Genomic DNA, 115,343 nt, shown 5'->3' on the forward strand with positions numbered 1-115,343 from the left:
GTCGTAAATTCTGATACCGTAGTTCCAACCGATGATGCACCAACGTACAAAACGTACTCCCCAAAAGATTTACTGGCTACAGACAAGAAGAAGAAAATCTTAGAAACACACGCTTAATCTTAATTCCTAATTCAAAAACCTACAATCCTTATGAAAACTTTAAAAATCACTTTCGCTTTAATTGCCATCTTAGTCTTAGCAGTCTCAGTCTTAAATTCTGATACGGTAGTTCCAACTGACGATGCACCGACGTACAAAACCTATTCTCCAAAAGATTTACTAGCTACAGACAAGAAGAAGAAAATCTTAGAAACACACGCTTAATCTTAAATCCCTAATTCAAAAACTTATAATCCTTATGAAAACTTTAAAAATTACTTTCGCCTTAATCGCCATCTTAGTATTAGCAGTCTCATTCGTAAATTCTGATACCGTAGTTCCAACCGATGATGCACCAACGTACAAAACGTACTCCCCAAAAGATTTACTGGCTACAGACAAGAAGAAGAAAATCTTAGAAACACACGCTTAATCTTAATCCCTAATTCAAAAACCTACAATCCTTATGAAAACTTTAAAAATCACTTTCGCTTTAATCGCCATCTTAGTCTTAGCAGTCTCAGTCGTAAATTCTGATACAGTAGTTCCAACTGATGATGCACCGACTTACAAGACTTATTCTCCAAAAGATTTACTGGCTACAGACAAGAAGAAAAAAATCTTAGAAACACACGCTTAATCTTAATCCCTAATTCAAAAACTTATAATCCTTATGAAAACTTTAAAAATTACTTTCGCTTTAATCGCCATCTTAGTCTTAGCAGTCTCAGTCGTAAATTCTGACAACGTAGTTCCAAGTGACGATGCACCGACTTACAAAACGTATTCTCCAAAAGATTTACTGGCTACAGACAAGAAGAAAAAAATCTTAGAAACACACGCTTAGTATTTGAGAGACAGGAGGATTTGTAAACCTTCTATAGGGAAGAAGAATCTATATTATAATTTTAGTCTATTTTTGATATAAATCAATAGACCTTGTTGAAACAAATCATTTTTATAGGCTTCCTATGTTTTGGTAGCATTCTATACCTTGGAGCTCAAAACAAAGCCCTTAACCAAATAAATGCCTTAATTGAGCAGTCGCAAGACCTGAATTTTGATGCGAATCAGCGTCTAGAATTTGCGCTTCGATCATCGGAACTGGCCACAGAGACTCAGATAGATTCTTTGATTTTAAAAGCGAATAGAAATTTGTCTGTGTCTTATTTTCATTCAGAATTATATGATAAATATATAAGTCTTAACCGTGGAAATTTTGAACTTGCTAAGAAGCTTAACGATTCAAGCTCTATAATTGTAGCCGCCTCCAATTTGGGTTCGTCGTATCGTTATTTTGAAGAAAATGATAGCTCTTATTACTTTTATTCCCAATCCTTAAAATATTTTTCACCCAACGAAATTTCTGAAAAAAAGGCGACCGCCTTACTTTATATTGCCGATATCCTTCAGATTGAAAAAATCTATGCGGGAGCTGAAGAATCTGCCATTAAATCTATTCAAATTCTAAGTAGACTCCCTAAAAACAAAGTTCGATCCGATAAATTATGGAATGCCTACAATCTTTTAGGGATTATTTCTAAAGAACTAGGACATTACCAAGCGGCTATTGATTATTACGATAAGTCTAATGCCTATACCGATATTATTGATGATGGCTATCTCAACGAAATTTATTCCATTAATAACAAAGCGGGCGTTTATAGAAGAATGGGCGATTATGCTAAAGCCATAGAACTTTACGAATCCCTTTTAGAAGCCCGGAACCAGTATGAAGGTGAGGATCCGTCCTTTTATGCCACAATACTAAATAATGTAGCCGATACAGAATTAGAATCGGGTAACTATAATTTTGATACTGTTCAAGGGCAATTCAGCGATGCTTATCGTATGGCGAATGATTTGGATGACGACGTGCTTAAAATGAACGTCGCACTGCATACGGCAAAGTTATACAAGGAGGAGCAAGTCTTAGATTCCGTGGTTAAATATGCCAATGAAGCCTTAACGATTTCTTATGAAGTATCGTCTAATGAAATTAAGCAAGAAGCTTTGCTATTACTTGCTGATACCGATGATGGCGACAAAGGAAAATACTATTTAAAAGAACATATTAGAATTTCAGATAGTTTGCTGGAGGTTGACCATGCCGTAAGAAATAAATATGCCCGTATAGAATTTGAAACTGATGAATTAGAGGCTCAAAATGAAAGAATAGAAGCTGAAAATGCACAAATCTCTAAAGAAAATCTGTATTTAGTGATGCTAACTTTAGGTGTAATTTTCTTTGCGATTTTGCTCTATATCGTCATATTACAACGGGTAAAAAATAGAAAGTTAGAAATGCTGCAGATGCAGCAGAAAGCCAATGAAGACATCTATAATTTAATGTTGGTGCAGCAAGATAAAGTTGATGAAGCCCGAGCGAAAGAAAAAGTTAGAGTGTCTAAAGAGTTACATGATGGTGTTTTAGGGCGACTTTTTGGTATTCGCCTAAGTTTAGATAGTATTAACTTAAAGGAAGGTCAAGATGCGGTGTTAACCCGCGCAAAGTATATTCAACAGCTTCAGAATGTAGAACAGGATATTCGGAAAATTTCTCATGAATTAAATACCGATTTTGTCTCTGGATCAGGATTTATGGATATTGTTCAGGAGTTGGTTGAAAATCAGGCTGTAGCTTATGATTTAGCGTACAGCTTTAAGTTTACGGATGATATTGATTGGGATGAGATTTCAAATAAAACGAAAATCAATATTTATAGAATTATTCAAGAGTCGATGCAGAATATCTATAAACACGCCAATGCAAACCAAATTGAGATTAGTATTTCTTTAGAAAAAGGTTTAATTTGCTTAAATATCACAGACGACGGTGACGGTTTTGATAGTTCAAAAACGAAGAAGGGTATTGGCTTAAAAAACATGAAATCGCGCGTTGAAGATATAAACGGAACCATCACTTTTACCTCTGAAAAAGGAAATGGTACCCTTGTAAATGTAAAATTCCCCTATATAAATTTATAATTCATGGAACACATTAAAATATTAATGGTCGATGATCATCCGATTATAATTGAAGGCTATCAAAATGTATTGACGGCCACTAAAAAGGACGATCAAACCCTGTATATTGACACCGCGAATAATTGCGATACGGCAGTAGCAATGATGGAACGTGCTTCTAAAAAATACCCTTATCACGTCTGCTTTTTTGATATAAGTTTACCCGGATCGGAAGATGGAAAGTATGCCTCTGGAGAAGATCTCGCTTTATTGGCTAGAGAACTTATGCCAAGAACTAAAATCGTTATTTTAACGATGTTTAATGAGACCTTCCGTATTCATAATATCGTTAAAGAAATTAACCCAGATGGCTTTCTTATAAAAAGTGATTTAACGTCTATGGAATTGGCTGATGGCTTTCAGCAAATTTTAGAATCGCCTCCCTATTACAGCAGCACGGTACAGAGTTATATAAAAAAGACCATTACAAGTGATATTTACGTTGATGATATCAACAGAAAAATTCTACATTTATTAGCACAGGGTATTCGTACTAAAAATCTCAATGAATATTTTGATATTTCTACCAGTGCTATTGAAAAACGAAAAAAACAGCTTAAAGTTTTGTTTGAAATCGAGGATGGAAAAGATGAAACGCTACTAAAAGAAGCTCGTGAAAAAGGCTATTTATAAATAAAAATGTTAAAAAATAGCTTTTTTAGTATTTTTAAAACGCTTGAAACCCCAGTAAAATAAGGGAAGTACGGTTTTACCACAACAGGGTTACGGTTTTTCCGCAGTTCAAAGTTAAATGTGTTATATATCTTTGTACCATCAGCAAAAGTTAATTAATCCCTTATTAAGTTATTGTTGAATTAATAGCAAGAAAAACAAGCCTAGTTATCTCTTATATAACTAGGCTTTTTCTATTTTTTACGGCTAATACCAGGCCGAATTATGGTCTGATAACTCCACAATAAAGCAGCCCAAATAAATGAGGACCACTATAAATTTTAAAAGTTGAGGCTATAAATCCTAAGAATGTTCCAAAGGCCGCTTTTAAGGCTTTATTAAAATCATTACGATGTAGCTCGCCAATAAGCGCACCATTAAAAGGCCCAATGATGATACCAAAAGGAATTGGTGAAATTAAACCGATAAGCAATCCTAAGGTAGTGCCAAGCATTCCGGCTTTGCTACCGCCAAAACGTTTGGTACCCATAGCGGGAATAATATAATCTAAGACATAAATAAAAATAGCAAAAAGGAGGGTGACGATTAAAAAAGTTAGACTCAAGCTTACGCCTTCAGTAAAATGAAGCACTAGACCATAGCGTTCCACCTAAAAGGGAACTGTCTCATTACTTTTTGAATAAAATATCGTACTTTTCGCTATCAGAATACTCGTAATGAATCGAATTGTTTGTCTTTTAATCTTACTTATTGCAACCTCTTGCAATTATTTTGAAAAGAAAAAAGTCTATCCTGAAGATTTGCTTGAAGAAGAACTGCAAACCTTTAATTGGAACGAAGTTGACACGTATCCTACTTTTGGAAATTGTGAGGCCTTGATAGAAAAAGAGGACAAGCGCGATTGTTTTCAGAACACCTTAATAGGAAACGTGAATAGCTATTTAGCAGCACAGAATCTTTTTGTTACTAAAGATGTTAACGACACCATTAGACTTCAGATTATTATTGATAATAACGGGAAATTAAACATAAGCTCTATGGTCATTGCACCGGAAACGCGTCAGGAAATTCCAGAAATTGATAGTCTCTTACATCAAAGTTTAATGCACTTACCCACCATTTATCCGGCTATTAAAAGACGCCAAGAGGTGACCACAGCTTTTGAGCTGCCTATAATCGTCAATATTCAATAAGCTTACTGTTTAAAACGGCGCCCCTTCCATTGGTAGGTGGTAAACAGCGATAACAAAGCAATACTAACGTTAAACAGAGGATATAAAAAACTCGACAACAAATAAGCGCGAAGCTGCGATTCCTGTTTAAAAAATCGCGTCGTTTTATATAAGAGCATAAGGTCTATACTCCATTTTAAAACCAATAAGGATAAGCTAATTTCTATTGGAATATAAGGCCATATTAATGCAATAAGCAAAGCTAAAAAGACAAGGTTACCAGCAAAAATTACAAGACCCACCAGTTTTGAAAACCAAAATTTATATCTACTTGCCTTAGAGGCCCAGCGAATACGTTGTTGAATTAAACTTTTAAAATCTTCTGCTAAACGGGTAGAAACAGTAGCGTTTTCAGCTTTTAAGTAATGCACGTTCTGCGGCGTATGGTCTACAAATTTTTCAAGAAGAAACATATCGTCGCCACTAGCAATATTGGTATTCCCTTCAAAACCATTAACGGCCTCAAAAGTCGTTTTCCGATACGCAAAATTGGCACCGTTACACATCAACGGTTTATGAATACCAAAACTCCCTATTGTGGCACCCTGTAAACTTAGTACATCTAAGGTCTGAAAGCGGTTAAAAACAGAAGTCTCGCCGTGATAATTTACTGGCGCTACAATACAATCAGACTGTTGATTTTGAATGTAACCATCAAAAGTGTCTAACCATAACTCAGGTAAAATGCAGTCGGCATCAGTTGTTACAATCCACTCGTGTTTTGCAAAAGCAATAGCGGTAGTAATCGCATCTTTTTTTGGAGAATTTGAGGTTCTTTGGTTGTTAATAACCCTAATGGTTTTGGAGGTTGAAGAACGTTGACGTTCTATCACCGCTAGCGAGGCATCCCTAGAATCGTCATTAACCAATAACACCTCAAATAAGGCGTCGGGGTAATTTAAGTTTGAAATGGAAGCGAGTAATTGGGGTAAGTTTTCAGCTTCATCTCTAAAAGGAATGATCACAGTAAAACGTGTTTTAGCTTCCGTATGTTGAAATCTCGGTGTTGGCACCTGATCAAAACCATAGCGCAGTAGGCCTATTACAATGACGTAGGCTAGGATGCTGCAAATAAAAAAGACGACTAACATTGTTTGATCAGTTTCGGAGTTTTAAATGTAAGTACAAAATAACTACCAAGAATACTCGGGCCTACAAAGTTGAATAGCCACATCAGTGTGGTAATCGCTAAAATAGTGAGTTCGTTTACGTCTAAAAACCCAAATAAAAATACAGCAAGACTGCCCTTTATAACGACGTCAAAAATAGAAATTGCAGGGATTATTGAAGCCAAAAGATACAGGCTTGTAATACCAATCATAGCTTCGGTGTAGGATATAGACGTATTAAAAATTTGTAGTAAAACATAAAATTGAAAAGAGAATATAAGATAGCGCACTGAGGCATATAGCAGGGTTTTAAGTAAGCGGTGACGCTCTATGGATTTATAAAAATTAAAAACAGCACGTATAGAAAAGCCTTTAATTTTAAACCGTTTACTTTGGGTTAATCCCCAAACCGTAACCCCACAGGCCAAAAGCACGAGGCTATAAAATAGAATCTTAGAATAATTTAGAGTTAAGGTATAGCGTTGTATAAAGCATAAGAGCCCTATAAAACCTAAAACGGTGGTAACCCCCATTTGTGCCAGATTTCCTAAAAGATTGAGGAGTACTATTTTTTTACGTAAGGCTTTTGGGTAAAATAAGGCTTTGGCGCCATAATCACCAATACGGTTGGGGGTTATTAAAGAAGCGGTAAGCGCTCCTAAACTTTGTTCCGTAGCCATTTTTAAGGTGATTGGAGATAGGGGGGCAACTAAGTTTTTCCATTTTAAGATTTCAAAAAACCAGTTTAAAATGCTTAATAGTATTAGAAACCCGATGAATTTAAATGAAAAAACAGCGTTTTCATTTAAAAAAGCCATAAATTCATTCCACTGAAAATCATTGTTTTCAGTTAATTTAAGAGATATAAAATAGAATGCTAGCCCTACAATACTCAGCTTAAGGAGTAAAACCAATAATTGCTTAGTTTTGTAGTGTTTATTGAGATTCATAGTACAAATAAAATCAAAAACTTAGAGATGCAGTACGCTTTTAAAAAATACATTTTTATTTTGGCTTGCCTTGTGATGACTTTTACAAGTTACGCCCAATATAGTAAAACGTCTAAATGGAAAGCTCTATTTGCGGTGGGCCTTAATTACGCAACTACGGATGGCTTTGTGGAGGGTTCCTATGCAAAATCTGTAAATTTCCCTACCGTAAATTTAGGGGTGCAACATATGCTTACTAGCCGTTATGGTGTAAAATTAGATTTTGGCTTTAACCGATTTAAAAATGCAAGTGAGACTCCAGAATTTAAAATTAACTACTCTCGTATTAATGCCCAATTTGTCTTTGATCCTACCGAGTATCTAGGATTTCTACCACTCCGAATACGTACCGTTGTGCATGCTGGCCCGGGAATTAGTTTTGCTAAACCTTTGGGGACTTTAAAGGAAAATAAACAAACTTATGCCAATCTTTTAGGCGGTTTAGAATTGCATTATGCTATAAACGAAAAGGTGGCCGTCTATAGCGATGTGGCTTATATTTATGGTCTAACGTCTTTAGAGGATTACGATCCGGCACTTACGGGGCTTGGGGCTTTTAATGGTAGTGTTTTTAACCTTACCTTTGGCTTGGCTGTTTCTTTGGATGGCTGCCGATACTGTAATTAAAAGCATGATTAAAGAGAAAATTATTTTAGGGATTGATCCCGGAACCACAATTATGGGCTTTGGACTCATTAAAGTGGTAGGTAAGAAGATGGAATTCTTACAGTTAAATGAACTTATGCTGAAAAAGTATGATGATCCCTACATTAAATTAAAACTTATTTTTGAACGTACTGTAGAGCTTATAGATACTTATCACCCAGATGAAATTGCTATTGAAGCACCCTTTTATGGGAAAAACGTTCAAAGTATGTTGAAATTAGGAAGAGCACAAGGTGTGGCTATGGCGGCAGGCTTGTCTCGCGAAGTATCGATTACGGAATACGCTCCTAAAAAAATTAAAATGGCCATTACCGGAAGCGGAAATGCAAGTAAGGAGCAAGTGGCTAAAATGTTACAAAGCATGTTGGGACTAAAATCATTACCTAAAAACTTAGATTCTATGGATGGCTTAGCGGCGGCCGTTTGTCATTTTTATAATGAAGGACGTGTAGAAGTTGGTAAGAGTTATTCGGGTTGGGCTTCTTTTGTAAAACAGAATGAAGATCGTGTAAAAAAATAACTTTTAATCATTACTGCGAAGACAGCAATCTATAGTGTAAAATGAAATACTTAATCATACTTTTAGTTTTCTGCTTTTCATTTTCTTGTTTTAGTCAAGGACAAGTAGAAGCTAATGATATTGCTCACCAAAACTGGTCAAATTCATTAAAAATAAAAGATTCATTAGTCGTAGAATTACTAAAGATTAACTCAACGGATACCACATATATTTCAACTTTTAATACTTCAGAGAAGCTTTGGGAAAGTTTTGTAGAAGGACAGTTTCGGCTTAAATTTCCTGAATATGAGTCTTGGGAAACTAGAAAAGAAATCTATGGAAGTCAGTTTGATATGCTGTATTATCAGTTTATGAAATTCTATTGCGATTTGAGGATTGCAACTTTATATGATTTGATTGAAGAATAGAAAACATCAATTTGAATATTAAAAACAAAATGGCAGGCATATACATTCACATACCATTCTGCAAGCAAGCGTGTCATTATTGCGATTTTCATTTTTCTACTTCCATGAAGAAAAAGGAAGACATTGTGCAAGCTTTAGCTAAAGAATTAGAACTTCGGAAATCGGAATTTGAAGCGATAACTGTTGAAACTATTTATTTTGGAGGCGGAACGCCTTCTGTTTTATCAAATAATGAAATTCAGTTTATTATTGATGCTGTTTACAAACATTATAAAGTTTCTGAAAACCCAGAAATAACTCTCGAAGCTAACCCAGATGATTTATCTAAACAACGTATTATAGAACTTTCTAAAAGCCGAATTAATCGCTTATCTATAGGGATTCAATCCTTTTTTGAAGCCGATTTAAAACTAATGAATCGGGCACATAATGCCCAAGAAGCAAAAGTCTGTTTAGAAGAAGCTACAAAGTATTTTGATAATATTTCCTTAGATTTAATCTATGGTATACCAGGAGCGACTAATGCCCAATGGCTAGCCAATATAGAAATGGCATTAAGTTTTGGTATTCCTCATATTTCTAGTTATGCTTTAACCGTAGAGCCTAAAACGGCTTTGGCCGCATTTATAAAAAAAGGCGCTATTGCCAATGTAGACGATGATCAGGCGCATGAACAATTTCACCTCCTAAAGGATCAATTAGAGGCGGCCGGATTTGTACATTACGAATTGTCTAATTTTGGTAAAGAAGGCTACTTTAGTAAAAATAATACGGCTTATTGGCAGTCCAAATCTTATATTGGTATTGGGCCGTCTGCACATTCGTTTAATGGAAAACAACGAGGGTGGAATATTAATAACAATTCAAAATACCTCGCTGCTATTGCTGCTAATAAACTTCCAATAGAGCTTGAAACTTTAACCGACACCGACCAATATAACGAATATGTGATGACTGGTTTAAGAACCATTTGGGGTGTTTCTATAGCAAAAGTTCAGCGCGATTTCGGAACAGAATTTAAAGACTATCTCCTTAAAAATGCAGAGAGTTTTCTTTCTCAAGGTTTATTAGATCTTAAAGACGACCACTTATGCGTCACTAAAAAAGGGCAATTTTTGTGCGATGGTATTGCTTCTGAGCTCTTTAGGTTGAACGCCTAGGAGGATCCTTTAAATTACAATTAAAATAAAGTAGTTTTGTAAGACACATTTTTTGAAATTTTAGACCAATAGAGACTCAAACATTAATTAAAGATTAGTGTTCGTAAATTTAGCATCGATGATAACAACCATACAATACAATTCCAGAAAGTTAAAAATAGATTTAAAGCAACCTTTAGATATTTCAATTCCATTAACGGGTAAAGCTAGTAATGTGAATGCTTGGTATATTGGGCCGCCTAAAATTGAACCAGAAACAACAGAAGGAAAAACCATAAGTGTAGCTGATGGGGCGGTGGTTAATTTCAATACCATAACGTTTAATCCGCATGCTCATGGAACGCATACCGAAACCGTTGGGCATATTACAGAGAAAACATATAGCATCAACAAACATTTAAAACAGTTTTTCTTTTTAGCTGAGGTGGTTACCGTAGCTCCAGAAAAATTGGATGAGGATTATGTGATTTCTAAAAAGCAATTGCAATTTGCTTTAGGAAATAAAAAGCGAGAAGCCATTGTAATCCGTACGCTGCCTAATACTAAGGAGAAGAAGTCTAGACAATATTCTCATACCAATCCGACGTATTTATTAGAAGATGCGGCCAATTATTTAAAAACGAAAGGCATTAAACATTTGCTTATAGATTTGCCAAGTGTTGATAAAGAGAGTGATGGAGGCGAACTTTTAGCGCATAACGCGTTTTGGAATACAAAAGGGAAATTGCGTTTAGATGCAACCATCACAGAATTTATTTATGTGTCTAATAAAATTGAAGACGGAAAGTACATACTTAACCTTCAAATTGCTCCTTTTGAAAATGACGCCAGTCCTAGCAAACCAATCTTATACAAAGTTATGGAGTAGTCTTATGTGACCTCTATAAGTAACTTGTGTCCTATAATTAAAGCACTATGGAAACCTTTATTATCATCATTATCAGTATCCTTGTAACGCTAGGATTGGTTACGGTTTATAAAGCGTGGAAAACCCAAAATGAAGCTAATGAACAGTCCATTTTACTTTTAGATAAAATAAAAAGGGTTTGTAAGTTTGTTACTGTGGAAGGGGATTTCGCTGAAATTTACCATTATGAAGATGTAAAGGCCAAGTTTTTAAAACTTATTTCTAGTCGTAAAAAAGCCCTAGTGGTTATTAATGCGAAAGCCTATGTGGGTTTTGATTTAAGTAAAATAAAAATGCAGGCTAATGCGAAGACCAAAACCGTAGTTTTATCGCATTTCCCTGAACCTAAAGTTTTATCTATAGAAAGTAATATTAATTATTACGATAAAAGAGATGGGATGTTCAATCGGTTTGAAGCCGCAGATTTAACGGATCTTCATACCAAAGCTAAAGCTCATATTATAGATAAAGTGCCAGAAAGTGGCCTTTTTAATGTGGCAAAGCAAGAGGCTCTAGAGGCTATCCATCTTATTGAGAATTTGGTGGAAACCATTGGTTGGAAGATTGATTATTCCGCTTTAAAGATAGACGGCGAGACTAATAAAACATTAAAGTAAAATGCTTTGTTATGGATATTGAAGCTTACCGAGCATATTGTTTAACTAAAAAAGAAGTTACCGAGCATTTTCCGTTTGATAAAGATACGCTTGTGTTTAAAGTGTGTGATAAAATGTTTGCACTAACCTCTTTAAAACAATGGGAAGAAGGTGAGCCTTTTGTGAATTTAAAGTGTGATCCTGATTACGCACAAGAATTGAGAGCGGAATACCAAAGCATCAAACCAGGCTATCACATGCATAAAAAACTGTGGAATAGTGTATCTCCGCAGCGGTGAACTTTCTGTAGCCCAGATAAAAGAACTTATAGACCACTCCTATGCCATGGTGGTCAAAGGCTTGCCAAAAAAGCTAAGAGATACCCTTTAAGAGTTCCTGTAAATAGCGCTTCTCGGGCTATGTTTTTTGAAGGCTTTAACCTGTATGACTTGTGGGTTTATAGGCGATTTCGGCTATTTAGCTCATTTTTGCATTTCCATTAGTCGACACTTTTCTACCATCCGTCGACACTAAAAGCCAGTCAACCGAATTAAAAAATAGGATTAAATCTATAGTTTTAATTTAGTCCGGTATTAAAACCCCCTTTAGGCGATGAAAACCCTTAATATTTTACTTATTGAAGATGATATGATTGAAGTTATGAAACTTAATCGTGCTTCAGCTTCTTTACAATTAAAACATAATATTACCGAAGCTAATAACGGAGAAGAAGCTTTAAAAATCCTTGAAAATAAAGATAGTTTACCTGATATTATTTTATTAGATTTAAACATGCCAAAAATTAGTGGTATTGAATTTTTAAAAATTTTAAAAGCAGACGAACGTTTAAAATATATCCCCACTATTATTTTAACCACTTCTAATAACCAGAGAGATCTATTAGAGTGTTTTAAAATTGGGATTGCAGGTTATGTTTTAAAGCCTTTAAAGTATGAGGATTATGTTTTTAAAATTGATAAAATTCTTTCGTATTGGAGTATCAATGAATTAATCACGGTGTAATGAAAGGTATTGTCTTTACAGAATTTTTAGATCTGGTAGAAGAAAAGTTTGGTTTAGAAATGGTAGATAAAATTATCACCAGTTCAGAGCTAGAATCTGAAGGTGCATACACCTCAGTGGGGACCTATCGCTTTTCAGAAATGTTGCAACTCTTGCAGCATCTTAGTGCAAATACAGGGATTTCTATAGACAACCTTCTTCTGGTTTATGCGGAACATTTTTTCGGTGTTATAGAAGACAGTTATCCGGGTTTGTTAGCGACGTATAAAGATCCGATAGAGATGTTATCTTCCATTGAAAATCATATTCATATAGAAGTAAGAAAGATCTATCCTGATGCCGAACTTCCAACCTTTAAGGTGATAGACAAAACCGAAAATTCGCTTGTTATGGATTATAAATCGAGTAGAGCGATGCATCATTTCGGACTGGGTTTAATGAACAAAACGTTTGAACACTTTAATACAACAGCCACTATTGAATTAGAAAAAATAAAAGAAGACGGTACTGAAGTCCGATTTATTATTACTAAAAATTAATGAGTGAAGCCCAAACAGACATTTTAAAGCGCGCCTTAGAGCGTGAAAAAAAAGCAAGAAAAGCTGCTGAAAAAATCCTTGAAGAGAAATCTAGAGAACTCTACGTCACTTCACAACACTTAGAGGAATTATTAGACGAAAAATCCACACAACTTCAAGGCGTATTTGAAAATATCGTTGATGCCTTTGTCTTAATGGATATTAACGGTCATATTTTAAAATTTAATGAAGCCGCAACCCGATTGTTCGGTTATGATATTTCAAGCGAAAAAGTAAATGTTATAGACCTGGTGCATAAAGATGATTATCAGTATGCCATGGTTTGTTTTGAAGAATTAAGGACTAAAGGTTTCTTCAAAAATTACGAAGCCCGTATTTACACTAAAAATAAAGCCGTAAAATGGGTTCATATCAATGCGAGTGTCGTCTACGACAAAAATAAAAAACCAATAGCAGCACAAGGTATTGTTCGCGATATTACCCAAGAAAAATTATTAAAAAGAGAGCTAGAAGAACAAAAAAACCAATTGAGTATTATTATCAATAATTCTCCTATTGGTATTTCACTTTCTAAAACCGACCATGTGGGCTTGTTACAAATTAATCAGGCCTTAATTGATATGTTAGGTTATACCGCAGAAGAACTTAAAACGGTAAAAGCCCAAGATATAACACACCCCGATGATGAAGCCTTGACGGTTAAACTTAGAGAGCAACTTTTTAATGGGGAGATTGATAAATACAATTTAGAAAAACGATATATTAAAAAAGATGGCGATATCTTTTGGGCAAAAACCAATGTTACAGCGGTTAGAGATGCTAAAGGTGAAATTGAATATCAAGTCGCTACCGTAGAAGACGTTTCTAAAGAACGGGAAGCCAAAGAAAAACTTATTGAATCCGAAAACAGACTGTCCACCCTAGTCTTAAACTTAGATAGTGGTATTCTTTTAGAAGACGAAAATCGTAAAGTGGTGCTTACCAACCATAAATTTTGCGAACTCCTAAATATTGATATTGCCCTTGGCGATCTGTATGGTATGGACTGCTCAGAAGCTGCAGAACAGAATAAAACCTTATTTAAAGATCCGGAGGCGTTTGTGCAACGCATGCATGTTATTGATGAGGCAAAAGAAGCCGTTTTCGGAGATGAATTAGAAATGTTAGATGGTAAAATTCTAGAACGCAACTACCTGCCCATTACTATTGGAGAACAGTCTAAAGGTTTCCTTTGGACCTTTACAGATGTAACCTTAAAACGTTCCTATAGCAAGAGTTTAGAAACTCAAAAACAAAAATATTATAGCATTATTGCCAATATGAATTTGGGCTTAGTAGAGGTCGATAATGATAATAAGATCTTAATGGTCAACCAGAGTTTTGTGGAAATGTCCGGGTATTCGGAGTCCGAATTATTAGGGGAAGATGCGAGTGCTTTTTTCAATAGTGAAGAAGCTGTAGATATCATCGCTATAGAAAATGAAAAACGTCAACGCGGGCAATCCAACTCCTATGAAGTTAAGGTGAAAACCAAGACCGGAGATGACCGATATTGGCTTATTAGTGGCGCTCCTAATTATGATATTAAAGGGAAAGTTGTTGGCTCTATTGGCGTGCATATAGATATTACAGAACTAAAAACCTTAGAGCTTCAAAAAGAAAAATTACTTCTAAAGTTAGAGCGTAGTAATGACGAATTACAAGAATATGCGCATATCGTTTCGCACGATTTAAAATCGCCATTACGCAGTATTGATGCCTTAGTTAATTGGCTAAAAGAAGATAATAAAGACCAGCTTGATGCGGTAAGCCTTAAAAACTTTGAGCTTATAGAAGCAACGCTAGAAAAGATGGAACAGCTAATTTCTGATGTTCTCGATTATTCAAGTGTGGGGACAGAAGCCAATACCAAAGCAGAAGTAGACCTAAGTAAAAAACTTCGCAACATTCTGTCTATGCTTTACATTCCAGAGCATATAAGTATACATACCGTTCACCCATTACCTATGGTGCATGGGGATGCCACAAAACTTCAGCAATTATTTCAGAATTTAATAAGTAATGCTATAAAGTTTATAGACAAGGAAGAGGGCCGTATTATTATAGATTTCGAAGATTTAAAAAGTCATTATAAATTTTCAATTCAAGATAATGGGATGGGAATAGAGAAACAATACCACGATAAGATTTTTAAAATCTTTCATGCCTTAAATAAGAGTAAAGACTCTACAGGTATTGGGTTGTCTATTGTAAAGAAAATTGTGGATTTACACGAAGGTCAAATTTGGTTAGAAAGCGAGCCTCAAGTGGGGACTACGTTTTACTTCACCCTTAAAAAATAAAAATGAAAACAGTTCAATTAGTTAAACACAGTCAGGAAGACTGGGTTTATGTTGGTAAAGCACAGCCTTTAAAAGCCCCTTTGGTTTTAGTTTTTGGTAATCGCTTATTGCTAGAAGATCCCTTAATTTACCAAGAGATTAAAGCGCTATTTCCAGATGGACATCTTGTTTTCGGATCTGCTTGTGCAGAAATTTCACTGCGTACGGTGAATGAAGATAGTATAACGATTACCGCGATTGAATTTGAGAAAAGTAAATTCATGATTAAGACCAGCAACGTCTTAAATACAGATTTAGACTGTTTTAAAACTGGTAAGGATCTCATTAATCAATTTCCGTCGGAAGGTTTAAAAAATGTGTTTGTGATTTCTGAAGGAAGCTTTATCAACGGAAGTCAACTTACCAAAGGAATGAGCGAACCCAATGATGACAATTTGTTAATTACTGGAGGGTTGTGTGGAGATGATACCCGATTTGAAAAAACACTAGCCTCTTATAATGAAAACCCAAAAGAAGGTGAAATTGTAGCTATCGGATTTTATGGGGAAAGCTTAGAAATATCCTTTTCTATCTATGGCGGATGGACGCCATTTGGTCCAGAACGCACGGTAACAAAATCTGAAGGCAATGTGCTTTATGAATTAGACGGGCAGCCTGCACTAGATTTGTACAAAACCTATTTAGGTGATAAGGCTAAAGATTTGCCAGGAGCGGCCTTGTTATATCCTTTAAATGTAAAATCAGAAGATGAAAACCACGCTATAGTACGTTCTATTTTAAATATCAATGAAGAAGAGAATGCTGTTATTTTAGCCGGAGATATTAAAGAAAACTCTCAAGTACAACTGATGATGACCAATGTAGATCATATTGCAAATGCATCAGAACGGGCAGCGAAACAAGCCTTAGAATTTAGAGAAAACAAACCTGAAGTTGCCTTATTGGTCAGCTGTATTGGTCGTAAATTGGTGTTAGACCAACGCGTAGAAGAAGAGATTGATGAGGTTATTGAAATTTTAGGAGAAGGCACTACGATAAGTGGGTTTTATAGTTATGGAGAGATCGCTCCTTTTCATGGCGAAACCGCTTGTCAGTTACATAACCAAACCATGACGATAACGCTAATTAGTGAATAATGAATTCGTTACTAAAACGGCAAATACGAAAATATTTAAGTGAAGATTTAAAGGCGCATAAAGATTTAGAAAAATTTCTTTCGGCTGTGGATCGTTCCTATAATAATTTCGATGAGCAGTCTACGATGATTCAAAGGGCTATGTCTATTAGTTCCGATGAGCTTTTTGCGGCCAATAAAAAGTTACAAAACGAAGCAAAAGAGCAACAAGAACTTATAGATAAACTTAAAGACGTTATCAATACGCTTAAATTTTATAATCTAAAAGAAAGTGAAAAAGCCGATGCTGTGCCGTTAACAGGTTCAGAATTGGTGAGTTTTATAGACCAGCAGACTAAGGAGATTATTGAAATGAACAAGCAAAAAGAATCGCTTTTAGATGAATTGGCCCATCAAAACCAAGAATTAAGTGATTATGCGCATATGGTGTCTCACGATCTAAAATCTCCCTTAAGAAGTATAGATGCTTTAACCGCTTGGTTAAAAGAAGACTATAAAGCTGCCTTTGATGCGCATGGTCAGCAAACGCTAGACCTTATTAGAACCAATGTAGAAAAAATGGATACCCTTATTAATGGTATTTTAGAATACTCGACCATTGGTAAAGATCAGATGGAAGTTTATGATGTAGATCTTAACAAACTCGTGGACCATATTTTAAGTAGTATTGAAATTCCAAAACATATTACAGTCACCAGAGCCACGTTGCCCATTCTTCAAGGTGATAAATACCGTTTGCAACAACTTTTTCAAAATTTAATAGGAAATGCAATTGCCTATAATGATAAAGCCCAGGGGCTTATAGAAGTGGGAGCCATTGAACAAGGGGACTATTGGAAATTTTTTGTCAAAGATAATGGTAAAGGTATTGATACTGTTTATTTTGAAAAAATCTTTAAAACATTCGAAAAACTTGAAAATAACGTAGAATCTACAGGAATAGGGCTGTCTATTGTAAAAAAAATTGTAGATTTATACGAGGGTAAAATATGGCTAGAGTCTACTTTAGGTGAAGGGACAACATTCTATTTTACGTTAAAAAAAGATCGAAATGGAACAGCCTAATTTATCTTATATTCACAGCATGTCTGGCGGAGATAAAGATTTTGAGCAAAAGTTAATTAATATCATCAATGAAGAATTTCCTCAAGAAAAGGAAATTTATTACGCCAATATTGCGGCTAAAAACTATAAACTTACGGCAGACAACGTCCATAAACTTAAACATAAAATTAGTATTTTAGGCCTTGAAAAGAGTTATGAGACTGCAGTAGCATTCGAAAACAATTTGTTAGAAGGCCGTACTACACTTCAAGAAGAATTCGAATCTATTTTAACGACCATGACCAATTATTTGCAACAGTTATAATTAGGAGGACATGAATTGTATTATTATTGATGATGAAGCTACCGCAAGAGCCATTATAGGCCAACTTTGCGCAAGTGAAGATAGCTTAAACATTTTAGAAGAATTCCCTAATGCTATGCAAGCCATAAAATTTTTAAATCAGCATGATGTTGATTTGATATTTTTAGACATTCATATGCCCGATTTTACAGGTTTCGATTTTATTGAAACCCTAAAAAATCTACCCAAAATTATATTAACGACTTCCGATCCTCAGTTTGCTATTCAAGCTTTTGAATACGATTGTATTGTTGATTATTTGGTGAAGCCTATAACACCAGCACGCTTTAAAAAAGCCATTCAAAAAGTTGCAGCCTCTTCGCATAGGCCTACACCTAGTGAAAAGTTGACCTCAGAAAAAGAAGAAAGCACATCTGGCAATGATCTCTACGTGAATATAGACCGACGTTTAATTAAAATAGACATCCCAAGTGTTTATTTAGTAGAAGCGAAAGGCGATTATATTCAAATTAAAACCGAAGATAAAAACTATACGGTGCATTCTACCTTAAAGAAAATCGCTGATAAACTCCCAGACAGTTTATTTCTAAAAGTTCATCGGTCGTATATTATTAATGTCGATAAGATTATTGATATTGAAGATAACAGCGTGCTTATAAAGAAAGACGTTATTCCGGTAAGTCGTTCTAACCGACCAGAACTGATGAAACGTCTTAATTTACTATAAGTACTAATTTATATCCATGCTCATAAAAAAATATAGCCTATCCGGGCTATATTTTTTTGCATTCATCCCACTCAGTTTGGGTTAGCGCGTTTACCATTCGTCTACACATCTCGGTCATCTAACGGGTCAAGATTAGGGTTTAACGAATTAAAACGAAAACCATCTAGATCTCTCTTAATTTTGACACCAGTTCATTAGTTCATTAGATTAATAACAAGAATTAAGAGGGTTAATTAATTTTGATTGAGGCAAAAGAGAAATCTTTTGCCTTTTTTTTATAAGCCTATTTTTTAAGCAAGGTAAATGGCGCCCAAAACCATTCATCGATAGTTAAATGCCAACCACCGTGTCTTCATTTGTAACAATCGAAAATTAAAAAATCAGGCGCTTAATCGCTTTAATTTTGTCCTAGAACCTAATAAGAAATAGAAGATGAAAATACTTTACACTTTAAGAAACCAGTTAATCCTTAGTGCTATAGCATTGTGGAGTTTTACAGTTCAAGCACAAGATGTTCCTTTTAATTGCGATCATAATGCTTATCTATTTCAACGTAACGATGTGTATGCCATTGATCTTGCTTCAGGTAACGCCTACCAAGTTGCAGAAGATGTAACCCCAGGAAATATTAATGCTACAGCTTACAATCCTGCAGATGGTTTTATTTGGGGGTCTTTAAGTTCGCCATCAAAAACCATTGTAAGAATAGGTGAAAATTTCAATACGACTTCTTATTATATTAGTGAGCTGCCTAACAACAACCGTTATGTAGGGGATATCAGTTCAGAAGGAATTTATTATTTAAAAGCCGGTGGAAGCACTTACTATAAAATTGATTTAAATCCGGAATCTGAGAATTACACGCAGTATCAGGCTACGGAAAGCTTATCTCAAAGTCTTAATATTCACGATTGGGCGTTTAATGCTGTAGATGGGCAACTTTACGCCGTAGAAAAGACCAGTAATATTCTATACCGTATTAATCCTGAAACGAGTGTGGTAACCCCTCTAGGAGTTGTGCCAATTTTATCGGGATTAAACTATGTCTACGGAGCGGTTTATTTTGATAATGAAGGTCGTTTTTATATCTCAGCAAACCAAACCGGAACCATTTATGTTATCCAAGCCGTACAAGATTTAAACGGTCTAAATATTATAGAGGCTAATTTATTTGCCTTCGGACCTTCAAGTTCTAGTAATGATGGGGCACGTTGTCCTACGGCTCCTGTAATGCAAGAGATTTGTGATAACGGTATTGATGATGATGGGGACGGGCTTATTGATTGTGAAGATCCTTCATGTTCTGGATTCGGATTGTGTGATGTGATTCAGCCACCAACATCAAGTTCTAATGATGGAGGATTAGAAAGTAATAGTCGTCTTTCAGAACAAATTAATGCACGTAATTTCAAAAGAGCAAAAACCGGATACAAATTTGATGCTGCTACAGCACCTATTGTAGAGAGAAGATTAACCTATGCTAACCGAAATGCGAATTCTAGTTTTGTACTACAAGACTTTGTGCCTCTAACAAGTATCAATGAAGATGAAGCGGTTGAAGCGACACCATCAGATTTAATAGGAATCACTAATGCGACTGAAATCTATGCGGTTGATTATATGAAGAATGATATTGCAGTGGCGTCTGTACTGGCTTTAAAAACAGAAAATGGCGTTTATGAGCATACTAAATATATCTGTGATCGTTTATTAGGAGCTGAACTGATCTCTGTCTCTACAATTGATATTAACGAACAACAATTTATAAAATCCATTATTAAAAATGAAGATGGTACCTATGAATTTGTCTTAAGCTTATCGGCTAAAGTTGTGAATAATGAAGCTGAATTTGCCGTAGAAAGCCACTGGAATCTTGACGAATACGAAGCAAATGTTACTTTCTATAACTTCCAGATTTGGTCTAATACTGTAGACGATTTGTACACCCTAGGACAAGAAGTTTTGGATTTGTTAGCGGTTCAGAAACCCATTTCTAGCTATAACAATTCTACACCTCCAACGGTATTTGTAAGAAAGGGAAGTTATACCAATGGCGGCTTAGATCTTCAAATTATTAATACCAACGGGACACAAAATGTGACTTTAGATGCGGGTTATAGAGCAACAGAAACTGAAGACTTTGGAAACCTAAATTCTACCATAGCATTGAGCGGTAATTATATCACCAATGTGAGAGTAGATACTGGGAACCTTTTCGATATCGGATTTAGAATTGGCGATGGCCTAGCCACTCCAGATGATTTGTTTATGTCTGACGGCCCTTGGGGTGTAGATGCTTCACAAGATGGAACTACAGTAAGCCTTTACGATGTTACCACTAATGATTTTGATTTTGAAACTTCTGATTATCCGGTAGAAAGAAATGTGACCTTAAATGCAACAACCAGCAGTTACGTTGCCACTTACAGAGCCTTAACACCACGTTTTAAAGCTGTAGATGTGTCTGACTTTAATAGCTTTAAATTAAGCGCGAAAGGTACAGGGAATTTAGAAATAACATTTGTAAAAGAAAGTGTAATTGAGTGGGAAGACCAGTTTAAAACCACGATTAGCTTAACGGATACACTTCAAGATTTTACGATCTCTATAGCCGATTTAGAGAATAGCACCTTTACACCTGTAGATTTAAACGATGTGGTTACTATAGTCTTTACCATGGTGGCAGAGAACGGAACAGCGACATCAAAAGAAATGGTGTTAAACAACCTAAGATTTTCACAGACAGAAACCCTATCCCTAACAGATATTACCCCAAACCCGAATTCCCTAAAACCCTACCCAAATCCCATGACCACGCACACGTCTATTAATTTTAAAGCTAATTATAGCGAAAAAGTTCAGTTTGTAATCTATGATCAAACCGGAAAGGTTGTTTACACAGCTTATCACGATGTAGTTTCAGGAGTAAACACGATAAAAGTGAATAGAGAGAATTTAAGTTCAGGCTTGTATTTATGCAAGATTGTAAGTCAACAATTCGATTTTAAAACTTTTAAGTTAATGGTTAAATAACCCCTGCGTTATGTACCCCGGCATTAGGCAAAAGCGAGAGCTTTTGCCTTTTGTGTTTTATAGCGGTTTGGGTTTGAGTCTTAGTTTAGAACCTAAGTGTTTTTCTTTGGTGTAGGTCGTATTAAGAAGTTGAAAATTATAGATATCCTTTAGGGCTTATTAGTTCCTTAAGGGTTTTTCTATATCTTGAAATCACATAAAGCGGTCTATAGAAAATATGGTTGTGTTTTGAGGTCTCTAACCCAGAAGAATTGGTCACCTTCAGAAAATAATATTGTCGAAAAAAAGCAGGGCGTGCAGAACAGCTCGACTGATTTCAAATTGGCATTAGGTTGACACTTAAGAGTTAATTAAATGGGGCTAATACGCGACGTAAACCCACTCTTATTCGGACGAAGACGATACGTTAAAGTCATATAGATTTTAAATGTTTTAAGTTGAAAGTGTACAGACGTAGATGATGCTTATTAGAAGTATTTAGAGGTTGAGGAGGAAGGTATACGCTATAAATTGTTATCCCTATTGGAAACCCTAAGAGGATTATAGAATGAACTTCTAACGGAAATTTTAAGCCTTTAACTTCTATCTATTCTGGTTGATCAGTAAAGCGCTTTGTTTTCTAAAGCACTTAGTGTACTTTAAGGTCCTAATAACTTAGAGCTTAATCGGCACATCATTGTGATGGCTTAAGCTAAAGTGACGTCTAGGATAAACATGAAGCAAGCCGTTCTCTATAAAACAGAAAAGGAAGCTATAATTAGCTTCCCGTAAGGTTGAGGTAAAGTTTTAAAATTATTTGAACTCGGTGTTAGTCTCTTTGAAACAGTTTCTTCTTTAAAAACATCCATTTAAAACGTAATCCTATTTCTGTAAAGGTAAATCCAGCTGCTGTTGCAGAGGCAATATTACTACGGGTTCCGTAAACATTTAATAAACTACGTTCTGAAAATCGATATCCAAATGCACCTTGTAATCGGTAGGTGCTCTGCTTGGGGTCGTCTTCAATAAATTGATAACCAAAAGCGGCGGTGGCATTGTAAAACCAGGTTTTCGGTTTGGCTGCCGCTTCATCTTTAATGATATTGACAAAAAGTTCAACCGCATTAAATTTTTCAGGACTAAAATAGATGCTAGGCACTTGATCTTCAAAAGTAATGTGTTGGTAATTTATACCCGCTTTTAATGAAGGCTTAGGAAGCAAATTATAGTATAATGAGGTGAATAGAAGTTGTCTGCTGTTCCCATCATTCTGTGAGGTATACATTAACTGGGTAAACCATCCTAAGTTAAAATTAGTGGCCAAATTATAATTCGCATAATAATTATTCTGTACAATCTCTCGGTCTAGCAAGTCGGCATTAAAACTTTCAATCTGTCTTTTATAACCCACTTCTAATGACTGTAATTTAAAAGATTTAATTCCGAAGGAAATATCAGTTAAGAGTTGTGTATAATTAGCAGATTCAGCTTTTGCCGAAGAGAGGCCTGCGGTTCCTTTAAAAGTGATACTCGGAATCAGTTTATAAGAAACCCCCAAAGAAAGATTGTTAGACGTTGCCGAGTTGTCGGTTACCGTATTTTTTGTGGTTCGGTAGTTGTAGTTTCCTAATAAGGCTAATTTTGTAGAGAGCGGAACATTCACACTCTGATCAAATGAGAAGGCTTGGTTATCGCCATTATCAAAGGTATGAGCCACTTTAGATTCTAGGGTAGGCGTAAAGCTCTGGTCTAATTGTTTAATAAAATTCACCGCATCTTTTTGATCGTCGTAAAAGGTTAAAGTATTTTCTGCAGCGGTATAGGCGCCTTCGGTTTGGCCCAAAGCTTTTAAAGCATTCGCTTTCCCGAGATTCCCATCAAAAGAAGTGCTGTCGTTTACTAAGATTTGGTTGTAATCGTTTAAGCTTGCTTTAAAATTACTTTTATAGATATTAAGTGTGGCACGCAACGCGAGTACCCAGTTTTGGTTTGGATATTTTGTTATTAAGCTATCGATTAAGGTTTGGGCAGCGTTAAATTTTTTATTCCAAATTAAGGCCTGTGCATAGCGTTCTGTCGTTTGTTGTACTACGGTAGGTGCAGCGGTTGAGGATAAGCTATTGTAGGCTGTTGTACTCAGTTCTAAAGCCTTTTTTTCTTTTCCGTTAAGGTGGGCCACTAATGCCAAACCGTTTAAAGCTACGGTGTTATGTTCGGGCTGTTGTGCCAGTTTATGGTATGTAGATTCAGCACGGTCTAGCTGGTTCCAGATAAGGTAAAGGTTGGCTAAATTTAGTAAGCTGTCTTTATCATCTTCAAACAGTTCTAAGTTTGTAAGCAGTAAGGTTTCCGCTTTTTCGTACTGTTGTGCTTGCTGATTTTGGTAGGCATAGCCCAAGTAAATATATTTTTTAGAGGTTAGAGCGTTAGGGTTACCAGGTGAAACCTCTAAGGCTTTGTTCACCATTTCTAAAGCCTCTTCATAAGTTTTTAAATTAGACAGTGTATTGGCAAACCCCAATAAAGCGGCAAAACTTTTTGGCTCTTCCTTGACTAAACCTTTATAATAGGTTTTAGCTTCGCTAAAGTTGTTATTCCATAATAAGGATTCGGCATAATTTAATTTTACTTCAAAATCATTAGGGTAATCGGCAAGTAAGTTTGTAAATAAGGCATAAGCGGCTTCAGAATTTCCATTAAGGCCAATAGCTCTACCATAACACAGGCGTGCTGTTTTGTTGGTCGGATGCTCTTTTAAGACCTCTTGAAAAAAGTCCTCTGCTTTAGCATATTTACCGGTTTCTAAGTAGGTAAATCCTTCTTGCATATTTTGTGCTGAAATGCCAAAAACCAGACATAAGAATGCTAAAGTAATCCGTGATTTTAAAGTCATAATATTCGTATTATTTTCTATTTGCAAGTTACGGCACATAAGTCCTCCATTCATCTACAGCAAGCAGTCATCCGTCGAAATATAGCTAACATACACGGAATTACATAAGATATTTGTGTCAGATTTAAACGAATACCTATAAAAATGATGCAATTATTAGCGGTCTTAAAATCGAGAAAGGTAACACCAGAGCAGTTGTTTATGTTAAGTGTATTAACTGTAAATGGCGGCAACTATTTATACAACCTTATCTTAGGACGTGTCTTAGGACCGGCAGAATTTGCAGATGCTGCGGTTCTTATAACTCTACTGTTGGTGCTGTCGTTCGTGGCGATGACGTTTCAGTTGGTTACGGCCAAATTCTCTGTACTTTTTGAGGATACTTTGTTTAAAACCTTTATCTCTAAAATTTATAAACAGGCTTTTGTAATAGGGCTTGTTTTAGGCGTTTTAATCATTGTGTTTGCTCCCGAATTAAAAGTTGTTTTTAACACCTCCTCCGCTTCAATGTTTGTTATTTTTGGTTGTGGTGTACCGCTTTATTTTTTAATGAGTGTAAACAGAGGGGCTTTTCAAGGAAAAAAAGCTTATAAATTTTTATCGATAACCTATCAAGGCGAAATGCTTAGCCGGTTGCTCATTACCTTAGGCCTTATCTTTTTATTTAATCTTCAATCTTCTGCAATCATTGCTACAGGTATTGCGTTGTCCTTCATTTTTGGAATGTTTCCATTTAAAACGGAACATATCAGCTTTAAAGCATCTCATGAATTAGCCTCAGTTGACAAGAAACACATTAAGAATTTCTTTTTGTTAACAGCATTCTACGAACTCACACAAATTATCATTAACAATAGCGATATCCTACTCGTTAAGCATTATTTTGAGTCTTATGAAGCGGGGTTATATGCCTCTTTGGCCTTAATAGGTCGGATTGTATATTTCATAGCTTGGATGTTCGTAATGTTATTGTTGCCCTCTGTGGTCGCCTTAAAAAAAGAAGGCAAAGAAACGGCTTCAGTGCTGTTTAAGTATGTGGGCTACATTGCAGGCATTTCCATTGTGATTGTGTTAACCTGCTTATCGTTTCCGGAGTTGATCATTAAAATCCTTTTTGGTGAACAGTATATTGCCATGGCTCCCTTGTTATGGAAATACGCCATTGCCACTTCTATGTTTGCGATTTCTAACATCTTCGCTTACTATTACCTCTCTTTAGATAAATATGTTCCGGTGGTGATTTCTGGGGTCTTCGGAATGTTGCAAATGGGGCTAGTGATCTTTTTTCACGATAGTTTAGAGCAAGTGGTACACATGCAAATTGTAGCGATGACCTTGCTGTTAATCATACAGTTAGTCTTTTTTAGAATTGAAATAGGAACACATAAAAAAGCTTTATCTAAAGAATAATTCCATTCGTCTACAGTAAAGGTTGTTCCAACGAAAGTGTTGATTTTTAGAGGAATAAAATCTGAAATTAGCACTATAATTAATTAAAACATTTAAAATTCAGCAATTATGAAACTAGCAATAGTAACCGCATATCCACCAAGTAAAGTCACCTTAAACGAGTATGCTTATCATTTAGTAAAGCACTTTAGACAAAAGGAAGCGATTTCAGAATTAATTCTATTAACGGATAAAACTGAAGGAGCTAAAGACATTATGTTTAGTGAAGACGGCTGTAAGATTACGGTAAAAGAATGCTGGTCTTTTAATAGTTATAAAAATATAATTTCAGTTACCAAAGCCATAAACGCCACAGCCCCTGATGCGGTATTGTTCAATTTACAGTTTATGAAGTTTGGAGATAAAAAAGTCGCTGCAGCTTTAGGTTTAATGTTACCGTTAGTGTGTAAGTTAAAAAAGATACCAAATATTGTGTTATTGCATAATATTCTTGAAGAAGTTGATCTTGGAAGTGCTGGTTTTACATCGAATAAACTGATGCAAAAGCTATACGGTTTTATAGGAACAAGCTTAACAAAATTGATTTTGAAAGCGGATACGGTAGCTGTAACCATGCAGAAATACGTGAATATTTTAGAAGTAAAATACTTAGCTCCTAATGTTAAATTAATTCCACACGGAACCTTTGAAATTGCAGAAAAACCAAATTATAATCTACCAGAAGGGCCTATGCAAATTATGACCTTTGGGAAATTTGGAACCTATAAAAAGGTCGAAGGTATGATTGAAGCTGTAGAAATGGTGAGAGCTAAAACAGGCATGGATTTAGAGGTGGTGATTGCTGGTACGGATAACCCTAATGTTCCTGGATATTTGGCTAAGGTGCAAGCCGATTATAAACATGTTCCTCAAGTACGATTTACAGGTTATGTTGAAGAAAGTGAAGTGCCAACCTTGTTTAATGAAAGTGCTGTGGTCGTTTTTCCTTACACTTCAACCACAGGAAGTTCAGGAGTTTTACACCAAGCAGGAAGTTATGGGAAAGCGGTAGTTATGCCAGATTTAGGCGATTTAGCCTTATTGGTACAAGATGAAGGGTACAGAGGCGAGTTCTTTAACCCAACAAGTGTAGAGAGTTTAGCCGCTGCTATAGAAAACATAGTTACGGATAACGCTTATAGAGTTAAACTTTCTAGAATTAATTATGAGGCGGCTACAGCACACCCAATGTCTAAAATAACCGATATGTATTTAGAAACGTTTACTGAGATTATAGAGAAGAGAAAAGGCGCTACAGCCATGGTTTTAAACTCTTGTAATAAATAAAAACCTCTAAACTCAGAATAGGGCGACTTTAAGGGTTGAACCTATTGGTGAGTGATATAATTAAACGCGTCCTTTTTTGTTCCATTTTTATCAATAAACCCAAAATGCTTCTGAGCATTTTTACGCCAAGGGAGGCGACCTACAACTTCCTTTGGTATGTATGTAAAGTCATATAGAGTCCAAGACATAAATTGCAGATTGTTGGTTGCGATAAGTTCTTGGATTTTTTTGTGATAATTTGCTTGGTCTTCTTCAGAAGCTCCAAAAGGTTTCCAAAATCCAGAATAGGAGGTTAAACCAAATTCTTGAAGGACTAAAGGTTTACCAGGAACTTTCGATTTTAAGGTCTTTACAGCTGCTTCAAATTGTTCTAAGTCGTCATAATAATGAAAGGATATAAAATCGACTTTATCCTTTAATAAAGGGGCACTTTCGGCGTTAGACCAACCAATGGTTATTGGGTGAACGGTATCTATAGATTTTACCAAATGAATCATCTGATCTAACCAAGCCATTACGTTTGCTTTTCCGCGCGATTCAAAATCCAAATTGGGTTCGTTTTTAATATCCCAAGCAATAATAGCCTTATGATCTTTAAATGCCGATACAATCGTTTCTGCGTGCCGTTGGTTTAGGGTCCAATCCATCACCGAATAATCACCATAAAAATCGAATAGCGTCACTACAACATTTAATGCTTCAGCCTCAGCAATATCTAAGGTTTGTTTTAGTTTATGAAGCTTTTCAGGCTGCACATTGGCCTTCCCAAAATCCTCATAAGGTATAAAAATACGTATGGCATTTAAGCCGGCATTTTTAATGATTTTAAAATCTTTAGATAAGATTTCTGTTGAAAATTGATCCCCAAACATATCCCATGGCGTTGCTTGTGGGTAGTAATTGATCCCTTTAATATTTAAACTGTCGGTGTTTATGCTTGCGTTTTCAAAATTATACTGTGCATTTTCTTCTTTCACCATATGCCGAATACGCCAAAATCCATCTTCCAATAAAAGCACAATTTTATAAGTTGAGGTTTCCGTAGTTTCTAAAACCAATTGTTTCGCTTTAAAAAGGCGTTTGTATTCTACGACATGCCTATCGGTTAGGATGGCTAATTGTCCATCTTCACTAAAAAACTCTAAAGTCGGGTTATGGTGAAGTGTGGTCGACTCTACAGTGATATTTTTAGCTTTATTAAGGGATATAAAATCATAGAGGTTTTTTCTAGCATTATCGGTGTAATAATCTTTGATGCCAGCCGTGGTATTTGTTTTATAGGCCATTTGTTTTACGTACCAAGCATCGAGATAATCGTTTTCTAAAGCCTTTAAATTTTCCTCATCCATTGGTCGACCTTCATTTTGTAAAGGTTGCCATGTGAGTTTTGGTTGATATTGTTCTACATTTTGAATTTCGGTATGCAGCATTGTGCTGCGGTCTGCTCCTGTATTTAAATAACTAAATAAGGCGCTAACACCAGAGAGAATAAAGGCGATAACCATGATATATGAGAGAATTAATATGGCGCGTAATATGTTTTTATTAAGACTTACCATAGTTTTTTGGTGTTGAATTCTTTTGTTTTTCCAGCCGTTTCTATGCTGAAATTATAATGACCGTTCGTGTAAATAGCAGGGTTTAAATTGAAGTGCACATAACCATTGAAGCTGGTTTTTACAATGCTATTTACTAAAGTCTTGTCCTTGTAAATATGCAGGGTAACGTGGAGCCCATCTGGAATCATTTGCCCCATAAAACTTTGTAATGGACCAACGTTAATAGTTCTGTTTTTATCTGAAAATACAACCTCAAAATCATTAATTACCTGGTGGTATGTTAATGCGATACTTGGGCTTTCAGACATGCCTTCAACATAGGCTTTGATTTCCCATTGTGCTTCATGATCGGGATGAATAATTTTTGCCTGTGCCACCCCATCAATAGTGGTTCCTGTGGTCTTTAAGATATGCTTATCTTGATCGGTGATAAAAAAAGTTACAAAGGTCCCATCACTCACCACATTGTTGTGTTCGTCTTTTAAAATTGACGTTGTAAAGGTGGTAATCTGGTTGCCATCTGCATAAGCATGAGGACGTGTGGCTGAAATGCTGAAATCTGTAGGAATAGCGGCAGCCACATTTATGGTGAATTCTTTAGAGTGAACGCCTAAACATTCTGAAGCAACTAAAAGGCGTCCGCTTTCTTTTTCAGAATAAAGATTTTTGAAGGCAATAAAATTGTTGGTGTAAATGGAATTCGCTTCTTCCGCGTCTAAAAACTGATGCGTTTCTGTGACTAAGGTGTTATTAGGAACCGGATTATCCAAGCTGTCGGTGGGGATAATAACTAGCATCGTGTAATCTGTGCCACCGGCCTCTATACTTGGAGGTCCAATATAAGTCTCCATGCTAGCCACTTCGGCCTTAGGGTTTAGGGTTAAGCTTCCGGAATTATTGCTGAAGTCTGAGCGTAATTCCCAATTTAAAATCCCTATTTTTTTACTCATGTTTTCAGGGATCGTGTAGGTTAAAGCTCCAGAGGTTAAAACAGGTGTAATAAGGGTGGCGCCATAACTATTAGAGCAATACAATAAAGGTTTTTCAGAATTGGGTGCGGAAAATTTTAAAACTATAGGGGTTCCAACTTCAAACTCGGTGGTCTTGCTTAGGTACTCATAGTTCCCAGGCTCTTGCTTTTGGAGCAGAGCAAAGGAGGATAAGAACATCAATCCTAAAAGAAACAGATATGTGTATTTGTTTGGCATTAATGTGGACTTCCTATATAGGTGTTAATATCTAGTTTAATATAACTAAAATCGGGATGATCTATGTTTTGCAACTCGGCTTCAGAATGATTTTCTATTCTATTAGGCACCACCTTACCGGCAATGGCAGCGTTGGGTAAGCCGTTTACAAAAATATTGCTCATATCCTCGTTGATAATTTTCACTTTTCCGTGGTTTAAAATTTTATATTCAAAATCTTGCTTCCGTTGCTGTCGGATACCTTCTTTAACAAATAAGTGATCTACCCAAACCATTTTTTTATCGGCATTATAATAGGTGATTAAGAGCTGAGGTATGGTAATTTCTTGCACACCACTATTAAATAAATGACCTTTTATGGTATGGTCTTCAATGCTCATAGCACTTAAAACAACACTTTTATACAGGTCAGAACCCGAAACGTTTCCGGCCGCTTGAAGGTTGAATTTCGTGGGTTGTTCTTCAAATTCAATAGGTGTAAATTCATCCGGATTAAAAGTATCTGGAATCGAATCTTGTGTTTTAGACCACGCTATGCCTTCAAAATTAATTCTAAAACTACTCACTTCTTTCGGCATTAATTTATGCTTCATATGGTATTTAGCATTGTAAGTGGCAAGTTGTTTGTTATCGTCGTTGTACAATGTCCCTTTTAAAATGACATCAGCTGGGACATGGTCTATATTTTGAACCTCCCCAATAATAGCATAATGTCCATCATAATGCACCAGTTTGGCAGAGAGCACCTCTAAAACGGGTTGCTTTAAAACATCCTCGTGATGGGTTTGTTCTGTAGTAATGCGGCGCCTTCCTTGGTTAAAATATTTGGTGCCGTGCGCCGAGTAGAGTTGATCTGGTGGTAAATCGTTATTTAAATCGTCGGGTTGTAAGTACCACTTATTACGGCGTTTTGAAAGCGTTTTATAATCTACTTTTTTAATTTTCTCTAAAGGTGTAATCCATTGGGTAGTGACTTTAGCAGCCACCGTGCTGTCGTTATAGGTGGTGATTTCAGTTTCAATAGCATCCATTTTAGCATAGCTACTTAATAGACCATCGGTGACTGAAATTTCTAACATATACTGGGCAATAGGAAGCTGACTTTTAGGATCTATAAGCTGGTGCGCTTTTTCAAATTCCTTAAAATCTAAAGCATCATAATAGGCTATAATTGCATTTTCAGGACTACGTTGGGTGTCGTTTTTTAAGTAAAATAAATACATACCATACCCCACAACGAGGGCTAAAAATAAAGCCCACAAATGCGTAATTCTTAATACGTTCCTGTTAAAGGACTCGTAAGAACAATGATATTTTAAAAAATCCGGGATGGGTTTAAAGCGTGTTTTTAACATGTTTACCCAGAGCATTTGTATGTTAAGTATAAAAGCGACTAACACGGTTAAAAAAGGCATAATTCCCCAATGGATCTTTAGCCATTGGGCCACATCGTCCTTGGGTAAAATAGATGAAATAGGCGGTATGTTTAAGCGTTCCCAAACCATAATCCCATTTTCTAATTGTCTAAGGCGTTGCCATCCACAGAAGTAGAGGATAGGGTCGTAAAACTTATCGTTAGAAAAAATATATTTCAGATTGTATTTTTCTGGAGTGGTTAAAAACTGTTGTAAGGATCCAATACCGGCAACACCTTTAAATTTAGAATTTTCTAATCGTTCTATAGGTCTTGTGGTTAATTCGGGGAGTCGTCGTGCAGAATGGTAATTTCCATCTACGGTTAAAGCATTGGTTTGTGCACTTAGCCATGCCATTTGGTCGCCAAAACCAAGAGTTAAAAAACGCCATTTATCATGATCATCCTGATTGAGGAAATTCACAATAGGTAACATCTTAATTTTTTGAGGTTGTGAGGGTCTAAAGTAGTTTAGGCTCATGGTGAAAATAACCATAAATACCATAAGTCCGGCTAAGAGTCCGCCAATAATTCTATGATAGACAGCTCCAAATTTTGTTTGAATTAAAACCTTCAAATCACCTTCCACAAAACGATAGGCAAATTCCCCCATTAAAGGAATCGACAAAATAGACGCCCAAAGTGTAAAGCGGTCTAAGGTTAAAATATTAAACGCAGTTTCGCCTAACATTTTTAAAGGTATAGGGGTTGTGCCTCCCGTTCCTAAAACCGTACAAATAGTAACGGACAGCCCAAAAAACAAATAACGTTTACTGTAATATCTGTAAAATATATAAGGGAGTAGTACCAGTAAAATACCCCAAGGAATTAAAAAGAAAACCAAACCAGAAGAGGTGATCTCAAGGAAATTATCCCGAGAACCATGCGGAATTGGAACTTGGGTAATGGGGTTGGCTTTAGAGTTTAGCCAATATGGGAAAATACAGCCCACGATTAAGACTAAAGACAACAAGCCAAAACTAACAATACGCTTAAAAAGTTTTAAGAAACTGTTGAGGAAGCGTTTAAACGTGACCTCCTTCATAGAATTCACTTGTTCTCTAGAGACATCCATTAAAACCATACCTATAAGCGGAAAAATAAAAAATACCATTCCGAAAATAGGGGTGACATGGTGTGAGGTTACTGTGACGGCTATAAGTGATAAGCTGGTGGCTAAATACCATTTTTTACCGGTTTTTAACCAAAGGTAAATTTCGGGTAAGGCATGCATTAATACCGAAACGCCTACAATACTAGGAAGCTGTCCAAAAATATGAAGGGTTTCAATAAAGGATGAGGAAAACACAGCCAAAACCGTCGCATAGCCCGCTACAGTTTTATTACCCGTCATTAATAAGGAAAACCGATAAGTTCCTGTAATAAATAGCACAATAGCAATTAAAGCTACGCTAAATAAACCAAACTTTAAACCAGCAATCATAGACAGTAATCCTATAGACTGATGCACTAAAGGGGGATAACTTTGAACGGTAAAACCCGTATACCATTCGTAGTTCCAAGGCTCAAACCAACTATTAGCATAATGATCTGCAAAAAATAAATGGATCAAGGCATCATAAGTTGTTTCCAAGGTAAAAAAGATGGCACTACCATGAAAAGCCAATCCTAAGAGAAGCGCAGATATTAAATATTTATTCGAGGTTTCTTTCATTAAAGGCCTAAGCAATTTCAATAGGGTAAAGATATATAATTTATAAAGGGCTTCAGTTTTTAATGAACTACAGAAAACGACCATTCATCTACACTTACCCTTAGGTTAAACTAAATAAGAATTTTTTAACCCTTTACTCCTGTACTTTTGAACTATCAATAATACAAAAAACAGTTTATTATGAAAGTTTTAGCCATAGATGACCAGCAGTTAGTATTACTTCCTTTACAAAAACGATTAGTAGAGTTAGGTTATGAGGTAGAAATCGAAACCGATGCCACTAAGGGGTTAGAACTTTACGAAGCCTTTCAACCCGATTTAGTCATTGTAGATATCAACATGCCGGGATTATCTGGACTCGACTTTGTAAAACATATTAGACTTACCAAAAATGCGCAAACCCCAATTATGGTATTGTCTGGCAACACCCGTGATGAAACCATTACAGAAGGCTTTGAGTTAGGGATTAATGATTATATGAAAAAACCTCTAAGTCTTAATGAAATTAGTGCGCGTGTTAAGCGCTTAATCGGGGCGCCAGAAACCCAACATACCGTGGCTCATAATGATGTAATGATCCAAGAACGATGTGTAGGTGTTGTTATTCCATGTTATAATGAAGAAGAGCGTTTATTTAGTGACGAGTTTATTAGCTATATAGACAAGCATACCGGTTACCATTTGTGTTTTGTAAATGATGGGAGTAAGGATAATACCTTAGAATTATTATACAAGTTGCAAAAAGGTAGAGAAGATTTTATTACCGTGTATAATTGTGAGAAAAACGGAGGAAAAGCTGAAGCAGTACGTTTAGGAATGCTCCATATGGCTCAAAAAGAAGACTTGGATTATATTGGGTTTTTAGATGCCGATTTATCTACCGATTTATCAGATTTTGATGACTTAGTAAAAACGATTGAAAATTCAGATTTTAAAATTGTTAGTGGTTCTAGAATCTCTAGAATGGGCGCTAATATCACTAAAGAATCAGCTCGAAAAATAATAAGTCTTACCATTAACTTTATAATCCGTAAGATTTTAAAAATGGATTTTAAAGACACCCAGTGTGGCGCTAAAATATTTAGTAAGGATGTTATTGAAATTGCGTTTGGAGAAAAGTTTGTGACCCAATGGATTTTTGATGTTGAAATTTTTAAACGCATGAGTATTCACTTCGGATTGAAAAAAGCTAAAGCGATGTTATGTGAACAACCTTTAAAGCGTTGGATTCATGCTGATGGTTCTAAATTATCCATGAAGGATTCTGTAAAAATTGTAGGTCAATTAGCGCAAATTGCTTGGGTGTATAGATCAAAAAATACAGCGAATAAATCGACTGAAAACTTAGAGATTGCCTAAAGTTAACTCTAGAAAATAGCTTATGAAAATTGGAGTTATCATTGTATTTCACAATAATGAAACAGAGCTCGAAACGGCCTTATGTATAAATCAGATAAAAACGTTAGAAGATACTGAGTTGTGCCTGGTGGATAATGCCAGTAAGGACAACACGCTAAGCCTGCTCGATGATATAAAAGAAGCTTGTGTGGCTAAGGTGTCTGTTATTGAAATAAAAAAGAAAGGCTCAGAAATCGCAGCTATAAAAGCAGGAGCACGGTATATGTTTAATCAATTTAATTTAAAACATCTGGGGTATATAGATGCCAATGCCTTAAAACAGCAAGGGTTTACCTTCTCTGATACCATAGAACATTTCTCTCGTCATAAAGACGAAATCATATCGCTGCATCTTGAGACTTTAGCGCGTCAAAAAGTTAGAAAAACCTTACTTAAACGTGTTTTTTCTGTGGTAGGCTATTTACAAGATATAATCAAGTCTTCTTCGTATAGTACCTCTGCTTAACCCATAAGTTTATTCAAAATAACAAATGATTCATCCTGTTTTAATAAAAGCAGGATTTTTTATGCCTTTAGATGTCGTGTAAGGGTTGGTTTGTTAATCTTAGGGCATGGATTTAAAAGGCTTATGTAAAAAAGATAGGGAAAGTCTGAATTAATTTTACATTTGCACAATACAATATTTATTATGTCATTAGAAAGAGAACTACAAAAGCGCAGCGGCTCAAAATGTGAGCTTAGTGGAAGTGAAGAAAACTTATCTGTTTACATCGTTCCAGATGTAAAAGAGAACGGATTAAAAACAGCATTGTATGCATCAAAAACGTGCATAGAACAAATGAACGATGCTGACGCCATTGATCCTAACCACTGGAGGTGTTTAAATGATAGCATGTGGAGCGAACATGATGCGGTAAAAATCATGGCGTGGAGAATGTTACATCGTATTGATGCCGATTGGACGCAAGATTTATTAGGAATGATGTATATGGAAGACGATTTGCTAGAGTTAGCACAAGCGTCTGGTGATGGTGAAGATGATGAAAATAAACTTGTTCATAGAGATGTTAACGGTGTTATTTTAGAGCATGGAGATTCCGTGGTCCTTATTAAAGATCTTAAAGTAAAAGGTTCTAGCATGGTGGCCAAGCAAGGTACAGCGGTTAGAAACATTAGATTAGATCATGAAAATGAGACTTATATTGAAGGTCGTGTAGATGGACAACAGATTGTAATTATTACCGAATACGTAAAGAAAACTTAATTCCCGTTTTCTATTATAAAGGAAAGAATATTCTACCATAAAAAAGCCTGAATCGTAATAGATTCAGGCTTTTTTTATGGTTATTTCTGAATAGAATTTAGATGAATTAACATGATTATGGGTTGATGTTAACAAGACATATCTGCGATAATTTTCCATTCGCCATTTATTTTTTTGAAAATAATTAAGAATGGACCATGGGCATCACCGATATCTCGTTTTAAGTGATAAGCTCCCATCACCCAATAATTGTCCCCTTCAATTTTTGAAATGTCTTTAATTTCAAATTTAAGCGTTCCACTTTCGGCTTTTGAAGGATAGCCTTTTTTATAATTGGCTAAAGTTTGATTCCAACCTTGCGTAAGGCCACTGCTTCCGTAAAATTTAAGGGTTTCACTTTTCCAGTAACCTTGCATAAAACCTTCTAAATCATGAGTATTCCAAGCTACTTCTTGTTCTGCCATGACCAGTCTAATAGCGGCTTCTGCACTGGCTTGTGATTCGCTTTGTTCAATAGATTCTGTATTGGTGACATCTGCTTTAATGCTAATACAACTGAAGCAGGATAAAGCTATTGCTAAAGTGATGATATATTTCATAGAATTGAATGTTTTAGTTCAATCTAAAATAAGAACAATTTAGATAATAAGGTTTAATTAATTTATGAAGTTTGTTACAGAACACTTTATCAACATCTCTAATAGACTAGCGTATAACTCATTGTTACAAAATGTCCCCTTTGAATGATCTTTAAGGGTGTACTCTAAATGTCAAGCCATTCTATAAAACACCTTTCTGTTGCTTATAAAAAGCATCGGCTTGGTTTTGCATGAGTTGTCTTGCCTGCTTTCGCTTGTAGTTTATAACCTCTTCTTCGTCTGCAATCTCCTGGTAAACTTTATTGTTAATGGCGTTATCTGTTGTTAATAGTAATTGTCGTTCGGCAACTTTCTGTTGGCTCCAGGTTTGTATGGTGGTCTCGTAGTCTTGTAACTTATAATCAAACTCTCCTTTTGGTGCTAATAATTTTGCAATGATTGGTGAGGCTTCTATCGCTAAGAATAAGAGGAAAATAAAGAATGACGGTAACCCAGGTAAAGTGTTTAATGCTGTTATCCGTGCCATTAAACCATCAAAATTATCAATAATGGGTTGGGCGGTTTCTAAATGAGTAGCGTAATCGTTTTGAAGGTTTGTTATTTGAGTTTCTAAGGCTTCAACTTTACGAGTATTACTTGTTTTTAATTGTTGTAGTTCTGCTAGTGCTACATCATGTTTATCTCGTTTTTCTTTATAAACAGGACCTTTGCCTAAACGATTGGTGCCTGAGGTTCCTTCAGCTTCCGAAATATAAGTGTTGTATAAGGTGTTAACTTCGGCTTCTTTCTGGTCAATTTGAGCATTTAAACCTGAAATTTCATTCTCTAGCGTTGCAATTTGAGGATGGTACTGCTCCGCAATTTGATTTTGATTGGCTAGCGTTAAATCGTTTTTTTGTTCTAATAACACCTGATTAATTTCCTTTTCAAAAATCTTTAATTCTAAAGGTTTTGAAATGACCACAGCAATAATAAGTGCTAAGAATAGTCGTGGAGTCGCTTGAAGAATTTCTTGAGTAATATTATCTCGTTTTTTTATGGTGGACACAATATAACGATCCAGATTGAAAATGAGTAAACCCCAAATGAGTCCGAAGAAAATAGAAGTATACAGATTGTCAAATACAGTGAAAAGGGCATAACTGGCAGCAATGGTTGCCATAACGGCGGTAAAGAAAACGGTGGCTCCAATACCGGCATATTTGTTTTGTTCGCCAATGGAACAGTCCTTTAAAATGTCTGTGTCAGCGCCAGAGCAAAGGATGAAGAATTGCTTTAACATAAGTGTTCGTTTTTTGATTGTCCTAAAAATTAGGCTGATTGATTGACTATTAGAACGCTAAAGCATGGGGTTTGTTACATGTTTAGATGAAAAAAGCCTCAATGAAGCGGCTTTAGTCGTAAATGTTTTAAGTTAAATAGACGGAATAATAGGTCAACTGTAAACTTGTGATACTGCTATTGTGGAAGTGGTTTTGGGCCTGTTAAGAAGAAAAAGCCCCATGATTAGTAATAATCATAGGGCTTTTAGTAATTTGAAAAGCGTTAATTAGGTCGCTTATTTATTCGGATAATTCTGTAAAGTATTTATAGAAATGCGGAATGGTTTCAATACCTTTTAAGTAATTCCAAACTCCAAAATGTTCATTTGGTGAATGAATAGCATCACTGTCTAAACCAAAGCCCATTAAAATCGTTTTACTTTTTAGTTCTTCTTCAAAGAGTGAAACAATAGGAATACTTCCACCACTACGTTGTGGAATTGGTGTTTTTCCAAAGGTTTCTTTATAGGCTTTTGAAGCCGCTTTATAACCTAAACTATCAATTGGTGTTACATAGCCTTGTCCACCATGATGAGGCGATACTTTTACGGTTACCCCTTCAGGAGCAATGCTCTCAAAATGTGTTTTAAACAATTGGGTAATTTCTTCCCACTCTTGGTGTGGTACTAAACGCATAGAGATTTTAGCATAAGCTTTACTCGCAATCACAGTTTTGGCACCTTCACCGGTATAACCACCCCAAATACCATTAACATCTAAGGTTGGGCGGATGGAGTTACGCTCGTTGGTGGTATAGCCTGCTTCACCGTAAACGGCATTAATGTCTAACGCTTTCTTGTAAGCCTCTAAAGAAAACGGGGCTTTTGCCATTTCAGCACGTTCAGCATCCGATAAGTTTTCTACCTTATCATAAAATCCTGGAATGGTAATATGATTGTTTTCATCATGTAGTGAGGCAATCATTTTTGTTAATACATTGATTGGGTTGGCTACAGCACCACCATACAATCCAGAATGTAAATCTCTATTTGGTCCTGTGACTTCAACTTCAACATAACTTAAACCTCGAAGCCCTGTAGTAATTGAAGGGACGTCTTTAGAAATCATTCCCGTATCTGAGATTAAAATAACGTCGTTGGCTAATTTTTCTCTATTACTAGCAACAAATTTAGCAAGGTTAACACTACCAACTTCCTCTTCACCTTCAATCATAAACTTAACGTTACAAGGCAATTCGTTATTGCTGGTCATGTATTCCATGGCTTTGACATGCATATACATTTGACCTTTGTCATCACAAGCACCACGAGCAAAAATAGCACCTTCTGGGTGTAATTCGGTCGTTTTAATAACCGGCTCAAACGGTGGTGAGTTCCATAAATCTAAAGGATCTGGTGGCTGCACATCGTAATGGCCATAAACTAAAATTGTTGGTAAGTTTTTATCAATGATTTTTTCTCCGTAAACAATAGGGTAGCCTTCTGTTTCACAGATTTCAACATGGTCGCAACCCGCTTTTTCAAGACTAGATTTTACCACATCGGCAGTTTTTAAAACATCATCTTTATAAGCAGAATCAGCACTAATGGATGGTATTTTTAATAAATCGATAAGCTCGTTTAAAAAACGATCTTTATTCGCTTCGATATAAGATTGAATGGTTTGCATAATTAAGTATTCGGTTTGTAACAAAAATAAGAATTATAAGATGGATAAGGGCGGCTGTACACAACTTTAAGTTTTATTTTACAGGGCTTTTTTTAGTTTTTTAGAGGTTAAAAATCTGATTGTAAGTCCCTCATTCTATAGAATGCGAATAAAAATGTGAAATTCTTTAAAAACTTAAAAATTTAATATTTGTATATTAAAACTATTGTTTATATTTGCATCCCAATTATAATTGGAAGTTGCAGGCGTGGTGGAATTGGTAGACACGCTAGACTTAGGATCTAGTGCCGCGAGGTGTGAGAGTTCGAGTCTCTCCGCCTGTACAGAGTAAAAAAGCTAACTTTAACGAGTTAGCTTTTTTTTATTTCTACTTTTTAAGGCTGTACATAATTCTCGGGACCTTAGCAGCCTTACAATACTAAGGTTAAAATGGCATAGATATTAGGTAAGCGACTTGGTTTTAATTCCGGTTGATCTGTGGAAATTTGCCCCTTGGAATACACAACACAAAAAATGATTTATGAAAGAAGGATTTTCTAATAAAAAAGCATTGTTATCCTTAGCAATTGGTGGTTTTGGAATAGGACTTACCGAATTTGTGATTATGGGCATTCTACCCAATGTGGCCCATGCTCTAAACATTACAATTCCAGAGGCAGGCCATTTTATTTCGGCTTACGCGTTAGGGGTTGTTGTTGGAGCGCCCTTATTAACCAGTTTTAGTCATAAACTTCAACCTCATCGTATGCTATTGTTGCTTATGGTTTGGTTTACGGTATTTAATACGCTTTCTGCATTTTCTTCAAATTATAATATGCTATTGGTAATGCGCTTTTTATCGGGGCTTCCACATGGTGCTTTCTTTGGAGTTGGGGCCGTTATAGCAGGGAAATTAGCGAAGAAAGGTAAGTCTGCCCAGGCTATTGCAATGATGTTTTCAGGATTAACTGTAGCTAATGTTATTGGCGTTCCTATAGGGACCTATATAGGAAATCAGTACCATTGGAGTGCTTCTTTTCTTATGGTTGGTGTTGTAGGATGTATCACCTTAGCAAGTATTTTTTATTGGATGCCTCAGTTTGAAAAAGAAGAGAAAGCCCCTCAAAATAGCGATCATAAAGGATTAAAGAACCCTGAACTTTGGGCATTGATTGCACTGACCACAATTGGGACCGGCGGTTTTTTTGCTTGGTACAGTTACATTGCGCCCTTACTTACAGATGTGGCTCACTTTTCTGAAAATGTGGTAAGTTATGCCATGATACTCGCGGGATTAGGGATGTTTATTGGTAATTTTTTAGGTGCGAAAATGGCCAATGCATTTACGCCGTTACGCGCTGTGATGATCAGTCTTTTAGGAATGGCTTTCATTTTAGTTGTGAATTCATTTTTGGCCTCTAACGCGGTCTTAGCGTTGCTACTAACCTTCCTCATCGGGTTAATTGCTTTTAGTATTTCTACGCCAATACAAATGGCTATTATTAATACGGCTAAAGGTGCTGAGATGTTAGGCTCTTCTATGAATCAAAGTGCCTTTAACATGGGGAATGCTATGGGCGCTTATTTGGCGGGATTACCAATTGCTTTTGGACATAGCGTTACCTCATCGTCTCTTGTTGGGGCCTCCTTAGCGTTTTCTGGAGCCGTCATAGCCATTACTATTTTGATGTATAGGAAACAGAAACAAAGAAAAAAGGATAACGTATTGTGTGAATCTAATTCCTAATAAAAGTCATTAGACGTTCTTTATTTGTATGAGGAAAGAATAAAAAAAAAGAGCTTCCATTTGGAAGCTCTTTTACTTTTGTGTTAGGTTATAACCCTTATAACTTTATAAGCTTTGAGGTTAAAGTCTGTTGGTTGCTGTTTTCAATTTTTACAAGATACACACCAGATTTTAAGCTTGAAATATCAAAACTATCTGTTTGTGTAAATTGCCCTTGAAACGCCTTTACACGTTTTCCGGTTAAGTCATAAATCTCAACTTGAGAGACATTCACGTTAATGCTAAAAGCATTTGATGTTGGGTTAGGAAACAACTGGAAGCTCATGGCTTCAACTTCATTAACACTTAAGGCATTTGAAGCTTTATTACCCAAAATTCTAAATTGACCCGCAGGAATTGTAATGGAGGTCTCACTGTTACTCACGGTTGTGGTTCCTGTTGCATCCATTAAATCATACCACGTTGCGGTAAGTCCACTTGGGAAGTTTGTCGGTACCGTTTGAGAGACTACATCAAAATTAGCCAAGATGATTACATGGTTTAATTCAGAATTAGAAATTGAAGTATCAAAAATGTCAATTCTAGGGGTGAAATCTCCTGAGGTCATACTGTAATCCCCTTCAAACACCGGTTCTTCTGTTTTAAGAGCATGGAATTTAGACCAATCGTTATAAATTTCACTTCTTAAAGCATCCGTAATCCAGTTATTCGTCCATTGCGGTTGTGGCTTTGTAGAGAGCTTACATCCGTCGTTATTATAACTGCCGTCGCTACAGGTAAAAATAGACAGGTCCATACCTAAGTCTCCAAAATGCCAAATCATTTTAGGTCCTGGGATGAGCACGCTTACAGCACCTAAAGCAGACATTCTTGATAAGGCTGTATTTAAATCTTGCACGTTATGGCTTGCTGTACTTGTATTTCCGTAAGCGATATTCTTGTACATTAGGCGTTCCTCATCATGACTTTCAGCATAACCAACAACGCGAGGTCCATTAAATCCTGTATGCGCATTATGTCCCATACGGTTGATGTTTTTATTACCACTTTGCGCCATTGTTAGTTCGCTGTAAGGCGAATTCATAATGCCCCACATCATTACACCTTTCCCTTCATCTAATCGGTAATTAGCCCATTCTTTTTCTTCGTTATCAGAACCTAAATGTTCAAAAATAACATAGTGATCAGGGTCTACAGCCCACGAGTGGTCAGCGTATTCTTTTAGAACATCAACACGGTCTTGTTGGTAGCTTCCGGTACAACCTTCATCACCGTACTCCGAACCATTACCACAATTTTGTGTAAAACCTTTGGTTAAATCCCAACGGAAACCATCAATTTTGTATTCTTCAATCCAATAAGAAACCACTTGTTTTACGTAGTTTTTAGTATAGGTAGAACTGTGATTAAAATCGTTTCCTACACTGTAAGAGTGGGTAGGAAGTTCATTAAAATAAGGGTTTTCTGAAGAAGGCGCCCCCCAGCCATCACCATCAGGATCGTTCATCCACATTCTTACCATTGGATTTCTTCCGTAGGCATGATTAAAGGCAATATCTAAAATGACGGCTATTCCGTTTTGATGAAAAACGTCTACCAATTCTTTGAATTTTTCTTGACTGCCATAAAATTTATCAAGCGCCATATGAAAAGCGGTGTTATAACCCCAACTCTCATTACCTTCAAATTCCATTATTGGCATCAATTCAATAGCATTGATATTTAGATTTTTAAAATAATCGACTTTATCAATTAAATCTTGAAAATTTCTATCGTCATCAAAGTCTCTAATTAAAACTTCATAAATAATTAAATCTTCTTTGTTGGGTTTGCTAAAATCAGTCACTTGCCAATCATAGGCCGTTTGTCCTGTTTGTAAAACGGTAACTTCAAAGTTTTGACCAGCAGGATAGGCAGGTCTGTTTGGGTAAGACGCTTCAGGAATGTAGGCATCATCAAAAGGTGATAATACTAAGTCCGAATAAGGATCGGCGACCTTTACTAAAGACGGTGAATTTGCAATAGGTGCGGCGTCTCCTACCCAATATTGGTAAGTTTCAATTTGTTGCGGTGTTAAGCCGGTAAGCTCTAACCAAAATTGATCAGTACCTGGGTTTTTATACATCGCATAGGCACTAGTGGCTTCCCAATTATTAAAACTACCAACCACATAAACAAAATCTTTGTTTGGTGCTGTTAAGACTAAAGTTGCTTTAGTGGCATCTGTAGCGTCGTAATTAATACCATCTTTTAATCCAGAAGCCAATGCCTGATCTGTAGTGTTATTAACAATGATTGTGAATGTTTTTGTAATGCTTACCCCATCTTGGGTCACCACTAATTCACAAGATTGATTTTCTGTTAAGTTGCTAAAATAATACCCATTATAAAAAGTGGTATTGTTTTGTGTGTGTATGCTAACACCATTGGCAAACAACTCATAATCTGCTGGTCCGCCTGTGTTTTGTGCTAAAATCTGTGTATTTGCACCATTATCAACCACTACAATACCATTTGCATTTGTAGAAGGGTTAATCATATTCACCTGAAAGGCCCCAATATTATAGACGAAATTGCTACAACCTGAAGCTTTTAATTCTTGGTTACCAGCGGCATTTCGGAATACCATTCCCATTTTAGTAACTGTAGATTCTTGTTCCGTCGTTAAATTGAAATAGGTATTAGGTGTGAAGGTAATACTCCAAGTACCGTCGTTGTTATTGCTCATTTCGCCAATGCCATCATCTTCGCCCCAGTTTCCAACCACGGCAATGCCATATTCATCGTTATCGTCACCAACACCTAAATGGGCATAGACTTTAGTTGGGTTACTAATGCTGTTACAATCCGTGTCTGTACTATTAAGATCTACAGTAAGAGTTACAGGTTGATCTATGAGTATTGGACTAGGATTAGTGGTTACCTGTGCTAAGGCCAATAGCGGCAGTAGTACAAATAAATAGAGTAAGTGTTTTTTCATAATATTTTAGATATCTAAAAAAAGGCTATGAGTATTCATAGCCTTTTTTGTTTGTTAAAATGATATTATTCTACAGGGATAAGAATGTATCCACCGTCAAGGTCGTTAAACCAAACATCATAAGTTCCTGCAGAAACCGGAATGTTGGGACCGTCTTGAGTTCCAAATCCACTTATTGCAGTTGCGCTTCCCCAGTTTACAGCCCAATCATTATCGGCTCTAAACTTTAGTTCACCATCTAAAAACTCAACACCAGTAGCACTCCAAATGTGGCTATCAAAAGAAGATTGCGTTAAATCTGTATCAGCATCCCAACCTCCAGGAGTAGAGTCTCCTATCATACTAACTGTAGTATATGTTGCGGCCGCTGAAGCATCGTAATCTACTAAGGTATACGTCATGTCATCAATGTTGATGTTAAATTCGTAATACCCATCTGCAGCGATTGCGAATGCAGAAGGATCACTTCCAGAACCATCGTTTACAGCTGCTTCTCCTGGGTTTTCTCCAGCACCCCATTGTGGTTGCCATTGTCCTAAAGTTTCTAATAATTTAAAACCTTCACCACCGCCTACAAAGAAACCTTTATAGGTGTACATGTTAGTGTTATCAGCATGTCTAATTAAGGCTGGGTTATTGTTGTTTTCACTCCATCCTGGAGCAGTAGCATCACCAACTAAAAATAAATTTAATAAAGGCTCTTCTACAACACCACCATCACCTTCAATTAATTTTAAATTTAAGGCTTGCATATCAGAAACGATTTCTAAAGCAGCATCGGTACCAATGGTTGCTCTTACTCTAAAGTAAATACTTCCTGTATTTGGCATATCTTCTGTAGTGGCATCGTTATCTAATCCTGCTTCTTCAGCATAATCTAATAATTCACCAATTGTTACAGCATATGAGTTTTCTGCTGTAGTTCCTACAACTTCCATATCTGTAAAATCACCAGAAATCGATTTTTGTAATTCGTAATTAATGCTAGTTTCAACATCAAAGTCAGCATCATTCCATGTAAAACGCTCTCCAAGGTTTCCAGAGGCAGAAGGAATTAATACATATTCTTCTAAAAAGGAATTAGTGAAGCTTAGTTCCCCGGCAGGTTGTGCCGTATAAGTTAAGCTGTCGTCACTCTCACAGGCATTGAAACCAATGGCAGCAAGTAATAGTAAGGCTATAAGTTTTATTGTTTTCATAGTGTTGTTGTTTATATTAGTATCCGTCGTTTTGAATTAAATTAGGGTTGGTTGAAATGGTATTTGTTGGAATAGGGAATATGCTTCTATAAGCATCTACCGCCGTACCATTAGCTTGGTTTCCTTTAAATGGCCATAAATAAGCATTTGTAGTAAAGTAATTGTAACGAATTAAATCGGTACGTCTTTGACCTTCCCAATACAATTCTCTTGAACGCTCATCAAGTACAAAGTCTAAAGTTAAATCTCCAGAAGTGATATTACCACTCGTATTACCATAACCTCTTTCTCTTAATTCGTTTATTTTATCTACTGCTGTACTAATGCTACCACCGCCACCTCTTAAGTGCGCTTCTGCATAGTTTAAGTAAATTTCAGCTAAACGAATTACAGGTAAATCCGTATCTACAAAGTCACCACTACTATCGCTTCCTTGGTTTCCGTTAGAATCGATGTTTTTAAATTTAGTTACCGCATAACCTTCTGCAAAAGGAGGGATGCTACCAATTTCTAAACTTTGTCCGTCTGTATAGAACATTCCTCTGTTGTCTCCAGCAGCTTCAACAGCTTCAAAACTATAGGTTAGTGTAGCTAAATTAAGAGTTACAAGATAGGTTCCTGCAGTTACGGTGATGTTTTCACCACCTGCTTCTAAGGTACCATCAGCACCATTATCGCCGTAGTTGTTACCCCAATCTTCATTGAATCTAAATTTTAATTGACCATCAGCCAAGGTAATGTAGATTTGGTATACGTCCGTTGAGGTTTCGTACATCTCAACATCTTCCTCACCCCATTCGTTAAGATCTCCTACAAGACCCCAATCGGATAATGATCCGCCTAATTGACTATTTAAAGCAGGGACATCAATCTCAGAACTTTCAAATTTTTCAACCAAAGCTTTAGTGGTTCTTAGACCTCCCCAGCCTCCGTTAATTCCTAAACTTAAAGGATCCATACTTCCACCTGTGGCAGCGTGTACTAAGAATGTAGATCCTCCATAAGTTTGTGATTGAATACCATCAAAGTTTAAAGCGAATATAAATTCTTGTTGTGCCCCGTTGGTATCGTTATCAGCAAGGAACAATTCGTCATAAGCATTTCCGTTACCATTAGCGTCATTCATATTAATGCTATAAGAAGAATTTAATACATTCTCTGAAAAGGTAACACATTCTGAATAACGTGGAGTTCCCGTCCATACTTCAGCATTTAAATAAAGCTTCGATAATAAAGCCCAAGCAGCGACTTTATCTACACGTCCGTACTCATTAGAATCTAAAAGTAAATCTTGAATTTCTAATAATTCAGACTCTACAAAATCGAATAATTCTGTTCTAGAACTTTGTGACGGTAAGTCTGTAGTAATTTGAGTTACTAAAGGCACATTAGCGTAAAAGTCAATTAAGTTGTAATAAGCAAAAGCTCTTAAAAAACGGGCTTCAGCAATAAAGGTCTGCGCTTCGGCATCTGGTAATTCCGACGCATTTTGAATAAACGCATTAGTAAACGATACTTCTTGCGCTAAACGCAGGTACATGGCTCCGGTAAAGTCATTTCCTGCAGACCAGTATAATCCGTGTAAATCTGGTAAACCAGCATCTCCCCATCCTACAACGGCGTGGTCTGTGGTTAACTCATTAAGATTAAAAAGCATACGTGTATACTGTGAGAAACCTTCATCAATACCAGAGATATCTGGTTGTCCTGAAGGACCTTGTTGTCCTGTTAGCGCTAAACTCGCGTAGAGTTTGGCTAAGGCTTTCTTAGCTTCGGTTGTATTAACAAATACATCCTGTTCTGTAAAACTATCTGGATCAATAGGATCTTGATCTAAATCATCATGACATGCGGTCATAAACAATGAGATAGTTACAATAAAAACTATATATTTCATTCTATTTTTCATAATTCAAACTTTTTTAAAAATCAACGTTGACTCCAAATACAAATGATCTTGGTCTTGGATAGAAGTTGCTATCAATACCTCCAGTGATTTCTGGGTCTAAGCCTTTATAATCTGTAATTGTAGCCACGTTTTGAACTGAGCCGTAAAGTCTTACAGAAACATCCTTAATGGCTTGGTCTAAAGTGTAACCTAAAGTAATGTTGTCTATTTTAAAGAAAGAAGCTTCCTCAATATAGTGACTACTTAAAAAGGTGTTTTCATTAGATTGGCTTACAAAACCGTTTTCTAAATAACTCGCATGGATGTTTGTTAAAAAGTTATTGGTTGTTGGAATGATACCATCTAAGTAAGAATTTCCAGCAGCTACATCATTATAAGCATAGTTTCCGATGTTGGCTCTAGTCACTACAGATAGATCCCATTTTTTATAACTTAAGTTGGTGTTTAATCCCATAATAACATCTGCGTATGGATCTTTATAGATGTATTTATCCGAATCGTTTATAACGTTATCACCGTTACGATCTACAAAAGCACCTTCAATTGGTTTTCCGTTATTATCGTATACTTGTTGAAAAACGTAGAAGCTATATGGCGCTTCACCTTCTGTATGTAATTGTACGTTGTTACCAACACCACCACTGATACCTCCAGTTTCTTGATCGAATGGAAGGCTTGTAATTTCATTGTCATTAAATGCAATGTTGTAGCTTAAAGACCATTCAAAATCATCTGTTCTTACAGGAACTAGATTTAAAGCAAATTCAAACCCGCGGTTTTGCATATCGCCAATGTTCTTTTCAATAGCTGAACCAAAGTTTGTAAATGGATCTACAGAAGCAGAGGCAATTAAATCTTTAGTTTGTTTTTGGTACACATTTACAGAACCAGAAACTCTTCGGTTAAAGAAACTGTAATCTAAACCAACGTTTAAGGTGTTACCAATTTCCCATTTTAAGTTTTCATTTAATGGGTCTGGACGGTAGGTTTGGTAGAATGCGTTTCCAAATTGGTAGTTTGCTGTAGACTGACTACCGGTATAACGGGTTAAGAATAAATAATCTCCTAAACCATTAACGTTACCAACTTCACCATATCCAAATCTTAATTTTAACTCATTTATATTGTTGCTGTTTGATAAGAACTCTTCATTATGTAAATTCCAAGCTAAAGCAACAGAAGGGAAATAACCCCAACGATCATCTGGGTTTAATTTAGAAGATGCATCGGCTCTTAACGTTGCAGTAACTAAATAACGACCGTCATAATCATAGTTTAAACGTCCAAAGTAAGACAGGAGTACATTTTTAGACTTATCAATAAACTCAAAGTCGTTACCATCTTCTTCCGCTTCACTATCATAACTGTAGTTGTCATATTCAAAAGACTGGTAAGAATACCCTGCTACGGCAGTGATGTTGTGAATATCGTTAATAGATTTATTATAGGTTAAGTAGGCATCAAATAACTTGTTTGTTGAGTTATTGGTGTACGTGCTACGTGATCCATTCCAAGTTAAATCTGAAGTTGGTATAAGCTCTGAAACCAAAGTTCTACCATGACTGTTAGCTTTATCGATACCGGCACTTACAGTTGCTGTAATGTCGTTAAAGAAATGAAGCTTATAATCAGCTTTACCGTTTAAAATAAGACGTCTAACCTCAGAGCTGTCATCATTTAAGTTTAATAAAGCTACTGGGTTTGTTCCTGCTAAATTAGGTTGCTGTCCTGTTGAACTATCAATCCAAGAAAAATAACCACCATATTGCGAGTTAGGATCGTAAACGGCTTGTGTAGGATCATAGCTATTCGCACTAGAAATGGCACCACGGTTGGCGAAAAAGTTTTCAGTGTAGTTCCCTCTAGCGGTAATATCTATCTTTAAGTGATCGTCAAATAATCTTGGTGATAAGTTTAATGACGCTGTTGTTCTTTGAAAGTTATCACGTTTTAAAGTTCCATCATGATCAGAATGTCCTAAAGACACACGCATTGGAACACCGTATAAACTACCTAAAGCACTAAAGGAGTGATCTTGACCAAAAGCGGTTTGGTAAATCTCATCTTGCCAATCGGTATTCGCATTTCCTAAAAGGCCAATTGTAGTGGCGTCAGCTCCAGGGTGCGTGTTAACGATACTTCTAAATTGGTCAGCATTTAAAACGTCTACACGGTTTACAGCGGTACGTACCGTAGCAGAACTTGTAGCGTTGAATTTAAACTCAGAGTCTTTACCTTTTTTAGTCGTAATCATAATTACACCATTGGCAGCTCGAGATCCATAAATAGAGGTTGCAGAGGCATCTTTTAATACCGTCATGCTTTCAATATCATTTGGATTAATAAGGTTTAATGGGTTTCTAGATCCAGCTACACCACCTTGGTCTAATGGAATACCATCTAAAACGATAAGCGGATTGCTCGATAAGGATAAAGATCCATTACCTCTAATAACAATATTCTGACCATCTCCTGGAGATCCACTTGATGAGGTTACAGAAACACCGGCTATTTTACCCGATATTAATTGTTGAGCAGACACTAAGGGTCCTTGGTTAAAATCTTCAGCTTTTAATAAGTCGGCTGCACCTGTTAAATCGTCTTTCTTTACAGAGCCATAACCAATAAGAACCACTTCTTCTAATTGAGCGGAATCTTCTGCTAGGACTACATTAATTGGTGTTTGGCCATTAAAGACGATTTCTTGTGTCATATAACCGACATACGAAATCACTAATATCTCTCCTTGACTTACTTCTAGTGCGTAATTACCATCGAAATCTGTCGATGTTCCTCGGGAGGTTCCCTTAATTACAACATTTACACCAGGTAGAGGCATGGCGTTTGCTTCATCTGTAACGGTACCAGTGACAGTTGATTGTGCCATCAAGGATGCTGGTAGTATTAAGAGACAGAATAGTAAAGCATTTAAAATTGTTTTCATACAATGTGTTTAAGTTAATTGCTTAGTTAATTAGTTTATATTTTCACTTCTCGGGTTAAATCTATGTAAATTTAATGTGAATACGTGGGTAAAAAATATGATGAAAGTCACGAAAACGTTTTCGTGTTAAAAACTTTTCCTGAATATTAACATTCTCAGGATATTTATCAAAAACTGAGCATATTATATTAAAAAGATATAAAAATTACGAACTCCAAAATTCTAAAATTTAAAATACACTTATTTTAGTTGTATCTTAGCTACGATTATTTAGACCTCTATGAAACGAAAAATTACCTTAAAACAAATCGCCAGAGAACTTGATGTCTCTATTTCTACTGTCTCTAAAGCCTTACGGAATAGTGCCGAAATTAGTGATGATACCAAACAGAAAGTTCAGGCCTTTGCGAAACTCTATAATTACAAGCCTAATAATATTGCTTTAAGTCTTAAAAACCGAAGAACCAATACTATTGGGATTATTATTCCTGAAATTGTACACCATTTTTTCTCTAAAGTAATTAGTGGTGTAGAGCTGGTGGCTAATAAAAGAGGGTATAACGTTATTGTAGGTTTGTCTAACGAGTCGTTTTCTAAGGAAGTAATTAATATGGAAATGCTGGCCAACGGCAGTATTGATGGGTTCGTTCTGTCTATGTCTAAGGAAACTTTAAAATTACAGGATTACCATCATTTTAATGAAACCATGACGCAGGGGATGCCTATAGTGATGTTTGATCGTGTGGTTTCTGATGTAAACTGTGATAAAGTTATTGTAGATGATTTTAATGGCGCTAAAAAAGCGGTCAGAAAATTAATAGATAATGGATGTCAGTCTATTGCCTTAATTACTACCGAAGATTACGTGAGTGTAGGGAAATTAAGAACACAGGGCTATTTAGAAGCCTTGGAAGAGCATGGCATTATTCCGAAAGCCGAATTAATTCTGAAAATCGACGAATCTTTAGATTATGAAGCCCATATGGAAGCGCTTGAAAGTGAAATTGAACACTTATTTAAGTCCAATCCTAACTTAGATGGCGTATTTGCGGTAAATGAAATTTATGCGTTATTAGCCATGAAAATTGCACGTCGTTTAGGGCACGATGTTCCTAATGATGTTCAGGTTATTGGCTTTACAGATGGCGTCTTGTCTAAGCATGCAACCCCGAGTCTCACTACGGTAAGTCAACATGCGCAACAAATGGGAGAAAAGGCTGCAGAGCTATTAATTGATAAATTAGAAAAAGAATTTAACAGTGCCGATGAGGTTTTTCAAACCGTAGTCATTACCACGGATTTGGTGGAGCGCGAATCTACCAAGTAGAAATTTATTATTGCCGTTTTAAAATCTTTTATATCTTTGTGGCATAATCAAAACTTATATTTTCACTTCTCACTGAAATAAGTTTTGATAAGCTAAGCTTGTCAGAATAGTATTAATATTAATATACTATTTAATGGAAAAGCGTAGATTAAGTTTCTGGCAAATCTGGAACATGAGTTTTGGATTTCTAGGAATACAGATGGGTTTCGCCCTTCAAAATGCCAACGCAAGTAGAATACTTCAAATTTTCGGAGCTGATGTTCATGAACTGTCATGGTTTTGGATCATAGCACCCCTTATGGGACTTATTGTTCAGCCTATTGTTGGGCATTATAGCGATCAGACCTGGGGAAAATTTGGCCGTAGAAAACCTTATTTTCTAGTCGGTGCAATTTTAGCGTCTATAGGTTTAGTGCTTATGCCGCAAGCCGATATGTTTATTGCCTTTTTGCCAGCACTTTGGGTGGGGGCAGGAATGCTAATGATCATGGATGCGTCGTTTAATATCGCTATGGAGCCCTTTCGTGCTTTAGTCGGTGATAACCTTAGAACCGATCAGCGTACCGCAGGGTTTAGTATTCAAACAGCCTTAATTGGGTTTGGCGCTGTTATAGGGTCTTGGTTACCTTATGCTTTAGCAAATTGGTTTGGTGTTTCTAACCAAACCGAAGCAGGAGCCGTGCCTGCAAATCTTATTTGGTCGTTTATTATTGGCGCATTAATATTGATCATTTCAATATTAGTTACCGTCATCACGACAAAAGAGTATTCTCCTGAAGAAATGCATGCTTTTGATCAAGAACATCCGGAACATGATGGTCTTGAAGTGTCTGAGGACGAAAAATCGAGCCTTTTAGATATTCTAGACGATTTTAAGCAAATGCCTGTCACCATGCGCCAACTGAGTTGGGTGCAATTCTTTTCTTGGTTTGGGCTCTTCGGAATGTGGGTTTTTGCAACCCCAGCCATTGCGCAGCATATTTATCACTTACCACCTACAGATAGTAGTAGTTCTACGTATCAAGATGCCGGCGATTGGGTAGGGATTCTTTTCGGAATCTACAATCTAGTTTCGGCCTTTTACGCCTTTGCCTTACCGTATATCGCTAAGAAAATTGGACGTAAGCGTACCCATGCCATCTCTTTAATTATTGGAGGTATTGGTTTGCTTTCGGTCTATGTGATGCCCGATGAAAATTGGCTTATCGTCTCTATGATTGGTGTAGGTATTGCGTGGGCTAGTATTTTGGCTATGCCATACGCTATTTTAGCCGGCTCTATTTCTCCAAAAAAGATGGGGGTTTACATGGGGATTTTTAACTTCTTTATTGTTATCCCTCAAATTATCAATGCCCTTATTGGTGGGCCACTCGTAAAATATGCTTACGGCGATCAGGCCATATTTGCCTTAGTGATCAGTGGGGTCAGCTTTTTAATCGCGGCAGCTTTAGTTTCAAAAGTAAAAGACGTTGATGACGTCATTCAAAAATAAAAGTAAATGAACAAAAAAGGATTCATATTCGATTTAGATGGTGTCATCGTAGATACTGCAAAATATCATTTTTTAGCTTGGCAAAAGTTAGCTAAAGGCTTAGATATCAATTTTACAGAAAAAGAAAACGAACAATTAAAAGGGGTAAGCCGCGTGCGGTCTTTAGAGAAAATCTTGACCTGGGGAAATAAAACCATTTCAGACCAACTGTTTCAAGATTTAATGGGGAAAAAGAACGAAGAGTACTTAGGCTACATCGCAGAAATGGATGATAGTGAAATTCTTCCCGATGTTCCTAGAGTTTTACAGTACCTCAAAACCAATAAGCAACCTATTTCTTTAGGTTCAGCAAGTAAGAATGCAAGAACCATTTTAGAGCGCGTTCATATTATTTCAGACTTTGATGCCATTGTAGATGGTAACGATGTGTCTAAAGCAAAACCCGATCCAGAGGTGTTCTTAATTGCCGCTAAAGAAATTAACATGAAACCCGAAGACTGTATTGTTTTTGAAGATTCAGTTGCCGGTGTAGAAGCGGCCAATGCGGCTAATATGATTTCTATAGGGATTGGAAGCAAGGATGTTTTAGGACATGCCGATTATGTGTTTAACGACTTCACTGAGATGTCTGACGATTTCTTAAAATCTTTAATTGAAAATTAATAAAAATAAACGTCTCAAAAGAGGCTACTAAAATAGTATACTAATGAATCTAGATTATATCATACCAAACAATTGGTCAATCTTAGAAGAAGGATTCGATCCTCAACAAGTTAAGGCATCAGAAAGTTTATTTAGCATCGGAAATGGTGCCATGGGACAACGTGCTAATTTCGAAGAAAACTACTCTGGTCCTACCTTTCAAGGGAGCTATATCGCAGGGGTCTATTACCCTGATAAAACCAAAGTAGGCTGGTGGAAAAATGGATATCCAGAATATTTCGCTAAAGTTTTAAATGCACCGAGTTGGATTGGGATTAACGTGTCTGTTAATGGCGAAAATTTAGATCTACATACGTGTAAAGCGGTAGAGGACTTTAAGCGCGAATTGAATATGAAAGAAGGTTGGTTGTCTCGAAGTTTTACAGCTACACTTCCTAATGATGTTACCGTTAAAGTTGAAGCGAAACGTTTTTTAAGTTTAAAACGTGACGAATTAGGAGTAATCCATTACGCCGTTACGCCTTTAAATACGGACGCTGAAATTACATACCAACCTTATATAGATAGTGGTATTACTAATGAAGATACCAATTGGGACGATAAATTTTGGGATACTTTAAAGATTTCTAAAGATGGTGAAAAAGCCTTTATTGAGGCTAAAACCATGAAGACAGAATTTTACACCTGTACCTTTATGGAGTCGCAATTGTTTAGTAATGGTAACCTTATTGAAATTGCCTCTCAAATAGAGGAAACAGACACTACAGTTGCATTTTCATACACGCATAAGGTGGCTAAAGGTGAGGCTTATACCATTCATAAATTTGGAGGGTATACTGTAGATCGTAATCACGATAAAGATGAATTGATCACGGTAGCTTCAGAAGTTTTAAAAGACGCTAAATCGGTTGGCTTTTCAGAATTATTAGAAGAACAAAAACAAGCTTGGGCTCAGATTTGGGACATGGCAGATATCACCATTGAAGGGGATGTTAAAGCGCAACAAGGGATCCGATTTAATATTTTCCATTTAAACCAGACCTATTTAGGAACGGATAAAACCTTAAATATTGGTCCAAAAGGATTTACTGGCGAAAAGTACGGCGGAAGTACCTATTGGGATACCGAGGCTTATTGTATTCCATTTTATATGGCAACCAAAGACCAAAGTGTGGCTAGAAATTTATTAGCCTATAGACATAATCATTTACAAAAAGCAATTGAAAATGCCGAAAAACTTGGGTTTAAAAATGGAGCGGCTTTATATCCTATGGTAACTATGAATGGAGAGGAATGCCATAACGAATGGGAAATTACCTTTGAAGAAATCCATAGAAATGGAGCCATTGCTTTTGCTATTTTTAATTATTACAGGTTTACTAACGATTACAGTTATATTCCAGAAATGGGCTTAGAAGTGTTAATTGGTATCGCGAGATTCTGGCACCAAAGAGCAACTTTTTCAGCGGATAAAAATAAATATGTTATCCTTGGTGTTACCGGACCTAACGAATATGAGAATAACATAAATAATAATTTCTATACCAATTATATTGCTCAGTGGTGTATTAAATATGCGGCTGAAAATATTGAAAAAGTAGAGGCTGAATACAGTTCAGACTATACCCGTATTATGAATAAGGCTAAACTGTCTAAAGCGGAAGTGCAAGAGTGGTTAGAGGTGGCAAATAATATGTATTTCCCATTTTCAGAAACACACAATGTTTACTTACAGCAAGACGGCTTCTTAGATAAAGAACTTATTACTGTGGCAGATTTAGACAAGTCACAGCGCCCAATTAACCAGAAATGGTCTTGGGATCGCATTTTAAGATCGCCATATATCAAGCAAGCGGATACCTTACAAGGGATGTATTTCTTTGAAGACCAGTTTTCAATGGAAGAGTTAGAACGTCATTTCGATTTTTATGAACCGTTTACCGTTCATGAGAGTTCATTATCACCTTGTGTTCATAGTATTCAAGCGGCAAAATTAGACCGTATGGAGCAAGCTTACACCTTCTATTTAAGAACTTCGCGTTTAGACTTAGACGATTATAATCATGAAGTACATGAAGGTTTACATATTACCTCTATGGCTGGAACTTGGATGAGTATTGTAGAAGGATTTGGAGGTATGCGTGTTAAGAATAATACCTTGTCTTTTGAGCCTAAAATACTACAACAGTGGGAAGGATACTCGTTTAAAGTGAATTTTAGACATCAAATTATTACCGTTAGTGTCAATCAGAATGAAACCCGTTTTGAGTTGGCAGGTGATGAAGACTTACAGATTTTAGTTCATGGTAAGGAAATTACAATTAGCCCTAACAATTTAGTTACGGTTTAAATGGTTAGTCCTGATGTAAGGCTTTATTTCAGTCTACATCATATATTTTAATATCCTACAAGGTTTTCTAAACCTTGTAGGTGTTTTTTCATTATTAAATGAAAGCAACTCATTTTTCAGTGCAGTGAAAGTCTAAATATCAATTATATGAATGCATTAAAACTTATAGGAATTGTTATAGGTCTTAGTCTTTTGTCTTGTACAGAAACGACTTCAAAACATCAAGTAAGCACTGAAAAAGTTACTGAAATAAAAAACGATATTCAACGTGTAGAGCCTCCACATTGGTGGGTGGGCTTTAAAAATAAAACCTTACAACTGCTCGTGCATCATCCTGAAATAGGAAATGCAAGTCCTCAAATAAATTATACGGGCGTTTCAATAACAGCAGTGCATAAAGCAGAGAGTCCTAATTATCTGTTTTTAGATTTAGAGCTGGCTGAAAATACGCTTCCAGGTCAATTTAATATTAGATTTCAATTTGAAGATCAACCCGATCTTGTTCAAACCTATACCTTAAAAGCAAGACCGCAATCGGCAGAAGATTATGTGGGCTTCAAGAGTTCAGACGCTATTTACCTCATTACACCAGATCGTTTTGCCAATGCTAACCCACAAAATGATACGGTAGAGGGTTTATTAGAACAGGGTGTTGATAGGTCTAATAATTATGCGCGTCATGGTGGCGATTTACAAGGAATTACTGAACATTTAGATTATATAGAAGACCTAGGCTTTACAGCGGTTTGGCCTTGTCCTGTATTAACCAATGATATGCCCTCGGGCTCCTATCATGGTTATGCAATGACAGATTTCTATCAGGTAGATCCGCGCTTTGGTACGCTTGCCGATTATAAAGCATTAGCAGAAAATTTAAAAGGACGTCATATGAAACTTATTATGGATCAGGTGGCTAATCATTGTGGCTTACAGCATTGGTGGATGAAAGATTTACCGTTTAAAGATTGGGTGAATTATCAAGAAAATTACGAAAAACATAAGTCCGATTGGGATTGGAAATCCACCATAACTTCTAACCATAGGCGTACCACAAATCAAGATCCATACGCTTCTAAAATAGATTATAAGGAAATGACTGAAGGATGGTTTGTTTCCGATATGCCAGACCTTAATCAACGCAACCCGTTTATGGCAACTTATATCATTCAGAATAGTCTGTGGTGGGTAGAAACTTTGGGCTTAGGGGGTATAAGACAAGATACGTATCCGTACCCCGATAAAACGTTTATGAGTCAGTGGGCAGGAGCTATTATGACGGAATATCCTAATTTTTCAATTGTTGGGGAAGAGTGGAGTTATAATCCCTTATTAATTGGGTATTGGCAAGAAGGGCATCACAATACCGATGGGTATCAATCTTATTTAAGTTCTACGATGGATTTTGCCATGCAAAAGAATATTATTGAGGCTTTAAATGAAGACGAATCGTGGGACCAAGGACTTATTAAAATGTATGAAGGTCTCGCTAATGATTTTGCATACACCGCGCCAAAATCTATTATGGCTTTTTTAGATAATCACGATAAAAGTCGGGTGTATACCGAACTCAATGGTGATCTTGAAAAAACGAAAATGGCCTTGAGTTATTTGTTAACCATGCCTAGAATTCCTCAAATATATTACGGTACCGAAATTTTAATGGATGATTTTGATAATCCAGGAGATCATGGGCTTATCCGTACAGATTTTCCGGGCGGCTGGCAAGGAGACCAAGTCAATGCTTTTACGGGAGAAGGTTTGTCGGGAGCACAGAAAGAGATGCAGTTGTTTTTAAAACAGATTCTTAATTATAGAAAGACAAGTATGGCCTTGCAAGAGGGGGAAACCTTGCATTTTGCCCCTGAAAATGGGATTTATGTTTTAGCGCGTAGTGTGGCTAATGAAACCGTAGTTCATATTATAAATAAGAATGAAAGCCCACAAGATTTAGAGCTCTCTCGATTTGAAGAGTTAGGACTTCAAGGGAAGACCTTGACCAATATTATAACCCACGACAACATTGTTTGGGATAAAACCCTACAGTTAAAAGCGAAAAGCAGCGTCATACTATCCTACAAGGTTGCAGAAACCTTATAGTTTTAAAATCTATTTATGAGAAATTTACTTTTAGTATTCAGCATAGCGTTATTTACGATTGCCATAACGGCTCAAAATTCAGACCGTAGGTTTGAAGCCTTTGCGTGGCATCAGGATAACCAACCGACGGTAGTTGTTAATGATGGAGTTTATGTGTTTAAAGCCTATACTTCAGAAATCATAGAAACCACATTTATTCCAGAGGGCGAGGCGCGTAATACCAAGTCGCATGCCGTGGTGGCTAAGCCTGATTTTTCCATTTTTGAAGTTTCAGAAGCCGATAAAAGCATCACTATTCGTACTGATGCCGTAAAGATCGTGATTACTAAAACACCATTTCAGATTGCCTATTATTATAAGGATCAACCGCTAATTTCAGAAAAAAAAGGCTATGTCAAAAATGACAGTTTAGAAACCCTTCAATTTAATCTTACCAAAGATGAAGTCTTATACGGCGCCGGCGCAAGAGCTTTAGGGATGAACCGTCGCGGTCATCGCCTGCAACTTTATAATCGGGCGCATTATGGTTATGAAACGCATAGCGAATTAATGAATTATACCATGCCGGTGGTTTTGTCTTCAAAGCAATATATGCTTCATTTTGATAATGCTCCAATCGGATTTTTAGACTTAGATAGTAAAGGAGATAATACCTTAAAATACGAAAGCATTTCCGGCCGCAAAACCTATCAGCTTATTGTTGGAGATTCTTGGTACGATATTACGAATAACTACACCAAATTAACGGGGAAGCAACCCATGTTACCGCGTTGGGCATTGGGGAACTTTTCTAGCCGTTTTGGTTACCATTCTCAAGAGGAAGTGGAGATGACCATTCAAAAATTTAAGGATGAAGACATTCCTGTGGATGCTATTATTCTGGATCTATATTGGTTTGGTAAAACCCTTAAAGGTACGATGGGGAATTTAGAAGTGTTCCGAGATTCATTTCCAGATTTTGAAGGTATGGTAAAACGTCTTAATCGTAATGGTGTAAAAACCATCACCATCACAGAACCCTTCGTGTTAACAACCTCTAAAAAATGGGATGAAGCGGTTAAAAAAGAAGTCCTTGCCACCGATAGCACAGGGCAAGCGGCGCAATACGATTTTTACTTTGGAAACACAGGGCTTATAGATATTTACAAACCTGAAGGCGAAGAGTGGTTTTGGGACATTTATAAAAACATTCTTAATATGGGCGTTGCTGGCATATGGGGCGATTTAGGAGAGCCTGAGGTTCACCCCGATTGGGTACAACATCATACTGGGTCGGCTAATGAAGTTCATAATATTTACGGACATGATTGGGCACGATTGATTTATGAAGGTTATCAGCGCGATTTCCCAAATACAAGACCGTTTATTCTAATGCGTGCAGGCTATTCCGGTTCTCAACGTTATGGCATGATTCCGTGGTCTGGTGATGTCAATAGAACTTGGGGAGGCTTACAAAGTCAGCCCGAAATCGCCTTGCAAATGGGCATGCAAGGCTTGGCGTATATGCACTCAGATTTAGGTGGGTTTGCAGGCGATAATTTAGATGATGAACTCTATGTGCGCTGGTTACAATACGGTGTTTTTAATCCTGTGTTTAGACCACACGCTCAAGAAGATGTACCTAGTGAGCCCGTTTTTAGAAGCGAAAAAGCGAAAGCTTTAGCCAAAGAAGCCATTGAATTACGTTACAAATTGTTGCCTTACAATTACAACTTGGTGTATGAGAATAATCAATTTGGAAAACCCTTAATGCGTCCCCTGTTTTTTGAAGAATCTGATAATCCTGAATTATTCAACTATTCAAAAACCTATTTATGGGGAAATGACATTTTGGTGTCCCCAGTGTTAGAAGCAGGATTAACGGAGCAGGAGGTTTATTTTCCGAAAGATCAGGTCTGGTTTGATTTCTATACCCAGGAGAAAATTGAAGGTGGACAAACAAAAACGATTCCACTAAAAGAGAATTCCATCCCCACCTTTGTGAGAGCAGGGGCTTTCATTCCAAGCTCAGCGGGACTTCAAACTACATTAGATTATAAGGATACGTTTTATGAGCTTCACTATTACTATGATGAAAGCATCACGACGAGTGCTCGAGATATTTATACAGATAATGGTTTAACACCTCAGCCTATAGCGAATGAGAACTACGAAATACTGAAATTTAAAATGCAGCAGGACGCTAAGCAATTAGAGTTTCATATTAATGTCGTTGTAGGAGAAAACACCAAAGCGAAGGACCGCGTATTTCAACTTATAATACATGGCCTTCAAGAAAAACCTCGAAAAGTACGTGTGGGAAAAAGCCGTGAATTTACTTGGATTGAAGCCACTAAAACCCTTCAGATTCCTGTAGAACGTCGTCCACATGAAAATACTGTAGTAAAAATTAAATTAAAAAAATAATCAGATGCAGATAAGAACTCTTAACGCTATGGCACTGGTTTTTGTGTTATTTTTAGCTTGTAAAAATGAAACCAAAGAATCAGATATGCAGCCCCAATTAAATAACACTAGCCTGAAAAAAGAAATGAAGAAAAAAGAAGTCGTGTATCAGGTCTTTACACGTTTATTCGGTAATACAAATACCAACAATAAACCTTGGGGAACTTTAGAAGAAAATGGGGTTGGGAAATTTAACGATTTCACGGATAAAGCCTTAAATGAAATTAAAGATTTAGGAGTGACGCATATTTGGTATACAGGTGTTCCGCATCATGATGTTATTACAGATTATACCGCATATGGTATTTCTAACGACGATCCAGATATTGTAAAAGGGCGTGCCGGTTCTCCTTATGCCGTGAAGGATTATTACAATGTAAATCCGGATTTAGCTGAAAATGTGGACCAGCGTTTAGAAGAATTTGAAGCCTTAATTGCACGTTCTCATAAGGCCGGTTTAAAAGTGATTATTGATATTGTTCCTAATCACGTGGCACGGAATTATCAAAGTCTGACGAATCCTGAAGGAACGACGGATTTTGGTGCTGAAGATGATACTACAAAAACTTATGCCGTTAATAACAATTTTTATTACAATCCTGGGGAAGCTTTTAAGGTTCCAGAATGGAAAAATGACTACCAACCATTAGGAGGGGAAGCCCATGTTATGGCTGATGGGAAATTTAAAGAAATACCTGCAAAATGGACAGGAAACGGCTCTAGAGCATCACAGCCCGATATGAACGATTGGTACGAAACCGTAAAAGTGAATTACGGGATTAGTCCTGATGGAGAAAAAGGTTTTGACGAGTTACCAGAAGGGTTTGATAACGAAGATTACGAAAAACACTACGAATTTTGGAATGCTAAAACCGTTCCAAGTTCTTGGATAAAATTTAAGGATATTGCCTTGTATTGGACGGCAAAAGGCGTTGATGGTTTCCGTTATGATATGGCTGAAATGGTACCTGTAGAGTTTTGGAGTTATATGAACTCACACATTAAAATGGAAAATCCAGACGCATTCTTACTCGCTGAGGTGTATAACCCGAGTTTGTATCGCGATTACATCCGTAAAGGAAAAATGGATTATTTGTATGATAAAGTCCAATTGTACGATACCTTAAAACACGTGATGCAAGGCCACGGAAGTACGGATAACGTGCCACCAATTTTAGACGATTTAAGCGATATTGAACATCATATGCTTCATTTTTTAGAAAATCATGATGAGCAACGTATAGCAAGTCCAGATTTTGCGGGTCATGCAGAAAAAGGAAAACCAGCCATGGTGGTTTCAGCAACATCATCTACGGCACCAACCATGATTTATTTCGGACAAGAATTTGGGGAGCCAGCGGTAGAAGATTTAGGTTTTGGAGATCCAACACGAACCTCGATTTTCGACTACGGAAGTGTACCAAGTATGGTGCGTTGGGTTAATGATAAAAAGTTTGATGGCGGACAGTCTACTCAAGAAGAAAAAGCGCTTCGTGACTTTTACAAACGCCTGTTGAATTTCACCATTAATAGTTCGGCATTAATGGGCGACTATCAAGATATTCAGTATTACAACCAGCAACACACCGAATGGTATAATGATAAAGTACTGTCATTTGTCCGTTGGAGTGCTGATGAAAAACTGATAATCATTTCAAACTTCAATGCCGATAACACCTATGGATTTGAATTGCAATTACCTGAAGATTTAGTTCAGAAATTAGAACTTACAGACGGTGAATATGAGGTAAAAGACCAATTGTATCAGCAATACACTTCAACATTAAAAATTGAAAACGGCAAAGCGGAAGTAAGAATAGATATTAAACCTCTAGAGTCGTTTATATTAAAAATTAAATAAAGTCTAGTCCTCGCAGGTGTCAAGAACCTAGCAGGACGTGAAACAAAGTAAGTCCTCGCAGGTTTCATAACCCTAGCAGGACGTAAAACAAAGTAAGTCCTAACAGGTTTCATAACCCTAGCAAGACATAAAACAAAGTAAGTCCTAGTAAGTTTCATAAACCTAGCAGGACATTCAATATATAAAACCAATCGTCACTTCGAGTGAATTTGTGAAGCATGAGCAAATTTGTATCGAGAAGCAATTAAAAAAACATATGAAAAAACTATTTTTATTAACCTTAATCCTAATCGCTTTGAGTTGTAAAAACAATGATACGGAACACAAGGTTGCTATTGCAGAGCCAGAACACACTATTGAAACACCTTTTGTTTGGGAAGGTGCTAATCTCTACTTTTTATTAACGGATCGGTTTAATAATGGAGATCCTACTAACGATGTTAATTTTGATAGGACCGAAACTCCAGGGAAATTGAGAGGTTTTGAAGGGGGAGACCTTAAAGGGATTACTCAAAAAATAAAAGAAGGCTATTTTACCGATTTAGGCATTAATGCCATATGGATGACGCCTATTGTAGAGCAAATTCATGGTGGTACTGATGAAGGTACAGGCTTAAGTTATGGATTTCATGGCTATTGGGCTAAAGATTGGACGGCTATAGATCCTAATTTTGGAACGAAAGCAGATTTACACGAATTGGTAAAAGAAGCCCACGCTAAAGGGATAAGAATTGTTTTAGATGCTGTAATTAATCACACAGGACCTGTAACGGAAAAAGATCCGGTATGGCCAGAAGAATGGGTGCGTACAGATAAGCAATGTTCATATGATAATTATGACAATACCATTAGCTGTACTTTGGTTGCGAACCTTCCGGATATAAGAACAGAGCGTAATGAGGATGTCGATTTACCACCGCAGTTAGTGGCTAAATGGAAAGCTGAAGGACGTTATGAACAAGAGGTTAAAGAACTCGATGCGTTTTTTGAGCGTACCGGACATCCACGAGCACCACGCTTTTATATTATGAAGTGGTTAACGGATTATATTACAGAATTTGGTGTAGATGGTTACAGAGCAGATACCGTAAAACATACGGAAGAATATGTATGGCAGGAGTTTAAGGTAGAATGCGATTATGCCTTTTCACAATTCAAGAAAAATAATCCCGATAAAGTACTTGATGATAACCCATTTTACCTGGTTGGTGAAATCTATAACTATGGGGTAAGTAGTGGACAATATTATGATTTTGGAGACAAAAAAGTGAATTATTTTAATCCGCCGAGTTTTCAAAGTTTAATTAATTTTGAATTTAAGTACAACGCAAAAGAGAAAAGCTACGAAGCCTTATTTGCTTATTATTCTGAAATTTTAAAGGATGAATTAAAAGGTTTCGGAACGCTTAATTATTTAAGTTCTCATGACGACGGAAGTCCGTTTGATGCCGAAAGAACAAAGCCTTATGTTACCGCTAATACATTGTTATTGGCACCGGGAACTTCACAAGTCTATTATGGCGATGAATCTGCACGATCTTTGGTGGTAGAGGGGACCCAAGGCGATGCTACCTTACGTTCGTTTATGAATTGGGGGGCGATTGCTACAGAACCTGAAACAAAAGCCATTTTAACGCACTGGCAAAAATTAGGGCAATTTAGAGCTCAACATCCTGCTATTGGAGCCGGTACGCACCAAATGCTTTCAGAAGCGCCTTATTATTTTTCTAGAAGTTACCAAAAAGGGGATTTTAAGGATAAGGTTGTTATCGGTTTAGAGCTTGAAAAAGGTAAAAAAGTGATTGATGTTTCTAAGGTCTTTCAAGAACGTGTTATGTTACGTGATGCCTATTCAGGAGAAACAGCAACTGTAGAAAACGGGACCATTACTTTAGATACAGAATTTGATGTGGTACTTTTGGAAAAGGAATAAAACCATAACAGGTTAATAAGACCTAGCAGGTTTTTCAAACCTAGCAGGTCTAGGTCTTATTAACAAATTAAGACCTAACAGGTCTAAATTAGAAAGTAACAAATAAACGAAAATGAACCTATTAGGTTTTTAACGTTGATGACAATCAATAACCTAAAACTTAGCAGGTCCAAAAAAGATAAACATGAAAATCTACATTTCAATTTTAGTAATGGCATTAGCATTAGTCTCGTGCAATTCTGAAGAAAAAAAAGTCACTGCAATCACATCGCCTAACGCTAATGTGAAGGTTGATTTTAATGTGAACAGTGAAGGACGACCATTTTATACGGTGCAATTCAAAAATAAAACGGTTGTTGATACCTCTTATTTAGGTTTCGAGTTTAAAGATCTGCCTGCATTCCATAAAAATTTCATCATAAAAAACACAAGCAGTTCAAGCTTTGATGAAACGTGGCAAATGCCGTGGGGAGAACAGTTAGATGTGGTTAATAACTATAACGAGCTTAAGGTTGAACTTCAAGAAAAGACAAGTCCAGAACGGTTTTTAAACATTGTTTTTAAGGTTTATGATGATGGCTTAGGATTTCGATATGAATTCCCAAAACAAAGTCGCTTAAAAGGGGAGGTGTATATCACGGAAGAGCACACCGAATTTAACCTTACTGAAGATTATAAAACCTTTTGGATTCCTGGAGATTGGGATATCTACGAGCATTTATATAACACCACTAAACTGTCTGAAATTGATGCTTTAAAACTCGCTAATCATAAGAATTTAGCACAAACTTACATTCCAGAAAATGCAGTCAATACGCCAGTAACTATGGTAGGAGGTGACGGCACGCATTTGAGTTTTCATGAAGCGGCTTTAGTTGATTATTCAGGGATGACGTTAAAAGTAGATACCGAAAATCTTAATCTCGAAAGTCATTTAGTGGGGTCGGAAAATAGAGATTATAAGGTGAAGCGTACTATGCCATTTAACACGCCTTGGAGAACCATTCAAATTACGGATAATGCACCAGATTTAATTGAATCTAAACTGATTGTGAATCTAAACGAACCGAATAAATTAGAGGATGTATCTTGGTTTAAACCTATGAAATATACCGGAGTTTGGTGGGAAATGCATTTGGGGAAATCATCTTGGGATTATGGTATGACGCAAGATATGAGTACTTGGACCGATGGCGGAACTTCTAATGGAACGCATGGCGCCAACACCGAAAATGTAAAACGTTTTATTGATTTTTCAGCAAAACATAATATCGGTGGAGTTTTAGTTGAAGGTTGGAATACAGGCTGGGAACATTGGATTGGTTTTGAAGATCGTGAAGGCGTTTTCGATTTTGTAACCACATATCCGGATTATGATATTGATGAAGTGGTCCGTTACGGAAAGGAAAAAGGAGTGGATATTATTATGCACCACGAAACTTCTGCAGCTACAGAAACCTATACCAAACAACAAGATACGGCTTTTGCTTTAATGCAGAAGTACGGGATGCATACCGTTAAAACGGGCTATGTGGGTAAAATTTTACCTAAAGGCGAATATCATCACGGGCAATATATGGTGAATCATTATAACAACACCGTTGAGAAAGCCGCGAAGTATCAGGTGGCAATCAATGCCCATGAACCTATTAAAGCTACAGGCTTAAGACGTACCTATCCTAATACTATTTCTCGAGAAGGTTTAAGAGGGCAAGAGTTTAACGCTTGGGCTACTGATGGGGGAAATCCTCCAGAGCACCTTCCTATTGTAGCGTTTACGAGAATGCTGTCGGGACCGATTGATTTTACACCAGGGATTTTCAATATTAAATTTGATGAATTTAAGAAAGACAATCAGGTTAATACAACCATTGCGCAACAGCTAGCCTTGTATGTGGTGATTTACAGTCCGGTGCAAATGGCTGCCGATTTGGTAGAGCATTATGAAGCCAATCCAGGACCTTTACAGTTTATTGAAGATGTAGGTGTCGATTGGGAAACTACTAAAGTTTTAAACGGTGAAGTGGGCGATTATGTAACCATTGCAAGGAAAGAACGTGGTACGGGCAATTGGTTTATTGGTGGTATTACAGATGAGAATTCTAGAACTATAGACCTAACATTAGACTTTTTAGAGGAGAACCAGACCTATGAGGTACGTATTTACAAGGATGGTGAAGCGGCACATTGGGATAAGAATCCTTTAGATATCGTGATTGAAACTGTAGCGCTTAAAAAAGATGCAACCTTAAGGTTAAAGTTAGCTGAAGGTGGTGGTTTTGCTATGAGTTTAAAAAAGAAATAATAGCACCGAGAATTCGGTTAAAATGTTCGTTTTTACATTAATTTTGCGCTGTAATAATAGCGCCTAGTTTACGACTAACTTATTTTTCGTAACTTAGGTAAACATCAATAATTTAGAATTGGACATTAACAATCACATAGAATCCCCTTTTACTATTAAAGTGAGCTTTAATAAAATGTTAGAACGGTATGAAGAATTAATTCATGCCGATAACGATTTTATTGCTGGTAACGCTAAACGTGTCCTTGCTATAGCAGAAGAACATCCTATTTTAAGAGAAGGGTTTAGTGAATTTTCTGTGTTTAAAACGCATGAAAAGGAAATTGAAGGCATTTTACAAGATGCTTTTAATCCGTTGTTAACCCAGAATGAAATTAAAACAGCAGCCTTGCCGTTTTATAATTTTGTTTTTAATCCATCAGAACGCTTTAAGTCCATCTTAAAATCGGCAGGCGAAGATTTTGAATTAGAGATTAGAAATATGCCTACCGAGCAAACCTATATCATTGCGTGTAGCATTGTTCTTAATTTTTGTTATGGTTATTCCTTAAATTTTAAACGTCCGTTTTTCTACGAAATACCAGATGAACACGGCGTTATGCATTACTATAAGATCTTATATAATGCAGATTTTACCGAAATAAAACCGAAGCCTGGAGCACCAAAGATTACACAAGCAGACTACGATGAGCTGATAGATAATTTTGATAATATTGACTTATGGAAGGAGAAATTTCCGCCTAATAGTTACGAATTTGAAGGCTTTATCATTTCTAATATGTTCGATGTTACGGATGATCAATCGATTTCCAATATTAAATCGGGCTTAATTAAAGAAGTGAAGGGGAAAGACCGAAGTTTTCTCAATAATTTTCAAGAGATATTTCGTTCACTTTTAGGCTTAAAATCCATTAAGGTTGGGTTTTCAATGTATGTTAAAGAAACCGATTCTTTTGAACGCCTTTATGGGGTTGGCGTTAATAGTTATTTGCTTAATGAGTTAGAAACAGCCCATTGTTCAGACGCACTTTGTAATTGGTCTTATAACCAATTGTTGGTGGAGAAAAAGTATTTCTCGGTGTCTGATGTTAAACGGGCTTTAGCTAAAAATGATAAGCAGCCACCACATATTAAAGTTCTTGATCAGCAGAATATTCAGAGTGCTATTTTTGCGCCTATTGCTAATGAGAATGGCTTGATGGGAATTTTAGAAATTGTTTCTGAAAAACCTAAGGTATTAAATAGTATTAATGCGAATAAATTAGAGGACGTTATGCCGTTTATAGAATCGGCTATAGAACGCTCTAAAACGGAAGAGGCCAATTTAATTGAAGCTGTAATCCAAAAAGAATGTACCTCAATTCATTCTAGTGTGTATTGGAGATTTGTTGAAGAAGCTAAAAGTTATATTAGAGCTCAGGCCAATAAGAACGAATCGGCAACCTTTAAGAAAATCACTTTTGATAATGTTTATCCGTTATACGGACAAATTGATGTGAAAGGCTCTTCTGATGCCCGTAATTCTGCGACTCAAAAAGATTTGCTGTTACAGTTAAATCTGGCGAAGAAAATTCTTCAAAAGAGTATTGATGAAAAAGACTTGCCTATCTACGAGCAGGTGATGTTTCAGGTCTCAGAATTTGGTAAAGACTTAACTACTAATTTTAAGGTGGATAGTGAACATGAAATTTCACTTTACCTGAAAAATGAAATTAAGCCTATTTTCGAATTAATAGCGAAAACCCAACAGGTCCTTCAACCTGATATAGAAGATTATTTCAATAAAATTGATTCAGATCTCGGCGTAATTTATTACTACCGTAAGCATTATGATGATACCGTAAAACTGATCAATAGAAATATGTCTTCGTTATTAGACGAAAAACAAATAGAGGCTCAGAAGATGTATCCGCATTTCTTTGAACGCTTTAAAACCGATGGTGTTGAACATAACATGTACATTGGGGAGTCTATTACCAAAGAGGATAGCTTTGATATGCTTTACCTGTACAATTTAAGGTTATGGCAGTTGCAAGTTATGTGCGAAATGGAAAATCAGTATTACCACGGTCAGCACGAATATCCTACGGCCTTAGAAGTGGCTTCTATGATATTGGTTTTTAACCAGCCTTTATCGGTTCGGTTTAGAATGGATGAAAAGCGTTTTGATGTCGATGGCACTTACAATGCCCGTTATGAAGTGGTGAAAAAACGTGTGGATAAAGCGTTTATCAAAGGCACTGAAGAACGAATTACCCAAGCCGGAAAAATTACAATTGTCTATTCGCAAAAAGAAGACGAAGCAGAATATGTAAGATATATTAAGTTTCTACAATCTAAAAATGTCTTGGCAGATGATCTAGAATTTATAGAATTAGAAGACTTACAGGGTGTAACGGGTTTAAAAGCCTTACGCGTAAGTTTACTGTATCACAAAGATCATGACGAGAAAAACTTTTATACCTACGATGATTTAATGACTACGATAGCCTCTTAAAAGCGGCTATCGTCATGTTATTTTCTAAGATGTTGGATTGCTCTATTTGAGTGGTTTCTGGAATAACATCATCAATATCTACCCCTGGATTGTTTTTTATAGCAATTGCAAATGAGATCAGCGATACAATAATACCAATCATAAAAACGGTATAGGTAATACGTAGTAAGCGGTATTTACGTTCTAAAACCACGCCTAAAAAGTATAAATCCTTGGTTAATGCCTTGTAGATATAATCTTTGTCGCGCACCATTTCTTTTATGGCCCATTCAAACTCATCAAGTTCCATTTTATGGAAATTTCCGAAGAAACTTAAATTCACTTTCTGATCAATAACATCTTGCTTGGTAAACTGCCCACTTGTAACATTAGGGCGTGTAGCAATAATGGATAAGATCATTGAGATAACACAAAACAAGGTGAATATAACCGTTGGCCAAGTCAGGTAAGGATTGTTATCTAATTTAGAAATAAGGTTCGCTAATACCACCGAAATGATAATGGCGTTTACCGATAACAAAATATTGGCCTTAGTATCTGCAATATCACTTAGTTTTATATGATTACGTAAAGCTGTTCTGTAAAAAGTCTGAACACCACGCTCTGGACTTTCATTTTTATACTGGGTTTTATATTTCGCCTTTAGCTTTTCAACATTTAATTTCTTTTTGCGCTTTTTTTTCTTTTTCAGCAACTTTGCTAAGTTTTTATCCTTAGTTGCTTGCCAGTTTTTTAAAGCGTAATCGGTGTAGTATTTATGTTTTTCGGTGAGAACTTTGATGTTTTCACGTCGCCATTCCGAAGGCTTAAAACTCCTTTTTCCTAGTAACTCTAACTCTTTTCGTAAAAATTCAGAAGCTTCATTAAAGTATTTCTTTCCAAAGTGAGAGGCATCAGCATCTCGTAGAATTTTCTCAAGTTGTGTTTCTGGTTCTACATTGATATCCGTGGCTAAAATACATTTGTTAACCTCTTCAATAACCGAATCGTCTACGTCTTTATCTTTTAAAAACGCCGTAGCAATCTTTACGCTCTCTTTTTCATGGTTTTCACAGCTCTTTGTGTAGCCTGTATCGTGTAGCAAGGCACTTAATTCTAAAATTAAAATCTCCTCATCACTTAATTCTGAATGCTCAACAATCTCTCTAACGCTTTTTAAAACCCGTGTGGTATGGGTGTAATTATGGTACAAAAACGAATTAGGAAGTTCCGTCTTAAGCAAGTTAAATACAAAATTTTGAGTGTCTTCAATTAAAGAATTTGACATGAGGTGCTTTAGGTTTTAGTAATCAGGTGAATTTACAAAAAAGTTCTAAGACTTAATAAGATGTTTCTCAAATGAGTTACAATCAAATTGTATTTTTATAAAAAAATAACTTTTGAAATGTTCTGAGTTAATAGTCGACTGATATGTGGTAACATTTCATTTTTTAATATCAGAAATTTACACTGCGCAACAATTCCCTATATGAAATTAAATATACAAGATACTTTTAATTGTGAATTACCTTCCGATCCAAAACGCGAAAATTCTAGACGTCAGGTTCATGAAGCAACACATTCATACGTCAAACCAAAAGTACCTTCGCAACCTGAATTACACCATGTTTCTAAGGCCATGGCCGAAGCACTTGGGTTAACCGATGAAGATCTTAAGTCCGATGAATTTTTAAAAGTATTTTCAGGAGCAACAATCTATCCGGGAACCGAACCTTATGCCATGGCGTATGCCGGACACCAATTTGGAAATTGGGCGGGGCAATTAGGCGATGGGCGTGCTATCAATTTATTTGAAGTTGTGCACCAAGATCAGCGCTGGGCCGTGCAACTTAAAGGTGCCGGAGAAACACCATACTCACGCCAAGGTGATGGTTATGCCGTTTTAAGATCTAGCATTCGCGAATACCTTTGTAGTGAAGCTATGCATTATTTAGGTGTGCCCACAACACGAGCCTTAAGTTTAATGACTTCTGGCGATGATGTGCTTAGAGATATGCTTTATAATGGCAATGCCGATTATGAAAAAGGTGCAATCGTTTGTAGACTGGCCCCAAGCTTTATAAGATTTGGAAATTTTGAATTATTCGCCGCCAGAAACGATATTAAAAATCTAAAAAAACTAACAGATTATACCATTAGCCATTTTTATCCTGAATTAGGGCCACCAAGTAAAACGAGCTATATTGAGTTCTTTAGGACGGTGACCCAAAAAACTTTAGATCTTATTATTCATTGGCAACGCGTAGGATTTGTACATGGCGTAATGAATACGGATAATATGTCTATCTTAGGCCTAACCATAGATTACGGTCCTTATGGTTGGTTAGAGGATTTTGATTTTGGTTGGACACCAAACACAACAGACAATCAAAATAAACGCTATCGTTATGGCAATCAGCCTAATATGGGACTTTGGAATTTACTGCAACTCGCCAATGCTTTGTATCCTCTAATTGAGGATGCCGCACCTATAGAAGCCATTTTAAAGCAATATCAAGTTGATTTTGAAACGAAATCCTTGCAAATGATGCGCTCTAAATTAGGCATCCAAAAGGCCTCACAAGAGGACGCGCAACTTATGACGCAATTGGAAGATTGCCTTTTGTTGTCTGAAACCGATATGACTTTATTTTTTAGGTTGTTGTCGCAATACAAAAAAGGAACTCCAGAACAAGGGGTATCCTTAATTAAAGACGCCTTCTACCATCCTAATGAAATACAAGGAGAACGCTTACAGCAATGGGAGACTTGGTTCAAGGCTTATGATTCAAAATTACAAAACGAGACGCTAACTGATTTAGAACGACAAACCAAAATGAATGCCGTTAACCCCAAATATGTATTACGTAATTATATGGCTCAATTAGCTATAGATAAAGCGGACGGTGGCGATTTTAGCTTGGTAGAGGAGCTGTTTCAGGTGTTAAAGTCACCTTACGAGGAGCAACCACAATATGAGCAATGGTTTGCCAAACGCCCAGATTGGGCGAGACATAAGGTAGGCTGTTCTATGTTGTCTTGTAGCTCTTAATAGTAACAATTAAAAAATTAAACGATGGATTTCTCAAAGCTTAAAGTACTGTATATTAATTGCACCTTAAAGAAGGGCCCCGCAAAAAGCCACACTGAAACACTTATGCAAGTTTCTCAGAATATTCTTAAAAAAGAGAAGGTAGCCTTTGAGACCATTCGTTTAATAGATCATAATGTGGCGTCCGGGGTTTACCCTGATATGACCGATCATGGTTGGGAACAGGATGACTGGCCAAAAATTTACGAGAAAGTAAAAGAAGCTCATGTTTTAATTATTGGAACTCCAATATGGTTGGGAGAGAAATCTTCTGAAGCTCAAAAATTAATAGAACGGCTTTATGCGATGAGCGGAGAGACCAATGAGAAAGGTCAATATGTGTATTACGGTAAAGTAGGAGGCTGCATGATCACCGGAAATGAAGATGGTGTAAAACACTGTGCAATGGGAATTCTGTATGCGCTGCAACACGTGGGGTATTCTATACCACCTCAGGCTGATGCGGGTTGGATTGGAGAAGTTGGACCAGGGCCGAGTTATGGAGATAAGAAATGGAAGGACAAGGAAATTAATCCACCAGTAGGTTTCGATTCCGAGTTTACCAATAGAAATACCACATTTATGACCTATAATCTGCTGCATCTGGCAAAACTGTTAGATGAAAACAAAGGTTATAGTAATTATGGAAACTCCCGAGAGGCCTGGGATAGCGGTACGCATTGGTCTTTTGAGAACCCCGAATATAGATAAAATTTTAGGTGGAGGCACTAATTGCGTTTCCATACCTCTTGTAATCATTTAAAAATAAACGCCATGAAAGCCATTTGGAATTCAAAAGTTATAGCCGAAAGTAATGAAACCATTGTTATAGAAAACAATCATTATTTCCCGCACGAGAGTCTTAATAAAGCTTTTTTTAAGCCTAGTGACACTAAATCTGTTTGTCCCTGGAAAGGAACGGCGTCTTATTATACCGTAGACGTTGAAGGCAAAGAAAATAAAGATGCCGCCTGGTTTTATCCAGAAGTATCAGAATTAGCAAAAGGAATTAAAAATTATGTGGCGTTTTGGAAAGGCGTTCAAATTGAAGATTAAACAGAGGATATGAAAAGTACAAAACTCAAAATACAAAATAGAAAAGGACTCACCTTAAATGCGCATTTAGAAGTCCCAGCCAATCAGAAACCGAATTACTACGCCATATTTGCGCATTGTTTTACTTGCAGTAGTAGTTTAAAAGCCGTTAGAAATGTAAGTCGTGCATTAACCCAAAATGGCTTTGCCGTTTTACGTTTTGATTTTACAGGATTAGGACGAAGTGAAGGTGAATTTGCAGACAGTCACTTTTCTGCCAATGTGGAAGATTTGTTAGACGTGCATGCTTATATGGCGAAGCATTACCAAGCTCCGGGCTTACTTGTGGGACATTCTTTAGGTGGGGCCGCAGTTTTAGTTGCAGCTTCAAAATTAGAAAGTGTGCAAGCCGTAGCAACAGTAGGTGCCCCAGCAACGGTACAGCATGTTAAGAATTTATTTTCTCATCAAGTAGAACAGACCGACGAAAAAGGTCCGGTAGAAGTTTCTATTGGAGGACGCCCTTTTGTAATTAATCAGGAGTTTGTAGCGGAATTCGATAAAACAAATCTGCCATCCTTAGTAGAGAAATTGCGTAAGCCTTTATTAATTATGCATGCGCCCTTTGATAAAGTGGTGGGGATTGAAAATGCCGAAACCTTATATAAAACTGCTCATCATCCTAAGAGTTTTATCACTTTAGATCAAGCTGATCATTTGCTTACGCAAGATGGCGATAGTCAGTATGTTGGGGAAATGATAGGAACTTGGGCAAAGCGTTATTTTCCTAAGGTTGAAAATGTAATGCTGAATCCCGAAGGCGAACAACTTGTTGGGCATTTAAATATTGCTGAAGATAATTTCACCACTTCTATTCAAACCAAGAATCACACGCTTATTGCCGATGAACCGGTCAGTGTTGGCGGAAGTGATTTCGGACCCTCGCCCTACGAGTATCTCAATGCGGCACTCGCAGCTTGTACGGTTATGACCTTAAAGATGTATGCTGAACGAAAACAATGGGACTTAAAAGAAGTTTATGTGTATATCTCACATTCTAGAAAACATAGTGCCGACTTAAATCTAGTTTTAGAACAACCGAAGTATCTCGATCATATCAGTAAGAAGTTAAAATTTATTGGCGATATTAGTGAAGAGCAAGCCCAACGCTTAAAGGAAATAGCCTCGCGTTGTCCAGTACATAAAACGATTGCCAGCGAAGTTATTTTTGAAACAGAAATCTTATAAATCAAACACGTGCAAGCTAAGACCATTCCTTCCATAACACCAGAACGATTTTTAGAAATCAGAAGTAAAACCGAACAGATTTGTAGCTCATTAGAGCCCGAAGATGTTGCCTTACAACCTGCCGATTTTGTATCGCCACCCAAATGGCATTTGGCGCATACCACTTGGTTTTTTGAACAATTTGTACTTTCTGAATTTGATGAAAACTATAAAGTTTTTAATCCGGATTATGCCTACTATTTTAATAGCTATTACAATACGGTGGGAGACCGCGTATTAAGAGCAGAACGTGGGTTAATGACTCGGCCAACTTTAAAATCGGTCTTAGATTACAGAGCTTATGTCAATGCACATATGGCCTCTTTTATTCAAAAAGGCTTGGCGTCAGATCTGGAAGATATTATAGAAATTGGTTTGCAACACGAGCAGCAACACCAAGAGTTATTAATTTACGATATTAAATACATCTTTGGAAATCAACCCACTTTCCCAACGCTTCATCATACGGTGCCATTAACGGCAGAGCCTCAAACACAAGATTTTATTCCAGTTGAAGAAGGTTTGTATACCATAGGGCATCAAAATGAAGGCTTTTGTTTTGACAATGAATTAGGCCAGCACAAAGTCTTTCTTCATGCTTATAACATTTCAAACCGTTTGGTGACCAATGCAGAATATATAGAGTTTATAGAAGCAGGAGGTTACGAAGATTTTAACCTTTGGCATGCTGAGGGATGGGATTATATTCAAAATGAAAAAATAAAAGCACCGCTATATTGGCATAAAGTTAATGGAGCATGGATGCAGTATACCCTTGGCGGTTTTACTGCGGTAGATGGTCATTTGCCCGTTGTCCACGTGTCGCTTTACGAAGCTTTTGCCTATGCGCAATGGAAAGGTTGTAGACTGCCTACCGAGTTTGAATGGGAAGTAGCTTCAAGTCAATTTAACTATGGTCAACTTTGGGAGTGGACCAATAGTGCTTACTTGCCATATCCACATTATAAAAAAGTACCCGGCGCTTTAGGCGAGTATAATGGTAAATTTATGGTGAATCAAATGGTGTTACGCGGAGCTTCCGTAGCAACCGCCAAAAATCATAGCCGAGCCACCTATCGCAATTTTTTTCAAGCACACTTACGATGGCAATTTTCAGGAATTAGACTCACTAAATAAATAGACCAACACAACAATAAACAACGCTTCACTAATTTTTACACCTTTATGACCAACACATTTGCACAAGATATTCTCGAGGGCTTATCGGCGACAGAGAAACATTTGCCATCTAAATATTTTTATGATGATAATGGCAGCCGCATATTTCAGGATATTATGAACATGCCCGAATATTATTTAACGAATTCAGAATTCGAAATTTTATCCATGCAATGTCAGCAAATTGTTCAAGCTTTAGAGTTTTCAGAACCTTTTAATATTTTAGAGTTAGGTGCTGGTGATGGGTTTAAAACCTTTAAACTTTTGGAATACTTGGTAGCGCAAAATATCGATTTTAATTATGTGCCTATAGACATTTCTCAAGAAGCCATGGATATCCTAGAAAAACGCTTAAAAGAGCGTTTGCCTGGGCTTAATATAAAACCTCAAGTTGGGGATTATTTCAAGATCCTAAAAGAAAATAAGCAAAGCGAATTTCCAAGTTTATTATTGTTTTTAGGGAGTAATATTGGTAATTATTTAGAGCCAAAAGCCGAAGAGTTATTAGAGCTCTTCAACAAAAACATGAAAAAAGGAGATAAGCTCCTCATCGGTTTCGACTTAAAGAAAAACCCAATTACCATTCAACAAGCTTATTTTGATCCGCATGGCATTACCAAACGTTTTAATTTAAATCTATTATTGCGGATTAACAGAGAACTAGAAGCCGATTTTAAAATTGATGATTTCGATTTCTTTGCCCATTACAACCCAATAACCGGAGATGTAAAAAGTTATATTATTAGTCTTAGGGCCCAAACCGTACAACTTAAAGCTATTAATAAATCAATTACCTTTGATTATAATGAATTAATCTGGACCGAATTATCCAAAAAATACGCGTTAAACGAGATTGAAGCTTTAGCGCATAAAACAGCCTTTAAAGTGAATGCTAATTTTTTAGATTGCAAACACTACTTTACCGATAGTCTTTGGGAAAAAGGATAAAGATTAATTTTATAAGGATAAGAGTTAATACTTTCATTTTTAAACATCTTATTTTGTATTTTATTAAACCTATGAGAAAACACTATCTACCTTTAGCACTATTTACCTTATCGCTTTTTACAGCGTGTGCCACCTTTGAAGCCCAGTTTTTAAACGATTCTTTAAAAGAAAATAAAGCACCCGAAAAAGAAGTAGAAAGACGCTTCTATCTCATAGGCGATGCCGGAAAGGTAGATGAAGGCGAAATGTCTAAAGGCCTTAAAGGGTTTAAATCCTATGTAGCAGGAAAAGAAACTAAGGACGATGTGGTGTTGTTTTTAGGCGATAATATTTATCCTGTTGGGCTGCCGGAAGAAGGAGATGCCGATAGAGCTGAAGCTGAAAAAGCTTTAGATGTTCAGGTGGAGGCTGTAAAAGATTTTAAAGGCGATGTGTTATTTATCCCAGGAAATCACGATTGGTATTCTAATGGCCTAAAGGGTTTAAAACGTCAAGAAAAATATATTGAAGATGCATTAGGGAAAAACACCTTTCAACCTGAAAGTGGCTGTCCACTTGAAGATATTGATATAGGAGATCATATCAAGCTAATTATTATAGACACTCAATGGTATTTAGAAAATTGGAATAAGAATCCCACGATTAACGATAAATGCGAAATAAAAACGAGAGAACGTTTTTTTGAAGAGCTTGAAGGTGAAATAAAAAAAGCTCAAAATAGAACAACGGTGATTGCCATGCACCACCCCATGTATACCAATGGCGTTCATGGAGGCTATTATGGGGCAGAGAAACACCTTTATCCTACACAAAGTAAAGTGCCACTTCCTGGCTTAGCAACGTTAATTACACAAGTAAGAACACAAGGAGGGGTGTCCATTCAAGACCGCTATAATGAGCGTTATAATGAATTAATGAAGCGTATAGAAACCTTAACTTTTGATAAGGATAATATTGTTTTTGTTTCGGGACACGAGCATACTTTACAGTATCTAGAAAATGAAAATATCAAACAAATTGTATCAGGGTCGGGCTCAAAAAATGGGGCGGCAGCTTTAGGGACTCATGGTTTATTTAGTTATGGAGGTCAGGGTTTTGCGGAGTTGATTGTGTATAAAGATGGAAGCTCTTGGGTGAAATTTTTCACGGTTGAAAATGACGAGCCAACGCTTGTTTTTGAGCATGAAGTTATAGGCTTAAAACCTTCTTACGACATTTCAAAACTACCCGATACTTTTCCTAATGAAGTGACTGTATCGGTGTATAGTAAAGAGGAAACTGAGAAATCTGGTTTTTTTGAATCTGTTTGGGGTGATCATTATAGAGATGTGTATAGCACTAAAATAAGAGCGAAAGTGGCCACTTTAGATACGCTATATGGCGGCTTAGAAATTGTACGAAAAGGGGGAGGGCACCAAACGCGCTCCATGCGATTAAAAACTAAAGATGGTCGCGAATTAAATATGAGAGCGCTACGAAAAAGTGCGACGCAATATTTGCAAACTGTATTATTCAAAGAAACTTATATTCAAGATGAATTTGAACGCACTCAGGTAGAAGATCTCGTTTTAGATTTTTATACGGCAGCGCATCCTTATGCCTTTTCTGTTGTTCCAGATTTATCTGATGCGGCTGAGGTCTATCATACCAACCCTAGACTTTTCTTTATTCCTAAACATAAATATTTAGGGGATTACAACGAAGAGTATGGTGGCGAACTTTATATGATTGAAGAACGTCCTGAAGAAAATTATACCCACGAGCGTAATTTTGGCTATGCGGATGATATTGAAAGTACCCACGATATTATTGAAAAAGTTAGAGAAGACGAGGAGTATAAAATTGATGAGGTGGCATTTATACGTGCCCGTTTATTCGATATGCTCATTGGAGATTGGGACCGCCACCAAGATCAATGGCGTTGGGCGCAATTCGATCAGCCTAACGGCGATAAACTTTATAGGCCTATTCCTAGAGATCGCGATCAAGTCTTTTCAAATTTTGACGGTGCTTTATTAGATGTGATGCGTACTATAGCAGGCTCAGCAAAGCAACTTCAAATTTATGATGATAAGTTAGAGAATATTAAATGGATGAATAACGCGGGGATCAAACTAGACCGTACGCTTATTCAACAATCGGGTATAGAAACATGGGTAGAGCAAGCGCAGTTTCTTCAAGATCATATTACAGATGCGGTTATTGAAAAGGCCTTTAAAAAAGTGCCTGAAGAAGTTCAGGATAAAACTTTAGAGGAAATCAAACAGAATTTAATCGGAAGACGCGGTAATCTGGTGGATATTGCCACACGTTATCATAATTATTTAAATGAATTAGTCATTCTAACAGGGACGGATAAAGATGATTATATAGAAGTGATCCGCCAAGGTAAAAAGGAAACCCGTGTCGTAATTTCTAGAATTAAAGGTGGGGAAAAAGAAGATACTATTGTGGATCGGATTTTTAATAAAGACATTACGAAAGAGCTTTGGGTTTATGGTTTAGATGATAAAGATGTCTTTGAAGTAAGCGGAAAAGGAAGCCGAAAAATATTTACACGTTTAATAGGAGGTCAAGAAAACGACACTTATAAAATAAAGTCGGGCCAACGTATTAAGGTCTACGATCACGAAAGCAAAAAGAATACCATTGAAGAAAATAAAGGTGCTGTAGTGCGTTTAACGGATGTTTATAAGTTGAATTTATTCGATTTTAATAAGAATATCCTTTATCAAAGTGTATTGACCCCGGCGGTTAATTATAACCCTGATGATGGGGTGTCTTTAGGACTATCTTATGTTTTAACCAAAAACGGATTTCAGCGTAATCCTTTTTCAAGTCAACACCGTTTTAAAGGGGGTTACTTTTTTGCAACCGAAGGCTTCTCTTTAAATTATGATGGTGAGTTTTCAAATATTATGAATGATTGGAATCTTCAGGTAGGAGGCCAATTTACTTCAGAAAATTACACCAATAACTTTTTTGGGTATGGAAATGAAACCGTGAATAATGATGACGACTTAGACCTGGATTATAACCGTGTAAAAACCAGTATTATTGAAGGCCATGTTGGGATTTCTAAAAAAGGAAATTTTGGTAGCGATTACGGTATTCAAGCTGTTTTTGAAGCTATAGAATTAGAGGCCACAGCGAACCGATTTATTACGGATTTTGTACCGGAGTCTTCAGAAGAATTCTACGAACGACAATATTTTACAGGTATTGAAGGGCAATTTAATTACAAGAGTTATGATACGCCTTTAAATCCAACACGGGGGATGGAATTCTTTATTCACGCTGGTGGGAAATCGAATATCGATGACTTTGATCAAACCTATGGTTATATCAATGCGAACCTTGGGTTTTATAATGCCATCTCTAAGAACAGAAAATTAGTCTTAAAAACAGATGTTAGAAGTCAGTTTAGAATTGGTGATGATATGATGTTTTACCAAGCCGCAAATATTGGTGGACACTCCGGCTTACGTGGTTACAGAACGGAACGTTTTACCGGAATGAAGTCTTTAGTGAGTAGTGCTGATCTGCGATATAGTTTTAATTCGTTTAAGACTAAAGTGCTGCCTTTGCAAATTGGCGTTTTTGGCGGGTTCGATGTTGGTAGAGTATGGTTAAGAGATGATACCTCTAAAAAATGGCATAACGATTATGGTGGTGGATTTTGGGTCACCGCAGCAGAGTCGCTTTCCGGAACCTTTAATTTATTTAATGGTGAAGATGGGCTTCGGTTTTCGTTTGGCTTAGGTCTTAACTTTTAATCTTATATATTGAAAAGCTACCTCTATAAAATATGGAATTCTCTAGAAAAACTAGAAAGTAATATTGCTTTTTACCCTTCTATAATCAGTGCCTTAGGCTTAATGTTTGCCTTTGTTATGATTTATTTAGAAAGTCGTGGAGTCTCCAAATATTTAGTAGAGCACGCCCCCATTTTAGTTGTTAATAATACGGAAACGGCAAGAAGTTTATTAACCACATTTATTGCGGGTTTAATTTCTATCATGGTATTTAGTTTTTCCATGGTGATGATTTTACTTAACCAGGCGTCAAGTAATTTCTCACCAAGGGTATTACCCGGGTTAATATCTAATAGACGGCATCAGACCATACTAGGGATTTATAATGCCACCTTACTATACTGCATTTTTATTTTAGTTTCTATCGCGCCACATGGCGAGTCTTATCAAGTGCCAGGGTTCTCCGTATTGCTATCCATCATTTTTATGACCCTTAGTTTAGGAGCGTTTATTTATTTTATCCATTCCATTTCTCAAGAAATTCAGGTTAATACCATGATGGATAAGATTTTTAGAGCCTCTAAACGACGCTTAGAACATCTTATAGATTCAGAAAAACATATTGATGTAGACTTTGAAGAAACTTCAGATTGGAAAGCTATTTCCGCGGTAAGTACAGGGTATATGCAAGATGTGAATTTAAAGAGTTTAATGACCTTAGCAGAAGAGCATCAACTGAAAATTGCCATTGTGCCCGTTAAAGGCGCTTATATCTTAAAAGGTTTACCGGTTTTAAAGTATAAAGGAAAGGTTGATAAGGATAAAGACGACGATTTAGATTTAGAAAAACGATTGGTAGAAGCCATTACCTTTTCTAATAACGAGCTTATTGAAGATAACTATATTTTAGCCTTTAAGCAAATTACCGAAATTGCTTTAAAAGCCATGTCACCAGGAATTAATGACCCCGGAACCTGTATAAATGCTATAGATTATTTAACGGAATTGTTTGCCTTACGCTTGCAAAAAAAAGACCGTAGCTATTATTACAATTCGGATGATGAAGCGCTTATTCATATTCAAACCGTAAGTTTTGAAGACTTACTCTATAATGTTATGGCAGCCATGAGAACCTATTGTAAGCACGATATCATTGTGGTTCAGAAATTGTTTGTGATGTTTCAATACCTCTTGCAAACCGAAAGTGTTTTAAACACGGGGTACAAAGAATGTATTATTAAAGAAGTGATTCATCTTAGAAATGACGCTTTAAATAATCACCAAAATGATAGAGATATTGAAGTGATTAAATCCTATATTGCGAAGCTTAAAAATGTAACGCCTTCAGAATATTCCTTTGATATTTAATAGGGCTTGTTTACATTTTATAGGTGGAATTCTTAATTTGTAAATCACAGTCTATGTCTAATGTCAAGGATGTTATAATAATTGGTGGAGGAGCTGCAGGTTTTTTTGCGGCGATTAATATTGCTGAAAAGCATCCTGAACTATCCGTCGCTATTTTAGAACGCGGGAAAGAAGGATTACAGAAAGTGAAAATCTCTGGTGGTGGACGCTGTAATGTTACCCATGCCGAATTTATACCGTCGGAATTGGTACACAATTACCCTAGAGGTGAAAAAGAACTTTTGGGCCCTTTCCATAAGTTTATGACAGGAGATACGATTGCTTGGTTTGAAGAGCGTGGTGTGGCCTTGAAAATTGAAGATGACGGTCGCATGTTTCCGGCGTCAAACTCTTCACAAACTATTATTGATTGCTTCCTCTATGAAGCTAAAAAGCATAAGGTAGAAATTTTATATAACCACGCTGTAAAAACTATAAAGGCCTTAGATCAGGGTTTTACCATTGAAACGTCTCAAGGTGCATTTGAAACGGGTAAAGTGGTATTGGCCACAGGAAGTAATCCTAAAGTGTGGAAACTTTTAGAAAATTTAGGACATACCATCGTGAAGCCTGTACCTTCCTTATTCACCTTTGATATTAAAGACAAACGGATTAAAGATATTCCTGGAGTGGTGGCAAAAGATGTGCAAGTAAAAGTCTTAGGCACTACACTAGAGTCGGAAGGGCCTTTGTTAATTACACATGTTGGTATGAGTGCTCCGGCCATTTTAAAACTCTCCGCTTTTGGTGCTGTAGAACTGGCACAAATGAATTATAACTTCAGCATTGAAATAAATTTTATCGGGCTAGATGCTCCAGCTTGCTTAGAACAGTTAAAAGACTGTAAACAGGAAGAAGCAAAGAAAAATGTGGTGAATTTAGCACTGTTTAATCTGCCTAAACGCCTTTGGAAACAATTAGTATTAGCAGCTCATATTGACGAGAATGAGCGTTGGGCTAATTTAAATAAAGCGCAATTAGAAGCTTTAGCAAATCAATTAACTTCAGCTGTTTTTAAAGTTACTGGAAAAAGTACCTTTAAAGACGAGTTTGTGACGGCTGGGGGTATTGATTTAAAAGAAGTGAATTTTAAAACTTTTGAAAGTCGTCGTATTCCTAATCTTTATTTTGCGGGTGAAGTCCTCAATATTGATGCTGTAACCGGAGGATTTAATTTTCAGAATGCTTGGACTAGTGCTTATATTGCTTCAGAATCTATAGTCTTACGATAAATACTGTTGGTTTGACTGTAGGTGGTAATTACCGTTTTAAAGTCTTCAAAAATATAAGGTTTCGTAATAATATGGTTGATGCCTGCTGCTTCCGTTTTATGCGCAATTTCATTAGAATTTAAGGCCGTAAGCGCTAAAATAGGAATGCTTGTATTAAACATTCGTATATGCTTGGTCACTTCATAACCATCCATATCGGGCATGTTAATATCCATTAAAATCAAATCAAAATCCATACGTTTTACAATGGATATCGCTTCTTTTCCGTTGGAGACCGTTTCGCAGGTATAGCCCTCAATTTTTTCAATGTTCTTTTTGGTAATCAGAAGATTGATTTTATTATCGTCTACAACCAAAATACGCATGTCTTTACTAGGGGTTACAGTAGTAAGGACCTTTTTATTTTCGCTGGCCACGGTGATGAGGTCAAACGTAATTTCAAAGAAAAAGCAAGTTCCTTTATTAGGAGCCGATGTAAAATCTATTTCCGAGTTGTGACTCTCTAGTAAGGTCTTCACAATATGTAAGCCTAAACCAGAACCACTACTGTTTTTATTTAAGAAGGCTTTATTTTCAAAAGCACTAAACACAATAGGGCGGTGTTCTTCTTTTATCCCGATTCCTGTATCTTTTATTTCAAACTTTAGGGTAATTGTATCTTCTGTGCGCGCTTTTTCAAAAACATTTATAGCAATATGTCCTTTTTTAGTATAACGAATAGCGTTGTAAGCTAAGTTGATAAGAATTTGACTAAAAGCAACCTTGTCAATAAGAATTTGTTCCTCTTCAGGCGATTCATCGATATGAACTTTAAGCTCTAATCCCTTGTTTTTAGCAGCGACAGCCACAGTACTCATAACGTGCTGAACAATTTTGCTCATTTTCCCAGGCTTGAGTCGGAGACTTTTCTTATCAAACTTTAAACGGTTAGCCTGAAGAATATTATCAATTAAAATAGATAAATAGTTACTAGAGGATATTAAAGAATCTAAATACGACTGTTTCTTTTCTTTATCATTCTCTTGATCTATTAAAGTGGCTAGCCCACTAATTCCATAAATCGGGGTGCGGAGCTCGTGGCTTAAAATGGAGAAAAACTCCAAACGATCTTTATCAATGGCTACAAATTTTGAATTAGAGGCTTTTAGAGCCTTATTCATTTTTTCAATGTTCTTTTTAGCTTTAAAATAGAAGTAAAATGTGCCTAGAGTTATAATAAATAAAATACTAAAAACGATGGTGGTAATTAAAAAGGTCTTAGAATTTTTAGCATCTTTTCGCTGGGTTTCTTGCGCTAAATTTAACTTTTGTTCAGCATTGATAATTTTGTGTACCAATTCCCCATTTCTGGTAGACTCGTTTTCTATTTCAATAATAGCCTCGTACTTATAACTATCTGATTTTAGTAAATATTTAGTGGCAGAATCTAAGTCTTTTTGAGCAACAGTATAATAGAGATACTTATAATAGTTAAGGGTAGCAAGCCTTCTGTAAGAACTAATATCTGAATTTAAAATGGCCTTGAAATCCTCGTCATTAATGGCTAAGATGTCCTTGTAGTTTTTAGGATCTTTGTTATCTACCTTAATTTTAGCAATCGCATTAAAGTATTTAAACGATTGTACAAGCTTGGGTTTAAGATTTTCTTCGCGGTAACCTTTAGAACTGTTTAAGCTTGAAAAATCTTGACGCTGTAAAATTTTTACAGCTCTAGTCGTAGTGGCTAATAAACTGTCGTTACTATTGCTATAATAATAGCGCTTTATAAGGTTGTTGAGATTTATAAAATAGGTTTCGCTATTTAAGGATTTAGATAAGGATTTTGCAATGGGATATAAGCTGTCAAATTTAGAATAATTCTTACTCCCTGTATAGGCTTCAACTAATCCTGTTAAAGCCACGTCTTTTCCTTTATTATCTTGAAGGGAATCAAATATATGAAAGGCTTTACTGTAATACGTTTCTGCCTTTTTATAATTAGACATCTTATTTAAGACGGTTCCTAAAGCATTGTATGCTTGAGCTTCAGTTGTAATTAAATTGTTTTTCTTTGAAAAACTAATGGCGTCATTAACAAGCATGGTAGCGACGTAGAGGCTGTCTTTGCGTACGAGCCAGTCCAGTCTGTAGCTGTCAAATGAATTAGGTTTACTCTTATGATTTGTTGCTGGCGTTTCTTGCGCATTGACATTAAAAACGGTTAAAACAGAGAAAGCCAATAAAATTATAAAAGCGTTGGATTTAGGGAAAAACATGTAATTCAACGTTTAAGGCTGTAAAACTAACGTTTTCGTATGATATAAACACACTTTGTCGAATTAATTTGCATTTCAAAGATGTTAATTAACACTGAAACGGGTTTTTGACTCTGTTTTTGAGCTTTATTTGACTGTGATTTAGGGTGTTGTACTTGTTTTTAGCGGTTCTTCAAAAAAAACATATTTTTGAGATTTTTACAGCTTAAACTTTTAGGTTTCAAACCTATAAGGCAATTGGCGCTATAAACTTTAGTAAAACCATGGAGAACGAAGAAAAATCAGCTCAAAATTATATCGCTTTATTAAGAGGTATAAATGTGGGAGGGCACCGTAAAATAGCTATGGCTGAGCTGCGTAGCTTATTGTCTGAAGCCGGATTTACTAAGGTGAAAACTTATATTCAAACCGGGAATGTAGGCTTCCAAGCTAAAGCACAAGATAAGCTTGTTTTAAAAGCGCGTTTAGAAAAACTTATAAGGGAAGGTTTTGGATTAGACGTCCCTGTGGTGGTCTTAACACAGCAAGAGTTAAAGGCTATTTTTGACCAGAATCCTTATAAAGCGGAAGATCAAAAACAGAATTATTTTGTACTGCTCAGCGCTGTTCCGCGTGAGGAAGACGTCTTAGAAGCGTCAAAAAAAACCTATCCGCATGATGTCTATAGCATTCACGGGCCGTGTATTTATTTGTATTGTCCTCAGGGTTATGGGCAAACTAAATTCAATTTAAGTTATTTTGAAAAAAAACTTCATGTCAATGCAACCGGAAGAAACTATAATACCATAGTAAAACTATTATCTTTGTCCGATATTTAAAAGAGACATGACAGCAGAAGACTTTATTCTTAAATCTTATCACACGGATCTTCAAAACGGAACCGTGAAATGGGCTTCACCAAGTAATATTGCTTTAGTAAAATACTGGGGGAAGAAAGCAGATCAAATTCCAGAAAATCCATCCATAAGTTTTACACTTTCTAATTGTAAAACGTTAACTGAAATTAGTTTTACTAAAAAAGAAGATGACGGCTTTCAGTTTGATGTTTATTTTGAAGGGGAAAAAAATGAAGCCTTTAGACCTAAAATTCAAACCTTTTTTGAACGTATAGCGGTCTATATGCCGTTTTTAAAGGATTATCATTTTAAAATTGATACTTCAAATACGTTTCCACACAGTTCAGGTATTGCCTCCTCGGCTTCAGGAATGAGTGCTATTGCTTTGTGTTTAATGAGTATAGAAGCGCAGTTAAGTGAGGAGTCAAATGCCCTAAGCTCAGATTCGGCCTACTTTAAGCAAAAAGCGTCCTTTTTGGCACGTTTAGGTTCGGGTAGTGCTTGTAGAAGTATAGAAGGTGAGCTTGTTGTTTGGGGCGCTAATGAGAGTATTAAAGACAGTTCAGATTTATACGGCGTTAGATTTACGGAGTCGGTTCATCCTAATTTTAAAAATTACCAAGACACTATTTTATTGGTTGATAAAGGTGAAAAACAAGTGAGCAGCACAGTGGGGCATCAGTTAATGTATGGGCATCCCTTTGCACAAGAGCGTTTTAAACAAGCCCATGATAATTTGGCCAAGTTAAAAGCGGTGTTAGCGTCTGGAGATTTAGAAGCTTTTATCACTATTGTAGAGAGTGAGGCTTTAACGCTTCATGCCATGATGATGACCAGTTTACCCTATTTTATTTTAATGAAACCTAATACCTTAGAAATTATTAATAAAATTTGGGCCTATAGAGAAGCTCAGCATTCTAAGCTGTGTTTTACTTTAGATGCGGGGGCTAATGTACACCTGTTATATCCAGAGCAAGAAAAGGAAAATGTCTTAGAATTTATTAAGAATGAATTGGTTAGCTATTGTCAAAATGAACATTATATTTGCGACGAAATAGGCTTGGGTGCCAACCAAATCTAATTTTAATACGTATATTTGTTAAAGTAATTGCTTTAAATACATGAAGGGACCATTATTTTATTCTAAGATTCTTTTATTTGGTGAGTACGGAATTATCCGTGACTCCAAAGGCTTATCTATTCCTTATAATTTTTATAATGGTGCACTGAAACTGAGTGATAACCACACCGAGCAAGCTAAAGCCTCTAATGCCAGCCTAAAACGTTTTGCTACGTATTTAGAAGGTTTAGATAGTGATTTGGTGATCTTTAATACCAGTAAATTACACAGTGATCTCGAGGAAGGCATGTACTTTGATTCTTCTATACCTCAAGGGTATGGTGTAGGAAGTAGTGGTGCTTTAGTCGCAGCGATCTATGATAAATATGCAAGCGATAAGATTACGGTTTTAGAAAATCTTACCCGCGAAAAACTTTTAAAGTTAAAAGCGATTTTTTCGGCGATGGAATCTTTTTTTCATGGTAAATCTTCCGGTTTAGATCCTTTAAATAGTTATTTAAGTCTTCCTATTTTAATCAACTCTAAAGATAATATTGAAGCCACAGGTATTCCTTCGCAAAAAACAGAAGGTAAAGGCGCTGTGTTTTTAATAGACAGTGGTATTGTTGGGGAAACGGCACCAATGGTGAGTATTTTCATGGAAAACATGAAAAACGAAGGGTTCCGTAGCATGCTAAAAGATCAGTTTATCAAACATACGGATGCTTGTGTTGATGACTTTTTAAAAGGAGATGTAAAATCTTTATTTAAAAACACCAAACAATTGTCTAAAGTGGTTTTAAATAACTTTAAGCCAATGATTCCTAAGCAATTTCATGAGCTATGGAAAAAAGGTTTAGATACGAATGAGTACTACTTAAAACTTTGTGGTTCTGGTGGCGGTGGCTATATCTTAGGATTTACCGAAGATATTGATAAAGCTAGAAAAGCCCTTGTGGGTCAGAAATTAGAAGTTGTTTATAATTTCTAAGGTTTTAGTCTTACCTTAGTATTCAAATTTTGTTGCACTAAGCTAGCGTTTGGTGTAGGCAACTCAAAAGTATTTCAGAATATTTCATTAAGACAACATGTTATCAAGACGGCAGAAACACATTTTTCTTAAATTTTTCAGCCTGTTTTCAGTAGTTCGAGGGTATAATGTACTTGTCGTTGTTATTGCCCAGTACTTAGCGGCAGTTTATATTTTTGCACATCATATCCCGGTTAAAAAAGTCCTTTTAGATCTTAATTTACTCATGTTGGTCTTGGCGTCTTCAGCAACTATAGCTTCTGGTTATATTATTAATAATTTCTACGATTCAGAAAAAGATTTAATTAATAAGCCTAGAAAAACAATGCTCGATCGTTTGGTTAGTCAGAATACAAAGCTATCGTTTTACTTCATCTTAAATTTTCTGGCCGTCATTTTTGCGAGTTATGTCTCCTTTAAAGCGGTGATCTTTTTTTCTATTTACATTTTCGCCATTTGGTTTTATTCCCACCGTTTAAAAAAACGACCTATCGTGGGTAATCTCGTCTCTGCAGTGCTTACGGTAACCCCGTTTTTCGTCATTTTTATCTACTATCAAAATTTTGAACCTGTTGTTTTTGCACATGGTGTGTTCTTGTTTTTGTTGATTTCTATGCGCGAACTCACTAAAGATTTAGAGAATATTAAAGGCGATTTGGCCTTAAATTACAGAACGATTCCTGTGGTGTACGGAGAGAAACGTACCAAATTAATGCTAACCATTGTCGGGGTCTTAACCATTGTCTCGGCAGTATTGTTGGTCTTGTTTTTCGACATAGGGCATATGTATTATTTCTTTTATTTGAGTATGGCATTAATTATACTCTACCTCGGAATCTTGTTAATTTCAAATAAAAAACCCCATTATTTAATCCTTCATAATATTTTAAAATTTATCATCGTTACAGGTGTTTTTTCAATACTGCTTATCGATGTTTCTATTGTTTTAAATAGAATTTAGAATGAAGATTGGCCTATTTTTAATATTGTAGGGCATTGGGCTTAAACAACTTTAATAAATAACGGCAAGATGTAAACTATTGTTTACCTTTGCGAAAAATTTAGAACATGAGCAGAAATCAAGGAAGCAAAGGCAAAGGAAAAATTTCAGGAAGAGGAAATGCGAATAGTAAAACAAATAGTTTTGCTAAAGGTAATGCTCCCGTGAAGAAAAAAACAGTGAATAAACCATCTCAATCTGATGAGATTCGTTTAAATAAATATATAGCCAATTCTGGTGTTTGTTCACGTCGTGAGGCGGATGAGAATATAGCACTTGGATTAGTCTCTGTTAATGGCAAGGTAGTCACGGAGATGGGTTATAAAGTAAAACGTAGTGACGAAGTCCGTTACGATGGACAACGTATTACGCCAGAACCTAGTGTTTATGTATTGCTAAATAAGCCAAAAGGTTTTGCGACGACTACAGCGGAAGGGAAAGGTAAAACCGTTATGGATTTGGTAGCCAATGCTACTAGTGCTAGAATTAAGCCTATTGGACGTTTAGGTCGAAATTCTTTAGGGTTATTATTGTTTACTAATGATGATAAAGTGGTGCAGAAATTCACCAATTCTAAAAATGGTGTATCACGATTATTTCAGGTAGAACTTGATAAGAATTTAAAGTTTGAAGATTTAAAAAAGATTCAAGAAGGCTTTAAAGTAGAAGGAAAGTTAATTTCTGTTGAAGAGATTAGTTACATTCAAGGGGAGTCTAAAAACCAAGTGGGTATTAAGATTAAAAATACCGGAAATACTATTTTACGTACTATTTTTGATGAATTACATTACGATATTGTAAGAATCGATTGTGTAGCCATTGGGCATTTAACTAAAAAGGACATTCCTCGTGGACACTGGAAGCATTTAACAGAACAAGAAATTAATACCTTAAAAATGCTTTAAGAGCGTTGTATTCTATTTAAACGTATAGCGTATTAGACATAAGATTAAGGCTTTGTAGCGCGTTATTAAACAAGCTACGAAGCCTTTGTTGTATCTGCAGGTTATGTGTTTATAGAAACTAGTTTTTTTAGTGGTGAGACTATTGAAGCTTGTATTCTATAAAAAAACAAAACCCTAGGATTTGAATTCATTCAAACCATAGGGTTTTATCATACTCATTATAATGAGAGGGTTTAAAACACGTTTACAGCCAATTGTATGCGGGCTAATTTTTGAGAGGGATTCCACATCGTTGTTGCTGAAACAGGTATGCTAATGTCTGAAAATTTAAGTGTTTTTGTAGCGGTAAAACCAACATTTACAAAGTCGAAATTTTGTTCGCCATCACCATAAAGATGGGTGTCGCCATTTAAAGAAAAGGCTGCACCGGCAAACGCATTTAGATTAACTTTTGAATCTGTGATAATAGGGTAAGACGCTTCTACATAAGTTGAGTAACGTTGCTCACGATCTCCATCAGTATCAAATTGCGAATCTGCTGTTCCGTACAATAACACGTCTGCTTCTAAACGTAAAGGAAATGAACCTTGAAACACATACGACGTTCTTAAATCAATTAAGTGGGTTGTGGTATTTTGGTCATAATTCCAGATGTCTGGAGTTTCCACGCTACGGGTATTAAACAAATCCCATAATCCAATAGATAAGCCGTTGTCTGCATATTGCACGTAATAGTTAATCTCTTTATAAGACGTTCCATCACTATCGTTAGAAAAAGCCATTCCGCCCCAAAACCCGGTGGTGAAAGTTCCTGTGTTATTCAATTTAAGTTGTGAAAATACAGCCGCCATTGGTTTATCAGTAATAATTAAGCCTCGCCACAAGTGATTGGTCTTTAGATCTAAATTAAAATCAATTGGACTGTCTTTAAGTTCAGGTTCTTGAGCATAGCTCATTTGCACTGTGATCAGTGCTAAGCAAAGAAATAATAAGTTTTTCATTTGTTGTACAGTTAATTGTTTAAAGCCATGTAAAGAAAAGATGCTATAAGGGCCCCGATAATTGGGCCAACAATAGGAATCCATGAATACGACCAGTCACTAGAGCCTTTAAAAGGAAGGAGACTGTGTACAATTCTTGGTCCTAAATCTCTAGCCGGATTTATAGCATAGCCCGTGGTACCACCAAGTGCTAAACCGATAACCCATACAAGAAATGCCACTGGGATAGCGCCAATAGAACCAAGTCCTATAATGGCATCTGTAGTCCCTTCTATACCTAAGCTAATGCTTGGTCCGGCGATGTAAAAAATCACAAAGATTAATACAAAGGTTCCAATAATTTCACTGGTTAGGTTAGACACGGTATTTCTTATGGCTGGTCCGGTACTGAAACAGGCTAATTTTCCACCTTCATCGTCCGTGATTTTAAAGTGGTCTTTATAGACAACCCATACAAAGAATGCACCCAAAATGGCACCAATTAATTCCCCTGCAATATATTCTGGTACAAGAGACCAAGATATTCCACCGGTAGTCGCTAAAGCTACGGTAACGGCTGGGTTTAAGTGTGCGCCACTATAAGGGCCGGCAACAATAACGCCTAAAAATACACCTAGAGCCCAACTTGTTGTGATTTCAATCCAACCAGAGCCGTGACCTTTAGTGCCTTTTAAAACGGCGTTTGCAACGACACCATTACCACATATTATGAGGATCATGGTGCCTAATATTTCTGCTATTAATATTGACATTTTTATTAAGATTTATAGTTGTTGTTTAGAGTCGTTTATTCTTCAATCCAGTTTTGTGCACATTTCACGGCTTTATGCCAATAGTGAAGCATGTTGTCAACTTTTTCTTGAGGTGCTTTTGGGTAGAATTCTTTTTCTATAACCCATTGCGATTGAATATCATCAATGCTATCCCAGTAGCCTACAGCTAAACCAGCTAAATAGGCAGCGCCCATTACGGTAGTTTCTAAGGTTTGTGGTCTTATGATTTTAAATCCGAATAAATCCGATTGAATCTGCATTAATAAATTACTCGCCGTAGCACCACCATCAACTCTAAGTTCTATACTCTTTTTACCAGAATCGGCTTCCATTGCTTTTACAATATCGTAAACTTGGAAAGCAATACCTTCTAACGTCGCTCTAGCAATATGGGCGTCTGTAGTTCCTCTTGTGATTCCTAACATAGCACCACGTGCATATTGATCCCAATACGGAGCTCCTAAACCAGTTAATGCAGGGACAAAATAAACACCTCCGTTATCTTCAGCCATTTCAGCTAAATGATTAATTCCAGGGGCGGTTCTTACCATTCTAGCACCATCACGTAACCATTGTATAGCAGCACCTCCAACAAATACACTACCTTCTAAAGCGTAAGTTGTTTTCCCGTTTATTTTCCAAGCGACTGTCGTTAGTAAGTTGTTTTTAGAATACACGGCTTCTTCTCCAGTATTCATCAGTAAGAAACATCCTGTTCCGTAGGTGTTTTTTACCATTCCTGGTTTTGTACACATTTGTCCGAATAAAGCAGCTTGTTGATCTCCTGCAATACCAGCAATTGGAATTTTTGTTGAAAACAATGTCGTTGCTGTAGTTCCGTATACTTCACTACTTTCCTTAACGTCAGGAAGCATCGCTTTAGGAATATTGAAAAGGTCTAATAACTCATCATCCCAAGCCATAGTGTGGATGTTAAACAACATGGTTCTACTCGCGTTAGATACGTCGGTGATAAACATTTTTCCTCTAGTAAGTTTCCAGATTAACCATGAATCTACAGTTCCGAAACAAAGTTTTCCAGCTTCAGCCTTTTCTCTTGCGCCTTCAACGTTATCTAGGATCCATTTTAATTTTGTTGCAGAAAAATAGGCGTCAATAACTAAACCTGTTTTTTTCTTGATCATATCTGTATGCCCAGCGTCCTTTAGCTCATCACAGTAACGTGCTGTTCTTCGATCTTGCCAAACGATAGCATTGTGTATAGGTTCACTAGTTTCTCTATCCCAAACTACAACAGTTTCTCTTTGGTTGGTAATTCCTATAGCAGCAATAGATTCTCCGTTAATACCGTGTTGTGCAATAACTTCTGCTGCCACTGAAATTTGTGACGACCAAATGTCATTAGGGTCATGTTCTACCCAACCTGGTTTAGGGAATATTTGTTCAAAAGGTTTTTGAGATACTTTTACGATTTCTCCGCTGTGATTAAACAAAATAGCTCTAGAGGAGGTTGTACCTTGGTCAAGTGCTAAAATTAATTTGTCCTTCATTTTAGTTCGGTTTAGTGATTAGAATTTGTTGTTTATATAATGTAGTTAGACGTTGTTTTGGTGTAATCTGCAACTTGTTGCTTTTGCCAAGCATCGTCTTTGCCTAATTCAGAGGCCATGATTTTTGCGACTTCCGGTGCCATTTTTAGACTTTCTTTAGCATCTAGTAATTGGCAACGTACACGTCTAGCAAGAAAATCTTCAATGTTTAAAGCCATTTCATTTCTTACGGCCCATACCACTTGGGCAGGTATAACTTTCATGGTATCGCTTAATGGAGTGTCCCATCCGTTTTGCTTAGAGAGTTCTACAATAGGCGCCTTGTCGCTTCCGTAAAAATATAAGGGGTCGTTATAATTGGTTATTTCTTTATAACCATGGATTTTTAATTGTTTCGTTTTTGTTGGGATATGTTTCCAATCGTGGTTCTTTTCAGCTTTATCAACAAGATCTTCTCCCATTTTTCTAAAGGTGGTCCATTTTCCTCCAACGATGGTTAATAAGCCTGAGTCTGCTGTATAGATTTTATGAGATCTAGAAATTTCTTTCGTTTTACTACCGTCAGATTTTGGTGCGGCTAACGGACGTAATCCTGCAAATACACTTAAAACATCGCTACGCTTAGGCGCTTTGGTTAAGTAACGACTTGCGGTATTAAGGATAAACCCAATTTCTTCTTCAAGAGCTACAGGTTCTAAAGATTCTTCTTTTAACGGTGTATCTGTTGTTCCTACAATGACTCTGTTATGCCATGGCACTAAGAATAAGACACGACCATCATCGGTTTTTGGAATTGTAATAGCATCATCTCCAGGTAAGAAAGATTTGTCTAACATAAGGTGAACCCCTTGACTTGGTGCAATGGTTTTATCTGCACCCGGTTTATCCATACGTAACACATCATCAGCAAATACGCCGGTAGCATTAACAATTTGCTTTCCTTTTATTTCGAAAGTAGAACCGTCAACTTCATCCTTAGCTTTTACACCAACAACGTTTCCTGCAGTATCTTTTAGTAAGCCGGTTACACCACAATAATTTGCGGCTTCTGCACCCATAGAAACGGCAGTTTGTAGGGCGTTTATTGCCATACGAGAATCATCAAATTGACCGTCGTAATACACAACACCCGCCGAAATTTTATCAGGATTAATAAGCGAAATACGTTTTAAAGTCTTCGATTTTGAAATTCTTTTAGAACGTCCTAAACTTAATTTTCCAGCTAATAAATCATAGAAGGTTAAGCCTACTGTATATAAGATTTCATCAAACAAACCATGAGTAGGTATAATAAAAGACTGTTTTTTAGTGATATGAGGAGCATTTTTAAGCATGAGTCCTCTTTCTACAACGGCTTCTCTTACGAGTCCGACATCACCTTGTGCCAAATACCTTACACCACCATGTAATAACTTGGTTGCTTTACTTGAGGTTGATTTTGTAAAATCAGATTTTTCTAGTAGTGCTACAGAATAGCCTCTTGCAGAAGCCTCAAGTGCAATACCGATCCCGGTGGCGCCACCGCCTATAATTACGAAGTCGTAAGTTTTAGATTCGCTTTTTAGCGCCTTCATCATTTTATTTCTATCCATGACTTGCTATATTAATTAGGGGTTATGGTTTTGTTATGTTTTGTTTCAGAGCATAAAATTACAACAAAACGAAACTTAAAAAAAGTTTTTTATTGTTATTTTCAGTTTTTTTTCAATTCGAAACTAGATTTACGTAATAAATCGATGTGTTTTTTCTCAAATTAGGAATGTGTAGCGCTTGTTTTTTCGAATTTGATAAGGGCTTTGTGAATATAAAAGGGAAAGGTTTCGAAATTATTTAGGGTTTCTATAGGTGTTTGAAGAGGAGAACTATTATTTTTGTATAAAACATAGATTATGGCCCTAAATATCATTGATCGCCACAAACAGATCTTAAAAAAGCTTAAGGCTGACGGGTTTGTAACCGTAAACGACCTCAGTGAGGAGTTTAACGTATCGTTAGTGACTATTAGAAAAGATCTTAAACTTCTCGAAGAAAAAAAATTACTCTTTCGCTCGCACGGAAAAGCCATTCCGGTGAATCCTTATATTACAGAGAACCCTGTACAAATTAAGGAGAAGATTAATGCCACGGAGAAGAATAAGATTGCTATGGCTGCTGTGCAAACCTTAGAGCCGCATGATAGTATTATTATCGCTTCTGGAACTTCTGTTATAGAATTTGCGAGGAATATAAAACCTTTAGAGGGCTTAACGGTGCTATCGGCGTCCTTGAGTACGGCTTTAATTTTAGCGAAAAATAAAGATATTGAAGTAATGCAATTGGGTGGTGTGGTGCGTCCGAGTTCGGCTTCGGTAATTGGACCTATAGGAGAGAAGATGTTGGCGGAATTTACCTTTACTAAATTGTTTTTAGGCGTTGATGGTATCGATTTGGAGTATGGGCTTACAACAACCAATCTCATGGAAGCGTCTTTAAATAAAGCGATGATAAAGGCGGCTCAGAAAATTATTGTTTTGGCTGATGCTTCAAAATTTAATAAAAAAGGCTTTGGTAGAATTTGTGAACTCAATGAAGTGGATCAAATAATTACGGATTCTAATATTGATGCGAAAACGAAAAGTCGTTTAATTGAATTAGGAGTGGAGTTAACCATTGTTTAAAGACTATAGACTGTAAATGTTGTGCTTTGCCTTGTGAGGTGTTCTTGAATGGTTTGAGGTGTTGTGTGTGGTGCGTTAATTTGGCAAATCGTTATTTTTTGTGAATATAAAATAAATGTTTCGTCGCTTTAGACCTATTTTATTCATTTTGTTCGGAAATTTATCTAAAGAACAGGTTTTTACAGTCATTTAGAATAGCTAGTAAAAAAGTACAGTACATTAGTTCAGTTAATAAACAAGTATTACACGTGTTGTCATATTTTGTTATTTTTTAATCAGTTTTTTATAAAACACTTTATTGTCAGTTTCGACTGCAATAAAATAGACACCTTGATTTAAGTAAGAAATGTCAAATTCAATAGTTTCGCTATGAAAATTATCTAATCTTATTATGGCCCTACCAAAGCTATCTAATACGTAAATTCGTTTGAAGAAAACTTTCTCAACTTTTAAATTGACTATTGTTGATGCAGGGTTAGGAAATATAATAAAACTTTCCTTTTCTAAATCTTCAAAATCCTGGGTTGATAAAGAGTTGTATTCCGCACTAATTGAATCAGTGTCTGTCACGACAGTTGAATCACATGTTGTTGAACCCAGTGAAGATACCATGACATCAATATTAATCGTGTAATCACCACTATGAGTTAGTGGGATAAAAAAATCATTATCTTCTTGGTGATACGCCAAGGTGCCTTCATCTCTGAAACAAATTGAAAGATTTATGATATTATTTTCTATTGAAAAATCACTGCTTAATAAACTAAATCCTTGCTCCCAAAAAGTTTCAACATTTACATTTAAACCTCCTGTAATTGGCGAGGCAGAAGAGCTCGCTATATCTATTGCAAATGAGGGTAAAGAAACTAACCATAGAAATAGAGGAAGTAGTAATTTTTTCATTTTTCAAATACTGCATTGTGTACAATTAACCAAAGTATAAAAGTCATTGTATTTGGCTAGAGTATCCGTTATCAATTCAGGTTACTAAAATTGCTATTTTGACACTGAGTAATGCTTTACTACGTGTTTGTGTATGGTTAGTTGCGTGGTTAGGCAACTAAGTTAGCAAATAAATCACAGATAGAATATTCCGCAGGAATGTTCGTAAGTCGGCGATGATCAAGCAATTAATTATACATGGTGTTGTAGCCCGTTTTTAATCTTTTACTCCTTTTGGTTTTGTGATTTTTATCTCAGAAATGTCTTTAATTTTTTCAATAGTTTGAATTCCATTTTCATCTATTGTTTTTTTAATATAATTTCCATTTTCATCCTTTTCGATAATCTCCTTGGAACCATTTTTAAAAGTTCTTTCTCTTTTTTCTAAACTACCATCATTTTTAAAAGAGACTGATTCTGAAGTTAGTATCGAGTTGTTGAATTTCTCTAACTCTTCAGTAGTTTTGAAATTCAAACTGTTTTCTGGTTTAAGAGTTTCATCAAACTTCCAATTATCACCTAATACAGAGGTCAATTCTAGTGCAATTCGAGTTTTTTTAATGTCATATTCTTTGTTTTTAGTTTTTGAGAATATTCCTTCAATTTGCTCTTTTGTTAGTTTTTCTTTCGTTTTATTAAATGTAATTTTTAAACTATCATTTTCTTTCAATAAAGTTTTGACAAATTCGGTTGGAATATATTTGATACTATCAAGTTCTTTTTGTTGAGAAAAAGAAAAGTTTGAAAATCCTAAAGAAAGAATTATTATAAAAATTATTTTGTTCATTCGTATTTTGTTTTAATTGGCTACAACGTGTTTATATATGATTTGTTGCGTGTTTTAAGCACTGAATTTAGTAAATAAAAACCGAATAGAAAATCCGCGAGGATTTTCGTAAGTAGGCTAGAACTAGCAATAAATTATATATGTTGTTGTGCATAGTTTTTATTCTTCAGCCACAAATTTGAATGGTAGAAGAAATTTTACTTTCACTTTTTTATTATTTTCTATTTCCGCTGGTTTCCAGTCAGGAATTTTAGATATTACTTTGTAACAAGCAGTATCGTAATCTTTTCTCAAACCTTCTATTATTTCGATATCAACTACTTTTCCGATTGTGTCAACTACAAAAGTCGATTTGACTTTTCCATTTATGTATTCCGTAAATCCTTGATGAAATTTATAATTCCGTTGTATAAATTTAGTCAGCGAATCAAGTCCGCCCGGAAATTCAGGCATTTTCTTTAAACTTGAAAAATTTATTTGTTCGTCATTTTCGTCCAAAAGTTGGTATTCCAAGTTCAGCGAATTTTGAGTTCCTACTTTTTTAAATTCCGATTGAGTGATTTTGTTTTCAGATTCAGAATTATTTTCCGTTTTTGTATTTTCCGAATTCTTACAAGAAATCAGAAGTGAAATTGTCAGTATAATTCCTATTATTTTCTTCAATTCGAGATTTTTCTTAAATTATGCACAACATCCTAATATAAGCAATAAGACCTCGATATAATATTGAAAGACCCAGTGTTAATTAAAGGAATGAGGTTATTAAGACTTTGAGCTTAATTTTTGTTTTCTTCCAATAAAGAAATAGAGTAGTACGCCTAAAAAATTTGCTAAGAGGACAACCAAGGTCCATACAATTTTGTTATTGCCTTTAAATTCATGTTTTAAAATATCAATAAGAGCGATAACCATAGGGATGACTCCTAAGCCAAGGGTGATTAATATTAGAATGAGTTGCCATGGTCCGATCATTAAGAAGTGATTTGTCATTGTGAATAGTTTTTAGGCCTTAAAAGTCTTAGGCTTAGTGATAATGGAGACTAATGTAAGAAAATTTAAATAAAATAACGAAAGGAGGTCAACTTCCTGATCATTTTATATGACGTAGAGGGTGAGGAGATTAGGTGTTACCCTTAGGTTTCTCTTGCATTTATTTGGGCATGTTGCCTTGATGATGCACTGGATTTTTATGGCAAATCGTTAAGCGTAAGCGCTATAAAAGGATTTAAATACGATAATTATAGAATTTAGTTTAAGAATGTGGAATGGTAACAAATTGTTGATAAAGTCAGTAATAATAGGTCTTTAGTTATTTACAAACGATTACAAGTAATTACAAATGGATGTAAATATGTAAATACCGAATGTTCCTTGTGAAGCTCTAGATCTTTGTAGTGTAGAATCGGAAGTGGTTCTAAAAACATAATCTGTTAAATCATTAAAACTTAGAAATTATGAACACGTTAAGAAACAAAGTACAGTTAATTGGGAACTTAGGAAACGATCCAGAAATTACAAATTTTGAATCTGGTAAAATGCTAGCGAAATTTACTTTAGCCACCAATGAAAGTTATAAAAATGCTAAAGGAGAGAAAGTTGTAGACACGCAATGGCACAATGTTGTGGCCTGGGGCAAAACAGCACAAATTTTAGAAAAATACGTTACTAAAGGAAAAGAAGTCGCTATTGAAGGAAAATTAACATCGCGCTCATGGGAGGATAAAGATGGGATTAAACGCTACATTACAGAAGTGGTGTGTAATGAGCTTTTAATGTTAGGGAAGTCCTAATCTTAAAAGCCTATGGGTAAAAGAAAACTGTCGTTCCGATGGTTTTTTTTTATGTCTAATACGGTTTATAATGTTTTTTTAATCTTGAATTAATCTACGGCTAAAGTGGTCATAGGTCTCAAAATTAGACCCATGCTGTTGAAAGCCTTAATGAGATCTCATTTCTAAAAGGCGGTGGAGGACATTGTATCGCGTTGTAAGTTTGGCTGTGATTTTAGATTGTGCTTTGGTATAAGACGCTGCTATGGTGTCCTAGCATTATAATTTATAACGCAGTTTGAAACCACTGTACCAATGTCTCGGCATTCCTGGGTAATAGTAGCGTGGTTCTGCGTCTCCAAAGCCAACAGCATTAATGAGTATGGACGAGGCATAATGTGCTGAAGTTATATTGTTGAGTCCGAAATAGAGGTCTAAAGCAAGCTGTTTGCTGAGGTTGTTGTTGTAGCTTAATTTTGAATTTAGAACCGTGTAAGGGGCTGTATAAAGTGTGTTAGCATCATTCATGGGCATGGTGCCAACATGTAAACCGTTGGTGTTAAGTTGAATGTTTTTATAACGAATAACACATCCGGCATTCATTTTAAATGTAGGAACTCCCGTAAGGGCATTGCCCGAAAAGTTAGAGTCGTTATCTACAAATTCAACAAATTTATGGTCGTTAAGTTCGGTGTTTACATAGGGGGAAAGGCTAAAGTTGGCGTTGAGCTGATGTTGTGATGATAGCGCTAATTCTAGTCCTTTGTGCTGGGTTTTTCCTGCATTGCGACCAATGTATTGATCTTCTCCAACCCGATCTGCAACAAGTAAATTGTCAATATCTAAAATATAGGCGGCGATGTCTAATTTTACATGGCGTTTAAAGAAAAAGATCTGGCTACCAAGCTCATAATTTATGCCGGTTTCAGGACCTAAATCAGGGTTAATGAGGCCTTCTGGGGTTAAGGTTTCTTCTATGCTAGGGTAGTTAAATCCCCGACTAATACTGAGGTAGGTTTTTAGGTTTGTAGAAAATTGATAGGCAAGATTCAGGCTTGGGGCCACAATGGTTTCAAAATTACGATTAGCGTTTTTATTCAGAGTTCCGGAATTAAAATGATCTCTAAATCTGTAGTTGGTGTTGTTTATATTTAAACCTATTTGGGCGCTAAACTGCGGTGTAAAAGGAAGGGTTGTAGATGCAAAAAGGTTCAGGTTTTGTCTGTATTCTACATTGTCACTTAGAACTTGGCCTTCAAGACTTCCGTTGTTGCCATTAGTCTCGTAGAGGTTTTCTAAAGTGTGCCAACGGTATGCATCGCTATAAATTTCGCCTCCAAAATAGAGATGGGCCGATTGGTTTAAGAATGTAAAATCTTTTTCAAACAAACTTCTTGCCCCGTAACCGTGTGTGTATTCCTCTAAAATATTAAAAGGCCGTGGTTCGTAATGGTCTAAATAACTATAAAATACGGATGAGGTATTGCTGAAATTTTCTGAAAAGTGATGGGTGTAATTCAGTCCAATTAAAGTGTACTTATTGGTTTCATAGCCTTGGGCAGTCTTCCAAGTGTAAGCGGCTTGGCTAGGGTCGTTATCAAAGTCTGTTCTACTAATAGAGCTGGCTATTTGGGCATCATAATCGATGTGGTTAATAAGTAGCCCTAGACGGCTTTTTTCATTTAATTTATAATTTGCCTGAAGGAAAGCGGCTTTTCGGTTGTAGTCACTGTTCTCTCGAAATCCATCTGTTTTTAAATAATTATAATTGAAACTCAACTCTAACTCATCATCGGCGGTAGCAAAGTTAAAACTGTTTTTAATCAGTCCGAAACTTCCTAAACTAAGCGCATTTTTTAATTGTGTGGTTCCTTTTTCAGCATGTTGGGTGTTAAGCAATAATGTGCCCCCTAAATTAGTGCCATAAGTGCTGGCTTTTGGGCCTTTAATAAGGGTTATGCTATGTAGGTTTTCAGCATCAAAAGCATCTATGGTGGTGCTCCCTGTGCCATTCGTAATCGGGATTCCGTTATAATACGCACGTATTTTATTTGTGCCATAGAGGGTTCTAGAGCCTACACCTCTAATGACTATTCTGTTGGTATTTAAAGCGCCATTTTGGATATAGACTCCAGGAGTTTCATTAATGGCACTTACCAAATCAATGGGGCTATAGCGTTCTAAATTTTCAGCATTTAAAGTTGTGGTAACGGCAAGGAGTTTCTGTTTATTTTCTGAACTAAAGGAAAGGTTTACGGGCGCCAAGTTCTGAACCTGTTCTAAAGGCTGAAGCTGAAATGTAACGTTAGTGCGTTTAAAAATGACACTCTTTTGCTGATACTCCGGATGACGTAGTGTAAGTTCTACGGGCGGTTTGATAGTATTTGGTAGTACAAATACACCTTTGGCATTTGTTTTGGAAATAATGTTAGGACCAAGATGAACCTCAACGCCTACAATGGGCGTTGCGGTTGCTGTCTGTACGTGGCCGTATAAGGTTTGGGCTTCTAAACCATAAATAGCAAAACTGATGTAAAATAAGAGCAGTGTTTTAAATAAAGTAACATACATAAGGTTCTAAATATGGCGTTTTGCTATTAAATATAAGCATTAAAATAGCGCGATTTAAAACGAAATGGTCTAAAATACCGACCGATAGTAGATTTAAAATTTAAACATCCAATTCTACAACCTTACCTTCATTAGCACGAATGTTAAACACGGTCTGATCTTCAAAAATGAGGTATTGTCCTTTTATGCCTACTAATTTTCCGGAGTATTCTGGAGTTTTAGTAAGGTTAAGACTTTTTAATTTTGTTGGATATTGCTCTACCGGAAAATTAATATGGGTTTCCGTATTATTTTCAATAAAATAAGGCAGGGCTTCTTCAGGAATATAAGTTTTTAGTTTTTGCTTCCATTCTAATAAATCTTCATCCTTAATATCGTTTTTTAACATGGTACGCCAATTGGTTTTATCGGCCACATAATCTTTTAACGCCACTTCGGTAATTCCTGCTAAATAACGGTTAGGAACTTCAACTATTTCTAGAGCTTCATGTGCCCCTTGGTCAATCCATCGGGTGGGCACTTGGGTTTTACGCGTAACACCTACTTTAACATTACTAGAGTTTGCTAAATAAACAATATGAGGTTGTAGCTGTACGCGTTTTTCGTATTCTAAGTCCCGATCTTCCTGATCTAAATGGGCCGTACTTAATTCTGGACGCATAATCCAATCGCCAGCCATAGGCTTATCAAAAAAACAAGATTTACAAAAGCCTTGTCTGTAAATAGGACGATCTAAGCCACAGCTTAAGCATTGATGCCCAATGAGCTTTATACTGATGGTTTTATTGAGTAATTGATTTACGTGGATAAAGTCGTTCTTAAAGACCAGATAATATTGAATTGGCTCTGAAAATTCGGTTTGCATTTTTGTGAGAACTCCTGAGTAAACCATAAAAGAATTTAGTATTTTTAGCATTAATTAATAGCGTAAAGATAGCCAATCCATGCCAATTCCTATTGTAAATTCTATTGCGTCTTGGTTTTTAAAAAAACGGTTTCATCAAATTGAATTGTTTTTAAAATACCCAAACGAAGTTCAGAATGAATTACTTTTTAGTTTATTAAAAATCGCAAAAGATACAGAGCTTGGTAAGCAATATGATTTTGAATCTATTAAGAGCTATCGCGAATTTAATGAACGGGTGCCTGTTGTAAATTACGAAGGTTTTCATCCCTTAATTGAGCGCTCTCGTAATGGCGAACAAAATATCTTCTGGCCTAGACCTATTAAATGGTTTGCCAAATCTAGTGGGACGACTAATGCCCAAAGTAAATTTATTCCTGTAAGTTTTGAGTCGCTTGAAGATTGTCATTATGCCGCCAGTAAAGATTTACTGTGCATGTATTTAAATAACAATGAAGATGCACAATTGTTTACAGGTAAAAGCTTGCGTTTAGGGGGAAGTAAGGAGCTTTACAAAGAGAAAGGAACCGTTTTTGGAGATTTAAGCGCTATTCTTATTGATAATATGCCGTTTTGGGCGGAATTTAGTAGTACGCCGAGCAGTAGAGTGTCGCTTATGAGCGATTGGGAGACTAAAATGCAGGCTATTGTTGAAGAAACCATTGAAGAAAATGTGACGAGCTTAGCCGGTGTGCCGTCTTGGATGTTGGTGTTGCTTAATAATGTGCTCGATAAAACTGGGAAAGATAGTATTTTCGATATCTGGCCTAATCTTGAAGTTTACTTTCATGGAGGGGTTAGTTTTAACCCTTATGTAGAGCAGTATAAAGCTATTTTACCGTCCGATAAATTTAGATATTACGAAATTTATAATGCTTCTGAAGGCTTTTTTGCCATTCAAGATCAGAATAATTCTAGCGATTTATTACTGATGCTAGACTATGGGATTTTCTATGAATTTATTCCTATGGATGCTTATGGTACGGAGGCTCAAAAAATAATTCCGCTAAGTGAGGTAGAGTTGAATACCAATTATGCTGTGGTGATTACCACCAACGCCGGATTGTGGCGTTATAAAATAGGAGATACCATTCGGTTTGTGAGTTTACGTCCGCATAGAATTAGAGTTTCTGGGCGTACCAAACATCATATTAATGCCTTTGGTGAAGAACTTATTATAGAAAATGCAGAGGAAGCATTTAAACGGGTTTGTAAACGAACGGCTTCGGAAATTGTAGATTATACGGCAGCACCTATTTTTATGGATGGTAAAGAAAAGGGGGCGCACGAGTGGATTATTGAGTTTAAAACCCCACCGAGCAATATGCCTTATTTTGAAGAGCTTTTTGATAATGCTTTAAAGTCTTTAAATTCGGATTATGAGGCCAAGCGCTTTAATAATATGACCTTAAATAAACCTAAAATTCACAGTGCTAGACCAAATTTATTTTACGATTGGTTAAAGCAGAATAATAAATTGGGTGGACAACATAAAGTACCGCGCTTGTCTAATTCACGCGTCTATGTTGAAGAATTATTGGCTATTAATCGTGTATAGCGCTTTGTGTTAAAGCAAGGCTTATTAAAGGGGGGGTCTGTGGTCTTCAGCGCAATCCGTTTCGCTATACCTTACTGATTGATGCTGTTGGTCCTTAATCGGTTTAAAAAGTATAAGCACACCTTATAACGATATTCTTAAGAGTTTTATCTAAAAGATAGAGTAAAAATTTTCTTACTTAATAATTGCTTATATATTCGTAACGCACTGCGGTGCAATTATGATAACATTGTTTAAGACCACGTAAGATTTTGGCACGCAATATTTATTAATTAATCATTCCCTAAACACTAAAAAGCCACAACTTCTAAAAAGAAATTGTGGCTTTTTTATTTGTAGTATATCTTGACTTAAGAAACGGCTTTCAGTTTTTTAAGTGTAGATTTATTTAAACGATCTTCAGCATAGGCTCTGGTCACATTTAATTTTGTCTCTTCAGAACTAGGAAGGTCAAACATGGCTTCGGTTAAAATCTCTTCACAAAGCGATCTTAAACCACGAGCTCCTAATTTATATTCAATAGCTTTATCTACAATATAATCTAAAGCTCCATCTGTAATGGTAAATTCAACCTCATCCATTTCAAACAACTTCTTATACTGTTTGATGATGGCATTTTTAGGTTGCGTTAAAATAGAACGTAGCGTTTTAGCATCTAAAGGATCCATGTATGTTAATACAGGAAGACGTCCAATAATTTCAGGAATCAATCCGAAGTCTTTAAGATCTTTAGGGATAATATATTGAAGGATATTGTCTTTATCAACAACATCGGTCTTCATAGCGCTATATCCAATAGCTTGCATATTAAGACGTTTTGTAATAACACGTTCAATACCATCAAAAGCACCACCGGCAATAAATAAGATATTCTCTGTATTAACTTCAATAAATTTTTGATCAGGGTGTTTACGTCCGCCTTTTGGTGGAACATTAACCACGGTTCCTTCTAATAATTTTAATAAAGCTTGCTGAACGCCTTCACCAGAAACATCTCTTGTAATAGAAGGGTTATCACTTTTACGTGCAATTTTATCAATCTCATCTATAAAAACAATACCGCGTTCGGCCTTTTCAAGGTTGTAATCTGCGGCTTGTAATAAGCGGGTTAAAATACTTTCTACATCTTCACCTACGTAACCAGCTTCTGTTAATACCGTGGCATCAACTATAGCTAAAGGTACATTTAACATTTTAGCAATGGTCTTAGCCATTAATGTTTTACCTGTACCGGTTTGCCCAACCATAATGATATTACTCTTTTGAATTTCAATATCATCTTCAGAAGGGGGCTGTAATAAACGTTTGTAATGATTGTAAACTGCAACAGACATCACACGTTTGGTGTTGTCTTGTCCTATAATATACTCATCTAAAAAACCTTTAATTTCTTTCGGTTTTTTAAGCATAAGTTCTGCGCTTAAATCTGAATTCCCTGATTGTTTAGATTCTTCAACAACAATCCCATGGGCTTGCTCTATACAGCGATCACAGATATGAGCATCTAAACCTGCAATGAGCAAGCTTGTTTCCGGCTTTTTCCTACCACAAAATGAACATTCTAATTCTTCCTTTGCCATCTTAATATTAGTTTAAGCTTGAAGCAGATGCGCTTCAAGCTTATTAATTTTTAGTTTATAAAATTTTAGTCGAAAGTAATGGGGATTACTTGCGCTCTAAAATTTCATCAATCATTCCGTAATCTAAAGCTTCTTGAGAGCGCATCCAGTAATCTCTATCAGAGTCTTTTTCAACCTGCTCAATAGATTTTCCGGAGTGATTAGCAATAATTGTATATAATTCTTCTTTAACTCTTATCGTTTCTTTTAAAGCAATCTGCATATCGCTTAACTGCCCTTGTGTTCCACTACTTACTTGGTGAATCATTACACGAGAGTGCTTTAAGGCAGAACGCTTTCCTTTTTCTCCAGCACATAATAATACGGCTGCCATAGACGCTGCAATACCTGTACAGATTGTAGCGACATCTGGTTTTACAAATTGCATTGTATCGTAAATTCCTAAACCAGCATATACACTTCCTCCTGGAGAATTGATATAAATCTGAATATCTTTAGAAGCATCTACACTTTGTAAGAATAATAATTGAGCTTGTATAATGTTAGCAACTTGGTCATTGACACCTGTTCCTAAAAAGATAATACGATCCATCATTAAACGCGAAAACACATCCATTGCTACGGCATTCATCTGACGTTCTTCAATAATGTTTGGCGTTAAGTTGGTTGGATTCATACTTGTAATTATTTTTTGGTAATAATTACTGTTGATTCCTTGATCTTTAGTGGCGAATTTTTCAAATTCTTTTCCGTAATCCATATAAATTCTAAGGCTTTAAATTAATGATAATTGTTGTTCTGTTTAGACGCTAAACTATTTTCAACGCCACACTATTTCAACGAAAAAATAGTATTAAAAAAAGCGTAAAACTAGACTAGTTTTACGCCTTAAAGATACTAATAATTTTTAGCTTACCGTTTTCACGGTAATGACATTTTAAACATTTAAGATTTTGTTTAAAATTGAAATAAAAATTAGCTATAGAATTCTTTTACGAAATCATCATAAGTGATTTCTTTAGTTTCTGTGTTAGCTTCAGCTTTATATAAGTTAAGTAATTTCTGGCTCATTAACTGCTCAGAGATACGCTTTACTTCATCTTGGTTTCCTAAGATACGTGCTGCAATGTCTTCTAACTCTTTATCAGAAGGATTCATTTGACCAAATTGAGCCATCTGTCCTTTAATCATTTCCATTGCAAATGATTTCAATTCTTCAAACTGAACTTGTAAGTCGTGCTTCTGAATTAATTTACCTTCAATAAGTTGGTAACGCATGCTTTTTTCAGACTTTTCATACTCTTCTTTAGCTTGCTCTTCAGTCATCACTTCTTCACCTGCCGTTTGCATCCATTTTTGTAAGAATGCCGATGGAAGATCGAATTTTGTGTTCTCTACTAAGCTTTCAGTAACGTCGTTTAATAACTTTTGGTCACCTTGTTGCTTAAATTGCTTTTCAGAATCTTCTTTGATTTTATCTTTTAATTCCGTTACAGAAGTTACTTTTCCTTCTCCGAATAATTTATCAAATAATTCTTGGTCTAAATCAGCTAGTTCACGTTCGTTGATCTCAGTAATTGTAAAGTTAACTTCGATTTCTAAACCGTGAGCATCATCATGAGGTACTTTTAAGAAGGTCATTAAATCATGATCGTCATTAAAAAGTCCTTTTGTTTTTAAAGTGATAACGTCTCCAACTTTTGCTCCGATAAATTTCTTAGGATTTGTTTTTCCTTTTAATTTATCTAAAGTAAGGGTTACGGTATTATCAATTTCTTTTTCCTCGTTAGTAAAAGTACCTGTAACTTCTGAAGTTTCAGTAACCTCTTCTTGAGAAACGATTTTACCATATTGTTTTTGGATGTGTGCAATCTGATCTTCGATCATTTTGTCATCCGCTACAATATTATAGTGTGTGATTGGTTCTTTGCTTTTTAACTCTACTTCAAATTCTGGAGCTAAACCTAATTCAAACTCAAAGGTAAATGCTTCAGCATCCCAGTTTAAATCATCTTGAGCTTTTGGTAAAGGGTTTCCTAAAACATCTAGTTTTTCTTCAACTAAATATTTTCCAAGAGCATCTTGTAATAATTTATTTACTTCATCAACCAATACGGCTTTACCATATTGCTTTTTTACCATTCCCATTGGTACATGACCTTTTCTAAAACCAGGAATGTTTGCAGACTTACGGTAATCCGTTAAAATTTTCTCTACTTTATCGCTATAATCTTCTTTAGCGATATCCACTTTCACAACTGCATTTAATGCATCGATGTTTTCTCTTGTAATGTTCATTCTTATTGAAACTAAAATTGGGCTGCAAAAATACAATATTTTTTGCAACCCAACAACAGTTTTAAATGTTTGGCTTTAAGCTACTTTTTATCTTCTTTTAGGAACGATTGTAATAAAGATTGTAAAATAGATAAGAGTATGCTAAAGAGTAGAGCCGTCCAGAAACTAGAGACGCCAAAACCGTCAACAAGTTTATCGGCTATTAAAATGATCACGGCGTTAATAACTAATAAGAATAGGCCTAAGGTAAAAAGCGTAGCAGGTAAGGTGAAAATAACTAGGATAGGTTTTACCAATAGGTTGAGAATTGCCAAGACGAGCGCAACAATAATGGCACCGACATAACCGTCTACAGTGACCCCATTAAGGATGTTAGCAATGACAAAAACGGCTAATGCATTTAGTAAAAGTCTTAAAATGAGATTCATAATAGTGTTGTTTTTATGGTGTTAAGCGATAAATTGCATGACGGCGGCATAGAAATCTTTTGGGTTTTCAGCATGTAGCCAGTGTCCGGCATTAGCAATGGTAATTATATTTGAATTGGGAAAATGACGCTGTATTAAAGCCTCATCCGTTTGCCCTATGTACTCAGAACGATCACCTCTTAAAAATAAAGTTGCTTTATCAAAAGTAGCGTGTGTTGGGAAGGCTTCCCCTACTTCAGCAACATTAGCTTTTAAGACCTCTAGGTTAATGCGTAAGCCTAATTGGCCTTTCTCTACCCAATATAAATTTTTAAGTAAAAACATTCGGGTTCCGGCATCATCCACATATTCACTTAAAGCTTTATCGGCTTGGCCGCGCGTTTTAAGGCTGGTAAAGTCTAACGCACTTAAGCCCTCTAAAATGGCATCATGATGCACCGGATAAAAACGTGGTGAGATATCGGCGATAATTAAGTTTTTTACCAATTCTGGATATTTAGAGGCAAAAAGCATAGCGGTTTTTCCACCCATAGAATGGCCTAATAAAACAATATCCTTAAGCTCATGGCTGTCGCAATAGGCTTTTAAATCTTCGGCTAAAATATCATAATTAAAGTCCTCGGAGTGAAAACTACGGCCGTGGTTACGCTGATCTACAAGGTGGACCTCATAATCAGATTCTGAAAACTGCTTGGCTAAAGTTTTCCAATTGTCTCCCATTCCTAGAAAACCATGAAGGATAATAAAGGGTTGCCCTTCGCCTATAATATTAGAGTGTAATGTCATTGTTTGTGGTCTTTTGTGGTTTATTTTAGTTTCTCTAAATAAGAACTAATCACCTTTTCAACGCCCATATATAAGCTTTCAGCAATAAGGGCGTGCCCAATAGAGACTTCTTGTAAACCAGGAATATTTTCTTTAAAAAACTGTATGTTTTGTAAGGATAAATCATGGCCTGCATTGATTCCTAACTGTAAGGTGTTGGCTAGACCAGCACATTCCATATACGCATTAATGGCCTCTTTATTACCTAAGCCATATTGGTGTGCAAAGGCTTCTGTGTAAAGTTCTATGCGGTCTGTACCTGTGGCTTTGGCACCTTCAATTTGATGCAAATCAGGGTCTACAAATATTGATGTTCTAATTCCGTTAGACTTAAAGGTTTGAATGACCTCGGTTAAAAAATCCTTGTGTTTTACAGTGTCCCAACCTGCGTTAGACGTAATGGCATCTGTAGCGTCTGGAACTAAAGTCACTTGTGTTGGTTTAATGGCTAAAACCAAATCCATAAATTTAGGAATAGGATTCCCTTCAATATTATACTCGGTGTAGACTTCCGATTTTAAATCGTAAGCATCTTGGTAACGGATGTGTCTTTCATCGGGTCTAGGGTGTATGGTAATACCTTCTGCACCGTAACTTTGAACGTCTTTAGCAAATTGAATGAGGTTTGGGACATCGCCTCCGCGACTATTTCTTAATGTCGCAATTTTATTGATATTAACACTTAACTTAGTCATCTGTATCTTAATTTATCTTACAAAAATACAGAACTCCGCTTTAGTTTTAATTTTTAAGAGAAAAGATTCAGTAAGCCTTAGGTTCTTTTTGTTGCTTTTTTACATTTTTAGAGGAAATAGGGATGTGAGTTCTCCTACCTTTGAAGGCCGTATTGTGGTTATTTTTCATTAATTTGCACCTTATTATAAATACCGTTTTATGGAACTTCAAGATTACATCATAAATGATATCAAACCTTTGAGTGTTACAGATAAGGTTAGTGACGTGAAAATGCTTTTTAATCAGCTGACGTACTCTCATATTCCTATTAATAAAGATGGGGTTTATATGGGATGTATCTCAGAAACGGATGCCCATTGTTTTGAAGCTGAAAAGACCATTGGAGATTGCCATTATGCTATGGAAGGTTTTTTTGTTAGGCCTACCACAATTTGGCTCGATGTGCTAGAAGCCTTTGCTCAAAATGACACCAATATAATGCCGGTTTTAGATGAAAAAAACAGCTATCTCGGGTATTATGAACTCAATGATATTATCCACCTCTTTAATGAGACGCCGTTCTTTTCAGAACCTGGTGGGGTTATTATTGTTGAAAAAGGCATTAATGATTATTCCTTTAGTGAAATTAGCCAAATTGTAGAATCTAATGATGCTAAAATATTAGGGGCTTTTGTGTCTAAAATTGATGGCGATTTAGTAAGAATCACCTTAAAAATAGGCAATATTAGCCTTAATGAAATTATCCAAACCTTCAGACGCTATAGTTATAATATTATTTCGGGGCATGAAGATGATACGTATTTAGAAAGTCTTAAATCGCGTTCTCAGTATTTGGATAAATACCTTAATATGTAATGATAAAAGTCGCAGTATACGGTCAGAATTATTCAAAAGAAATCACACAGCAGGCTGTTGAGAAATTAATCGATGTTTTAATTGAAAAAGAGGCCGAAATTTATGTGGAAGCCGCTTTTCTGGAGACCCAATTTCAGCAGGTTAAAGCCAATGCTAAAATCAAAACTTTTGATGCCTTAGATGCTAGTTTTAATTTGCTTATTAGTGTGGGTGGCGATGGAACCATATTAAGAGCGATAACCTATGTGCGGGATTTAAATATTCCTGTTGTAGGGATTAACACCGGACGTTTAGGATTTTTAGCGACCATTCAGATTGATGATATTCAGTCTGCCTTAACCGAGATCTTTAATGGGGCCTATAAAATCTCTGAACGGGCTTTACTTAGTGTTTCTACAGATCCCGAACATGAAGATGTTGTAGAAACCCATTTTGCCCTCAATGAAATTGCGATTAGTAGAAAAAATACCACCTCTATGATTACTATAGAAACCCATTTAGATGATGAGTTTCTTACCACGTATTGGGCCGATGGACTTATTTTATCTACACCAACGGGATCTACAGGGTATTCTCTAAGTTGTGGTGGACCTGTTATTGCGCCAAATGCAAAGAATTTTGTATTAACTACGATTGCTCCTCATAATTTAAGTGCAAGACCTTTAGTGCTGCCCGATAGTAAAACGGTTACGCTAAGAGTAGACGGGAGGGAAGATCAGTTTTTAATGTCTTTAGATTCGCGTATCGTCACGCTTTCTAATACCACTACGGTAACGGTAAAAAAAGCAGACTTTGTTATAAAAATGGTAGAATTGCTAGACGAGTCCTTTTTGGCAACGCTTAGAAAAAAGTTACTTTGGGGAGAAGATAGGCGTAACTAACTGCAAATAATACAATAATTAGTTTCAAAAACAGTTTATTTATAAGACCAAATTTGCGTCAGATGACTGTACGCAAATCAGAATTGTTATATTTGCAAACTTTGAAAATTTTATGAAGTACTTTATTTTGTTTTTATTAGGTGCTATCGCCACTAGAAATGTCCATGCTCAAATTTATGAGGTTGGTATCATTGCGGGTGGAACTAACGTTATAGGTGATGTTGGAGCAACCGATTATATAGCGCCCAATCAGTTTGCTATTGGGATCCTAGGGAAATGGAATAGAAGTGCAAGGCATTCGTTTAGAGCCTCAATTTTATTTTCAGAACTTAAAGGCGTTGATGCGGAATCTGACGATCCAAGACGAATAGCTCGTGATTACGAGTTTAGTACAGATATGTTAGAACTATCAGCAGGTATGGAATTTACATTTGTGGAGTTTGATTTGCATACGCCCGGATTTAAAGGAACGCCCTATTTGTATTCAGGAATAACAATAACCAATCACGATAATTATTATTTTAGTTCTAACGGGACCTATACTTCAGAAGGGACAAGTAGTTGGGCTTTCGGTATTCCGATGACCCTAGGCTATAAAGCGCGTATTGCCAATCAGTTTATTCTGGCAGCAGAACTAGGAGCACGCTATACTTTTTCTGATGAGTTAGATGGTAGTGTGCCCGACTCAGAAGATCGCGAAACCTTAAGTTTTGGGAATACGAATAATAATGATTGGTATATGTTTTCGGGAATTACATTAACTTACACCTTTGGAAGAAGGCCTTGCTATTGCAATTTTTAAATGAGTTTAAAAGAACAAATAAATAAAAAGAAATTACCAAGCCATGTAGCAATCATCATGGATGGTAACGGGCGTTGGGCAAAACAACAAGGTTTATTGCGAGTTATTGGTCATGAAAATGGAACAAAATCCGTAAGAGAAGCCGTAGAAGCTAGCGCAGAATTAGGAATTAAAAACTTAACGCTTTACGCCTTTTCAACAGAGAACTGGAACCGTCCGAAGCTAGAAGTACAAACCCTAATGAAACTTTTAGTAAAGTCCTTAAAGAAAGAAATTAAAACTTTACAGGACAATAATATTAAGCTGAATGCTATCGGTTGCCTTAAAGATCTTCCTAAAAAGGCGCACCAAGAACTCTTAGATGTTATTGAGAAAACGAAGGAGAATACAAATATGACGCTTACTTTGGCGTTAAGTTATGGTTCTCGTGAAGAAATTGTTAATGTTATTAAGGAATTATCAGTTAAAGTTAAAAATAATATAATTTCCTCTGAAAGTATTGACGAATCAATTATTAATAAGCATCTTTACACGCAAAATTTACCAGATGTAGACCTACTTATACGCACAAGTGGAGAGCAACGAATTAGTAACTTTTTGCTCTGGCAGATAGCTTACGCAGAATTATATTTTACAGATATTTTATGGCCAGATTTTAAAAAAGAAAATCTCTATGAGGCCCTTATAAATTATCAAAACAGAGAACGAAGATTTGGAAAAACAAGCGAACAACTTACCTAACCACGCAGTATTGACGTCATTTATTCAACGCATTTGCATTGCACTCCTTTTTACAATTTCCCTTAGTAGTTATGGACAAGTAGAAGATGGAGAGACCTATTTAATTAAGGAAATTAATGTTACCGGAAACACCAATTTTAGTGCTCAAACTATTATTGCCTATTCTAAATTAAGAAAGGATGAAGAAATTCAGGTTGGAGGCGAAAAAATAGCCAATGCTGTAAAGACCTTATGGAAGTCTAACCTATTTAGTAGTATTGATATTTATATTACGAATATAGAGGGTAATACCGCTAATTTAGAAATTAATCTTAGCGATTTACCTGAGCTTAAAGAACTTACCATTGTAGGGGTAAAGCGTGGTAAAAGAGATGAGATTATTAATGAAAATAAGCTGAAGCCTGGACAAAAGGTAACAGAAAACCTTATTGCTACCACTAAAAACTACCTTACTAATAAGTACCGTAAAAAAGGATATTTAAATACCAAAGTAAGAATTACGACCTCTGAAGTGGTAGACTCTGTAGAAAAAGAACGTGTTAATATGCGTTTGGTTCTCGATCAAGGTGAAAAGGTAAAGATCAAGTCTATCAATTTTGATGGGAATGAGAAAATAGCAGATAAGAAGCTTCGTAAAGCCATGAAACATACGAAGCAAAAGAACTTTATCCGTATTTTAAAACGTTCTAAATATATAGAAGACGATTTTAGAGAAGACCTTGTTAGTGTTATTGATTACTATAAAGAGAATGGATATAGAGATGCAAGAATAATTTCAGATTCTATTTCTTACATCGATGATAAAACCATTAGCCTAGACATTAAAGTTGAAGAAGGAGAGAAGTATACCTTCGGAAAGATTTCTTTCGTAGGAAACACGGTTTATTCAGATCAACAATTATCTAATCTTTTAGGTTTAAAAGAAGGCGATACTTATAATGGTGTAGAATTAAGAGAGCGTATTGCAGATAATTCTAATCCAGATGCTAATGATATTACTAATGCTTACCAAAACTGGGGGTATATGTTCTCTTCTATCAATCCTGTAGAAGTAAGTGCGGAAGGTAATGTTATTGATATGGAGATTCGTATTTCTGAAGGAAAACCAGCTTACTATAATAATGTTACTGTTGTAGGTAATGATGTGACTAATGATCACGTGATTTATAGAGAAATAAGAACCCGTCCAGGAGAACTTTATAGAAAATCTGAAATTATCAGAACCATTAGAGAGTTAGGACAATTAGGATTTTTTGATGCACAACAAATTGCACCGAATGTAAAAAATCCAAATCCAGTAGACGGAACCTTAGATATTGAATACTCTGTAGTAGAGCAAGGATCTAGCCAGATCCAACTACAAGGGGGTTACGGTGGCGGTGGCTTTATCGGAACCTTAGGACTTTCATTTAATAACTTTGCTATTAAAGATATCTTTAAGAAAGATGCCTATAAGCCGGTACCTCGTGGAGACGGTCAAAGTTTAGCCTTAAGACTTCAAGCGAGTCAGTATTACCAAACCTATAGTTTCTCATTTAGTGAGCCATGGTTAGGAGGTAAAAAACCATACCAATTATCATCTTCACTTTCGTATTCAAGACAGTTTTTATACGATTCTTCAACAGGAAGTGCCGATAAGAGTAAAAGTTTTAACATTACCGGTCTAACCCTCGGATTATCAACACGTCTAGCAGAACCAGATGATTACTTCTTATTATCTCAAGCCATTAGTTTCCAGCATTATAACTTAAAGAATTATAGTACTAGTTTATTTACCTTTGGTGATGGAACGTCTAACAACCTATCATATACTATTGGTTTAAGTAGAAATAACCTTTATACAGATCCTATTTATCCAACAGGAGGTTCTAACTTCTCAGTGTCAGC

General features: G+C 36.2%; 91 protein-coding genes, 1 tRNA gene and 1 pseudogene (1 of these 93 only partly in view). 61 read left to right on the forward strand and 32 right to left on the reverse strand.

The features are described from left to right. The first annotated feature begins 150 nt into the window (after positions 1 to 150). The 6 genes from ACFQ13_RS15465 (at position 151) to ACFQ13_RS15490 (ending at position 3,759) form a co-directional block, all read left to right on the forward strand. Positions 151 to 324 carry a hypothetical protein gene (locus tag ACFQ13_RS15465; RefSeq protein ID WP_386118907.1) on the forward strand — a complete coding sequence of 58 codons (174 nt, stop codon included), beginning with the start codon at positions 151 to 153 and terminating at the stop codon, positions 322 to 324. A 34-nt stretch (positions 325 to 358) separates the two neighbouring features. Continuing rightward, entirely contained in the window at positions 359 to 532 is a 174-nt protein-coding gene (locus ACFQ13_RS15470) for a hypothetical protein (RefSeq protein WP_386118910.1), read from the forward strand. Positions 533 to 565: 33 nt separating this feature from the next. After that, positions 566 to 739 carry a hypothetical protein gene (locus tag ACFQ13_RS15475; protein WP_181858349.1) on the forward strand — a complete coding sequence of 58 codons (174 nt, stop codon included), beginning with the start codon at positions 566 to 568 and terminating at the stop codon, positions 737 to 739. A 33-nt stretch (positions 740 to 772) separates the two neighbouring features. Next, positions 773 to 946, forward strand: a complete 174-nt coding sequence (locus ACFQ13_RS15480; protein ID WP_386118917.1) for a hypothetical protein — start codon at positions 773 to 775, stop codon at positions 944 to 946. Positions 947 to 1,038: 92 nt separating this feature from the next. Next, positions 1,039 to 3,087: a tetratricopeptide repeat-containing sensor histidine kinase gene (locus tag ACFQ13_RS15485; RefSeq protein WP_386118920.1), complete on the forward strand. Its 2,049-nt coding sequence runs from the start codon at positions 1,039 to 1,041 to the stop codon at positions 3,085 to 3,087. Positions 3,088 to 3,090: 3 nt separating this feature from the next. Then, the gene (locus ACFQ13_RS15490) at positions 3,091 to 3,759 is read left to right on the forward strand and encodes a response regulator (protein WP_114308398.1); all 669 of its coding nucleotides are present in this window, start codon (positions 3,091 to 3,093) and stop codon (positions 3,757 to 3,759) included. 262 nt (positions 3,760 to 4,021) lie between these two features. Here ACFQ13_RS15490 and ACFQ13_RS15495 read toward each other — a convergent pair whose 3' ends face one another. Continuing rightward, the gene (locus ACFQ13_RS15495; protein WP_386118923.1) at positions 4,022 to 4,363 is read right to left on the reverse strand and encodes a DUF456 domain-containing protein; all 342 of its coding nucleotides are present in this window, start codon (positions 4,361 to 4,363) and stop codon (positions 4,022 to 4,024) included. A 112-nt stretch (positions 4,364 to 4,475) separates the two neighbouring features. Here ACFQ13_RS15495 and ACFQ13_RS15500 point away from each other — a divergent pair, with 112 nt between their 5' ends. After that, on the forward strand, positions 4,476 to 4,952 hold the full coding sequence (locus ACFQ13_RS15500) for a hypothetical protein (RefSeq protein WP_386118926.1): 477 nt from the start codon (positions 4,476 to 4,478) through the stop codon (positions 4,950 to 4,952). 2 nt (positions 4,953 to 4,954) lie between these two features. Here ACFQ13_RS15500 and ACFQ13_RS15505 read toward each other — a convergent pair whose 3' ends face one another. Then, positions 4,955 to 6,082, reverse strand: a complete 1,128-nt coding sequence (locus ACFQ13_RS15505) for a glycosyltransferase family 2 protein (RefSeq protein WP_386118929.1) — start codon at positions 6,080 to 6,082, stop codon at positions 4,955 to 4,957. After that, the gene (locus ACFQ13_RS15510; protein ID WP_386118931.1) at positions 6,076 to 7,050 is read right to left on the reverse strand and encodes a hypothetical protein; all 975 of its coding nucleotides are present in this window, start codon (positions 7,048 to 7,050) and stop codon (positions 6,076 to 6,078) included. The genes ACFQ13_RS15505 and ACFQ13_RS15510 overlap by 7 nt, the downstream gene beginning before the upstream one ends. Before the next feature lie 27 nt (positions 7,051 to 7,077). Here ACFQ13_RS15510 and ACFQ13_RS15515 point away from each other — a divergent pair, with 27 nt between their 5' ends. The 15 genes and pseudogenes from ACFQ13_RS15515 to ACFQ13_RS15585 all read left to right on the forward strand — a co-directional run bounded on the left by ACFQ13_RS15515 (position 7,078) and on the right by ACFQ13_RS15585 (position 21,513). Further along, positions 7,078 to 7,716, forward strand: a complete 639-nt coding sequence (locus ACFQ13_RS15515) for a cell envelope biogenesis protein OmpA (RefSeq protein WP_386118934.1) — start codon at positions 7,078 to 7,080, stop codon at positions 7,714 to 7,716. Positions 7,717 to 7,720: 4 nt separating this feature from the next. Then, positions 7,721 to 8,275 carry a crossover junction endodeoxyribonuclease RuvC gene (ruvC, locus tag ACFQ13_RS15520; protein ID WP_386118937.1) on the forward strand — a complete coding sequence of 185 codons (555 nt, stop codon included), beginning with the start codon at positions 7,721 to 7,723 and terminating at the stop codon, positions 8,273 to 8,275. Between the two features lie 41 nt (positions 8,276 to 8,316). Next, positions 8,317 to 8,682 (forward strand): hypothetical protein, encoded by a 366-nt coding sequence (locus tag ACFQ13_RS15525; RefSeq protein WP_386118939.1) that lies wholly within the window; start codon positions 8,317 to 8,319, stop codon positions 8,680 to 8,682. 29 nt (positions 8,683 to 8,711) lie between these two features. Further along, the gene (gene hemW, locus ACFQ13_RS15530; protein ID WP_386118941.1) at positions 8,712 to 9,842 is read left to right on the forward strand and encodes a radical SAM family heme chaperone HemW; all 1,131 of its coding nucleotides are present in this window, start codon (positions 8,712 to 8,714) and stop codon (positions 9,840 to 9,842) included. 118 nt (positions 9,843 to 9,960) lie between these two features. Beyond that, complete coding sequence (locus tag ACFQ13_RS15535) at positions 9,961 to 10,710, forward strand: cyclase family protein (RefSeq protein WP_386118944.1); 750 nt, start codon at positions 9,961 to 9,963, stop codon at positions 10,708 to 10,710. Positions 10,711 to 10,757: 47 nt separating this feature from the next. Further along, positions 10,758 to 11,366, forward strand: coding sequence for a DUF4230 domain-containing protein (locus tag ACFQ13_RS15540; RefSeq protein ID WP_386118947.1), 609 nt, complete (start codon positions 10,758 to 10,760; stop codon positions 11,364 to 11,366). 11 nt (positions 11,367 to 11,377) lie between these two features. Then, positions 11,378 to 11,735: pseudogene (locus ACFQ13_RS15545) on the forward strand (MmcQ/YjbR family DNA-binding protein). A gap of 222 nt (positions 11,736 to 11,957) precedes the next feature. Next, positions 11,958 to 12,368: a response regulator gene (locus tag ACFQ13_RS15550; RefSeq protein ID WP_114308410.1), complete on the forward strand. Its 411-nt coding sequence runs from the start codon at positions 11,958 to 11,960 to the stop codon at positions 12,366 to 12,368. Beyond that, positions 12,368 to 12,907, forward strand: coding sequence for a heme NO-binding domain-containing protein (locus tag ACFQ13_RS15555; RefSeq protein ID WP_386118950.1), 540 nt, complete (start codon positions 12,368 to 12,370; stop codon positions 12,905 to 12,907). Before ACFQ13_RS15550 ends, ACFQ13_RS15555 begins: the two co-directional genes overlap by 1 nt. Further along, positions 12,907 to 15,249: a PAS domain-containing sensor histidine kinase gene (locus tag ACFQ13_RS15560; protein WP_386118953.1), complete on the forward strand. Its 2,343-nt coding sequence runs from the start codon at positions 12,907 to 12,909 to the stop codon at positions 15,247 to 15,249. Before ACFQ13_RS15555 ends, ACFQ13_RS15560 begins: the two co-directional genes overlap by 1 nt. A gap of 2 nt (positions 15,250 to 15,251) precedes the next feature. Continuing rightward, positions 15,252 to 16,385, forward strand: a complete 1,134-nt coding sequence (locus ACFQ13_RS15565; RefSeq protein ID WP_386118956.1) for an FIST signal transduction protein — start codon at positions 15,252 to 15,254, stop codon at positions 16,383 to 16,385. Next, positions 16,385 to 17,449 carry a sensor histidine kinase gene (locus tag ACFQ13_RS15570; RefSeq protein ID WP_386118958.1) on the forward strand — a complete coding sequence of 355 codons (1,065 nt, stop codon included), beginning with the start codon at positions 16,385 to 16,387 and terminating at the stop codon, positions 17,447 to 17,449. Before ACFQ13_RS15565 ends, ACFQ13_RS15570 begins: the two co-directional genes overlap by 1 nt. Then, entirely contained in the window at positions 17,436 to 17,753 is a 318-nt protein-coding gene (locus ACFQ13_RS15575) for an Hpt domain-containing protein (protein WP_386118961.1), read from the forward strand. The genes ACFQ13_RS15570 and ACFQ13_RS15575 overlap by 14 nt, the downstream gene beginning before the upstream one ends. A 10-nt stretch (positions 17,754 to 17,763) precedes the next feature. After that, positions 17,764 to 18,480 (forward strand): LytR/AlgR family response regulator transcription factor, encoded by a 717-nt coding sequence (locus ACFQ13_RS15580; RefSeq protein WP_386118964.1) that lies wholly within the window; start codon positions 17,764 to 17,766, stop codon positions 18,478 to 18,480. A gap of 432 nt (positions 18,481 to 18,912) precedes the next feature. Further along, entirely contained in the window at positions 18,913 to 21,513 is a 2,601-nt protein-coding gene (locus ACFQ13_RS15585) for a DUF6923 family protein (RefSeq protein WP_386118965.1), read from the forward strand. Positions 21,514 to 22,321: 808 nt separating this feature from the next. Here ACFQ13_RS15585 and ACFQ13_RS15590 read toward each other — a convergent pair. Then, on the reverse strand, positions 22,322 to 24,385 hold the full coding sequence (locus tag ACFQ13_RS15590) for a tetratricopeptide repeat protein (RefSeq protein WP_386118968.1): 2,064 nt from the start codon (positions 24,383 to 24,385) through the stop codon (positions 22,322 to 22,324). A 147-nt stretch (positions 24,386 to 24,532) separates the two neighbouring features. Between ACFQ13_RS15590 and ACFQ13_RS15595 the strand changes: the two genes are divergently transcribed. After that, on the forward strand, positions 24,533 to 25,795 hold the full coding sequence (locus ACFQ13_RS15595) for an oligosaccharide flippase family protein (protein WP_386119482.1): 1,263 nt from the start codon (positions 24,533 to 24,535) through the stop codon (positions 25,793 to 25,795). Positions 25,796 to 25,903: 108 nt separating this feature from the next. After that, the gene (locus ACFQ13_RS15600; protein ID WP_386118971.1) at positions 25,904 to 27,121 is read left to right on the forward strand and encodes a glycosyltransferase; all 1,218 of its coding nucleotides are present in this window, start codon (positions 25,904 to 25,906) and stop codon (positions 27,119 to 27,121) included. A 41-nt stretch (positions 27,122 to 27,162) separates the two neighbouring features. Here the strand turns inward: ACFQ13_RS15600 and ACFQ13_RS15605 are convergent, their stop codons facing one another. Genes ACFQ13_RS15605 through ACFQ13_RS15615 form a run of 3 tightly spaced genes read right to left on the reverse strand, consistent with a single transcriptional unit; the run spans position 27,163 to position 32,977 of the window. After that, positions 27,163 to 28,680: a glycoside hydrolase family 2 TIM barrel-domain containing protein gene (locus ACFQ13_RS15605; RefSeq protein ID WP_386118973.1), complete on the reverse strand. Its 1,518-nt coding sequence runs from the start codon at positions 28,678 to 28,680 to the stop codon at positions 27,163 to 27,165. Then, positions 28,674 to 29,888, reverse strand: a complete 1,215-nt coding sequence (locus tag ACFQ13_RS15610) for a hypothetical protein (protein WP_386118976.1) — start codon at positions 29,886 to 29,888, stop codon at positions 28,674 to 28,676. Before ACFQ13_RS15610 ends, ACFQ13_RS15605 begins: the two co-directional genes overlap by 7 nt. Then, a complete protein-coding gene (locus tag ACFQ13_RS15615) occupies positions 29,888 to 32,977 on the reverse strand; it encodes a hypothetical protein (protein WP_386118979.1) in 3,090 nt (1,029 codons plus the stop codon). Before ACFQ13_RS15615 ends, ACFQ13_RS15610 begins: the two co-directional genes overlap by 1 nt. A 180-nt stretch (positions 32,978 to 33,157) precedes the next feature. On the opposite strand from ACFQ13_RS15615, the gene ACFQ13_RS15620 reads away from it, so the two are divergent. From ACFQ13_RS15620 to ACFQ13_RS15630, 3 genes are all read left to right on the forward strand, one after another. Then, positions 33,158 to 34,336, forward strand: a complete 1,179-nt coding sequence (locus ACFQ13_RS15620) for a response regulator (RefSeq protein ID WP_386118982.1) — start codon at positions 33,158 to 33,160, stop codon at positions 34,334 to 34,336. 22 nt (positions 34,337 to 34,358) lie between these two features. Continuing rightward, positions 34,359 to 34,841: a glycosyltransferase gene (locus tag ACFQ13_RS15625; protein ID WP_386118985.1), complete on the forward strand. Its 483-nt coding sequence runs from the start codon at positions 34,359 to 34,361 to the stop codon at positions 34,839 to 34,841. Between the two features lie 183 nt (positions 34,842 to 35,024). Next, a complete protein-coding gene (locus ACFQ13_RS15630; RefSeq protein WP_386118988.1) occupies positions 35,025 to 35,600 on the forward strand; it encodes a PhnA domain-containing protein in 576 nt (191 codons plus the stop codon). Between the two features lie 128 nt (positions 35,601 to 35,728). On the opposite strand, the gene ACFQ13_RS15635 is transcribed toward ACFQ13_RS15630, so the two are convergent. The 3 genes from ACFQ13_RS15635 to ACFQ13_RS15645 form a co-directional block, all read right to left on the reverse strand. Next, entirely contained in the window at positions 35,729 to 36,199 is a 471-nt protein-coding gene (locus tag ACFQ13_RS15635) for a YybH family protein (protein ID WP_386118991.1), read from the reverse strand. Positions 36,200 to 36,380: 181 nt separating this feature from the next. Further along, complete coding sequence (locus ACFQ13_RS15640) at positions 36,381 to 37,481, reverse strand: DUF4407 domain-containing protein (RefSeq protein ID WP_386118994.1); 1,101 nt, start codon at positions 37,479 to 37,481, stop codon at positions 36,381 to 36,383. Between the two features lie 280 nt (positions 37,482 to 37,761). After that, positions 37,762 to 39,150: a dipeptidase gene (locus tag ACFQ13_RS15645; protein ID WP_386118995.1), complete on the reverse strand. Its 1,389-nt coding sequence runs from the start codon at positions 39,148 to 39,150 to the stop codon at positions 37,762 to 37,764. 241 nt (positions 39,151 to 39,391) lie between these two features. Here ACFQ13_RS15645 and ACFQ13_RS15650 point away from each other — a divergent pair. Then, positions 39,392 to 39,473 (forward strand) — tRNA-Leu (locus tag ACFQ13_RS15650). A gap of 197 nt (positions 39,474 to 39,670) precedes the next feature. Beyond that, a complete protein-coding gene (locus ACFQ13_RS15655; RefSeq protein ID WP_386118998.1) occupies positions 39,671 to 40,876 on the forward strand; it encodes an MFS transporter in 1,206 nt (401 codons plus the stop codon). Between the two features lie 97 nt (positions 40,877 to 40,973). On the opposite strand, the gene ACFQ13_RS15660 is transcribed toward ACFQ13_RS15655, so the two are convergent. The 4 genes from ACFQ13_RS15660 to ACFQ13_RS15675 all read right to left on the reverse strand — a co-directional run bounded on the left by ACFQ13_RS15660 (position 40,974) and on the right by ACFQ13_RS15675 (position 49,908). Next, positions 40,974 to 43,856, reverse strand: a complete 2,883-nt coding sequence (locus ACFQ13_RS15660; RefSeq protein ID WP_386119001.1) for an alpha-amylase family glycosyl hydrolase — start codon at positions 43,854 to 43,856, stop codon at positions 40,974 to 40,976. A gap of 65 nt (positions 43,857 to 43,921) precedes the next feature. Then, the gene (locus ACFQ13_RS15665; RefSeq protein ID WP_386119004.1) at positions 43,922 to 45,055 is read right to left on the reverse strand and encodes a SusF/SusE family outer membrane protein; all 1,134 of its coding nucleotides are present in this window, start codon (positions 45,053 to 45,055) and stop codon (positions 43,922 to 43,924) included. Positions 45,056 to 45,071: 16 nt separating this feature from the next. Further along, positions 45,072 to 46,952, reverse strand: a complete 1,881-nt coding sequence (locus tag ACFQ13_RS15670) for a RagB/SusD family nutrient uptake outer membrane protein (protein ID WP_386119007.1) — start codon at positions 46,950 to 46,952, stop codon at positions 45,072 to 45,074. Between the two features lie 25 nt (positions 46,953 to 46,977). Next, the gene (locus ACFQ13_RS15675; protein WP_386119009.1) at positions 46,978 to 49,908 is read right to left on the reverse strand and encodes a SusC/RagA family TonB-linked outer membrane protein; all 2,931 of its coding nucleotides are present in this window, start codon (positions 49,906 to 49,908) and stop codon (positions 46,978 to 46,980) included. Between the two features lie 280 nt (positions 49,909 to 50,188). On the opposite strand from ACFQ13_RS15675, the gene ACFQ13_RS15680 reads away from it, so the two are divergent. The 10 genes from ACFQ13_RS15680 to ACFQ13_RS15725 all read left to right on the forward strand — a co-directional run bounded on the left by ACFQ13_RS15680 (position 50,189) and on the right by ACFQ13_RS15725 (position 68,878). Then, positions 50,189 to 51,235, forward strand: coding sequence for a LacI family DNA-binding transcriptional regulator (locus ACFQ13_RS15680; protein ID WP_114308435.1), 1,047 nt, complete (start codon positions 50,189 to 50,191; stop codon positions 51,233 to 51,235). Positions 51,236 to 51,368: 133 nt separating this feature from the next. Continuing rightward, positions 51,369 to 52,727: an MFS transporter gene (locus ACFQ13_RS15685; protein WP_386119012.1), complete on the forward strand. Its 1,359-nt coding sequence runs from the start codon at positions 51,369 to 51,371 to the stop codon at positions 52,725 to 52,727. A 6-nt stretch (positions 52,728 to 52,733) separates the two neighbouring features. After that, positions 52,734 to 53,390 carry a beta-phosphoglucomutase gene (gene pgmB, locus ACFQ13_RS15690; protein WP_386119015.1) on the forward strand — a complete coding sequence of 219 codons (657 nt, stop codon included), beginning with the start codon at positions 52,734 to 52,736 and terminating at the stop codon, positions 53,388 to 53,390. A 43-nt stretch (positions 53,391 to 53,433) separates the two neighbouring features. Next, positions 53,434 to 55,740 carry a glycoside hydrolase family 65 protein gene (locus tag ACFQ13_RS15695; RefSeq protein ID WP_386119017.1) on the forward strand — a complete coding sequence of 769 codons (2,307 nt, stop codon included), beginning with the start codon at positions 53,434 to 53,436 and terminating at the stop codon, positions 55,738 to 55,740. Between the two features lie 147 nt (positions 55,741 to 55,887). After that, a complete protein-coding gene (locus ACFQ13_RS15700) occupies positions 55,888 to 57,837 on the forward strand; it encodes a glycoside hydrolase family 13 protein (protein WP_386119019.1) in 1,950 nt (649 codons plus the stop codon). Positions 57,838 to 57,852: 15 nt separating this feature from the next. Further along, on the forward strand, positions 57,853 to 60,243 hold the full coding sequence (locus ACFQ13_RS15705) for a glycoside hydrolase family 31 protein (RefSeq protein WP_386119022.1): 2,391 nt from the start codon (positions 57,853 to 57,855) through the stop codon (positions 60,241 to 60,243). Between the two features lie 4 nt (positions 60,244 to 60,247). Then, positions 60,248 to 62,143 carry an alpha-amylase family glycosyl hydrolase gene (locus tag ACFQ13_RS15710; RefSeq protein WP_449361599.1) on the forward strand — a complete coding sequence of 632 codons (1,896 nt, stop codon included), beginning with the start codon at positions 60,248 to 60,250 and terminating at the stop codon, positions 62,141 to 62,143. A gap of 256 nt (positions 62,144 to 62,399) precedes the next feature. After that, positions 62,400 to 64,076, forward strand: coding sequence for an alpha-amylase family glycosyl hydrolase (locus ACFQ13_RS15715; protein ID WP_386119024.1), 1,677 nt, complete (start codon positions 62,400 to 62,402; stop codon positions 64,074 to 64,076). Between the two features lie 184 nt (positions 64,077 to 64,260). After that, a complete protein-coding gene (locus ACFQ13_RS15720) occupies positions 64,261 to 66,381 on the forward strand; it encodes a glycoside hydrolase family 97 protein (protein ID WP_386119026.1) in 2,121 nt (706 codons plus the stop codon). A gap of 175 nt (positions 66,382 to 66,556) precedes the next feature. Then, positions 66,557 to 68,878: a GAF domain-containing protein gene (locus tag ACFQ13_RS15725; protein WP_386119028.1), complete on the forward strand. Its 2,322-nt coding sequence runs from the start codon at positions 66,557 to 66,559 to the stop codon at positions 68,876 to 68,878. Here ACFQ13_RS15725 and ACFQ13_RS15730 read toward each other — a convergent pair. After that, positions 68,862 to 70,145, reverse strand: coding sequence for a Pycsar system effector family protein (locus ACFQ13_RS15730; protein WP_386119030.1), 1,284 nt, complete (start codon positions 70,143 to 70,145; stop codon positions 68,862 to 68,864). The two genes, ACFQ13_RS15725 and ACFQ13_RS15730, sit on opposite strands and share 17 nt — an antisense overlap. A gap of 201 nt (positions 70,146 to 70,346) precedes the next feature. Here ACFQ13_RS15730 and ACFQ13_RS15735 point away from each other — a divergent pair, with 201 nt between their 5' ends. The 9 genes from ACFQ13_RS15735 to ACFQ13_RS15775 all read left to right on the forward strand — a co-directional run bounded on the left by ACFQ13_RS15735 (position 70,347) and on the right by ACFQ13_RS15775 (position 82,791). Next, positions 70,347 to 71,909, forward strand: coding sequence for a protein adenylyltransferase SelO (locus ACFQ13_RS15735; protein WP_386119032.1), 1,563 nt, complete (start codon positions 70,347 to 70,349; stop codon positions 71,907 to 71,909). Between the two features lie 24 nt (positions 71,910 to 71,933). Then, positions 71,934 to 72,659 (forward strand): flavodoxin family protein, encoded by a 726-nt coding sequence (locus ACFQ13_RS15740; protein WP_386119034.1) that lies wholly within the window; start codon positions 71,934 to 71,936, stop codon positions 72,657 to 72,659. A 63-nt stretch (positions 72,660 to 72,722) separates the two neighbouring features. After that, positions 72,723 to 73,004, forward strand: a complete 282-nt coding sequence (locus tag ACFQ13_RS15745) for a DUF427 domain-containing protein (protein WP_386119035.1) — start codon at positions 72,723 to 72,725, stop codon at positions 73,002 to 73,004. Between the two features lie 9 nt (positions 73,005 to 73,013). Next, positions 73,014 to 74,231, forward strand: a complete 1,218-nt coding sequence (locus tag ACFQ13_RS15750; RefSeq protein ID WP_386119037.1) for a bifunctional alpha/beta hydrolase/OsmC family protein — start codon at positions 73,014 to 73,016, stop codon at positions 74,229 to 74,231. A 9-nt stretch (positions 74,232 to 74,240) separates the two neighbouring features. Further along, positions 74,241 to 75,407, forward strand: a complete 1,167-nt coding sequence (gene egtB / locus ACFQ13_RS15755) for an ergothioneine biosynthesis protein EgtB (RefSeq protein WP_386119039.1) — start codon at positions 74,241 to 74,243, stop codon at positions 75,405 to 75,407. A 48-nt stretch (positions 75,408 to 75,455) separates the two neighbouring features. Then, positions 75,456 to 76,397 carry an L-histidine N(alpha)-methyltransferase gene (locus ACFQ13_RS15760; protein ID WP_114308448.1) on the forward strand — a complete coding sequence of 314 codons (942 nt, stop codon included), beginning with the start codon at positions 75,456 to 75,458 and terminating at the stop codon, positions 76,395 to 76,397. A gap of 71 nt (positions 76,398 to 76,468) precedes the next feature. Then, positions 76,469 to 80,173, forward strand: a complete 3,705-nt coding sequence (locus ACFQ13_RS15765) for a metallophosphoesterase (protein WP_386119042.1) — start codon at positions 76,469 to 76,471, stop codon at positions 80,171 to 80,173. A 9-nt stretch (positions 80,174 to 80,182) separates the two neighbouring features. After that, entirely contained in the window at positions 80,183 to 81,520 is a 1,338-nt protein-coding gene (locus ACFQ13_RS15770) for a DUF2254 domain-containing protein (protein WP_386119044.1), read from the forward strand. Between the two features lie 53 nt (positions 81,521 to 81,573). Further along, positions 81,574 to 82,791, forward strand: coding sequence for a BaiN/RdsA family NAD(P)/FAD-dependent oxidoreductase (locus tag ACFQ13_RS15775; protein ID WP_386119047.1), 1,218 nt, complete (start codon positions 81,574 to 81,576; stop codon positions 82,789 to 82,791). On the opposite strand, the gene ACFQ13_RS15780 is transcribed toward ACFQ13_RS15775, so the two are convergent. Then, positions 82,758 to 85,046 (reverse strand): response regulator, encoded by a 2,289-nt coding sequence (locus ACFQ13_RS15780; protein WP_386119050.1) that lies wholly within the window; start codon positions 85,044 to 85,046, stop codon positions 82,758 to 82,760. The genes ACFQ13_RS15775 and ACFQ13_RS15780 overlap by 34 nt on opposite strands. 263 nt (positions 85,047 to 85,309) lie before the next feature. Between ACFQ13_RS15780 and ACFQ13_RS15785 the strand changes: the two genes are divergently transcribed. From ACFQ13_RS15785 to ACFQ13_RS15805, 5 genes are all read left to right on the forward strand, one after another. Next, positions 85,310 to 85,864, forward strand: coding sequence for a DUF1697 domain-containing protein (locus ACFQ13_RS15785; RefSeq protein ID WP_386119052.1), 555 nt, complete (start codon positions 85,310 to 85,312; stop codon positions 85,862 to 85,864). 7 nt (positions 85,865 to 85,871) lie between these two features. Then, a complete protein-coding gene (locus ACFQ13_RS15790) occupies positions 85,872 to 86,963 on the forward strand; it encodes a diphosphomevalonate/mevalonate 3,5-bisphosphate decarboxylase family protein (RefSeq protein ID WP_386119055.1) in 1,092 nt (363 codons plus the stop codon). A 40-nt stretch (positions 86,964 to 87,003) separates the two neighbouring features. Then, on the forward strand, positions 87,004 to 87,933 hold the full coding sequence (locus tag ACFQ13_RS15795; protein ID WP_114308455.1) for a mevalonate kinase family protein: 930 nt from the start codon (positions 87,004 to 87,006) through the stop codon (positions 87,931 to 87,933). Positions 87,934 to 88,030: 97 nt separating this feature from the next. After that, on the forward strand, positions 88,031 to 88,933 hold the full coding sequence (locus ACFQ13_RS15800; RefSeq protein ID WP_114308456.1) for a geranylgeranylglycerol-phosphate geranylgeranyltransferase: 903 nt from the start codon (positions 88,031 to 88,033) through the stop codon (positions 88,931 to 88,933). A 107-nt stretch (positions 88,934 to 89,040) separates the two neighbouring features. Next, positions 89,041 to 89,877, forward strand: a complete 837-nt coding sequence (locus ACFQ13_RS15805) for a pseudouridine synthase (RefSeq protein ID WP_386119058.1) — start codon at positions 89,041 to 89,043, stop codon at positions 89,875 to 89,877. 233 nt (positions 89,878 to 90,110) lie between these two features. Here ACFQ13_RS15805 and ACFQ13_RS15810 read toward each other — a convergent pair whose 3' ends face one another. Genes ACFQ13_RS15810 through ACFQ13_RS15825 form a run of 4 tightly spaced genes read right to left on the reverse strand, consistent with a single transcriptional unit; the run spans position 90,111 to position 94,754 of the window. Then, complete coding sequence (locus ACFQ13_RS15810) at positions 90,111 to 90,878, reverse strand: hypothetical protein (RefSeq protein WP_386119061.1); 768 nt, start codon at positions 90,876 to 90,878, stop codon at positions 90,111 to 90,113. A gap of 11 nt (positions 90,879 to 90,889) precedes the next feature. After that, complete coding sequence (locus ACFQ13_RS15815; RefSeq protein ID WP_386119064.1) at positions 90,890 to 91,630, reverse strand: MIP/aquaporin family protein; 741 nt, start codon at positions 91,628 to 91,630, stop codon at positions 90,890 to 90,892. Between the two features lie 35 nt (positions 91,631 to 91,665). Beyond that, positions 91,666 to 93,162: a glycerol kinase GlpK gene (gene glpK, locus ACFQ13_RS15820; RefSeq protein WP_386119067.1), complete on the reverse strand. Its 1,497-nt coding sequence runs from the start codon at positions 93,160 to 93,162 to the stop codon at positions 91,666 to 91,668. A 32-nt stretch (positions 93,163 to 93,194) separates the two neighbouring features. Continuing rightward, complete coding sequence (locus ACFQ13_RS15825) at positions 93,195 to 94,754, reverse strand: glycerol-3-phosphate dehydrogenase/oxidase (RefSeq protein ID WP_386119069.1); 1,560 nt, start codon at positions 94,752 to 94,754, stop codon at positions 93,195 to 93,197. A gap of 297 nt (positions 94,755 to 95,051) precedes the next feature. On the opposite strand from ACFQ13_RS15825, the gene ACFQ13_RS15830 reads away from it, so the two are divergent. After that, the gene (locus ACFQ13_RS15830) at positions 95,052 to 95,819 is read left to right on the forward strand and encodes a DeoR/GlpR family DNA-binding transcription regulator (RefSeq protein ID WP_386119071.1); all 768 of its coding nucleotides are present in this window, start codon (positions 95,052 to 95,054) and stop codon (positions 95,817 to 95,819) included. A 264-nt stretch (positions 95,820 to 96,083) separates the two neighbouring features. On the opposite strand, the gene ACFQ13_RS15835 is transcribed toward ACFQ13_RS15830, so the two are convergent. From ACFQ13_RS15835 to ACFQ13_RS15850, 4 genes are all read right to left on the reverse strand, one after another. After that, positions 96,084 to 96,722 (reverse strand): T9SS type A sorting domain-containing protein, encoded by a 639-nt coding sequence (locus ACFQ13_RS15835; protein WP_386119073.1) that lies wholly within the window; start codon positions 96,720 to 96,722, stop codon positions 96,084 to 96,086. 256 nt (positions 96,723 to 96,978) lie between these two features. Then, positions 96,979 to 97,548, reverse strand: coding sequence for a hypothetical protein (locus ACFQ13_RS15840; protein ID WP_386119076.1), 570 nt, complete (start codon positions 97,546 to 97,548; stop codon positions 96,979 to 96,981). A gap of 159 nt (positions 97,549 to 97,707) precedes the next feature. After that, on the reverse strand, positions 97,708 to 98,211 hold the full coding sequence (locus ACFQ13_RS15845; RefSeq protein ID WP_386119079.1) for an energy transducer TonB: 504 nt from the start codon (positions 98,209 to 98,211) through the stop codon (positions 97,708 to 97,710). Between the two features lie 99 nt (positions 98,212 to 98,310). After that, entirely contained in the window at positions 98,311 to 98,538 is a 228-nt protein-coding gene (locus ACFQ13_RS15850; RefSeq protein WP_386119082.1) for a PLD nuclease N-terminal domain-containing protein, read from the reverse strand. A gap of 464 nt (positions 98,539 to 99,002) precedes the next feature. Between ACFQ13_RS15850 and ACFQ13_RS15855 the strand changes: the two genes are divergently transcribed. Beyond that, positions 99,003 to 99,338 (forward strand): single-stranded DNA-binding protein, encoded by a 336-nt coding sequence (locus ACFQ13_RS15855; protein WP_114308465.1) that lies wholly within the window; start codon positions 99,003 to 99,005, stop codon positions 99,336 to 99,338. A 258-nt stretch (positions 99,339 to 99,596) separates the two neighbouring features. Here the strand turns inward: ACFQ13_RS15855 and ACFQ13_RS15860 are convergent, their stop codons facing one another. Both ACFQ13_RS15860 and ACFQ13_RS15865 read right to left on the reverse strand, forming a co-directional pair. Continuing rightward, positions 99,597 to 101,888: a TonB-dependent receptor family protein gene (locus tag ACFQ13_RS15860; protein WP_386119084.1), complete on the reverse strand. Its 2,292-nt coding sequence runs from the start codon at positions 101,886 to 101,888 to the stop codon at positions 99,597 to 99,599. Positions 101,889 to 101,988: 100 nt separating this feature from the next. Next, positions 101,989 to 102,780, reverse strand: coding sequence for a DUF2797 domain-containing protein (locus tag ACFQ13_RS15865; protein ID WP_386119486.1), 792 nt, complete (start codon positions 102,778 to 102,780; stop codon positions 101,989 to 101,991). 52 nt (positions 102,781 to 102,832) lie between these two features. Between ACFQ13_RS15865 and ACFQ13_RS15870 the strand changes: the two genes are divergently transcribed. Continuing rightward, the gene (locus ACFQ13_RS15870; protein ID WP_114308467.1) at positions 102,833 to 104,350 is read left to right on the forward strand and encodes a GH3 auxin-responsive promoter family protein; all 1,518 of its coding nucleotides are present in this window, start codon (positions 102,833 to 102,835) and stop codon (positions 104,348 to 104,350) included. Positions 104,351 to 104,700: 350 nt separating this feature from the next. On the opposite strand, the gene clpX is transcribed toward ACFQ13_RS15870, so the two are convergent. From clpX to ACFQ13_RS15900, 6 genes are all read right to left on the reverse strand, one after another. After that, the gene (gene clpX, locus ACFQ13_RS15875; protein WP_386119087.1) at positions 104,701 to 105,930 is read right to left on the reverse strand and encodes an ATP-dependent Clp protease ATP-binding subunit ClpX; all 1,230 of its coding nucleotides are present in this window, start codon (positions 105,928 to 105,930) and stop codon (positions 104,701 to 104,703) included. An 85-nt stretch (positions 105,931 to 106,015) separates the two neighbouring features. Continuing rightward, positions 106,016 to 106,690, reverse strand: a complete 675-nt coding sequence (locus ACFQ13_RS15880; protein ID WP_386119090.1) for a ClpP family protease — start codon at positions 106,688 to 106,690, stop codon at positions 106,016 to 106,018. Between the two features lie 215 nt (positions 106,691 to 106,905). Further along, the gene (gene tig, locus ACFQ13_RS15885) at positions 106,906 to 108,228 is read right to left on the reverse strand and encodes a trigger factor (RefSeq protein ID WP_386119093.1); all 1,323 of its coding nucleotides are present in this window, start codon (positions 108,226 to 108,228) and stop codon (positions 106,906 to 106,908) included. 80 nt (positions 108,229 to 108,308) lie between these two features. Beyond that, on the reverse strand, positions 108,309 to 108,656 hold the full coding sequence (locus tag ACFQ13_RS15890; RefSeq protein ID WP_114308471.1) for a phage holin family protein: 348 nt from the start codon (positions 108,654 to 108,656) through the stop codon (positions 108,309 to 108,311). A 21-nt stretch (positions 108,657 to 108,677) separates the two neighbouring features. Then, a complete protein-coding gene (locus tag ACFQ13_RS15895) occupies positions 108,678 to 109,442 on the reverse strand; it encodes an alpha/beta fold hydrolase (RefSeq protein ID WP_386119095.1) in 765 nt (254 codons plus the stop codon). 20 nt (positions 109,443 to 109,462) lie between these two features. Beyond that, positions 109,463 to 110,176, reverse strand: a complete 714-nt coding sequence (locus ACFQ13_RS15900) for a pyridoxine 5'-phosphate synthase (protein WP_386119097.1) — start codon at positions 110,174 to 110,176, stop codon at positions 109,463 to 109,465. Positions 110,177 to 110,375: 199 nt separating this feature from the next. Between ACFQ13_RS15900 and ACFQ13_RS15905 the strand changes: the two genes are divergently transcribed. From ACFQ13_RS15905 to bamA, 5 genes are all read left to right on the forward strand, one after another. Next, positions 110,376 to 111,032, forward strand: coding sequence for a CBS domain-containing protein (locus tag ACFQ13_RS15905; RefSeq protein ID WP_114308474.1), 657 nt, complete (start codon positions 110,376 to 110,378; stop codon positions 111,030 to 111,032). Positions 111,033 to 111,034: 2 nt separating this feature from the next. Continuing rightward, the gene (locus ACFQ13_RS15910) at positions 111,035 to 111,913 is read left to right on the forward strand and encodes an NAD kinase (RefSeq protein ID WP_386119488.1); all 879 of its coding nucleotides are present in this window, start codon (positions 111,035 to 111,037) and stop codon (positions 111,911 to 111,913) included. 112 nt (positions 111,914 to 112,025) lie between these two features. Next, complete coding sequence (gene porG / locus ACFQ13_RS15915; RefSeq protein WP_386119100.1) at positions 112,026 to 112,715, forward strand: type IX secretion system protein PorG; 690 nt, start codon at positions 112,026 to 112,028, stop codon at positions 112,713 to 112,715. Then, positions 112,716 to 113,456, forward strand: a complete 741-nt coding sequence (locus tag ACFQ13_RS15920; protein WP_114308476.1) for an isoprenyl transferase — start codon at positions 112,716 to 112,718, stop codon at positions 113,454 to 113,456. Further along, positions 113,428 to 115,343, forward strand: partial view of an outer membrane protein assembly factor BamA gene (bamA, locus tag ACFQ13_RS15925; RefSeq protein WP_386119102.1) — the 5' portion only. It continues 646 nt past the right edge of the window; the window shows 1,916 of its 2,562 coding nt (coding positions 1-1,916); the start codon lies at positions 113,428 to 113,430; its stop codon lies beyond the right edge, outside the window. Before ACFQ13_RS15920 ends, bamA begins: the two co-directional genes overlap by 29 nt.

Origin of the sequence: Winogradskyella rapida, from assembly GCF_042675845.1 — a bacterium.
Taxonomy (GTDB): Bacteria; Bacteroidota; Bacteroidia; order Flavobacteriales; family Flavobacteriaceae; genus Winogradskyella; species Winogradskyella rapida.

Bases quoted from the DNA above. Each gene is read 5' to 3' on its own strand.
- ACFQ13_RS15465 (WP_386118907.1), top strand. From the start codon at position 151: ATGAAAACTTTAAAAATCACTTTCGCTTTAATTGCCATCTTAGTCTTA.
- ACFQ13_RS15470 (WP_386118910.1), top strand. From the start codon at position 359: ATGAAAACTTTAAAAATTACTTTCGCCTTAATCGCCATCTTAGTATTA.
- ACFQ13_RS15475 (WP_181858349.1), top strand. From the start codon at position 566: ATGAAAACTTTAAAAATCACTTTCGCTTTAATCGCCATCTTAGTCTTA.
- ACFQ13_RS15480 (WP_386118917.1), top strand. From the start codon at position 773: ATGAAAACTTTAAAAATTACTTTCGCTTTAATCGCCATCTTAGTCTTA.
- ACFQ13_RS15490 (WP_114308398.1), top strand. From the start codon at position 3,091: ATGGAACACATTAAAATATTAATGGTCGATGATCATCCGATTATAATT.
- ACFQ13_RS15500 (WP_386118926.1), top strand. From the start codon at position 4,476: ATGAATCGAATTGTTTGTCTTTTAATCTTACTTATTGCAACCTCTTGC.
- ACFQ13_RS15505 (WP_386118929.1), bottom strand. From the start codon at position 6,082: ATGTTAGTCGTCTTTTTTATTTGCAGCATCCTAGCCTACGTCATTGTA.
- ACFQ13_RS15510 (WP_386118931.1), bottom strand. From the start codon at position 7,050: ATGAATCTCAATAAACACTACAAAACTAAGCAATTATTGGTTTTACTC.
- ACFQ13_RS15515 (WP_386118934.1), top strand. From the start codon at position 7,078: ATGCAGTACGCTTTTAAAAAATACATTTTTATTTTGGCTTGCCTTGTG.
- ruvC (WP_386118937.1), top strand. From the start codon at position 7,721: ATGATTAAAGAGAAAATTATTTTAGGGATTGATCCCGGAACCACAATT.
- ACFQ13_RS15525 (WP_386118939.1), top strand. From the start codon at position 8,317: ATGAAATACTTAATCATACTTTTAGTTTTCTGCTTTTCATTTTCTTGT.
- hemW (WP_386118941.1), top strand. From the start codon at position 8,712: ATGGCAGGCATATACATTCACATACCATTCTGCAAGCAAGCGTGTCAT.
- ACFQ13_RS15535 (WP_386118944.1), top strand. From the start codon at position 9,961: ATGATAACAACCATACAATACAATTCCAGAAAGTTAAAAATAGATTTA.
- ACFQ13_RS15540 (WP_386118947.1), top strand. From the start codon at position 10,758: ATGGAAACCTTTATTATCATCATTATCAGTATCCTTGTAACGCTAGGA.
- ACFQ13_RS15550 (WP_114308410.1), top strand. From the start codon at position 11,958: ATGAAAACCCTTAATATTTTACTTATTGAAGATGATATGATTGAAGTT.
- ACFQ13_RS15555 (WP_386118950.1), top strand. From the start codon at position 12,368: ATGAAAGGTATTGTCTTTACAGAATTTTTAGATCTGGTAGAAGAAAAG.
- ACFQ13_RS15560 (WP_386118953.1), top strand. From the start codon at position 12,907: ATGAGTGAAGCCCAAACAGACATTTTAAAGCGCGCCTTAGAGCGTGAA.
- ACFQ13_RS15565 (WP_386118956.1), top strand. From the start codon at position 15,252: ATGAAAACAGTTCAATTAGTTAAACACAGTCAGGAAGACTGGGTTTAT.
- ACFQ13_RS15570 (WP_386118958.1), top strand. From the start codon at position 16,385: ATGAATTCGTTACTAAAACGGCAAATACGAAAATATTTAAGTGAAGAT.
- ACFQ13_RS15575 (WP_386118961.1), top strand. From the start codon at position 17,436: ATGGAACAGCCTAATTTATCTTATATTCACAGCATGTCTGGCGGAGAT.
- ACFQ13_RS15580 (WP_386118964.1), top strand. From the start codon at position 17,764: ATGAATTGTATTATTATTGATGATGAAGCTACCGCAAGAGCCATTATA.
- ACFQ13_RS15585 (WP_386118965.1), top strand. From the start codon at position 18,913: ATGAAAATACTTTACACTTTAAGAAACCAGTTAATCCTTAGTGCTATA.
- ACFQ13_RS15590 (WP_386118968.1), bottom strand. From the start codon at position 24,385: ATGACTTTAAAATCACGGATTACTTTAGCATTCTTATGTCTGGTTTTT.
- ACFQ13_RS15595 (WP_386119482.1), top strand. From the start codon at position 24,533: ATGCAATTATTAGCGGTCTTAAAATCGAGAAAGGTAACACCAGAGCAG.
- ACFQ13_RS15600 (WP_386118971.1), top strand. From the start codon at position 25,904: ATGAAACTAGCAATAGTAACCGCATATCCACCAAGTAAAGTCACCTTA.
- ACFQ13_RS15605 (WP_386118973.1), bottom strand. From the start codon at position 28,680: ATGGTAAGTCTTAATAAAAACATATTACGCGCCATATTAATTCTCTCA.
- ACFQ13_RS15610 (WP_386118976.1), bottom strand. From the start codon at position 29,888: ATGCCAAACAAATACACATATCTGTTTCTTTTAGGATTGATGTTCTTA.
- ACFQ13_RS15615 (WP_386118979.1), bottom strand. From the start codon at position 32,977: ATGAAAGAAACCTCGAATAAATATTTAATATCTGCGCTTCTCTTAGGA.
- ACFQ13_RS15620 (WP_386118982.1), top strand. From the start codon at position 33,158: ATGAAAGTTTTAGCCATAGATGACCAGCAGTTAGTATTACTTCCTTTA.
- ACFQ13_RS15625 (WP_386118985.1), top strand. From the start codon at position 34,359: ATGAAAATTGGAGTTATCATTGTATTTCACAATAATGAAACAGAGCTC.
- ACFQ13_RS15630 (WP_386118988.1), top strand. From the start codon at position 35,025: ATGTCATTAGAAAGAGAACTACAAAAGCGCAGCGGCTCAAAATGTGAG.
- ACFQ13_RS15635 (WP_386118991.1), bottom strand. From the start codon at position 36,199: ATGAAATATATCATCACTTTAGCAATAGCTTTATCCTGCTTCAGTTGT.
- ACFQ13_RS15640 (WP_386118994.1), bottom strand. From the start codon at position 37,481: ATGTTAAAGCAATTCTTCATCCTTTGCTCTGGCGCTGACACAGACATT.
- ACFQ13_RS15645 (WP_386118995.1), bottom strand. From the start codon at position 39,150: ATGCAAACCATTCAATCTTATATCGAAGCGAATAAAGATCGTTTTTTA.
- ACFQ13_RS15655 (WP_386118998.1), top strand. From the start codon at position 39,671: ATGAAAGAAGGATTTTCTAATAAAAAAGCATTGTTATCCTTAGCAATT.
- ACFQ13_RS15660 (WP_386119001.1), bottom strand. From the start codon at position 43,856: ATGAAAAAACACTTACTCTATTTATTTGTACTACTGCCGCTATTGGCC.
- ACFQ13_RS15665 (WP_386119004.1), bottom strand. From the start codon at position 45,055: ATGAAAACAATAAAACTTATAGCCTTACTATTACTTGCTGCCATTGGT.
- ACFQ13_RS15670 (WP_386119007.1), bottom strand. From the start codon at position 46,952: ATGAAATATATAGTTTTTATTGTAACTATCTCATTGTTTATGACCGCA.
- ACFQ13_RS15675 (WP_386119009.1), bottom strand. From the start codon at position 49,908: ATGAAAACAATTTTAAATGCTTTACTATTCTGTCTCTTAATACTACCA.
- ACFQ13_RS15680 (WP_114308435.1), top strand. From the start codon at position 50,189: ATGAAACGAAAAATTACCTTAAAACAAATCGCCAGAGAACTTGATGTC.
- ACFQ13_RS15685 (WP_386119012.1), top strand. From the start codon at position 51,369: ATGGAAAAGCGTAGATTAAGTTTCTGGCAAATCTGGAACATGAGTTTT.
- pgmB (WP_386119015.1), top strand. From the start codon at position 52,734: ATGAACAAAAAAGGATTCATATTCGATTTAGATGGTGTCATCGTAGAT.
- ACFQ13_RS15695 (WP_386119017.1), top strand. From the start codon at position 53,434: ATGAATCTAGATTATATCATACCAAACAATTGGTCAATCTTAGAAGAA.
- ACFQ13_RS15700 (WP_386119019.1), top strand. From the start codon at position 55,888: ATGAATGCATTAAAACTTATAGGAATTGTTATAGGTCTTAGTCTTTTG.
- ACFQ13_RS15705 (WP_386119022.1), top strand. From the start codon at position 57,853: ATGAGAAATTTACTTTTAGTATTCAGCATAGCGTTATTTACGATTGCC.
- ACFQ13_RS15710 (WP_449361599.1), top strand. From the start codon at position 60,248: ATGCAGATAAGAACTCTTAACGCTATGGCACTGGTTTTTGTGTTATTT.
- ACFQ13_RS15715 (WP_386119024.1), top strand. From the start codon at position 62,400: ATGAAAAAACTATTTTTATTAACCTTAATCCTAATCGCTTTGAGTTGT.
- ACFQ13_RS15720 (WP_386119026.1), top strand. From the start codon at position 64,261: ATGAAAATCTACATTTCAATTTTAGTAATGGCATTAGCATTAGTCTCG.
- ACFQ13_RS15725 (WP_386119028.1), top strand. From the start codon at position 66,557: ATGTTAGAACGGTATGAAGAATTAATTCATGCCGATAACGATTTTATT.
- ACFQ13_RS15730 (WP_386119030.1), bottom strand. From the start codon at position 70,145: ATGTCAAATTCTTTAATTGAAGACACTCAAAATTTTGTATTTAACTTG.
- ACFQ13_RS15735 (WP_386119032.1), top strand. From the start codon at position 70,347: ATGAAATTAAATATACAAGATACTTTTAATTGTGAATTACCTTCCGAT.
- ACFQ13_RS15740 (WP_386119034.1), top strand. From the start codon at position 71,934: ATGGATTTCTCAAAGCTTAAAGTACTGTATATTAATTGCACCTTAAAG.
- ACFQ13_RS15745 (WP_386119035.1), top strand. From the start codon at position 72,723: ATGAAAGCCATTTGGAATTCAAAAGTTATAGCCGAAAGTAATGAAACC.
- ACFQ13_RS15750 (WP_386119037.1), top strand. From the start codon at position 73,014: ATGAAAAGTACAAAACTCAAAATACAAAATAGAAAAGGACTCACCTTA.
- ACFQ13_RS15760 (WP_114308448.1), top strand. From the start codon at position 75,456: ATGACCAACACATTTGCACAAGATATTCTCGAGGGCTTATCGGCGACA.
- ACFQ13_RS15765 (WP_386119042.1), top strand. From the start codon at position 76,469: ATGAGAAAACACTATCTACCTTTAGCACTATTTACCTTATCGCTTTTT.
- ACFQ13_RS15775 (WP_386119047.1), top strand. From the start codon at position 81,574: ATGTCTAATGTCAAGGATGTTATAATAATTGGTGGAGGAGCTGCAGGT.
- ACFQ13_RS15780 (WP_386119050.1), bottom strand. From the start codon at position 85,046: ATGTTTTTCCCTAAATCCAACGCTTTTATAATTTTATTGGCTTTCTCT.
- ACFQ13_RS15785 (WP_386119052.1), top strand. From the start codon at position 85,310: ATGGAGAACGAAGAAAAATCAGCTCAAAATTATATCGCTTTATTAAGA.
- ACFQ13_RS15790 (WP_386119055.1), top strand. From the start codon at position 85,872: ATGACAGCAGAAGACTTTATTCTTAAATCTTATCACACGGATCTTCAA.
- ACFQ13_RS15795 (WP_114308455.1), top strand. From the start codon at position 87,004: ATGAAGGGACCATTATTTTATTCTAAGATTCTTTTATTTGGTGAGTAC.
- ACFQ13_RS15800 (WP_114308456.1), top strand. From the start codon at position 88,031: ATGTTATCAAGACGGCAGAAACACATTTTTCTTAAATTTTTCAGCCTG.
- ACFQ13_RS15805 (WP_386119058.1), top strand. From the start codon at position 89,041: ATGAGCAGAAATCAAGGAAGCAAAGGCAAAGGAAAAATTTCAGGAAGA.
- ACFQ13_RS15810 (WP_386119061.1), bottom strand. From the start codon at position 90,878: ATGAAAAACTTATTATTTCTTTGCTTAGCACTGATCACAGTGCAAATG.
- ACFQ13_RS15815 (WP_386119064.1), bottom strand. From the start codon at position 91,630: ATGTCAATATTAATAGCAGAAATATTAGGCACCATGATCCTCATAATA.
- glpK (WP_386119067.1), bottom strand. From the start codon at position 93,162: ATGAAGGACAAATTAATTTTAGCACTTGACCAAGGTACAACCTCCTCT.
- ACFQ13_RS15825 (WP_386119069.1), bottom strand. From the start codon at position 94,754: ATGGATAGAAATAAAATGATGAAGGCGCTAAAAAGCGAATCTAAAACT.
- ACFQ13_RS15830 (WP_386119071.1), top strand. From the start codon at position 95,052: ATGGCCCTAAATATCATTGATCGCCACAAACAGATCTTAAAAAAGCTT.
- ACFQ13_RS15835 (WP_386119073.1), bottom strand. From the start codon at position 96,722: ATGAAAAAATTACTACTTCCTCTATTTCTATGGTTAGTTTCTTTACCC.
- ACFQ13_RS15840 (WP_386119076.1), bottom strand. From the start codon at position 97,548: ATGAACAAAATAATTTTTATAATAATTCTTTCTTTAGGATTTTCAAAC.
- ACFQ13_RS15850 (WP_386119082.1), bottom strand. From the start codon at position 98,538: ATGACAAATCACTTCTTAATGATCGGACCATGGCAACTCATTCTAATA.
- ACFQ13_RS15855 (WP_114308465.1), top strand. From the start codon at position 99,003: ATGAACACGTTAAGAAACAAAGTACAGTTAATTGGGAACTTAGGAAAC.
- ACFQ13_RS15860 (WP_386119084.1), bottom strand. From the start codon at position 101,888: ATGTATGTTACTTTATTTAAAACACTGCTCTTATTTTACATCAGTTTT.
- ACFQ13_RS15865 (WP_386119486.1), bottom strand. From the start codon at position 102,780: ATGGTTTACTCAGGAGTTCTCACAAAAATGCAAACCGAATTTTCAGAG.
- ACFQ13_RS15870 (WP_114308467.1), top strand. From the start codon at position 102,833: ATGCCAATTCCTATTGTAAATTCTATTGCGTCTTGGTTTTTAAAAAAA.
- clpX (WP_386119087.1), bottom strand. From the start codon at position 105,930: ATGGCAAAGGAAGAATTAGAATGTTCATTTTGTGGTAGGAAAAAGCCG.
- ACFQ13_RS15880 (WP_386119090.1), bottom strand. From the start codon at position 106,690: ATGGATTACGGAAAAGAATTTGAAAAATTCGCCACTAAAGATCAAGGA.
- tig (WP_386119093.1), bottom strand. From the start codon at position 108,228: ATGAACATTACAAGAGAAAACATCGATGCATTAAATGCAGTTGTGAAA.
- ACFQ13_RS15890 (WP_114308471.1), bottom strand. From the start codon at position 108,656: ATGAATCTCATTTTAAGACTTTTACTAAATGCATTAGCCGTTTTTGTC.
- ACFQ13_RS15895 (WP_386119095.1), bottom strand. From the start codon at position 109,442: ATGACATTACACTCTAATATTATAGGCGAAGGGCAACCCTTTATTATC.
- ACFQ13_RS15900 (WP_386119097.1), bottom strand. From the start codon at position 110,176: ATGACTAAGTTAAGTGTTAATATCAATAAAATTGCGACATTAAGAAAT.
- ACFQ13_RS15905 (WP_114308474.1), top strand. From the start codon at position 110,376: ATGGAACTTCAAGATTACATCATAAATGATATCAAACCTTTGAGTGTT.
- porG (WP_386119100.1), top strand. From the start codon at position 112,026: ATGAAGTACTTTATTTTGTTTTTATTAGGTGCTATCGCCACTAGAAAT.
- ACFQ13_RS15920 (WP_114308476.1), top strand. From the start codon at position 112,716: ATGAGTTTAAAAGAACAAATAAATAAAAAGAAATTACCAAGCCATGTA.